The 110,599-nt window shown below is 66.9% G+C and carries 108 protein-coding genes and 2 tRNA genes (2 of these 110 running past the window's edge); 55 read left to right on the top strand and 55 right to left on the bottom strand.

Going from position 1 to position 110,599, the window contains the following annotated elements:
- Positions 1 to 438, bottom strand: partial view of an FAD-dependent oxidoreductase gene (locus tag ACYQR9_RS14675; RefSeq protein ID WP_461226916.1) — the beginning only. The gene continues 1,221 nt to the left of window position 1, outside the view; only the first 438 of its 1,659 coding nucleotides appear in the window; its start codon is at positions 436 to 438; its stop codon lies beyond the left edge, outside the window.
- A 540-nt stretch (positions 439 to 978) separates the two neighbouring features.
- On the opposite strand from ACYQR9_RS14675, the gene ACYQR9_RS14670 reads away from it, so the two are divergent.
- The 4 genes from ACYQR9_RS14670 (at position 979) to ACYQR9_RS14655 (ending at position 4,918) form a co-directional block, all read left to right on the top strand.
- Complete coding sequence (locus tag ACYQR9_RS14670; RefSeq protein ID WP_461226914.1) at positions 979 to 1,779, top strand: sensor histidine kinase; 801 nt, start codon at positions 979 to 981, stop codon at positions 1,777 to 1,779.
- The gene (locus ACYQR9_RS14665; RefSeq protein WP_461226912.1) at positions 1,761 to 3,716 is read left to right on the top strand and encodes a PAS domain-containing sensor histidine kinase; all 1,956 of its coding nucleotides are present in this window, start codon (positions 1,761 to 1,763) and stop codon (positions 3,714 to 3,716) included. Before ACYQR9_RS14670 ends, ACYQR9_RS14665 begins: the two co-directional genes overlap by 19 nt.
- On the top strand, positions 3,713 to 4,384 hold the full coding sequence (locus ACYQR9_RS14660) for a response regulator transcription factor (RefSeq protein ID WP_207413733.1): 672 nt from the start codon (positions 3,713 to 3,715) through the stop codon (positions 4,382 to 4,384). The genes ACYQR9_RS14665 and ACYQR9_RS14660 overlap by 4 nt, the downstream gene beginning before the upstream one ends.
- A 141-nt stretch (positions 4,385 to 4,525) precedes the next feature.
- Positions 4,526 to 4,918, top strand: coding sequence for a response regulator transcription factor (locus ACYQR9_RS14655; protein WP_461226910.1), 393 nt, complete (start codon positions 4,526 to 4,528; stop codon positions 4,916 to 4,918).
- Positions 4,919 to 4,939: 21 nt separating this feature from the next.
- Here the strand turns inward: ACYQR9_RS14655 and ACYQR9_RS14650 are convergent, their stop codons facing one another.
- The 11 genes from ACYQR9_RS14650 to ACYQR9_RS14600 all read right to left on the bottom strand — a co-directional run bounded on the left by ACYQR9_RS14650 (position 4,940) and on the right by ACYQR9_RS14600 (position 16,842).
- Positions 4,940 to 5,776 (bottom strand): alpha/beta fold hydrolase, encoded by an 837-nt coding sequence (locus ACYQR9_RS14650; protein ID WP_461226908.1) that lies wholly within the window; start codon positions 5,774 to 5,776, stop codon positions 4,940 to 4,942.
- Positions 5,777 to 5,900: 124 nt separating this feature from the next.
- The gene (locus ACYQR9_RS14645; RefSeq protein WP_207413736.1) at positions 5,901 to 6,320 is read right to left on the bottom strand and encodes a lysozyme inhibitor LprI family protein; all 420 of its coding nucleotides are present in this window, start codon (positions 6,318 to 6,320) and stop codon (positions 5,901 to 5,903) included.
- A 142-nt stretch (positions 6,321 to 6,462) separates the two neighbouring features.
- The gene (locus ACYQR9_RS14640; RefSeq protein WP_056426402.1) at positions 6,463 to 6,660 is read right to left on the bottom strand and encodes a hypothetical protein; all 198 of its coding nucleotides are present in this window, start codon (positions 6,658 to 6,660) and stop codon (positions 6,463 to 6,465) included.
- A gap of 85 nt (positions 6,661 to 6,745) precedes the next feature.
- Complete coding sequence (locus ACYQR9_RS14635; protein ID WP_461226906.1) at positions 6,746 to 7,504, bottom strand: hypothetical protein; 759 nt, start codon at positions 7,502 to 7,504, stop codon at positions 6,746 to 6,748.
- Between the two features lie 177 nt (positions 7,505 to 7,681).
- Entirely contained in the window at positions 7,682 to 9,013 is a 1,332-nt protein-coding gene (locus ACYQR9_RS14630) for a hypothetical protein (RefSeq protein ID WP_461226904.1), read from the bottom strand.
- Between the two features lie 3 nt (positions 9,014 to 9,016).
- Positions 9,017 to 10,384, bottom strand: coding sequence for a peptidoglycan-binding protein (locus tag ACYQR9_RS14625; RefSeq protein WP_461226902.1), 1,368 nt, complete (start codon positions 10,382 to 10,384; stop codon positions 9,017 to 9,019).
- Entirely contained in the window at positions 10,381 to 11,742 is a 1,362-nt protein-coding gene (locus ACYQR9_RS14620; RefSeq protein WP_461226900.1) for a hypothetical protein, read from the bottom strand. The genes ACYQR9_RS14625 and ACYQR9_RS14620 overlap by 4 nt, the downstream gene beginning before the upstream one ends.
- Positions 11,739 to 13,118 carry an SEL1-like repeat protein gene (locus ACYQR9_RS14615; protein ID WP_461226898.1) on the bottom strand — a complete coding sequence of 460 codons (1,380 nt, stop codon included), beginning with the start codon at positions 13,116 to 13,118 and terminating at the stop codon, positions 11,739 to 11,741. Before ACYQR9_RS14615 ends, ACYQR9_RS14620 begins: the two co-directional genes overlap by 4 nt.
- 19 nt (positions 13,119 to 13,137) lie before the next feature.
- The gene (locus ACYQR9_RS14610; RefSeq protein WP_461226896.1) at positions 13,138 to 15,093 is read right to left on the bottom strand and encodes an AAA family ATPase; all 1,956 of its coding nucleotides are present in this window, start codon (positions 15,091 to 15,093) and stop codon (positions 13,138 to 13,140) included.
- Positions 15,094 to 15,159: 66 nt separating this feature from the next.
- Positions 15,160 to 16,254, bottom strand: a complete 1,095-nt coding sequence (locus ACYQR9_RS14605; protein WP_461226894.1) for an AAA family ATPase — start codon at positions 16,252 to 16,254, stop codon at positions 15,160 to 15,162.
- Between the two features lie 3 nt (positions 16,255 to 16,257).
- Positions 16,258 to 16,842 carry a hypothetical protein gene (locus ACYQR9_RS14600; RefSeq protein ID WP_056426427.1) on the bottom strand — a complete coding sequence of 195 codons (585 nt, stop codon included), beginning with the start codon at positions 16,840 to 16,842 and terminating at the stop codon, positions 16,258 to 16,260.
- A gap of 247 nt (positions 16,843 to 17,089) precedes the next feature.
- Here ACYQR9_RS14600 and ACYQR9_RS14595 point away from each other — a divergent pair, with 247 nt between their 5' ends.
- A complete protein-coding gene (locus tag ACYQR9_RS14595) occupies positions 17,090 to 17,758 on the top strand; it encodes a LuxR C-terminal-related transcriptional regulator (RefSeq protein WP_210348520.1) in 669 nt (222 codons plus the stop codon).
- 182 nt (positions 17,759 to 17,940) lie between these two features.
- Positions 17,941 to 18,732 carry a hypothetical protein gene (locus ACYQR9_RS14590; protein WP_461226892.1) on the top strand — a complete coding sequence of 264 codons (792 nt, stop codon included), beginning with the start codon at positions 17,941 to 17,943 and terminating at the stop codon, positions 18,730 to 18,732.
- A gap of 29 nt (positions 18,733 to 18,761) precedes the next feature.
- Here the strand turns inward: ACYQR9_RS14590 and ACYQR9_RS14585 are convergent, their stop codons facing one another.
- Positions 18,762 to 19,778 (bottom strand): ribokinase, encoded by a 1,017-nt coding sequence (locus tag ACYQR9_RS14585; protein WP_461226890.1) that lies wholly within the window; start codon positions 19,776 to 19,778, stop codon positions 18,762 to 18,764.
- Positions 19,779 to 19,872: 94 nt separating this feature from the next.
- Here ACYQR9_RS14585 and ACYQR9_RS14580 point away from each other — a divergent pair, with 94 nt between their 5' ends.
- From ACYQR9_RS14580 to urtA, 9 genes are all read left to right on the top strand, one after another.
- A complete protein-coding gene (locus tag ACYQR9_RS14580; protein WP_200919077.1) occupies positions 19,873 to 20,568 on the top strand; it encodes a GntR family transcriptional regulator in 696 nt (231 codons plus the stop codon).
- Positions 20,569 to 20,939: 371 nt separating this feature from the next.
- Positions 20,940 to 21,161, top strand: coding sequence for a hypothetical protein (locus tag ACYQR9_RS14575; protein WP_207412753.1), 222 nt, complete (start codon positions 20,940 to 20,942; stop codon positions 21,159 to 21,161).
- A gap of 177 nt (positions 21,162 to 21,338) precedes the next feature.
- Positions 21,339 to 21,803, top strand: coding sequence for an urease accessory protein UreE (ureE, locus tag ACYQR9_RS14570; protein ID WP_311275535.1), 465 nt, complete (start codon positions 21,339 to 21,341; stop codon positions 21,801 to 21,803).
- Complete coding sequence (locus tag ACYQR9_RS14565; RefSeq protein WP_461226888.1) at positions 21,803 to 22,501, top strand: urease accessory protein UreF; 699 nt, start codon at positions 21,803 to 21,805, stop codon at positions 22,499 to 22,501. Before ureE ends, ACYQR9_RS14565 begins: the two co-directional genes overlap by 1 nt.
- Positions 22,502 to 22,661: 160 nt before the next feature.
- A complete protein-coding gene (locus ACYQR9_RS14560) occupies positions 22,662 to 23,357 on the top strand; it encodes an urease subunit beta (RefSeq protein WP_461226886.1) in 696 nt (231 codons plus the stop codon).
- 144 nt (positions 23,358 to 23,501) lie between these two features.
- Positions 23,502 to 25,214, top strand: coding sequence for an urease subunit alpha (gene ureC / locus ACYQR9_RS14555; RefSeq protein WP_461226884.1), 1,713 nt, complete (start codon positions 23,502 to 23,504; stop codon positions 25,212 to 25,214).
- A gap of 14 nt (positions 25,215 to 25,228) precedes the next feature.
- Entirely contained in the window at positions 25,229 to 25,864 is a 636-nt protein-coding gene (gene ureG, locus ACYQR9_RS14550) for an urease accessory protein UreG (RefSeq protein WP_207412750.1), read from the top strand.
- A 5-nt stretch (positions 25,865 to 25,869) separates the two neighbouring features.
- Complete coding sequence (locus ACYQR9_RS14545; RefSeq protein WP_461229810.1) at positions 25,870 to 26,730, top strand: urease accessory protein UreD; 861 nt, start codon at positions 25,870 to 25,872, stop codon at positions 26,728 to 26,730.
- A 226-nt stretch (positions 26,731 to 26,956) separates the two neighbouring features.
- A complete protein-coding gene (gene urtA, locus ACYQR9_RS14540) occupies positions 26,957 to 28,207 on the top strand; it encodes an urea ABC transporter substrate-binding protein (RefSeq protein WP_461226882.1) in 1,251 nt (416 codons plus the stop codon).
- A gap of 103 nt (positions 28,208 to 28,310) precedes the next feature.
- On the opposite strand, the gene ACYQR9_RS14535 is transcribed toward urtA, so the two are convergent.
- The 3 genes from ACYQR9_RS14535 to ACYQR9_RS14525 all read right to left on the bottom strand — a co-directional run bounded on the left by ACYQR9_RS14535 (position 28,311) and on the right by ACYQR9_RS14525 (position 34,472).
- The gene (locus ACYQR9_RS14535; RefSeq protein ID WP_461226880.1) at positions 28,311 to 30,386 is read right to left on the bottom strand and encodes a methyl-accepting chemotaxis protein; all 2,076 of its coding nucleotides are present in this window, start codon (positions 30,384 to 30,386) and stop codon (positions 28,311 to 28,313) included.
- A gap of 282 nt (positions 30,387 to 30,668) precedes the next feature.
- The gene (locus tag ACYQR9_RS14530) at positions 30,669 to 33,056 is read right to left on the bottom strand and encodes a DUF1989 domain-containing protein (protein ID WP_461226878.1); all 2,388 of its coding nucleotides are present in this window, start codon (positions 33,054 to 33,056) and stop codon (positions 30,669 to 30,671) included.
- A 60-nt stretch (positions 33,057 to 33,116) separates the two neighbouring features.
- The gene (locus tag ACYQR9_RS14525; protein ID WP_461226876.1) at positions 33,117 to 34,472 is read right to left on the bottom strand and encodes an NAD(P)-binding domain-containing protein; all 1,356 of its coding nucleotides are present in this window, start codon (positions 34,470 to 34,472) and stop codon (positions 33,117 to 33,119) included.
- Positions 34,473 to 34,897: 425 nt separating this feature from the next.
- On the opposite strand from ACYQR9_RS14525, the gene ACYQR9_RS14520 reads away from it, so the two are divergent.
- The gene (locus tag ACYQR9_RS14520) at positions 34,898 to 35,956 is read left to right on the top strand and encodes a helix-turn-helix transcriptional regulator (protein WP_419952798.1); all 1,059 of its coding nucleotides are present in this window, start codon (positions 34,898 to 34,900) and stop codon (positions 35,954 to 35,956) included.
- A gap of 95 nt (positions 35,957 to 36,051) precedes the next feature.
- Here ACYQR9_RS14520 and ACYQR9_RS14515 read toward each other — a convergent pair whose 3' ends face one another.
- Both ACYQR9_RS14515 and ACYQR9_RS14510 read right to left on the bottom strand, forming a co-directional pair.
- Positions 36,052 to 37,185, bottom strand: a complete 1,134-nt coding sequence (locus ACYQR9_RS14515; protein WP_461226874.1) for an aminomethyltransferase family protein — start codon at positions 37,183 to 37,185, stop codon at positions 36,052 to 36,054.
- 200 nt (positions 37,186 to 37,385) lie between these two features.
- Positions 37,386 to 39,137, bottom strand: a complete 1,752-nt coding sequence (locus tag ACYQR9_RS14510) for an APC family permease (protein ID WP_461226872.1) — start codon at positions 39,135 to 39,137, stop codon at positions 37,386 to 37,388.
- A 1,150-nt stretch (positions 39,138 to 40,287) separates the two neighbouring features.
- Here ACYQR9_RS14510 and ACYQR9_RS14505 point away from each other — a divergent pair.
- The 3 genes from ACYQR9_RS14505 (at position 40,288) to ACYQR9_RS14495 (ending at position 42,996) form a co-directional block, all read left to right on the top strand.
- Positions 40,288 to 40,857 carry a dimethylamine monooxygenase subunit DmmA family protein gene (locus ACYQR9_RS14505; protein WP_461226870.1) on the top strand — a complete coding sequence of 190 codons (570 nt, stop codon included), beginning with the start codon at positions 40,288 to 40,290 and terminating at the stop codon, positions 40,855 to 40,857.
- The gene (locus ACYQR9_RS14500; protein ID WP_461226868.1) at positions 40,854 to 41,807 is read left to right on the top strand and encodes a PDR/VanB family oxidoreductase; all 954 of its coding nucleotides are present in this window, start codon (positions 40,854 to 40,856) and stop codon (positions 41,805 to 41,807) included. The genes ACYQR9_RS14505 and ACYQR9_RS14500 overlap by 4 nt, the downstream gene beginning before the upstream one ends.
- 127 nt (positions 41,808 to 41,934) lie before the next feature.
- Complete coding sequence (locus ACYQR9_RS14495) at positions 41,935 to 42,996, top strand: heme-dependent oxidative N-demethylase family protein (RefSeq protein ID WP_461226866.1); 1,062 nt, start codon at positions 41,935 to 41,937, stop codon at positions 42,994 to 42,996.
- 141 nt (positions 42,997 to 43,137) lie between these two features.
- Here the strand turns inward: ACYQR9_RS14495 and ACYQR9_RS14490 are convergent.
- Both ACYQR9_RS14490 and tgt read right to left on the bottom strand, forming a co-directional pair.
- A tRNA-Lys gene (locus ACYQR9_RS14490) sits at positions 43,138 to 43,213 on the bottom strand.
- Positions 43,214 to 43,571: 358 nt separating this feature from the next.
- Positions 43,572 to 44,750, bottom strand: a complete 1,179-nt coding sequence (tgt, locus tag ACYQR9_RS14485) for a tRNA guanosine(34) transglycosylase Tgt (RefSeq protein WP_461226864.1) — start codon at positions 44,748 to 44,750, stop codon at positions 43,572 to 43,574.
- Positions 44,751 to 44,953: 203 nt separating this feature from the next.
- Between tgt and ACYQR9_RS14480 the strand changes: the two genes are divergently transcribed.
- Positions 44,954 to 45,748 carry a bestrophin-like domain gene (locus tag ACYQR9_RS14480; RefSeq protein WP_207412703.1) on the top strand — a complete coding sequence of 265 codons (795 nt, stop codon included), beginning with the start codon at positions 44,954 to 44,956 and terminating at the stop codon, positions 45,746 to 45,748.
- 76 nt (positions 45,749 to 45,824) lie between these two features.
- Here the strand turns inward: ACYQR9_RS14480 and queA are convergent, their stop codons facing one another.
- Positions 45,825 to 46,913: a tRNA preQ1(34) S-adenosylmethionine ribosyltransferase-isomerase QueA gene (queA, locus tag ACYQR9_RS14475; protein ID WP_461226862.1), complete on the bottom strand. Its 1,089-nt coding sequence runs from the start codon at positions 46,911 to 46,913 to the stop codon at positions 45,825 to 45,827.
- Positions 46,914 to 47,203: 290 nt separating this feature from the next.
- On the opposite strand from queA, the gene ACYQR9_RS14470 reads away from it, so the two are divergent.
- From ACYQR9_RS14470 to ACYQR9_RS14460, 3 genes are all read left to right on the top strand, one after another.
- Positions 47,204 to 47,470 (top strand): hypothetical protein, encoded by a 267-nt coding sequence (locus ACYQR9_RS14470; protein ID WP_207412701.1) that lies wholly within the window; start codon positions 47,204 to 47,206, stop codon positions 47,468 to 47,470.
- A 129-nt stretch (positions 47,471 to 47,599) separates the two neighbouring features.
- A complete protein-coding gene (locus tag ACYQR9_RS14465) occupies positions 47,600 to 48,487 on the top strand; it encodes a cation diffusion facilitator family transporter (RefSeq protein WP_207412700.1) in 888 nt (295 codons plus the stop codon).
- Positions 48,488 to 48,630: 143 nt separating this feature from the next.
- The gene (locus ACYQR9_RS14460) at positions 48,631 to 50,433 is read left to right on the top strand and encodes a calcium-binding protein (RefSeq protein WP_461226860.1); all 1,803 of its coding nucleotides are present in this window, start codon (positions 48,631 to 48,633) and stop codon (positions 50,431 to 50,433) included.
- 166 nt (positions 50,434 to 50,599) lie between these two features.
- Here the strand turns inward: ACYQR9_RS14460 and ACYQR9_RS14455 are convergent, their stop codons facing one another.
- Both ACYQR9_RS14455 and ACYQR9_RS14450 read right to left on the bottom strand, forming a co-directional pair.
- A complete protein-coding gene (locus tag ACYQR9_RS14455; protein ID WP_246747999.1) occupies positions 50,600 to 51,064 on the bottom strand; it encodes a GNAT family N-acetyltransferase in 465 nt (154 codons plus the stop codon).
- A gap of 130 nt (positions 51,065 to 51,194) precedes the next feature.
- Positions 51,195 to 51,860, bottom strand: a complete 666-nt coding sequence (locus tag ACYQR9_RS14450) for a DUF2268 domain-containing putative Zn-dependent protease (RefSeq protein ID WP_461226857.1) — start codon at positions 51,858 to 51,860, stop codon at positions 51,195 to 51,197.
- 306 nt (positions 51,861 to 52,166) lie between these two features.
- Here ACYQR9_RS14450 and ACYQR9_RS14445 point away from each other — a divergent pair, with 306 nt between their 5' ends.
- Complete coding sequence (locus tag ACYQR9_RS14445; protein WP_461226856.1) at positions 52,167 to 52,682, top strand: STM3941 family protein; 516 nt, start codon at positions 52,167 to 52,169, stop codon at positions 52,680 to 52,682.
- A 277-nt stretch (positions 52,683 to 52,959) separates the two neighbouring features.
- Here ACYQR9_RS14445 and ACYQR9_RS14440 read toward each other — a convergent pair whose 3' ends face one another.
- Entirely contained in the window at positions 52,960 to 54,120 is a 1,161-nt protein-coding gene (locus ACYQR9_RS14440) for a PepSY-associated TM helix domain-containing protein (protein WP_461226854.1), read from the bottom strand.
- A 378-nt stretch (positions 54,121 to 54,498) separates the two neighbouring features.
- Positions 54,499 to 55,152, bottom strand: a complete 654-nt coding sequence (lipB, locus tag ACYQR9_RS14435; RefSeq protein WP_461229809.1) for a lipoyl(octanoyl) transferase LipB — start codon at positions 55,150 to 55,152, stop codon at positions 54,499 to 54,501.
- Between the two features lie 137 nt (positions 55,153 to 55,289).
- On the opposite strand from lipB, the gene ACYQR9_RS14430 reads away from it, so the two are divergent.
- Both ACYQR9_RS14430 and ACYQR9_RS14425 read left to right on the top strand, forming a co-directional pair.
- Positions 55,290 to 55,595: a FliM/FliN family flagellar motor switch protein gene (locus tag ACYQR9_RS14430; protein WP_056426499.1), complete on the top strand. Its 306-nt coding sequence runs from the start codon at positions 55,290 to 55,292 to the stop codon at positions 55,593 to 55,595.
- A gap of 115 nt (positions 55,596 to 55,710) precedes the next feature.
- Positions 55,711 to 55,795: transfer RNA gene (locus ACYQR9_RS14425), tRNA-Leu, on the top strand.
- A 216-nt stretch (positions 55,796 to 56,011) separates the two neighbouring features.
- Here ACYQR9_RS14425 and ACYQR9_RS14420 read toward each other — a convergent pair.
- The 3 genes from ACYQR9_RS14420 to ACYQR9_RS14410 all read right to left on the bottom strand — a co-directional run bounded on the left by ACYQR9_RS14420 (position 56,012) and on the right by ACYQR9_RS14410 (position 57,654).
- Positions 56,012 to 56,629 carry a PRC-barrel domain-containing protein gene (locus ACYQR9_RS14420; RefSeq protein ID WP_056429406.1) on the bottom strand — a complete coding sequence of 206 codons (618 nt, stop codon included), beginning with the start codon at positions 56,627 to 56,629 and terminating at the stop codon, positions 56,012 to 56,014.
- Between the two features lie 117 nt (positions 56,630 to 56,746).
- A complete protein-coding gene (locus ACYQR9_RS14415) occupies positions 56,747 to 56,950 on the bottom strand; it encodes a hypothetical protein (protein ID WP_207412692.1) in 204 nt (67 codons plus the stop codon).
- Between the two features lie 77 nt (positions 56,951 to 57,027).
- The gene (locus ACYQR9_RS14410) at positions 57,028 to 57,654 is read right to left on the bottom strand and encodes an acyl-homoserine-lactone synthase (RefSeq protein ID WP_056454281.1); all 627 of its coding nucleotides are present in this window, start codon (positions 57,652 to 57,654) and stop codon (positions 57,028 to 57,030) included.
- A gap of 323 nt (positions 57,655 to 57,977) precedes the next feature.
- On the opposite strand from ACYQR9_RS14410, the gene ACYQR9_RS14405 reads away from it, so the two are divergent.
- From ACYQR9_RS14405 to ACYQR9_RS14380, 6 genes are all read left to right on the top strand, one after another.
- Positions 57,978 to 58,895: a branched-chain amino acid ABC transporter permease gene (locus ACYQR9_RS14405; RefSeq protein WP_461226853.1), complete on the top strand. Its 918-nt coding sequence runs from the start codon at positions 57,978 to 57,980 to the stop codon at positions 58,893 to 58,895.
- Position 58,896: 1 nt separating this feature from the next.
- The gene (gene livM, locus ACYQR9_RS14400; protein ID WP_461226851.1) at positions 58,897 to 60,249 is read left to right on the top strand and encodes a high-affinity branched-chain amino acid ABC transporter permease LivM; all 1,353 of its coding nucleotides are present in this window, start codon (positions 58,897 to 58,899) and stop codon (positions 60,247 to 60,249) included.
- Positions 60,246 to 61,166 carry an ABC transporter ATP-binding protein gene (locus tag ACYQR9_RS14395; protein ID WP_405030621.1) on the top strand — a complete coding sequence of 307 codons (921 nt, stop codon included), beginning with the start codon at positions 60,246 to 60,248 and terminating at the stop codon, positions 61,164 to 61,166. The genes livM and ACYQR9_RS14395 overlap by 4 nt, the downstream gene beginning before the upstream one ends.
- On the top strand, positions 61,163 to 61,933 hold the full coding sequence (locus ACYQR9_RS14390) for an ABC transporter ATP-binding protein (RefSeq protein WP_461226850.1): 771 nt from the start codon (positions 61,163 to 61,165) through the stop codon (positions 61,931 to 61,933). The genes ACYQR9_RS14395 and ACYQR9_RS14390 overlap by 4 nt, the downstream gene beginning before the upstream one ends.
- Positions 61,934 to 62,123: 190 nt before the next feature.
- Positions 62,124 to 62,480: a DUF6867 family protein gene (locus ACYQR9_RS14385; protein WP_056429399.1), complete on the top strand. Its 357-nt coding sequence runs from the start codon at positions 62,124 to 62,126 to the stop codon at positions 62,478 to 62,480.
- Between the two features lie 70 nt (positions 62,481 to 62,550).
- The gene (locus ACYQR9_RS14380; RefSeq protein WP_461226848.1) at positions 62,551 to 63,678 is read left to right on the top strand and encodes a branched-chain amino acid ABC transporter substrate-binding protein; all 1,128 of its coding nucleotides are present in this window, start codon (positions 62,551 to 62,553) and stop codon (positions 63,676 to 63,678) included.
- 58 nt (positions 63,679 to 63,736) lie between these two features.
- Here the strand turns inward: ACYQR9_RS14380 and thrS are convergent, their stop codons facing one another.
- Positions 63,737 to 65,764, bottom strand: a complete 2,028-nt coding sequence (gene thrS, locus ACYQR9_RS14375) for a threonine--tRNA ligase (protein ID WP_461226846.1) — start codon at positions 65,762 to 65,764, stop codon at positions 63,737 to 63,739.
- Between the two features lie 356 nt (positions 65,765 to 66,120).
- On the opposite strand from thrS, the gene ACYQR9_RS14370 reads away from it, so the two are divergent.
- The gene (locus tag ACYQR9_RS14370; protein ID WP_461226844.1) at positions 66,121 to 67,482 is read left to right on the top strand and encodes a 2-hydroxycarboxylate transporter family protein; all 1,362 of its coding nucleotides are present in this window, start codon (positions 66,121 to 66,123) and stop codon (positions 67,480 to 67,482) included.
- On the opposite strand, the gene ACYQR9_RS14365 is transcribed toward ACYQR9_RS14370, so the two are convergent.
- Positions 67,469 to 67,939, bottom strand: coding sequence for an OsmC family protein (locus ACYQR9_RS14365; RefSeq protein ID WP_461224131.1), 471 nt, complete (start codon positions 67,937 to 67,939; stop codon positions 67,469 to 67,471). The two genes, ACYQR9_RS14370 and ACYQR9_RS14365, sit on opposite strands and share 14 nt — an antisense overlap.
- 31 nt (positions 67,940 to 67,970) lie before the next feature.
- Positions 67,971 to 68,318: an antibiotic biosynthesis monooxygenase family protein gene (locus ACYQR9_RS14360; protein WP_461226842.1), complete on the bottom strand. Its 348-nt coding sequence runs from the start codon at positions 68,316 to 68,318 to the stop codon at positions 67,971 to 67,973.
- A 192-nt stretch (positions 68,319 to 68,510) separates the two neighbouring features.
- On the opposite strand from ACYQR9_RS14360, the gene ACYQR9_RS14355 reads away from it, so the two are divergent.
- Positions 68,511 to 69,188, top strand: coding sequence for an ArsR/SmtB family transcription factor (locus tag ACYQR9_RS14355; protein WP_461226840.1), 678 nt, complete (start codon positions 68,511 to 68,513; stop codon positions 69,186 to 69,188).
- On the opposite strand, the gene yidD is transcribed toward ACYQR9_RS14355, so the two are convergent.
- Together yidD and ACYQR9_RS14345 are read right to left on the bottom strand one after the other, a co-directional pair.
- Positions 69,162 to 69,518 (bottom strand): membrane protein insertion efficiency factor YidD, encoded by a 357-nt coding sequence (gene yidD / locus ACYQR9_RS14350; protein WP_461226838.1) that lies wholly within the window; start codon positions 69,516 to 69,518, stop codon positions 69,162 to 69,164. The genes ACYQR9_RS14355 and yidD overlap by 27 nt on opposite strands.
- A 4-nt stretch (positions 69,519 to 69,522) precedes the next feature.
- Positions 69,523 to 69,966, bottom strand: a complete 444-nt coding sequence (locus tag ACYQR9_RS14345; RefSeq protein WP_461226836.1) for an iron-sulfur cluster assembly scaffold protein — start codon at positions 69,964 to 69,966, stop codon at positions 69,523 to 69,525.
- Between the two features lie 230 nt (positions 69,967 to 70,196).
- On the opposite strand from ACYQR9_RS14345, the gene folE reads away from it, so the two are divergent.
- The 3 genes from folE to ACYQR9_RS14330 are packed head-to-tail and all read left to right on the top strand — an operon-like array spanning position 70,197 to position 72,543.
- Positions 70,197 to 71,024: a GTP cyclohydrolase I FolE gene (gene folE / locus ACYQR9_RS14340; protein WP_461226834.1), complete on the top strand. Its 828-nt coding sequence runs from the start codon at positions 70,197 to 70,199 to the stop codon at positions 71,022 to 71,024.
- Between the two features lie 17 nt (positions 71,025 to 71,041).
- The gene (hisI, locus tag ACYQR9_RS14335; protein ID WP_311275511.1) at positions 71,042 to 71,482 is read left to right on the top strand and encodes a phosphoribosyl-AMP cyclohydrolase; all 441 of its coding nucleotides are present in this window, start codon (positions 71,042 to 71,044) and stop codon (positions 71,480 to 71,482) included.
- Positions 71,479 to 72,543 carry a patatin-like phospholipase family protein gene (locus tag ACYQR9_RS14330; protein WP_405030619.1) on the top strand — a complete coding sequence of 355 codons (1,065 nt, stop codon included), beginning with the start codon at positions 71,479 to 71,481 and terminating at the stop codon, positions 72,541 to 72,543. The genes hisI and ACYQR9_RS14330 overlap by 4 nt, the downstream gene beginning before the upstream one ends.
- Positions 72,544 to 72,590: 47 nt before the next feature.
- Here ACYQR9_RS14330 and ACYQR9_RS14325 read toward each other — a convergent pair whose 3' ends face one another.
- Positions 72,591 to 73,022 carry a CBS domain-containing protein gene (locus tag ACYQR9_RS14325; RefSeq protein ID WP_311275510.1) on the bottom strand — a complete coding sequence of 144 codons (432 nt, stop codon included), beginning with the start codon at positions 73,020 to 73,022 and terminating at the stop codon, positions 72,591 to 72,593.
- Positions 73,023 to 73,149: 127 nt separating this feature from the next.
- Positions 73,150 to 73,974, bottom strand: coding sequence for a rhomboid family intramembrane serine protease (locus tag ACYQR9_RS14320; RefSeq protein WP_461226831.1), 825 nt, complete (start codon positions 73,972 to 73,974; stop codon positions 73,150 to 73,152).
- A 317-nt stretch (positions 73,975 to 74,291) separates the two neighbouring features.
- Between ACYQR9_RS14320 and ACYQR9_RS14315 the strand changes: the two genes are divergently transcribed.
- The 4 genes from ACYQR9_RS14315 to ACYQR9_RS14300 all read left to right on the top strand — a co-directional run bounded on the left by ACYQR9_RS14315 (position 74,292) and on the right by ACYQR9_RS14300 (position 77,563).
- On the top strand, positions 74,292 to 74,909 hold the full coding sequence (locus ACYQR9_RS14315) for a PAS domain-containing protein (RefSeq protein ID WP_207414380.1): 618 nt from the start codon (positions 74,292 to 74,294) through the stop codon (positions 74,907 to 74,909).
- Positions 74,910 to 75,023: 114 nt separating this feature from the next.
- Positions 75,024 to 75,671: a PilZ domain-containing protein gene (locus tag ACYQR9_RS14310; protein ID WP_311275508.1), complete on the top strand. Its 648-nt coding sequence runs from the start codon at positions 75,024 to 75,026 to the stop codon at positions 75,669 to 75,671.
- A 419-nt stretch (positions 75,672 to 76,090) separates the two neighbouring features.
- Positions 76,091 to 76,687 carry a transglutaminase-like cysteine peptidase gene (locus tag ACYQR9_RS14305; RefSeq protein WP_461229808.1) on the top strand — a complete coding sequence of 199 codons (597 nt, stop codon included), beginning with the start codon at positions 76,091 to 76,093 and terminating at the stop codon, positions 76,685 to 76,687.
- 153 nt (positions 76,688 to 76,840) lie between these two features.
- Positions 76,841 to 77,563: a transglutaminase-like cysteine peptidase gene (locus tag ACYQR9_RS14300; RefSeq protein ID WP_461226828.1), complete on the top strand. Its 723-nt coding sequence runs from the start codon at positions 76,841 to 76,843 to the stop codon at positions 77,561 to 77,563.
- Positions 77,564 to 77,660: 97 nt separating this feature from the next.
- Here the strand turns inward: ACYQR9_RS14300 and ACYQR9_RS14295 are convergent, their stop codons facing one another.
- The 8 genes from ACYQR9_RS14295 to ACYQR9_RS14260 form a co-directional block, all read right to left on the bottom strand.
- Positions 77,661 to 77,987, bottom strand: coding sequence for a DUF6949 family protein (locus tag ACYQR9_RS14295; RefSeq protein WP_207413933.1), 327 nt, complete (start codon positions 77,985 to 77,987; stop codon positions 77,661 to 77,663).
- A gap of 185 nt (positions 77,988 to 78,172) precedes the next feature.
- Positions 78,173 to 78,385, bottom strand: a complete 213-nt coding sequence (locus tag ACYQR9_RS14290) for a DUF3126 family protein (protein ID WP_027173107.1) — start codon at positions 78,383 to 78,385, stop codon at positions 78,173 to 78,175.
- 136 nt (positions 78,386 to 78,521) lie between these two features.
- Positions 78,522 to 79,382, bottom strand: coding sequence for a serine O-acetyltransferase (gene cysE / locus ACYQR9_RS14285; RefSeq protein WP_056429370.1), 861 nt, complete (start codon positions 79,380 to 79,382; stop codon positions 78,522 to 78,524).
- A gap of 240 nt (positions 79,383 to 79,622) precedes the next feature.
- Positions 79,623 to 80,579 carry a helix-turn-helix transcriptional regulator gene (locus ACYQR9_RS14280; RefSeq protein ID WP_082470531.1) on the bottom strand — a complete coding sequence of 319 codons (957 nt, stop codon included), beginning with the start codon at positions 80,577 to 80,579 and terminating at the stop codon, positions 79,623 to 79,625.
- Positions 80,580 to 80,996: 417 nt separating this feature from the next.
- The gene (locus tag ACYQR9_RS14275; RefSeq protein ID WP_207413931.1) at positions 80,997 to 81,908 is read right to left on the bottom strand and encodes a transglycosylase SLT domain-containing protein; all 912 of its coding nucleotides are present in this window, start codon (positions 81,906 to 81,908) and stop codon (positions 80,997 to 80,999) included.
- A gap of 226 nt (positions 81,909 to 82,134) precedes the next feature.
- Positions 82,135 to 82,959, bottom strand: coding sequence for a Cof-type HAD-IIB family hydrolase (locus tag ACYQR9_RS14270; protein ID WP_461229807.1), 825 nt, complete (start codon positions 82,957 to 82,959; stop codon positions 82,135 to 82,137).
- Positions 82,959 to 83,516: a gluconokinase gene (locus ACYQR9_RS14265; protein ID WP_405030618.1), complete on the bottom strand. Its 558-nt coding sequence runs from the start codon at positions 83,514 to 83,516 to the stop codon at positions 82,959 to 82,961. Before ACYQR9_RS14265 ends, ACYQR9_RS14270 begins: the two co-directional genes overlap by 1 nt.
- On the bottom strand, positions 83,513 to 84,814 hold the full coding sequence (locus ACYQR9_RS14260) for an alpha/beta hydrolase (protein ID WP_461226825.1): 1,302 nt from the start codon (positions 84,812 to 84,814) through the stop codon (positions 83,513 to 83,515). The genes ACYQR9_RS14265 and ACYQR9_RS14260 overlap by 4 nt, the downstream gene beginning before the upstream one ends.
- A 290-nt stretch (positions 84,815 to 85,104) precedes the next feature.
- Between ACYQR9_RS14260 and ACYQR9_RS14255 the strand changes: the two genes are divergently transcribed.
- The gene (locus tag ACYQR9_RS14255; protein ID WP_056429361.1) at positions 85,105 to 86,274 is read left to right on the top strand and encodes a polysaccharide biosynthesis/export family protein; all 1,170 of its coding nucleotides are present in this window, start codon (positions 85,105 to 85,107) and stop codon (positions 86,272 to 86,274) included.
- A 105-nt stretch (positions 86,275 to 86,379) separates the two neighbouring features.
- Here the strand turns inward: ACYQR9_RS14255 and ACYQR9_RS14250 are convergent, their stop codons facing one another.
- Positions 86,380 to 86,637 (bottom strand): hypothetical protein, encoded by a 258-nt coding sequence (locus ACYQR9_RS14250; protein WP_461226823.1) that lies wholly within the window; start codon positions 86,635 to 86,637, stop codon positions 86,380 to 86,382.
- Positions 86,638 to 86,668: 31 nt separating this feature from the next.
- On the opposite strand from ACYQR9_RS14250, the gene ACYQR9_RS14245 reads away from it, so the two are divergent.
- The 8 genes from ACYQR9_RS14245 to ACYQR9_RS14210 all read left to right on the top strand — a co-directional run bounded on the left by ACYQR9_RS14245 (position 86,669) and on the right by ACYQR9_RS14210 (position 94,355).
- Positions 86,669 to 87,736, top strand: a complete 1,068-nt coding sequence (locus ACYQR9_RS14245) for a branched-chain amino acid ABC transporter substrate-binding protein (RefSeq protein ID WP_244478149.1) — start codon at positions 86,669 to 86,671, stop codon at positions 87,734 to 87,736.
- A gap of 123 nt (positions 87,737 to 87,859) precedes the next feature.
- Positions 87,860 to 88,957 (top strand): TRAP transporter substrate-binding protein, encoded by a 1,098-nt coding sequence (locus ACYQR9_RS14240; protein ID WP_461226820.1) that lies wholly within the window; start codon positions 87,860 to 87,862, stop codon positions 88,955 to 88,957.
- Between the two features lie 439 nt (positions 88,958 to 89,396).
- The gene (locus ACYQR9_RS14235; protein ID WP_461226819.1) at positions 89,397 to 90,815 is read left to right on the top strand and encodes a deoxyribodipyrimidine photo-lyase; all 1,419 of its coding nucleotides are present in this window, start codon (positions 89,397 to 89,399) and stop codon (positions 90,813 to 90,815) included.
- A 340-nt stretch (positions 90,816 to 91,155) separates the two neighbouring features.
- Entirely contained in the window at positions 91,156 to 92,526 is a 1,371-nt protein-coding gene (locus ACYQR9_RS14230) for a chloride channel protein (RefSeq protein WP_461226817.1), read from the top strand.
- A 48-nt stretch (positions 92,527 to 92,574) separates the two neighbouring features.
- Positions 92,575 to 92,754, top strand: coding sequence for a DUF1328 domain-containing protein (locus tag ACYQR9_RS14225; RefSeq protein ID WP_018044058.1), 180 nt, complete (start codon positions 92,575 to 92,577; stop codon positions 92,752 to 92,754).
- A gap of 46 nt (positions 92,755 to 92,800) precedes the next feature.
- Positions 92,801 to 93,661: an SDR family oxidoreductase gene (locus tag ACYQR9_RS14220; protein ID WP_461226815.1), complete on the top strand. Its 861-nt coding sequence runs from the start codon at positions 92,801 to 92,803 to the stop codon at positions 93,659 to 93,661.
- Positions 93,662 to 93,789: 128 nt separating this feature from the next.
- On the top strand, positions 93,790 to 94,041 hold the full coding sequence (locus ACYQR9_RS14215) for a type II toxin-antitoxin system ParD family antitoxin (protein WP_461226813.1): 252 nt from the start codon (positions 93,790 to 93,792) through the stop codon (positions 94,039 to 94,041).
- A complete protein-coding gene (locus ACYQR9_RS14210; protein WP_461226811.1) occupies positions 94,038 to 94,355 on the top strand; it encodes a type II toxin-antitoxin system RelE/ParE family toxin in 318 nt (105 codons plus the stop codon). The genes ACYQR9_RS14215 and ACYQR9_RS14210 overlap by 4 nt, the downstream gene beginning before the upstream one ends.
- Before the next feature lie 16 nt (positions 94,356 to 94,371).
- Here the strand turns inward: ACYQR9_RS14210 and ACYQR9_RS14205 are convergent, their stop codons facing one another.
- Positions 94,372 to 96,072 carry a lysine--tRNA ligase gene (locus ACYQR9_RS14205; protein ID WP_461226809.1) on the bottom strand — a complete coding sequence of 567 codons (1,701 nt, stop codon included), beginning with the start codon at positions 96,070 to 96,072 and terminating at the stop codon, positions 94,372 to 94,374.
- A 258-nt stretch (positions 96,073 to 96,330) separates the two neighbouring features.
- On the opposite strand from ACYQR9_RS14205, the gene ACYQR9_RS14200 reads away from it, so the two are divergent.
- Complete coding sequence (locus ACYQR9_RS14200; RefSeq protein WP_461226807.1) at positions 96,331 to 97,836, top strand: calcium-binding protein; 1,506 nt, start codon at positions 96,331 to 96,333, stop codon at positions 97,834 to 97,836.
- A gap of 48 nt (positions 97,837 to 97,884) precedes the next feature.
- Here ACYQR9_RS14200 and uraD read toward each other — a convergent pair whose 3' ends face one another.
- The 5 genes from uraD to ACYQR9_RS14175 form a co-directional block, all read right to left on the bottom strand.
- Complete coding sequence (gene uraD, locus ACYQR9_RS14195) at positions 97,885 to 98,412, bottom strand: 2-oxo-4-hydroxy-4-carboxy-5-ureidoimidazoline decarboxylase (RefSeq protein WP_461226805.1); 528 nt, start codon at positions 98,410 to 98,412, stop codon at positions 97,885 to 97,887.
- 179 nt (positions 98,413 to 98,591) lie between these two features.
- Complete coding sequence (locus tag ACYQR9_RS14190; RefSeq protein ID WP_461226803.1) at positions 98,592 to 99,971, bottom strand: MFS transporter; 1,380 nt, start codon at positions 99,969 to 99,971, stop codon at positions 98,592 to 98,594.
- 131 nt (positions 99,972 to 100,102) lie between these two features.
- The gene (gene uraH, locus ACYQR9_RS14185; RefSeq protein WP_056429340.1) at positions 100,103 to 100,456 is read right to left on the bottom strand and encodes a hydroxyisourate hydrolase; all 354 of its coding nucleotides are present in this window, start codon (positions 100,454 to 100,456) and stop codon (positions 100,103 to 100,105) included.
- 51 nt (positions 100,457 to 100,507) lie between these two features.
- On the bottom strand, positions 100,508 to 101,044 hold the full coding sequence (uraH, locus tag ACYQR9_RS14180; RefSeq protein ID WP_311275494.1) for a hydroxyisourate hydrolase: 537 nt from the start codon (positions 101,042 to 101,044) through the stop codon (positions 100,508 to 100,510).
- Positions 101,045 to 101,090: 46 nt separating this feature from the next.
- Positions 101,091 to 102,458: an MFS transporter gene (locus ACYQR9_RS14175; RefSeq protein ID WP_461226800.1), complete on the bottom strand. Its 1,368-nt coding sequence runs from the start codon at positions 102,456 to 102,458 to the stop codon at positions 101,091 to 101,093.
- A gap of 248 nt (positions 102,459 to 102,706) precedes the next feature.
- Between ACYQR9_RS14175 and ACYQR9_RS14170 the strand changes: the two genes are divergently transcribed.
- Positions 102,707 to 103,771 (top strand): NAD(P)H-dependent flavin oxidoreductase, encoded by a 1,065-nt coding sequence (locus tag ACYQR9_RS14170; RefSeq protein ID WP_461226798.1) that lies wholly within the window; start codon positions 102,707 to 102,709, stop codon positions 103,769 to 103,771.
- 37 nt (positions 103,772 to 103,808) lie between these two features.
- Here ACYQR9_RS14170 and ACYQR9_RS14165 read toward each other — a convergent pair whose 3' ends face one another.
- Positions 103,809 to 104,630 (bottom strand): transporter substrate-binding domain-containing protein, encoded by an 822-nt coding sequence (locus ACYQR9_RS14165; protein ID WP_461226796.1) that lies wholly within the window; start codon positions 104,628 to 104,630, stop codon positions 103,809 to 103,811.
- A gap of 135 nt (positions 104,631 to 104,765) precedes the next feature.
- Between ACYQR9_RS14165 and ACYQR9_RS14160 the strand changes: the two genes are divergently transcribed.
- The gene (locus tag ACYQR9_RS14160) at positions 104,766 to 106,634 is read left to right on the top strand and encodes a glycosyltransferase family 2 protein (protein WP_461226794.1); all 1,869 of its coding nucleotides are present in this window, start codon (positions 104,766 to 104,768) and stop codon (positions 106,632 to 106,634) included.
- Positions 106,635 to 106,656: 22 nt separating this feature from the next.
- On the opposite strand, the gene ACYQR9_RS14155 is transcribed toward ACYQR9_RS14160, so the two are convergent.
- The 3 genes from ACYQR9_RS14155 to ACYQR9_RS14145 form a co-directional block, all read right to left on the bottom strand.
- Positions 106,657 to 107,235 carry an SCO family protein gene (locus ACYQR9_RS14155; RefSeq protein ID WP_461226792.1) on the bottom strand — a complete coding sequence of 193 codons (579 nt, stop codon included), beginning with the start codon at positions 107,233 to 107,235 and terminating at the stop codon, positions 106,657 to 106,659.
- Between the two features lie 116 nt (positions 107,236 to 107,351).
- Positions 107,352 to 108,467, bottom strand: coding sequence for a D-alanyl-D-alanine-carboxypeptidase/endopeptidase AmpH (gene ampH / locus ACYQR9_RS14150; RefSeq protein WP_461226790.1), 1,116 nt, complete (start codon positions 108,465 to 108,467; stop codon positions 107,352 to 107,354).
- A gap of 143 nt (positions 108,468 to 108,610) precedes the next feature.
- Positions 108,611 to 108,934: a metalloregulator ArsR/SmtB family transcription factor gene (locus ACYQR9_RS14145; protein WP_461226789.1), complete on the bottom strand. Its 324-nt coding sequence runs from the start codon at positions 108,932 to 108,934 to the stop codon at positions 108,611 to 108,613.
- 102 nt (positions 108,935 to 109,036) lie between these two features.
- Here ACYQR9_RS14145 and ACYQR9_RS14140 point away from each other — a divergent pair, with 102 nt between their 5' ends.
- Together ACYQR9_RS14140 and ACYQR9_RS14135 are read left to right on the top strand one after the other, a co-directional pair.
- Complete coding sequence (locus ACYQR9_RS14140; RefSeq protein WP_461226787.1) at positions 109,037 to 109,954, top strand: acyl-CoA desaturase; 918 nt, start codon at positions 109,037 to 109,039, stop codon at positions 109,952 to 109,954.
- Positions 109,951 to 110,439 (top strand): hypothetical protein, encoded by a 489-nt coding sequence (locus ACYQR9_RS14135; protein ID WP_461226785.1) that lies wholly within the window; start codon positions 109,951 to 109,953, stop codon positions 110,437 to 110,439. Before ACYQR9_RS14140 ends, ACYQR9_RS14135 begins: the two co-directional genes overlap by 4 nt.
- A 14-nt stretch (positions 110,440 to 110,453) precedes the next feature.
- Here the strand turns inward: ACYQR9_RS14135 and cysG are convergent, their stop codons facing one another.
- Positions 110,454 to 110,599: the final stretch of a siroheme synthase CysG gene (gene cysG, locus ACYQR9_RS14130; RefSeq protein ID WP_461226783.1), read on the bottom strand. Its footprint extends 1,348 nt past the window's final position; 146 of the gene's 1,494 nt are visible here — the last part of the coding sequence; its start codon lies beyond the right edge, outside the window; its stop codon occupies positions 110,454 to 110,456.

The following is a 110,599-nucleotide window of genomic DNA, read 5'->3' as shown; positions in this document are numbered from 1 at the left end:
ATGGCGGATCAGGCCGACCCGGCGCAGGATGAAGGCCCGCATGATGATCTCGCCGATATCCGGCTCGGCGGTGACCAAGCGGCGAAAGGCGGCGCGATCGATCCGCACCACGCGCGTCTCCACCACGGTGCGCCCCGAGACCAAGATCTCCCGGTCGTTGAACAGGTCGAGTTCGCCCGTGAACTGCCCCTCGGTGTGCACCACGAAGACCCGGTCGACCCCGTCATGGTCGGTCTCGAACATCTCGATCCGGCCGGCGAGGACGAGGAAGAAATCCACCCGCCGCTGCCCTCTGGTGAAGATGAGGCTACCCTCCGGCAGAATCTCCTCCGTGCCGTAGCCGGCCACCCGGCGCTCCATTTCATCGCTGAGGCGGGGAAAGGTCTGCGCCGTGCGCTCGTCGCCGTCGGTGTCCGCCGCGAGGGTGGTGTCGGTCATCTCGGATCACTCCGTGCCGTCGAATCCGGAGGGGCCATTCCTGCCCCGGATAGTGTCTCGTCCTGTCGTCACTGCCGTAGCTGCAGGACGGCATGCCACCTGGCTTGTCCGATCGCGCGACGTTTTGGATGGGCCGGTGCCAATTCCCGGCGACCGCCCGCTCGCCGACGATCGGGAATGGTGCCTGGCCGAACGACCGGGATCAGCATGAGGCCTCATTGATTCGCGTCCGGCGATCCAGGGTGAGCGCGGTTGGAGAGGTGTTCTCGAGGTGAACGCGGATCGTTCAAAACACGGACCATACGTGCAAGACGAGCGGCGAGACTTATGGCGACTTGGATGCCGGACGGATGCGCAGCCGTCCGGCGGCACGCGGCATCAGGCACGGGCATGCGCCCGGCCACGCTCCGTATGAGCGCCGCGCGGTGACCCCTTAGTAAACGACAGTATAGTTCACAGGCATCCGGTCACGCTTCATGGTTCGCTCGAACGGCCGAGGCTTCATCCGCCGTCCAGGCCACCGGGAATGGGGAGATGACGATGCTTCAGGCCGTTCATGCGCAGAGCCCGGCGGGACGGGCGGAGGCAGGTATGAGCGCCGAGACGGCCTGTGCCGCCATGTCCCGTCTCCTCGCCGTGGCTGGGCACGACCTGAAGCAGCCGCTCCAGGTCGCCGTCATGGCCATCGAGCGCGCGCTGCAGCGCAGCTCCGACCCGGAGGTCGCCGCTCGCCTCGGCATAGCAACGGGCGCGCTTCACCGGCTGGGACACGAGCTCGACGACCTCGCGCGCTCATCGCAACTCCGCAACGGGCCGGTGATTCAACGCGAAGCCGTATGCCTGCGCCACATGTTCGAGGAACTGCAGGCGGAGTGGGGCGGTCATGCTCGTGCCTGCGGGATCACGCTTCGCTTCCGGCCATCGGCGAGGATGGTCGACACCGATCCGACGATGCTCATGGCGATCCTGCGCAACCTCATCGGCAATGCGATCAAATATTCCCGCTGCGACGGGACCGTTCTGATCGGATGCCGCAGGCGTGGGCAGCATCTGGCGATCGCGGTGTACGACCAGGGCGAGGGGATCCCGTCGTCCCGGTGCGGAACGATCTTCGACGCCTTCGACCGTGGCGGGCGCGAGCATACCCAGCTGGGTCTCGGCCTCGGCCTGGCGATCGTGCGCCAGACGGCACTGGCCTTGGATCACAGGATCACGGTTCGGTCCGTGGAGGGTACGGGATCGCTATTCTCCGTGACGGTGCCGTTAGCCGGGCGACCGGACGACAGGGTGCGTCGGGGCGCCGTCGATGCCGCGGAGGGGCGATGGACGCGCCTGTCGTAGCGGCCCCCTCGCCTTTCCGCCCCGCCGCCCCGCCGGAGGGCCGGCGACCGGGCGGAATCCTGGGCATCGTCGCCCTCGGCCTCGCCCTGGTCATCTTCCTCGTCGACGCGTTCACGCCGCTCGAAGGCGCGGTGGCCGTGCTTTACGTGGTCGTCGTGCTCATCGCCGCGCGAGCATTCCAGCGGAACGGGGTGATCCTGACGGCGTCCGGGTGTCTCATCCTGACGACAGTCGCCTATTTCCTGTCGCACCGCCTGTTCGACAGCGACTCGGCGCTGCTGCGTGCCCTCGTCAGCCTCGCGGCCATCGCGATCAGCACGCTCCTGGTGCTTCGCAATCAATCCGCGGCCCGCATCCTCGCGGAGCAGGCCGAACTGCTCGAACTCACCCACGATCCGATCTTCGTGCGTACGCCCACCGACACGGTGACGTTCTGGAATCGCGCCGCGGAAGACCTCTATGGCTGGCGCCGGGACGAGGTTCGGGGGCGCAACGTGCACGTCCTCCTGCGTACGGCCTTTCCGGATGGGGAGGCGGCGATCCGGGACGCGCTGATGCGGAACGGGCGATGGGAGGGTGAACTCGTCCAGACGGTGCGGTCGGGCGCCAGGGTCGTCGTCGAGAGCCGCTGGTCGCTCCAGCGCAATGCGGATGGTCAGCCGCTCGCTGTCCTGGAAACCAATACCGACATCACGGAGCGCAAGCGCGCCCACGCCGCCCTGGCGGAAAGCGAGCGGCGCTACCGTACCATCTTCGACACGGCCCGCGTGGCGATCCTGCAGCAGGATTGGCGCCAGGTGAAGGCGGTCCTCGATGCGGTCCCGCGCGATTCGGGGATGTCCCTCGGCACCTACCTCGACGATCATCCGGAGGTCGTCCGCGACCTGCGCCGCAGCGTCACCATCGTCGACGCCAATGCCGAATTGCGGCGCTTGATCGGAGCCGATACGGGCGCCGCAGCGCCGCAATCCCTCGACGCCTTCCTGTTCGAGGACGAGCCGACCTTCGTCGAGTCGTTGCTGGCGCTGGCGCGGGGCGAGACCTTCTTCGAGGGGGAGACTGTGATCCGCTCGCTTTCGGGGGAGCGGGTGCCGATTCTCTTCGGCATCACCTTTCCGTCCCATGCGGATGGGTTCGAGTGCGTGCTGGTCTTCGCCCTCGACATCGCCGAGCGCAAGCAGGCGCAGGAAGCGCTGTTGGCGCTTCAGTCCGAGCTCGCCCATACGGCGCGCGTGACGACGCTGGGCGAACTCACCGCCTCCATCGCCCATGAGGTCAATCAGCCCCTCGCGGCCATCGTGACCAATGGCGAGGCGGCGTTGCGCTGGCTGAAGCGGAGCCCGCCGGATCTCGGCGAAGTCTCGGCCGCGGTGACGCGGGTCGTGGCGAGCGGCACCCGCGCCGGCGAGATCGTCTCGCGGATCCGCACTTTCCTCGCCAAGGCGCCGCCCCCGCGCGACTGGCTCGATCTGCGCGAGATGATCGGGGAAGCCGTACTTCTCGTCGAACGCGAGATGGTACGCCATGACGTGCGATTGGTGCGTGACGTGGCGGCCGACGTGACGCCGGTCCATGGCGACCGGGTTCAGCTGCAGCAGGTACTCATCAACCTGATGGTGAATGCCATCCAGGCCATGGCGACGGTCATCGGGCGGCCCCGTCTCCTGATCATCCGCGTCGCCCCGGACGGGACCGAGCATGTCCGCGTCACCGTCGCCGATAGCGGCGGGGGAATCGCGGCGGAGGCCGTCGAACGGATCTTCCAGCCGTTCTTCACCACCAAGGCGGACGGGATGGGCATGGGACTGGCGATCTGCCGCTCGATCGTCGAAGCGCATGGCGGTCGCCTCTGGATCAGTGGCCATGACGATAGCGACGATGGTCCGGGCGCCGCCTTCCACTTCACCATACCGATGACGGCCGAGAGGGGATCATGATCCGAGGTAATGCGGCAGGGCCGGCACGCGCATCGATTGCGAGGCAGACCGTGTTCGTCGTCGATGACGACCCGGATATCCGGGATGCCCTATCGGGTCTTCTCCGCTCCATCGATCTTACCTGCGCTGCCTTCGCGTCGGTGGCGGAGTTCCTCGCCGCGCCGCGTCCCCTGGGCGCCGGATGCCTCGTGGTCGATGTCCGCCTGCCGGGCGTGAGCGGCCTCGAGTTCCAGACTCAGCTCGGCGCCCTGGGGATCGACCTGCCGATGATCCTGATGACCGGGCACGGCGATATTCCGATGACGGTCAAAGCCATGAAGGCCGGAGCGGTCGATTTCCTCGCCAAGCCGTTCCGAGAACAGGATCTTCTCGACGCGATCGGCACGGCGTTGGCGCGCGACGCGGTCCAGCGCAGCGCGCATGCGGCCCTCGACGATCTCAGGGCCGATTACGAGACCCTCACTGCGCGGGAGCGGGAGGTGATGGCACAGGTCACCGCTGGCCTGATGAACAAGCAGGTCGCTGGCAATCTCGGCCTCAGCGAGATCACAGTGAAGATCCACCGGGGCCACGTCATGCGCAAGATGAAGGCGCGCTCCCTGGCCGATCTGGTTCGGAGTGCCGAGTCCCTCGGGATCTCCCATGCCGGCGGTGCGCCGACGCGGTGACCGATCTGCCGGCCTTTGCCGAAAGGTGGGGCCCGGCAAACCTCCGTATGATTCCAACCCACGGCGCGAGGGGCCATATCTCGGCCTGGGCCAACCCTCCCCGATCACGGGGACCGGGCGGTGAACCCTTAGGTCAGTGGAATGCCAACTCCGCCTGTGATCGCGATCGTCGACGACGACGAGGACGTGCGCGTGGCGACCGGAAGCCTCGTGCGCTCCCTCGGCTACACCGCCCGCATCTACGCCTCGGCCTGCGACTTCCTGGCGACCTGCTCGGCGGACGCGCCCGACTGCATCATCACCGACGTGCAGATGCCCGGCATGACCGGTGTTGAGATGCAGAAGGGTCTGCGCGCTCTGGGATCGCGGGTGCCAGTGATCTTCGTGACGGCGTTCCCGACCGAAGCCCTGCGCGAAACCCTCCTGGCGGCGGGCGCCAGTGACTTCTTGGGCAAGCCCTGCGACGGCGCCACGATCATCCGCTCGCTGGAACTGGCACTGACGGGGCGGTCGGCGAGGGACGCGACGGCGTGACCGCCGTCGCGAAAACCCGGATCAGCCCTTCACGAAGGCGAGGAGGTCGGGGTTGATGACGTCGTGGTGGGTGGTGAGCATTCCGTGCGGAAAGCCAGGATAGGTCTTGAGCGTGCCATTGGTCAGGAGTTCGACCGATTTCAGCGCAGAATCGGCGATCGGGACGATCTGGTCGTCGTCCCCATGCAGGACCAGCGTCGGCACGGTGATGGCTTTCAGATCGTCCGTCTGGTCGGTCTCTGAGAACGCCGCGATGCCGTCGTAATGGGCCTTCGTGCTGCCCATCATGCCCTGGCGCCACCAATTCTGGATCACGCCCTGTTGAACCGTCGCGCCGTCGCGGTTGAACCCGTAGAAGGGCCCGCTCGCCACGTCGAGGAAGAACTGCGCGCGGTTCGCGGCGGTGGCTGCACGGAAGTTGTCGAACACCTCGATCGGCAGGCCTTCGGGATTGGCTTCCGTCTTGACCATCAGCGGCGGCACCGCGGAGACCAGCACGGCTTTCGCCACGCGGCCGGCTGGCTCTCCGTGCTTCGCCACGTAGCGGGCGACCTCGCCGCCGCCGGTGGAATGGCCGATATGCACGGCGTCGCGCAGGTCCAGCGCTTCCGTCACCGCGAAGGCGTCGGCGGCGTAGTGATCCATGTCATGGCCGGTATCGACCTGGGCCGAGCGGCCATGACCGCGTCGGTCATGCGCCACGACGCGGTAGCCGTGCTGTAGGAAGAACAGGATCTGCGCGTCCCAATCGTCCGAGGAGAGCGGCCAGCCATGGTGAAACATGATCGGCTGGGCGCTCTTGGAACCCCAATCCTTGTAGAAGATCTCGACGCCGTCCTTGGTCGTGACGAAGGGCATGGAAGGCTATCCTGTTCGGGAGGGAGATGGTCCGAGCTATGGAAGCAAGGCGCCGAGTCGGCTTGACGATTCGCGTCACCGCTTGGACGAATGCGCCATTGCCGATGCCTTCGGTCGGACGGCCCTACTCGGCGAGCAGGCTTTCCAGGAAGAACACCCGCCGCGCCGTCTCATCGAGATTGCAGCTCGAGGCGGCGATCAGGTCCATGGTTCCGCCTCCTCCGAAGATCATCGTCAGCTTGCAGGAGGCGGTCCTGTAGGCCAGCCAACCCCGCTGAGAATCGCGGAGCGCGGTCTTCTCCTCGTCCGTCGATTTGCGCATGAGCGTCTGGTAGGCGGCGTTCAGCTTCTTGTCCTGCAGCGACAGTTCAGCGGACGCACAATCCAGCATCTCGGCTGTGACGCCACCGGATTTGTCCATGCATTTATCGTAGTCCGGGGAATATGTCTGCGTATTCATGCCGGCGGCGTAGGACGGCTCGACGACGATGCTGCCGAGCAGGCTGACCATCACGGCGACGGGAAAGGCGAATGTGCGATTCATCGGGACCTTCGGTTCTCCAGACAAGAACAGCCATGATCTGACGGGTATGAAGCCGGCTCTGAGAGGCCGTCGGAGCCGGACGGCATGGTGCCCGGTTCTAAGCAATGATCCCGCTCCGCAAGGCGCTGCCGGTCGTCCCCCGTCAGCGCATCAGCCACGACACCAGCCAGATGCCGCCTGCAAGGACGGCCCCGAAGATCAGTGTCTGGACGAGGATGTAGACCAGCAGGATTCGTCGCGGAAAATGCGCGCGCGTGGCGGCATTCAGCATCTGCCGCACGCGTGCGACATAGAGGATCGCGCCGAGGGCGACGATCGCCCCGATGAGAAGCTGCGTCATCGCCTCACTGCACCGCTCGGCAGGTCATCGGCGGCGGTGCTGCGGCAGCGCTCGCGCGGACCACCGGATTCCGAGACGGGACACATCACAGCTGAGGCATGGGAGCCGGACGGGGCCGGGGCGCGGGCGCCATTTCCCGCGGGGCGGGCGGAGACGTCGGGGCTTCGATCCGAGCGGGCGGCGGGGCTTCGACGCGGGCTGGAGGCGCGGAAGCGGTAGCGCCCGGTGCATCGGCCGCCTTCGCAGGGGGAGATTCCGGGGCCTGCCGGGTAGCGGGCGTCGCCTCTCGGACCGTGTCGCGCAGGAAGTCGCCGGTGCTGGCGGCCCGCGCCGCCGGTGCCGTCGCGGTGGTTCCGGCGGCCTGGCCCGCGCCGTTGCCGCGCGGGGCCGGCGCCTGCGAGACTGCAGGAGCCTGGCGGCGTTCGCCCTCCGGCACCGTGATCCGGAAGGTGTAGGGCACCGTCGTCCCGTCGCCGAAGGTCACGGCGACGGACAGGGTATCGAGACCGGAAAAATCGGGCCGTGCGGTGTAGAAGATCGACATCGAATCCTTCTTCACGTCCTCGCAGCCATCCACCTGCGGAATTGTGGCGCCTCGCTCGTCGATCTTGCTGCCGAGTACTCTCAGCTCCCGCCGGGTTTCGACGCGCCCGCCGCGCGGCGGTGAGACGAGGCTGATCAAGGCCGCCTTGGAACGGCACCCTTGCTGGGGAAAATAATGGGTGAAGCCCTGGAGGAAGATCCGCTGGCCCGGGCGGGCGGTCTTGTTCTCCGTCTCCGCGAGCGCCGGCAGCACGAGGCCATGCCCGAGGAGGCCGGCGAGCGCCAAGGATCGAAGGGCCAAGGATCGAAGGGCCAAGGATCGCAGGGCCAAGGATCGGAGGGCCAAGGATCGGAGGGCCAAGGATCGGAGGGCCGAGCATCGCAGCGGCGCGGTGGACCGGAGGGCCGCGTTCGGGAGGCGGTGTGTCATGGGCTTCTCCTCGGCTTCGGGATGGAACGGGCGAGTCGTGGCGGGCGCTCAGCCGGGGCTGGACCGCTCCAGGACCGGCTTGCCGCCATCCGTGCGGAAGCGGACGGTGTAGGTGCTGTTGGACGTCTGGGCGCTGCACGTGATCACCACGGGACCGCCCATGGGGTTGGGCATCTCGCAGACGCCCTTGGCCTTCACGAGGAGGCTCTGGCCGCGCTCCTCGTACATCACTTCGTCGATGGGCTGACGCAGGGTGCCGCTCTCGACCCATCCCTTCGCCGATGCGAGGAAGCTGACCTCCCGGTCGTCGGAGGTTCCGAACACGAACTCGGCACGCGCCGACCCGGTGGTGGAGGAATTCCTGGCGGTGGGGGCGCAGGACGCGGTGATGTCCTCGCCATCGATCACCAGCGATTCGCAGCGGCCCTTGAAGGTCAACTTCAGGACCATCCCCGGCGGTGTCTCCCCCGTCTCCGCCCCCGTCCCCGCATTGTCCCGGGGCACGGGCGGCGAGGCCGGGCGCGCGGTCTCGGTCGGCGGGGCGCGGCCCGGATCGGTACCGGCGGCGGGCCGGTCCGACGGGCCGCGAGACTGTCCGGCCTGCCAGACACAGAGACGCGCGCCCACACCCTCCCAGCACGGCCCCTTGGCCGCCAGGGTGCCGAGGGGAGCCGTCGCCTGCGGTGCGCCGGGGCGCTCGTTCCACGAGGCGGTGGCCTTCTGCAGGTCCCGTGGATCGCGGGTGAGCCGCGCGATGAAGTCCAGCCCTCCCCTGGCATAGGAGCGGACCTCGAATCCGCCCGCCCCGTCCTGTCCGGCATCCGCCCGGAACTGGCAGGGGCCGTCGATCCGGGCCGCGCCCCCGACCTCGATGAGACAATCGGCGGTGCGGGGCGCGCCGATCCCGGGCGCCGGCGCGACGCCGCCCCCGGCGAAACCGGGACGGCCCTCGCCGATCTTCCAGGCGCAGGTCCGGGTGCGTGGCCCGGTCCAGCAGGCCCCGCCGGAGGTGACGGCCTCGGAGGGACCCTCGTCGGGCTTGCCGCCGGGCGTCTCGTTCCATGTCGCCGTGCCGCTTCCGGGGCTCGTCACCGCCACGACCACCCCGTAGCGGAGGTAGCCGTTCTCGTAAGTGGCGAGACGGAACCCGCCCGTCCTGTAGCTGCGCGCGTCGGTCAGGAACTCGCAGACGCCGTTGATGGCGATCCTGCCATCGGCCTCGACGTAGCAATCGGCCTTGCGGACCTTGATCTGCGCCTCGGCGGCGCCGGGCAGGACGAGGCCGAGCCCGACGATCCCCGCCAGGAGGGCGAGGCAGCACCGGGCCAGCCGCGCCGGGTACGCCAGGGAACTCGAACCGCGATCAGCCGCCACGGGCATCTCCTAAGGGTTGCCGAGGAGGCGGCGCGCCGCCTGGATGGTCCGGTCGTTGCGCTGATCGACGATACGGCCGTGATAAAGATTCCGGTCGACCAGTCGCTGCTGCAGCGCCGCCCAGAAGCCGGCGCCCCACTGGTCCTCGCTGAGATTCTGAATGATGTCCGTGGACTTCAATTCGAGGGCGCGGATCGTCATGTCCGCCGCCTTTCCGGGGGCGCGGGGGAGATTGGCGCCTCCGATATCGTAGAGGAAGGCCGCCGCCGCGGCCGCGGGCGCGAAGGACCGCTCCGCCACGAGGCGGTCGAGATAGCGGCTCGCCAGGGCGGCGTCGGGCATGGTGATCCGCTGCTTGTTGGTGTTGGCCGGCGACAGGAGGAGCGCGTAGAGATACTGCGCCACCGACACACCGTTCTCCGCCAGGGCGCGAAGCTTCCCCTCGGCGGCGGCGTCGGTGGTCGCGCTCTTGAAGAGCGCCATCATCTCGTCGGTGCTCGGCGCCGGCGCCGTGGGGCGTGCCTGGGGCGGCGGCTGGCCCGGATCGGTGGGCCGAGCCTGCGGAGCGGCGGCGGTGCCGGACAGGGCACGGATGGCCGCCTGGGTCTGGGGCGTCGCCGCCCCGCCGGCCGGTCCGGAATAAAAGCCGCGCCGGGTGAGATTGCGCTGGATCGCGGCCACGAGATCGGAGGGCTGGCGGCCGAGATCGTCGGTGAAGGTGCCGATGGCCAGCGGCAGCCTGGCCGCCACCGTGTCCATGTAGATGTCGGCGGCCTTCTGAGGGTCTTTCGGCACGCCGCTCTCCGCGTCGGCGTAGCAGCCGGCGATCCAGAAGAGTGTCGACCACGAGCCCAGATAGTTGTTCCGGATCGCGACCGGGTTCGCCTGAAAGGCGAGCCCGTAGCGACAGCCGCGCTTGAGATCGTACTGGCCGCGCCCGCGGTTGAGCAGGAGATCGGTCATGCCCCGCTGGGCGCCCGGATAACCGAGATCGGCGGGCTTCTGATAATAGTTCAGGGCGGTGGCGGCATCGGGCTTGACGGGGTTCTTGACGTAGATCCCGGCCCATTCGGGATTGTGGAGGGCACCCATGAACGAGCGGGCGGAGATGTCGCCGGCATCCGCCGCGGCCTTCAGTTTCTCGAAGGCGGCCTTGTCGCCATCCTTGCCGGCCTTGTCGAGGAGGTCGAGATAGATCTTCTCGCTGTCCTTGCTGTCGGCGGGTTTGCCCCAATCCGCCGTGGGTTTCAGCAAGAGCAGCGCGAGGCCGGCCACGAGGGCGATGGCGGCCTGGGGCAGGACGAGCCAGGCGGAACGGTAGCGCGCATCCGCGTACCAGAGCGCCGCATGCGCGCCGAGCCGGTCGGTCCCGCTCACGACTTCGCCTTCATGTAGGCGCGCAGGGCCGTGATGACGGCGGGGTTGCGCTTGTTCTCGACGGGGAGCGTGTAGAAGCCGCGCGCCGTCAGCTCGGCCTGGAGGGCGCCCCAGAACGGGCCGCTCCAACTGCCCGCTTCCTCGAACAGCAGCCAGAAGGTGACCTGATCGTCCTTGAGGTCGACGCCGCGCAGGGCGAGGGCGGCCGCCTTCTTCGGATCCTTGGCGACGTTGCCCCAGCCTTGATCGTAGATCGAGGCGGCCTCCCCCGCCGCCATGACGTTGCCGGCGGCGGCGGCCCGCTCGTAATACGCGACGGCGACCTGCGCATCCGGCGCGAAGACCTGCCCCTTGTTCCGCACCGGGTTGAACAGGCGCGCATAGGCGATCTGCGCGTCCGCGTCGCCGGAATCGGCCCAGCTCTTGAGCTGAGCCATCTTGCCCCGGTCTCCCGCCATGGCGGCGCCCGCCAGGGCCGTGACTTCCGGGTCCGGCCCGCTCGGCGCCACCTTGCGCGGCTCGGGCCGCGGGGCCGCGACGGTGTTCTTGATCCCGGCCTCCACCTGGAGGGCCGTGACGATGGCGGGATTGGCGCGCCCGTCCACGAGGCCGATATAGCGCCCGGACTTGGCGAGATGGCGCTGGATCCCCGCCACCAGGGCCGGGCTCTGCATGCCGAGATTGTTGACGAAGGCGTCGATGGTCGGCTGGTGCTTGCGCCACAGCACGGCGGTCACCAGCTCGCCCGCCCTGACGGGATCCTGCGGCAGGCCGCTCTCGGGCTCGACATAGCATTTGGCGAGCTTGACGGTGACGCGCTCCTCGCCGGAGATCGTGCGGTTGAGCGTCTCCGGGTCGTCCATCCAGGTCTGGGCGAGGCGGCAGCCCCGCTTGAGATCGCCGTTGGGGTTGGCCGGATCGAGGAGCACGTCGGCCAGGCGCGTGATCGCCAGGAGGTCGCCCGCCGCGGCGCCGGGAGCATAGAGGGCGGCGGCCCGGGAGAAGTCGTTGGGCGACGGCTTCTTCGGGAAATAGGCGGCGGTCAGCGGGTCGTAGAGCGTGCCGAGCTTGGTCGCGGCGTCGATCTGGTTGCGCGTGGCCGCGGCGGTGAGTTCCTGGAACGCCTTAAGGTCGCCCTCCTTGCCGGCCCGGTCGCGCAAGGTCGTCAGCTCGGCCACCCGCGCCTTCGAGGCGGTGGCCGGCTGGCCCCATTCCCCCTGCGCGGCCAGGGACAGGCACAGCCCCGCCAGCCCCAGTGTCACCACCTGCGGCAAGCCGAACCAGGCCAGGCGGTAGCGGGCATCGCCGTACCATAGGGCCGCGTGCGCGCGCAGCCACTCGTCTCGCGCGTTGCTCATGGTCTCGATGGGCTCCGGGCCGTCCCGTTCGCCTGGGCGAAGCGTCGGATCGCGGCGATGACCGCGTCGTTGCGGCGGTTCTCGACCGGGTTGGTGTAGATGCCGCGCGCCGCCAGCGCCCGCTGGAGCGCTCCCCAGAAGGCGGGGCTCCAGGTCGCGCCGAAGACCGGGTCCGTCAGAAAGACCTGGTAGCCCGGATCGAGCTCGAGCTGGCGAAGGATGAGGGAGGCCGCCCGGTCCGGGTCCTTCTCCAGGGCGCCCGCGCCCTTGTCGTAGAGACCCGCCGCCTGGGCGGCGGCGTCGCGGGCGCCGGCCGCTGCGGCCCGCTCGAAATTGGCGGCGGACCGCCGGGCGTCCGGCGCGAAGACCTCGCCCTTGTTGAGGAACGGGCTGTAGAGGTAGCCGAGGGTCGCCAGCGCGGTGGCATCCCCCCGGTCGGCGATGGCCTGGACCCGCGCCAGGGCGGCGAGATCCCGGGTCGCCGCCTGGGCGAGGCTGCGGAACTCCTCCGCCGTCAGGCCGGTGCCGGTCTCGGCGCGGCGCTCCGGGGCGGGCTCCGGCAGGAACGGGCGCAGGCCCGCCTCCCGTTCCAGCGCCGCGATCGTCTCGGGGTGGACGAGCCCGTCCACCGGACCGGTGTAGCGGCCGACGGTCCGCGCCGCCATCGCCTCCTGCAGCGCGCGGATCAGCGCGGGCTTGTGCAGGCCGAGGCCGCGCACATAGGTGCGGATCGACGGTTCGTATTTCAGCCGGAGGGTGTCGACGATGAGGTCGCCGGCCCGCCGCGGATCCTGGGGAATGCCGCTCTCGGCATCGACGAGGCAGCGGGCGAGCTTCTCGGCCAGGCGCTCCTCCCCGCGGAGCATGTCCCGCGTCGTCGCCGGATGGTCGAGCCAGGCCTTGGCCAGGCGGCATCCCCGTGTCCGGTCGTCGCCCGGGTTGAAATCCTCGAGCAGCAGGTCGGCAAGGCGCGCCATGGCGGCGGGATCCCCGGCATCGCTGCCGGCCCGGTAAAGCTCGGTTGCGCGCCCACGATCGCTCGGCACGGTCTTGCGCGGGAATCGTCCGGCGACGAGGGGATCGTAGAGGGTCGCCAGCCGGGTCTGAGCGTCGATCTCCCCCGCCTTGGCTCCGGCCGCGAGCTGGTTCAGCGCGGCGGCGTCGCCCTCCCCGCCCGCGCGGTCGCGCAGGATTTCGAGTTCGGCGGCGCGCTGCCGGGACCCGGTGGCGGGCCGACCCCATTCGCCCTGCGCCACGAGGGCGAAGAGCAGGTTGGCGAGCAGAACGGTGCCGGCCTGCGGCAGGGCGAGCCAGGCCAGGCGGTACCAGGGATCCTCGTACCACAGGCTGCCATGGACGGCGGCGCGCGCGGTCATCGTGCCGGATCTCATGCGGTCACGACGCCGTGGCGGAGGGCGCCGTGCCCCCGATGGCGCGCTCGACGTCGACGAGTTCGAACTGGCCGTGATCGCCGAGCGGATCGGCCGAGAGCCGCAGGGCCTGGGCCTCGCGCAGGCGCTCGAGGAGCGTGCGCATCTCGCGCGCGTTCGCCCAGTCGCGGCCTTGCGCGCGCCGCTCGATCCACGGGAGCAGCACGGTCTCGAACCGGGCCGGCAGCCGGAACGATTGCCGGGTCGCCATCAGGCGCAGGATTTCGAGGAGATCGTAGGGATCGTAGGCCGGGAACTCGATCGTCTTGGTGAAGCGGCCGGCAAGCCCCGGATTGGTGTCGATGAACCGGCTCATGTCCTCGGTGTATCCGGCCACGATGACGATGATCCGGTCGCGGTTGTCCTCCATGAACTTCAGCAGGGTGTCGATCGCCTCCTTGCCGAAATCGCTGCCGCCACCACCGCCGCCTGCGGCCAGCGTGTAGGCCTCGTCGATGAACAGGATGCCGTCCAGGGCCTCCTTGCAGCGCTCCAGGGTCCGCGCCGCGGTCTGCCCGACATAGCCCGCCACTAGCCCGGCGCGGTCGACCTCCACCACATGGCCCTTCCGCAGGACGCCCAAAGCCTTGAAGATGTCGCCCATGATGCGCGCCACCTCGGTCTTGCCGACGCCGGGAGGACCGGTGAACACCATGTGCTGGCTCACCGCGCCGACCTCGATGCCCTCCGCGCGCCGCTTGGCATCCACCAGGACCCGCGCCACCACGGTCTTCACCTGCTGCTTGACCGGGGCGAGCCCGATCATCGCCTCGAGGCGGCCGATGACCCTGCGCGCCTCCTCCATGTCGACCGCGCCGGCGCCCTGGCTGCCGAGGGCGGCGGCGATGTCCGAGGGCTCGAACCGGTTGATGTCGCCGCCGGGATGGGCGGAGAGCCGCATCGCCTGGGCCTGTCGGGCCTTCTCCAGCACCGTGCGCATCTCGCGGGCATTGGCCCAATCCTCGGCGCGGGAGCGGGCGCTCACATAGGGGATCAGCTCCTTCTGGAAGCCCTCCGGCAGGACGAAGCCCTGGTTGGCCGCCATGCGCTGCAGGATCTCGGCGAGTTCCGGCGGGCTGTAGGGCGGGAACTCGATCGTCTTGGTGAAACGGCTGGCGAGACCCGGATTGGTGTCGATGAACCGACGCATGTCGTTGGTGTAGCCGGCCACGATCACGATGATCCGGTCGCGGTTGTCCTCCATGAACTTCAGCAGGGTGTCGATCGCTTCCTTGCCGAAATCGCCGCCGCCGGCCCCGCCGGGTGCCAGCGCGTAGGCTTCGTCGATGAACAGGATGCCGTCGAGGGCCTCCTTGCAGCGCTCCAGGGTCTTGATCGCGGTCTGGCCGGCATAGCCCGCCACCAGCCCGGCCCGGTCGACCTCGACGAGATGTCCCTTGCGCAGCACCTTCAGCGCCTTGAAGACGCTGCCGAGCACCCGCGCCACCTCGGTCTTGCCGACGCCGGGAGGGCCGGTGAAGACCATGTGCTGGCTCATGGCCGCCACGGGCAGGTTCTGGGCGCGGCGCTGCTGCTCCACCTGCATCCGGGCGATGACGCCCTTCACCTCCGCCTTCACCGGCGCGAGGCCGACCATGCCGTCCAGGGTCGCCAGCGCCGTGGCGAGGAGGTCCTTCTTCTCCACCGCCGCGCCGTCATCCTCGAACTGGATCGGACGGATCTTCCGGTTCGCCCTCTCCTGATCCATCGCGCGCCGCATGCCGGCGATCCGGGCCGGAATGTAGGTGGCGGCGAGCAGGCCGCCGACGATTCCCCCCAGGATCAGGACGTTGCGCAGCAGGGCCGAGGGTGTCGCCGCCAGGGGGGCGAGCACGTCCGGCCGTAGGGCGACCACCAGGGCGGTCGCGCCGAGCACGATGGCCAGGAAGAGGGCGGCGGGATGCTTGTCGAGGCGTTCCATGGATGTGACGTGCCTTGATGCGGGTCGGGCGCGGTGCGTGTCGTGGTCCGGAAGGGGCGCTGGCCCTCAGGCGTCCTCGCCGATCGCGAAGAGCAGGTCGACGATCTCCAGGCGGCGCATGTCGCCGCCCTCCAGGGCGACGCGGGCGGCCTGCGCTTCGCGGGCCTTCTCCAGGAGGGTGCGCATCTCGCGGGCGTTCGACCAGTCGTCGGAGCGGGAACGCTGGGCGAGCCATGGAGTCAGCGCCGCCTCGAACCCCTCGGGCAGCGTGAATTGCTGGCGGGCGGCCATGCGCCGGAGGATCTCGCACAGCTCCTTCGGCTTGTAGGGCGGGAACTCGATGGTCTTGGTGAAGCGCCCGGCGAGCCCCGGATTGGTGTCGATGAACCGGCGCATGTCGTTGGTGTAGCCGGCCACGATCACGATGATCCGGTCGCGGTTGTCCTCCATGAACTTCAGCAGGGTGTCGATCGCCTCCTTGCCGAAATCGCCGCCGCCGGACCCGCCCGCGAGGGTGTAGGCCTCGTCGATGAAGAGCACCCCGTCGAGGGCCTCCTGGCACTTCTCCAGGGTCTTGGCGGCGGTCTGCCCGACATAGCCCGCCACCAGCCCGGCGCGGTCGACCTCCACGAGATGGCCTCGACGCAGGACGTTCAGGGCGCGGAAGATCTCGCCGATCGCCCGCGCCACCTCGGTCTTGCCGACGCCGGGCGGGCCGGTAAAGATCATGTGCTGGCTGATCGCCGAGACCGGTAGGCCTTCCGCGCGGCGGCGCTGCTCCAGTTCGAGCCGGGCGATGAGGGCGTTGACCTCGCGCTTGACCGGCGCGAGGCCGACCATCCCCTCGAGCGTGGCGATGACCTCGTCGGGTGAACGTGCCTCGACGATGCGGCGCGGGGCGAAGAGCAGGCGCGGCAGGCTCAAGCCCCCGGCCGGTTGCCCCAGGCCCGCCTCGGCCCGCCGCGCGGCCGTAGCCGTCACCACGAGGCCGAGGGCGGCGAAGAGGGCGGCGGCCGACCAGATGGCGGCCTGCCAGCGCAACTCGCTTCCGGCGGCGTTCCACCATGCCACCGGCCCGTACTCCGTGCTCATCAGCAAAGGCGTCAGGATCGCGACGAGAAGTCCCGAGATGACGAACGGGATGATGGCGGATTTCGACATCGGTCAGCCTCCGCAGGGCTTGCTGGTGTTCCAGATGACGGGGATCCGCTGGACGCCGCCCGTCGTGTCGATCTTCAGGCCCGGCGTCAGCTCGAAGAAGACGTCCTTGGCCGCGCCCTCGACGACGATCTCTCCCCTGCCGACCTCGTAAGGGGCGGGGAACGGGACCGCGATGTTGATCGGCCCCTCGGCGACGTTGAAGGCCGGCGAGAGGTAGTTGCCCGCCCGGATACGCACGACGCCGCCGGCATTCGCCGTCATCTTCGACAGGCGCATGTTGCCGAGCGGCGCGGTGCAGGCCTTGGCCTGCGTGACGAGCTTCTCCTTCTCCTCCGGCACCAGGGTCTCGGCGGCCTTGTCGATCTCGCTCGTCTTGACGAGGTTCAGGGCCGGGCGTTCGGCCGTCCCCGCCATCTCTCCGCCACCCATGAGCAGGAAGGCCGCGATAGCGCCCGCCGCCACGATGCCACCCGCCAAGGCGATGATGCTCGGTGAAACGGCCGGCTTTGCCTGAACCGGTCCCGCAGGAGCCGCTTTGAGATCGGCGCTCCTGTCCTGAGCTTGCGTTTGATGCTCAGTATTCGACATCTTTACAGCTCCATATTCTGGCTAAAATAATTGAAACTCCTAGTATAAGTTGATATTTTTATTAATAAATATTATCCCGTACGTTAAATATTAAAATTATTCTAAAAAATCCTGGCAATTTCTCGTTTCTTAATCGGTCAAGCTTCTATGCACCTGTTAAAAATCGGTCTACTAGTACACATGACCTATGGCGTCCGCCTTGACCTTTCCTGTCTCTGTCCAGGCAGTAAGCCACCAGCTCGGTCCCATGCGGGATGAATCCGATGCCCTGGTCGGGAGTGGAGTGATCGGGACGTTGAAAGAGACGATCATCGTCGCCGATGACCATCCGCTGTTCCGCGCGGGGATGATCCACATCGCCGAACGGCTCTACCCGGAAGCCCTCGTTCGAGAAGCCGCCTCGATGGAGCAGGTTCTGGCACTGTCGCGCGCCGGACCGCCACCGCAGACCTTTCTCCTCGACCCGGATTTTCCCGGGATCGATCCCCATCGCTCCATCGGTGCGCTGCGCGAGGAATTCCGGAAGGCCTCGATCATCGTCGTCTCCAGAATCGAGGACGAAGCCGTGATCCGCGCCGTCTTGGCCGAGGGCGCCGACGGGTTCATCGGGAAATCCCTGCCCGCGAAGGAGATCTCGCAGGCGATCGCGGCGCTGCGCGATGGCGAGAGCGTGATGAGGCGAAGCACCGCCTCGGGCCTCACCACCCCGCGCCTCACCCTTCCGCCGCTCACGCAGCGCCAGCGTGACGTCCTGCGCCTCGTCGCCATGGGGCACACGAACAAGGAGATCGCCCGGGAACTGGACATCTCCCCGTTCACGGTCCGGATCCACGTCTCGGCGCTTCTGCGGGCCCTCGACGTCACCTCCCGCTCCGCCGCTGCTGCGAAGGCGGCCAATGCCGGTGTGTTCGAATGATCCGGATTGCCGGGGCGGGTGCTCGGGCATTGCCCTCTGGGGCCGATCTCTCACTGTCCGGCATGCCGGATGCCGGCGAGGCTTCACCGTCCATGTGTTCCATCCCGTATCGGCCCCGTGGGGGCCATCCCCGGTCTGGCCCCGTGAAGAGATCCAGTGATCGTCATGGGTGTTCGAGGCGCGTGAGCGTGTGGGCGATGCTGGTCCTGGCCGGTTCGGTTGTCGGCGGGCTCTCGCCCGCCTCGGCCGATCCGGACGTCGTTCAGCCGCCGAAGGAGACCGTTCTGGCGGCGATCTGCGGGATTCCAGCGCGCGCCGAGACCGGAACCTGCCGGATGAAGGACGGGCGCCCGGCGGAGTTCTGGTACGGGACAACGATCTCCACCTCGACCGGAACTTGGTTCACAGGCTTTGCGACGATGGCGGCGCCAGGGGAAATTGCAGAGATGCCCAACCGGCGGACCATCGCCGCCGCAACCTTCGCCCTGGAGGAAATGCACTGGCGCCTCAAGGGCGTGCAGGCCGATATCGGGCAGATCGGGACCGGCAACCGCAACGGGGACGCTCCCCAAGTGGATGAGGCACTCGGAGCCGTGATGAGGCCGGTGAACCGGATTCGTCTGGTGATGGGCCTGCGCCTGACATCCTTTGGAGCGGCGGGCGCGCACAGCCTCAGCTTCCTCCTGCTGCATTTCAGCAAGGTGCCGCTTCGCTGGAGGGTGGCCGGTGAGGTCCCCGCCGGGTCCGACGACACCGCCGCCTGCGATTCCGATGACGGGCAACCCTGCGGGATGGGCAAGAGCCTGGGTCAGCTCGAGATCCTAGCGGAGGATTCGTTCAAGCCCCTCGCATGGCCTCCCATCCGGGTGACCCTCACCGGCACGGTCCGTGGCGAGGATGGAAAGGTGCGCCCTGCGACGGGCCGGGATGCCCGGACCTACGCGTTCGACGAAGTCAGGGGCACTTATCGCTGAGGCGGGCCGCCATCCCCAACCCGGCCGGGTCATGGGGCCTCCATCGGGGGTGGGTAGGCGCAGAGGAATTCCGCTACCTCACCTGGATCGGGCAGTGCGTCGAGGACGCCGCTTCGTGTCACCGCGAGGGCGCCGCAGGCGGCTGCCATCCGTCCGCACTCACTCCAGGATCTGCCCGTCAGGAGGCCCGCCGCCAGGCCTGCGATGAAGGCGTCGCCGGCACCGATCGTGTCGATCGCCGTCACCGGGAAGGCCGGCTGGTCCAGGACGGTCGAGCCGCCGAGGACGATCCGCGCGCCGGCCGCGCCGAAGGTGATCACCAGTGCCTCCACGCCGCGTGCATGCAGCGCCTCCGCGAGCTTCCCGGCCACGGCGCGCAGGTCGTTGCCGCCGGCCCGCCCAGGGTACAGGAATCCGAGGAGAGCCTCCGCCTCGGTCTGGTTCACCACGAGGATCGTGGTGGATGCCAGAATCTCCGACAAGATCTCCGGCTGCGTCATCCGGAACGGCGACAGATTGAGCAGGGTCGGGACGCCGGCCACGCGCGCCGTCACGAAGGCTTCGGCGATGGCGTCGTCGCCGATCTCGAACTGCGCGATCACCATCGCGGAGGAGATGAGGCTCGCCGCCGCCGAGCGCACGGTCTCCCGCGACAGGAGCAGGTTGGCGCCGGGATGGACTGCGAGGCAATTCTCGCCATCGGCCCCGACGAAACCGACGCCGATGCCGGTGGAGCCTGGATGGTGCCGTATCATGGCGGCGGGCAGGCCCATCCGCCGAAGCGCGGGATCCGCCAGCGCCGCGAGATGGTCCGTACCCACCGGGATCAGCCCATCGACCTCCACGCCGAGCCTGCGCAGGCCGGCGGCGACATTGAACCCCTTGCCTCCTGGCTCCCAGGCGACGGCGGAGGCCAGGAGGGATTCGCCGGGATGGGGAAGCCGGTCGACCCGGAACGTGCCGGCCGCGACGAAACTCCCGAGCACGAAGGCGCTTCCCATGTAGCGAGCCCGCCGCAAGATCCTGTAAGGAAGGGACAGTGACACGCTGCCCGCACGCTCTTCGCACGATGCCGCCGCATTGACCAAAACACCAAGCGTTTTCGCGAACCTCCGCATCCAGAACGACACGGCTCTTCCGATGTATCGGCAGCTGGAGCACCAGTTCCGGGCCATGATTACGGACGGTGTTCTTGGTCCCGGAGCCACGCTGCCAGCCGAACGGAAGCTTGCGCAGGATCTCGGCATCAGCAGGAAGACCGTCCAGCAATGCTACGACGCTCTGCGCCAGCAGCGCCTGGTGAGCGCGCATGGCCGCAACGGCTACATCGTGGAAGACGGCTTCCGGCGCATCAAGCCCGGGATGGAGCGCCTCAAGGGCTTCACCGAGGAGATGCACGAGTTGGGTCGCGTCCCCTCCTCCCGCATTCTCGAACGGACGATCGGCGAGGACCGCTCCATCGCCTCGATCTTCGGTCTCTCGTCCACCGCCCGGTTCCTCCGACTCGTGCGTGTGCGCATGGGGGACGGCATTCCACTCTCCGTGGAGAAGGCCTGGTACGATCTCGGTCTCGCGCCCGGCCTCGCCGAGGTCGACCTGTCGGGGTCCATCTATGCTCGCCTCGCCGAGTGCGGCGTTCCCCTGGTCGATTGCGAGCAAACCATCGAGGCCGCCTCCCCCGAGGCGCAGGAATGCGCGATCTTCGGCTTTTCCGAGCCGCTTCCCTGCCTGCTGATCAAGCGCCGCTCCTACGGCACCGATTCCCGCTTGATCGAGTATGTCGAAGGGCTCTTCCGCGGCGATGCCTACGCCTACCGGCTGCGCCTGCGCACATAAGGACGATGGCCACGGCCGGACCGACGGGCATCTCCCGTTTTGGTACCAGTCAAGGGTACCATTCTCTTTACAAATTATGTGAATACTGTGGAATTGCTGATTTTGGACCCATTTTGGTAGCGGCCATTACTTTTGCGTGATAGCCGTGGAGGCAATCGGAGCAGCCGATTCGAGGCCGACGTCCCCAAGGCATGGGCGTGATCGTCTTCATCGCTATGTGCCGCTTGGAAATGCTGAGTGGCCGAACAGGTCATTTTCCGAGAGATACAGGTTTCGGAAGATTAGAAACGACGAGTGAATGTTTGGTGGCCGCCTTGTCGGAAGGATTTCGATGAAATCCAGTTCTTGTCGCGATGGCTCGGAGTCTCGGTATGGCTAACCATTACTGCCTCGATCCCCTCGACCCTTCTGGGGAGGCGGAAGTGTTCGTTGTTTTCGAAGGCAAGTATCCGAATGTGCGTCTGCTCTCGGTCATCAGCCGGGATCACGATGACATCCTCTCGGATCTGGTGGAGGAGCAGCGGCGCGATCTGATCCGCGAAATCGGAGCCTTCTACCGTCCTCCCCTGACTGCGGGGGCAGCGGCGCCGTAGCGCCACGAGTTCGCCCCGGCATCAGGGCCCGTCCTGCGTCTTACCGCCTGAATGGGAAAAGATGGCTGCAGGCGATTGCAGTGGACGCGTTTCGATATACGCTCGCCCGATAGCTGGCTGCCCGGAACGACTGAGCCTGATCTCGTCTCCCGGACCTTGCGGGGAAGCGGATACCGAATGCACGTCATCGACCGTATCGTAGGCAGCAGGCTCGATCCAGAGATCGCGCACCGCCTGCATCATCTCGATCACCGCCATGCCGTCGACATCCTGGCGATCGACAGCGCCGACATGGCCCGGCGGCGGTTACGGGCGACGACGAGGGGCGGTGAGGAGATCGCCATCGCCCTGCCCCGCGAGGAAACCCTGTTCGACGGTGCCGTTCTGATCCTGGATGCGGACCGGGCCGTGGTGGTGCGGGTCGGGGCGGAACGCTGGCTTCGGCTCGCGCCCAGGGACAGGATCGCCGCCCTCGAACTTGGCTACCACGCCGGCAACCTGCATTGGCGCGTCCGGTTCGATGGTGACGATCTTCTCGTCGCGCTCGAAGGTCCTCCGGAAGATTATCTGGCGCGCCTCGGCGATCTCGTCTCTGGCGGACGCGTGACGCATGGACTCGACGCTCGGAACGAGGCCGCCTGATGCTGCAGCGGCTCATTGCCCTGCAGCAGGCGGATTCGGCCTTTCCAAGCGGCAGCTTCGCTTTCTCGAATGGGATCGAGGGGCTTGCGGCGCTACTCGACGGCCTCGGCGGGGCCGAACTGGGCCATGCGGTCGAGGCCGTTCTACGTCACCGCTGGGCCGGCAGCGACCGGGTCGCCTTGGTTCTGGCGCATCGGGCGGCGGGGGATCTCGCGCGGCTCGCCCAGATCGATGCCGCCATGGAGGCGGCCTGCCTGCCCGAGCCGATGCGCACGGGCAGCCGCCGCAACGGTGGTGCGCTGCTCGCCGCCCATACCCGCATCGGGACGGCGGGGGCCGACGGGTTGCAACGCGCCGTGCGCGACGGCCGCCTTCTCGGGCATCTGGCGGTGATGCAGGGCGCGCTGTGGCGATCCCTCGGTCTGGACGAAACGGCGATCACCGAGATCGCCGGCTACCAATGTGCCACTGCCCTCGTCACCGCGTCCGTCAGGCTCGGGCTGGTCGGCGCCATCGAGGCTCAGCGCATCCTGACCGCCCTGATGCCGGTTCTGGCGGAGATTGCGGCCCAACCTATGCAGGGGGCGGCCCGGGACGACAAGGAAAGCCCGGACATCATGCTCGTTGCCTTCACACCGCTGATCGAGATCGCCACCATGCGCCATGCGCGGGCCGATCTGCGCTTGTTCGCGAATTGAGGTGCGGTTCCGTAAGGCGGGCCCCGATTGTCACCTTCGAGCCCGCAGCGCCCCGATCGATCTGTGGTTTGCCGGCCCGCGGTTTTTTGATTCACGTCTTGCCGCATGGCGGCTCGGAAGACCCGCCTCCTTCTGCCGCGTCATGCGTTGAGGATTGCCCATGCTGCTGACACCGACCGAACTCGAACGGCTGACCATCTTCACGGCGGCGGAACTGGCACGGAAGCGTCGCGCGCGCGGCCTCAAGCTCAATTATCCGGAGGCCGTCGCCATCATCACCGACGAGATCCTCGAAGGCGCCCGCGACGGGCGCAGCGTCGCCGATCTGATCGGGTGGGGCTCGACCATCCTGACCACCGGGGACGTCATGCCCGGCATCGCCGCCATGCTGCCGATCCTGCAGGTCGAGGGCGTGTTCCCCGACGGGACCAAGCTCGTCACCGTGCACGAGCCGATCCGGCCCGCCGAAGGGGCGCCGGCCGATACGCTGGAGCCCGGCGCCATCCTGCCCGCCAAGGGGGAGATCGAGCTGTCCGCAGGGCGTCCCCGCACGACTATCGAGGTGGTCAATACCGGCGACCGTCCGGTGCAGATCGGGTCGCATTACCACTTCTTCGAGGTCAACCGCGCCCTCGACTTCGATCGTGAAGCGGCGCTCGGCCTGCGCCTCGATATCCCGGCCGGCACTGCGGTGCGGTTCGAGCCGGGCCAGCGCAAGACCGTGACCCTGGTGGGGTTCGGCGGCGAACGCCGGCTCACCGGGCTGAACGACCTGACCCAGGGGACGATCGATACGCCGGCGGACCGCGCCGCCGCCCTGGCGCGGGCCAAAGCCGGCGGCTTCAAGGGTGCCTAGAAGTCCGGGCGTGTCAGACCGGACGACGATGAGGAGACCTCATCGTCGTCTGCCCGCGCGACGGCGCGGCGGCGGGCGTCCGCCGAACGCACTGATCCCGGCCATCGGTCAAGATCAGTGCCGCTTGGTATCAAGGAGACGATCATGGTGACGATCCCCCGCCGCGACTACGCCGCCCTCTACGGTCCCACCACGGGGGACGGCGTGCGCCTCGCCGACACCTCCCTCGTCGCCGTCGTGGAGAAGGATTACGCCGTCTACGGCGACGAATGCCTGCATGGCGGCGGCAAGACCCTGCGCGACGGGATCGGCATGGCGCCCGGCATCACCTCGGCCGAGGGCGCCCTCGATTTCCTGCTCTGCAACGTTCTCGTCATCGATCCCGTGCTCGGCATCGTGAAGGGCGATCTCGGCATCCGCCACGGCAAGATCGTCGGCATCGGCAAGGCCGGCAACCCGGCGATCATGGACGGGGTCGATCCGCGGCTCATCGTGTCCGCCGGCACCACGGTGCGCGATTGCGAGGGGCTGATCGCGACGCCGGGCGCCATCGACGTCCATGTCCATTTCGATTCCGCGGGCTTGCCTGACCACGCCATCGCGTCGGGCATCACCACGCTGCTCGGCGGCTCGCTCGGGCCGATCACCGTGGGCATCGATTCCGGGGGGCCGTTCAACACGGGCAAGATGCTCCAGGCGGCCGAGCATTGGCCGGTGAATTTCGGCTTCCTCGGCCGTGGCAACACCCACAAGCCGGCGGCCCTCAAGGAGCAGTTGGAGACCGGTGTGCTCGGCCTGAAGATCCACGAGGATTGGGGGGCGATGCCCTCGGCCATCGATGCCTGCCTGGGATTCGCCGACGCGCACGATTTCCAGGTCCAGCTCCACACCGACACGCTCAACGAATCCGGCTTCGTGGAGGACACGCTCGCCGCCATCGGCGGCCGGGTGATCCACATGTATCACACGGAAGGGGCCGGCGGCGGGCACGCGCCGGACATCATCCGCGTCGCCGGCCTGCCCCATTGCCTGCCCTCCTCGACGAACCCCACCAATCCCTACACGGTGAATACGTTCGACGAGCACCTCGACATGACAATGGTGTGCCACCACCTCAACCCGGCCCTGCCGGAGGACGTGGCCTTCGCCGAGAGCCGCATCCGCGCCCAGACCATCGCGGCCGAGGACGTGCTGCACGATATCGGCGCGATCTCGATGCTCGGCTCCGACAGCCAGGGGATGGGCCGCATCCACGAGGTGATCTGCCGGACCTGGCAGCTCGCTTCCAAGATGAAGGACCAGCGCGGCAGCCTGCCCGAGGACCGGGCCGGCTTCGGCGACAATGCCCGGATCAAGCGCTACATCGCCAAATACACGATCAATGCGGCGCGCACCTTCGGCATTGCCGATCACATCGGCTCTCTCGAAGAAGGCAAGATGGCCGACATCGTTCTGTGGCGGCCCGCCTTCTTCGGCATCAAGCCCGAACTCGTCATCAAGGGCGGCTTCATCGCCTGGGGCGCCATGGGCGATTCCGCTGCGTCGCTGATGACCTGCGAACCGATGCTGCTGCGCCCGCAATGGGGCGCGTTCGGCCTCGCCAAGCAGGGGCTCTCGGCCTGTTTCGTCCATCCGCTGGCGATCGAGCGGGGCCTGCGCAACGAACTTGGCCTGCGCAAGGCGCTGCTGCCGGCCCATGGCACCCGGACGCTCAGCAAGGCCGACATGCTCTGGAACGACGCCTGCCCCGATATCCGCGTCGATCCCCAGACCTTCGACGTCTTCGTCGACGGGGCCATCGCGACCTGCGAACCGGCCAAGGTCCTTCCCCTCGCCCAACGCTACATGCTGCGCTGATGCTCAATACCGCAATGACTCTCACTCCATCTCCCACCCGCGCCAGTGCCGCGCGGATCGGCATCGGCGGACCGGTCGGCTCGGGGAAGACGGCGCTGATCGAGCGTCTGATCCCGGTCCTGGCGGGGCGCGGCGTCGATCTCGCCATCGTCACCAACGACCTCGTCACCAAGGAGGACGCGGAACGCCTGCGCCGGTCCGGGCTGATCGATCCGGCCAGGGTCTCGGCCGTGGAGGCCGGCGCCTGCCCGCACACGGTGATCCGCGAGGACCCGACCCTCAACATCGCCGCCGGCGACGCCCTGGAGGCGGCCTTTCCCGGCCTCGACCTCCTGATCTTCGAATCCGGCGGCGACAACCTCGCCTCCACCTTCTCCCTCGATCTGGTGGATTGGTGGATCTTCGTCATCGACGTGGCGGGAGGCGACGACATCCCCAGGAAGCGCGGCCCCGGCGTACTGCGCTGCGACCTTCTCGTGGTGAACAAGACCGATCTCGCCCCCCATGTGGGGATCGACCTCCCCGCCATGCTCAGCGAGGCCACCGCCGTCCGCGGCGGCAAGGCGATGATCGCCACCAATGCCCGCGCGGGCGACGGGATCGAGGCCGTGGCGGATGCGATCTGCCGCGCGGTGCTCTTCGCGCCTTGAGCGACGTGGGAGAGGAGGTCCGGGGTGCCTCGCCGGAGGGAGCGGGCCGCTCACGCCATTCTCAGGCGCGCCTCGTCTTCGTGCGCGGCGGCGGGACCACGGTGCTGTCGCAGCAGGTCGTGCCCTATCCGTTCCACATCACCCGGCCGTTCCGGATGTATCCGGACCATCCCGACATCGCGACGCTATATCTCCAATCGGCATCCGGCGGCCTCTACCGGGCCGACCGCCTGGGCCTCGACATCACGGCGAAGGCCGGAAGCCGGGCCCATGTGACCACGCAATCGGCCACCGTCGTGCATGACACCGGCGCCTTCGCGGCACGCCAGGACACACGTCTCTACATCGCCGGCGACGCGAGCCTGGCGCTCCATCCCGATCCGATGATCCTGTTTCCCGGCGCGGCGCTGGATCTCGACACCCGCATCGTCGTCGGCCCGGATGCGCGCGCTATCGTCAGCGAAGGCTTCGCCAGCCACGATCCGACCGGCATGGGCCGGCCGTTCTCCCGGATCGCCCTGTCCCTGCGGGTCGAGACCGAGGATGGACGCATCCTCGTCAACGAGCGCTCCACCCTCGACGGGGCGCACCTGAAAGGCCCCGCCTCCCCCATGGGCGCCTACGCAGCCTATGGTTCGATGGTGATCCTCGGGAGCGTCGATTGCTGTCCCGATATCGCCGCTCTCCAGGCCGTCGCTGAGGGAATGGGATGCCTCTGCGGAGCGAGCCCGCTTCCGAACGCCGCCGGATTGGCCGTGCGGGTTCTCGCGCGCAATGGTGGCGCGCTGTCGACGGGCATGGATGCGGTCTTCGCGGTCGCTTTCGCCGCGCTGTTCGGCTGCGCCCCTGCACGCCGTCGCAAATGAGGATGGGACCGGACTGGATCGGCGGGCGCGGGCTCCGCTCGGCGGTCGTGAAGGAAAGGCGCTCAGCCTGCCCAGCAATGATGCACCATGCAGCCAATTTACCCTTTAAGAAACGAAGTTTCTTACCGACAGTGTGCCTCGGTCGAGTTGGAGTGATCCTGCTCCAGGGAGCAACCGTGGGTGGACAAAGGCATGTCCTCCGCAATGAAAAGTGGGGAACGAACCGATGGCGTCGAAAGACGAAGGCACCGCTTATCTTCAACTTCGTCGCCGGTTGCTACTCGGCCTGGCAGCAGCCCCCTTCATTGCCGCTACGAGAAGCTCGTCCGTCTCTGCGGCCGATACCGTGAACACGACGGGACTCGCCGTCACCGACACCGAAGTGACCGTCGGCATCCTCCACTCCGTCACCGGCACGATGGCGATCTCCGAGACCGGTGCCACGCAGGCCGAAAAGCTCGCCTTCGAGCAGATCAACGCCTCCGGCGGCATCCTCGGCCGCAAGATCAAGGTGATCCAGGAGGACGGCGCTTCCGACTGGCCGACCTTCGCCGAAAAGGCCAAGAAGCTCCTCGTCAACGACCATTGCGCGGCGATCTTCGGCTGCTTCACCTCGGCTTCGCGCAAGGCGGCGCTGCCGGTGATCGAGCAGTATAACGGCCTGCTCTACTATCCGACTTTCTACGAGGGATTGGAGCAGTCCAAGAACGTCATCTATACCGGGCAGGAGGCGACGCAGCAGATCCTCGCCAGCCTCGACTGGGTCCACAAGGAGAAGGGCGGCGACAGCTTCTTCTTCATCGGCTCGGATTACATCTGGCCGCGCACCTCGAACAAGATCGCCCGCAAGCACATCGAGAGCGTGCTCAAAGGAAAGGTCGTCGGCGAGGAGTATTTCCCCTTCGGCCACACCCAGTTCAACTCGGTGATCAACAAGATCAAGCTCACCAAGCCGAAGGTGATTTTCGTCACCGTCGTCGGCGGCTCGAACGTGGCGTTCTACAAGCAGCTCAAGGCCTCCGGCATCGATCTCTCGAAACAGACCCTGCTCACCCTGTCCGTCACGGAGGACGAGGTCGAGGGCATCGGCGGCGACAACATCGCGGGCGCCTATTCCTGCATGAAGTACTTCCAGTCCATCGAGAACGAGAACAACAAGGCCTTCGTCGCCGCCTTCCACAAGATGTGGGGCGAGAAGACCGTCATCGGCGACGTGACCCAGGCCGCCTATCTCGGCCCGTTCCTATGGAAGATGGCCTGCGAGAAGGCCGGCTCGTTCGATGTGGACAAGGTCGTCGCGGCCTCGCCGGGCCTGGAATTCAAGGACGCGCCGGAAGGCTATGTGCGCGTCGATCCGAACCACCACCTCTGGTCCAAGACCCGCGTCGGCAAGGCCAAGGCCGATGGCCAGTTCGAGATCGTCTATACGAGCCCCGAGCTGATCAAGCCGGACCCATTCCCCAAAGGGTATCAGTAGACCCTATCGAAGGCGGTCCGAAGCCCGGACCGCCGTGTCGTGTCGATCGACAGGACTGCCGTCCACCCGTGAACGGGTGAGACGGCGGTCCTTCACAAGGGATTTATGCGGCCCGGACATTGGCCAGGAATTGCCGCACTTCGGAACCGAGATGTTCCGACTGGCGTGACAGTTCCGATGCCGAGATCAGCACCTGATCCGCCGCGGCGCCGGTATGCACGGCGGCATCGGCCACACCCGTAACGTTCGAGGTCACCTCACCGGTGCCGACAGCCGCCAGGGAGACGTTGCGGACGATCTCCTGCGTCGCCGCACCCTGCTGCTCCACGGCCACCGCGATCGTGGTCGCCACCGTGCTGATCTCCTTGATGCGGTTGGTGATGGTGCCTATCGCCGTCACGGCCTGGTCGGTGGAGCCCTGAATCACGGCGATCTGGCCCGCGATGTCCTGGGTGACGCGCGCGGTCTGGTTGGCGAGTTCCTTGACCTCCGAGGCGACCACGGCGAATCCGCGGCCGGCATCGCCGGCGCGTGCCGCCTCGATGGTCGCGTTGAGGGCGAGCAGGTTGGTTTGCGCGGCGATGGCGTTGATCATCGTCACCATGTCGCCGATCTTCGCCACTGCCCCGCTCAGGGCCTCCACGAAACCGAAGGTCTGCAGGGCTTCGTCGACGGCCTCCTGCGCCAGTTGGCTCGAACCGCTCACCTGCCGGGCGATCTCCTGAACGGAGCTCCCCAGTTCCTCCACCGCCGTCGCGACGGCGGTCACGTTCGCCGCCGCGTCACGGGCCGCGTTGGCGACCGTGTCGGACTGGCCGGCCGTGCGGGCGGCGGTGTCGGCCATCTCGCGCGCGGTGGCCTGCAATTCTGTGGCGGCCGAGGCGACGAGGCCGACGATGCCGCCCACGGCGTTCTCGAACCCATCGGCCAGGCCCCGCGTGCCGGCCCGGCGCTGCTCGTCCGCCATCACCCGGGCCGCTTCCTTCCGGTGCTCCTCCGCCTCCGCGCTCTGCCGCAGGGAGTCGCGCAGCCCGACGACGGCCTTGCCCACGAGCCCCACTTCGTCCCGGCGGTCCGCCTGCGGCACGGGCGCATTGTAATCGCCCGCGGCCATGTCGCCAATCGTGGTGCCGAGCGCCCGGATCGGCACGCCGACGAGACGCCGGATGAGGGCGAAGAGAATGGCGGAGCTCGCCAGGACGCACAGGGCCGAGATGCCGATGAGGATCCATTGCGCGCTGTCGGCCGCGGCCGTCAGCGTCGCCTCGGGAACGGCGGTGACGATCGCCCAGCGATCCTTCGTCGCCCCGGCCTGGATCGGCTCGGCCATGTAGCGCCAGGATCGGGAATCGGGCCCGGTCACGACCTCCTGCACGCGCTCCCCGGTCTCGACCGCCCGTCGCGCCGCCATGGCAGCCGCGGGATCCAGCTTGTCGAGGGATTTGCCGACCACCTTCGCATCCGGATACGCCACCGCTCCGCCCTGAGTGGAGACCAGGGTGACGTAGCCGGTGCCGAAGGGCCGGACCGAAGCCACGGCCTGGCTCATGGCGGAAAGATCGATGTCGATCCCTCCGACGCCGAGAAACTTGCCGTCCACCGTGATCGGTGCCCCGAAGGACATGATCATTGTGTCCTTCCCCGCCACGGGGTAGTTGTACGGCTCGATGGCGACGGGCCGATTCAGCAATTTGGGCTGCTGATAATAGGCCCCTTCCACGGGGTTCTCGTAGCCTGTCAGCACTTCGCGCACGATGGTGCCGCTGCCACGGTTCCAGTACGGCAGGAAACGCCCGGTGGCGTCGGAGGTGGAACCACCGGCGAACTCGGTGTCGCGCGCGTCGAGAGCGTTGGCCTCCCACCCGGTCCATGTGGCGAGGATGGCGGGATTCTCCTCCAGCAGTCGCTTGAGAGCCGCATCGTAAATTGCGCGATCCTTCACGCCACTGCTTTGCATGGCGCCGGCGACCACAGCGATATTCTTCGCGATCTGGGCGACCTCGTCCAGGCGACCGCGCACGGCGCGCGCCTCGTTCGACAGTGTCTCCCCCTGTAGCGCCTCGGCCTGGGTGGCGAACGAGTCGCCGATCTGTCTGGTCAGAAAGATCGTTCCGACGGTGAAGATTGCTGCCAGCGACACGCTGCCCGCAATCGCGGCTTTGAAGGAAAGAGTGGCCATTGCAGGATCGGTTCCGCCCATAAGATGTGCACTGAGGCAATATTCAATTGGCAGGTTAACAAATGATCTATTGGTAGTATGATTTAAATTTCCGTTTCCCCAATGCAAGGTTTGTTATGAACGGATTAAAGGTTGTCCGATTACGCGAGGAGGACCGATGGTGGTGTTCGCACAATTCTTTCGCGTATCCGTAGGGTTTTAGCTCGCGCGATTGGGTGTTCGTTCATCGGTTGCGGAAGACTGGTTGGTGAAGAAGCCTCGTTGCGGTCTATTGAGAACTACCTAAGCTGGAATTCCAGCGGTTGCGACGGTCTCCGGCGAGGGCTTTGGGATGCAGAGCTTTCCCAGATCCTCACTTGCCGACGGTCCCACTCGGACACGAATCTTCTTGGGATCGAAATGGGGAAACGCCACGATGGTCGCGGAAAGCCGCTTCTGATGGCCGTCGAGCTTGCCGATCTCCACCGACCGGCCGATGGCCGCCGCCGAGACGTCGAGGCGCGCCAGGGCGATGGTCTTGCCGAGGATCGGTGATTTCGTGGCGCTGGTGACGATCCCAATCTGGGTCCGGCCGTCATAGACGGGATCGCCATGCACGACGGGCTCGTTGCCCGTGACGTCTAGGCCGACCATCCGCTTGTGCGGGTTGTCCCGTCGACGTGCCACCGCCTCCGATCCGATGTAGTGGTCCGGCTTGTCCTTGGGCACGGTGAAGCCGATTCCCGCCTCGAACGGGTCGGTCTGGTCGCAGAAATCGTATCCGGCGAAGATGAGGCCGGCCTCGATCCGGAGCATGTCGAGGGCGGCGAGCCCCATCGGCGTGAGGCCATGCGGCTCACCGGCTCGCATGATCGCGTCCCAGAGGTCGGTCGCCCGGCTCGGATGGCACCAGACCTCGTAGCCGAGTTCGCCGGTATAACCGGTTCGCGACACCAGGACCGGCACGCCGTCGATGCGCCCGACGGTGAAGCGGAACCATTTCAACTCGTCGATCGTGGGTTCCTGGGGTGGGCTGACGACGAGGCTCGACAGAATCGCCCGCGATCTCGGCCCCTGGACGGAGACGTTGTGAAGCTGGTCGGTGGAACTCTTCACCCAGACCTTCAGCTTGTGTTCCTCGGCGAGCTTGCGCAGCCAGATGCCGGAATATTCGTCTCCGCAGATCCAGCGGAAGTTGTTCTGGCCGAGACGGAACAGCGTGCCGTCGTCGATCATCCCGCCATGCGGGTTGCACATGGCGGTATAGACGATCTGGTTGACGGCGAGCTTTCGCACGTTGCGTGTCACCGCGAGCTGCATCAGATCCTCGGCATCGGGCCCGATCACCTCGAACTTGCGCAGGACCGAGAGGTCCATGATCGTGGCCCGCTCGCGGCAGGCCCAGTATTCCTCCAGCGGGCCCGCCGCGTTGAAGCAGGTCGGCACCCAGAACCCGCGATAATCTTCCATCTTCCGTGTCAAGGCGGCGGTGCGTGGGTGAAACCCGGATTCGCGGGTGAGGCGCGGTTCGGCATCGGGGGTCATGCGGTGGCTCATACCCTTGGAGAAGGCGCTTTCAGAATCATAGACCCGGACGTGTATGTCGGTGGGGCACCAGCCATTGGCGGGATCGATGTCGTCGGCGCAGGACGAGGTGGCGCAGACGAGGTCGGTCAGCGCCCGCAACAGAACGTAATCGCCCGCGCGTGACCAGGGCTCGTCCATGGTGATCTTATCATCCGGCCCGGCGACGGTGTTGTAGAAGAAGTTGATCGCCGGCCAACCCTTCTTCGGCTGAACCCCATGCGGTCGCAGGACAGCGTTGAAGTTGTCGGTGCAGTTCGAATGACCGGGATATCCCATATCCTCATAATACTTGGCCGAGCAGGCGAGCATGAACGTATCGTGGCGCCCGACCGTGTCCTGCACGATTTCGACCAGGGGGACCATGCGCGCGTCGAAATACTTCGACAGCAGGCCGGGTTTCGGCGCCGTCGATCCCATCAGGGTATGCGTGGTGGTGGCGTCGAGGCCGTATTCGTCACCCGCTTCGAGGGCCACGGCATCGAAGGCGAGGAAATCGGCGCATTGGCGCCCGTCCACGTCGATGATCTGGATGTACTGACCGGCCTTGACCGTGAAGGCCTCCGCCGTCGCGGCCCTCACGCGCAGGTCGAGAAGGGGCGGAGCGAGGGGCGGCGGCGCCCTCCCCTCGAGGGACGTGGCAGGCTCGATCTCCACCCGCAGATCGGTCGGCGGATCCTGCGCGTCCGGCGCCATCGGGCCGCCGGGAACGATGAGCACGCAGACCGAGGCGGCGGCCGCCGTCACCTCGAAGGCCGAGCCCGGTTGGGACTCGCCGTGAAACAGCGCGTGCGCTTCGAGATCGGACGCTGCGAGGCCATGCCGTGCGAGGGCGGCGCTTTCCGCCTCTCCGCCCATCCCCTCGCCCCGCCGGCGCAAGAGATCCCCCATGTTCGAGGCGACGCGCCCGTCCGCGGCCGCCGCTCCGAACGCATCGGGGCGAGCATAGAGAAAGGCAGGCTGGCACCCTTCCGGATCGACGATGCGCAGACGATCCCCGGCCTCGACCTCGAAGAAGGCTGAGGCTCCACCCCTCGCCGAGAACGAGAGCGTGCGCGGCGACGTTGCCCCCCGCGCGGGCTCTGGCTGCATCCAGATCTGGTTCATTCGACGATCCCTGGTATACTGGCCGCGATGCGGTCGGGCCGACGCGAGAGTGTTACGCGATCATTCCGCGGCTTGGGGCAGGCCCATGAAGGCATCGAGCGAGTCGTCCATTGCCTTCATCCATGTGGTGTGATGGGCCGGTGAGAGCGTGCCGGTGATGGTCGAGCGGTAGGATCTGTCGCGATAGGTGAGGATGCCCTCCATCTTGTGATGCTCCCATTCCTTGAACAGCTCGGCAACTTTGTCGACGTCGAGGGGAGGATAGTCGGTCGCCGCCAGGAGCTCGCGGACATACTCCGTCTGAAAGTCGATCGCCTCGAACGGGTTGGTGAGCGTGTCCTGATAGGCCAGCCACTTGGTGATGTCGGCGTTCCGCTCTTCCGCGCCCGGCAGGGTGAGCTTGCCCATCATGTAGTCGCGGGCATACCAGGCCTGGGCATCGAACATGTTGAAGGTGTAATACTGATCCTGCATCCCGATATAGATTAGCTTCGGGTTCGACTGCCAGAAGATGCCCTTGTAGATCCCGGCCGGATACAGGCAGTTGTGTGACTTGAGGCGCAGCTCGTCCGGCAGGAACGGATAGGTGTGCTGATAGCCCGTGCACAGGATGATCGCATCCACTTCCTTGGTGCTGCCATCCTTGAAATGCGCTGCCTTCCCCGAGAGTTTCAGCAGAAGAGGTTTCTCCACAAAGCCTTCGGGCCAATCGAAGCCCATCGGCTTGGTGCGGTAGCTGAAGGTGATCGATTTCGCGCCGTACTTGATGCACTGGGTACCAATATCTTCTGCGGAATAGCTTGCGCCGATCATCAGGAGATGCTTGCCGGCGAACTCGTCGGCGACGCGGAAGTCGTGGGCATGCATCACACGGCCTGGGAACTGCTCCAGTCCCTCGAAACTCGGGACGTTGGGCACGGAGAAGTGCCCGTTGGCCACGACCACGTAATCGAACTCTTCGACCTGATGCTCATCGGCGATCAGATCCTTCGCCGTCACGGTGAACCTGCCGGTTTCCTCCGAATAGCTGACCCAGCGGACGGGCGTGCAGAAGCGGATATACTTGCGAACATCGCTGCGCTCGACGCGGCCGGCGATGTAATCGTGCAGCACCGCCCGCGGTGGATAGGACGGAATCGGGCGGCCAAAATGCTCCTCGAAGGAGTAATCCGCGAATTCGAGGCATTCCTTCGGGCCGTTCGACCAGAGGTAGCGATACATGCTGCTGTGGACGGGTTCGCCGTTCCCGTCGAGGCCGGTGCGCCAGGAATAATTCCACTGGCCGCCCCAATCGGATTGCTTCTCGAAACAGACGAGTTCGGGGATCTCCTCGCCTCGGCGACGCGCGGACTCGAAGGCCCGCAACTGAGCTAATCCGCTCGGACCCGCGCCGATGATCGCAACCCGTTTCCGCATGATGAGATCTCCGAGAAACATCGTGTGAGGCGAGACGGCCCCCGATTGAGCCATCCGCTCCGACAGCGAGGATCGCCCCGCGCGTTCATTCTTCTTGGGAAAATTTTATGCCGGGGTGAAATGACGATGCAATAGTGACTGTTGGCACTACTGTGTGGGTCTGCCTCTGCATTGAGAAAACGAAGGGCGTCTGAGTTTGCGAGGATCATGCCAAATGGTCGTTTCGAGCAGATAATGTGCCATTACCTTGCATTCGCATTCTCTCTTTACGACCGTGGACGAAGGACCGGGGGGGTAAAGAAGGCCTTGGGTGGTGGGGCTGCCGACGATACTGTGCGGGACGTGCGCATGGGCGAGGCCGGCCGTCTCGCGACGAGCGCGTGAGATGCAGTGGATGGCACCGTTTCCAAGATGACCGTTTTAGGATGAGTGACGAACCGATCCGGAACGGTGGCATCGGGTTGACCGACGCCGAATGGTACAGACGGTTCGGCGAGGTCGCGGCTTCGATCGGAACCGAGTCTTTTCACCGGAACTTACTGTCCCTGTTCGCTCTTTCCATCGAGAGCGATTCGGGATGGATCATCCGTTATTCGCGTGTGGCCCCGCCGGACGTGCTCTACACCACCGGGGTTCCGAGCGAGATCGTGGATTTCTACAACAGGAAATGCCTTCGGATCGATCCGTTCTCCCTCTATTGGAAGACGTTCGGCAAGCCGGGCATCCTGACATTGTCGGAGATCGGGCATACCAGCCCAGAATCGATCCTCTATGCGAAGATCTTCCGCCCCGCCGCCAATATTTCCGACGAATTGGGGATGTTCTTCTCGACGGTGGGGCATTGCTGCTTCGGCTTGTTCCTCGAACGCGAGCGGGGGGAGTTCTCGCAGGAGGATGTCCGTAGGGCGGAACTGATCTTTCCGGCCCTAGAGGGATGTCACCGGAGTCATCTCGGCCACCTTTTCAGCAATCTGCGCTATACGAACGGGAAGCAGGCGGAGGGATTGCTCAACCGCCCAACCCTGATCCGAGACCGCCACGACGTGGAGGTGTTTGCCAACGAGACCTGGAAGCAGGCGGTCCTGGCTGATGTCTCCATCGAACCGATGCTGGAGACGCTGGCTCGCGCGGACGCTATCCAGACCGTCCACGCGCGGGATCATGTGATCACGTCGGAGACCTTCGATCGCGACTTCGCCCTGGCGCCCGGCGGCCGGATCTTCATGCTGGGTCCGAAAGTCTCGGCGCAGGACGATCTGGCCAGTTATCAGGCTGCGGCGGACATCCTGACAGCCCTGACGCCGCGGGAGCGGGACATCCTGACCCTGACCATGAAAGGCCAGGCCACGGGCGACATCGCGCAGATTCTGAAGATCAGCAAGGGCACGATCAAGAACTGCAAGATCCGGATCTATCGCAAGGTGGATGTCACGTCGGAACGGGATCTCATCAAGAAGTTCAGTCCGTTCTTTCCCTCGGCCTGACACGGGCCGCATAGCTCCGCGGCTTCCCGGTGAGGCCGACCCGCAGGCCGGGCTCACCGGGGCCCGGCGGCATGCCGCCGGCTCGCGGTCTGGTATCAGGCGGTCCGTTCGTCGGCCGGATGGGTGCGCAGGCGCATCGGGTCGTAGAACGGCGTCCGCACCACGTTGGCGACCAGCGGGCCGGTCTCGGTTTGGACCTCGACCTCGGTTCCGAGGGCGGAGAGCTCCGGCGGCAGGTGGGCGAGGCCGAGGGACTTCATCAGGTGGCGGCTGTAGGTGGTGCTGTTGACGGTGCCGACCTCGATTCCGTCCTTGAAGATCTTGGCGCCGGGCGTCACCGCCTCATGGTGCAGGATCTCGAGGCCGACCTGGCTGAAACGCTCGGTGCCCCTCCTCGCCAGCAGGGCGGCCTTGCCGCGAAAATCCGGCTTGTCGAGGTCGACGGTCCAGGCCAGGCCCATTTCCCACGGCGTGGTGTCGGGCTTCGGCATGTCGAAGGGGAAGAACAGCAGGCCGCCCTCCACGCGCACGATGTCGAGGCAGTCCCAGGAGGCCGCCACGATGCCGAAGGGTTCGCCCGCCTGCATGATCGCGTCCCAGAGGGCGATGGCGTCCTTGGCGGCGCAGAACACCTCGTAGCCGCGCTCGGCCGAGTAGCCGCCCCGCGCCAGGGACACGTCGCGGCCGAACAGCGTCGTGCGGACATGCTCGAAATACTTCAGAGTCGCCAGATCGAAGGGCGTGTGCGGCGCGAGGATGTCGAGGGCCAGCGGTCCCTGCAGCGACAGAATGTGGACGTCGTCGTCGCGGGCCGCTTCCACGGCGCGGCCTTCGGTGAATTCGGGAAGAACGTCTTCGAGGCTGCCGCCGCCATGCGAGACGCGGAAGGCCTGCGGCCCGTCCCGGTAGACCAGCACGTCGTCGATCAGGGAGCCGTTCTCGTCGACGATGTTGCTGATGGCCGACTTACCTTGCGCGATCTTGCCGACGTCGCTGGTGAGCATCGCGTTCAGCATCGCTTCCGCGTCCGGACCGGAGACGTTGACGATGCGAAGGCCGGAGACGTCGAACAGGCCCGCCCGCGAGCGGACGATGGTGGTCTCCTCGTAGCGGTCGGTGCTGTAGGATTGGGGGATGGGCATCCCGTTCCACTCGGCGTCGAGTGACGAGCCCAGGGCCAGGTGGCGTTCGTTGAGGGCCGACTGGCGGGGAAGGTCTTTGTAGCTCATGGCGGCTGTCCCTTAGAGCGCTCTCCGCCGAAGTGGATGCCGGTTCGGCGAAAAAGAGCGCGGCAAAACAAAGGCCTAGAGATGTGCCCCGACCCAACGTGGTCGGGCGCAGCTCTAGCGTTCCGTTTTTTGATTGGGCGGGCTCTGTCTCGTCCCGCGCGCGGGCTGCCGGAGCTCATGGCCCCGGCAGCCCGGTTCGATCAGAGCTGGAAGAACCAGTTCGAGAGGAGGAGCACCACGACGCCGGCGGCCAGCGTCAGGTAGGGCAGGATTCCCGCCCGGCGGCGGCTCACCGCACCGTCGGGGCCGACATGCAGGTCCTCGTACATCTCGGTCGGGAACTTGCCGCCGTCCTGGACATAGTGGCGGTAGCAGAAGACCGGGATGATCAGGGCGGCGGTGATCAGGCCGGCCCAGAGAGCGACCGGGTTCCAGACCTTCGCGCCCGCGCCCATGAAGATCACGTTCACGAAGGCGAATACGCCGCCGAGCACCAGGATGACAGTCGGTGCGCGGTAGGGGCGCGGGATATGCGCCGAGTCGATGCGGTGGATCCAGGCCGAGTTGAGGTTGAGGAAGTTGAAGATGATGTAGCCGCAATTCGACACGGCCAGGATGAAGAAGAAGCTCGTCGCATCGGCACAGGCGATCGCCAGGATCGCGAGGTTGAAGACGAGATCGGTCCACATCGCCCGCGTCGGCGCGCCGTGCTCGTTCACATGGCTGAGGTAGCGCGGCAGCCAACCGTCGGCCGAGCCCTGGTAGAGGGTGCGCGAGGACCCCGCCATCGCCGTCATGATGCAGAGCACGAGGGCCAGGATCATCAGCATGACGAGGAAGTTCTCGACGATGGGACCGCCGCCGACCATGTGCGCGAGTGCTGCCGCCACACCCGACCCGTCCACGATGGAGGCCTCCAGCATCCCCTCGACGCCGAGCATGCTCTGGAAGGTGAAGGGCACGAGGGTGAACAGCAGGAGGCAGAGCAGGCCCGAATAGAAGATCGCCTTGAACGTATCCTTGGCGGGATCACGGAACTCGCTGGTGTAGCAGATCGCCGTCTCGAACCCGTAGGTCGACCAGGCCGCGATGAACATGCTGCCGAGGACCAGTGTCCAGCCCGTGATGTTCCAGGCGCCCGGCGCAGGAGCGGCCGGCGCCGCGAGGGGGACGAGCGGAGAGAAGTTCTCCCAGTTCACGCCGTGGATCAGCAGCGGGACCACGCCGACGATGAACATCGGGATGATGACGAGGAGGCCGATATACTTCTGGACGTTCGCCGTTCCAAGGATACCGCGGTGCTGCACGGCGAAGACCGCGAGCATGAGGGCGGCGCCGATGAAGAAGGCCAGGTTGAGGGAGAGCGAGACCGGGCCGAGGGTGGTGGTGAACAGGGTCCAGCTGCGGATGCCGGGCGCCACGGCCGCGATGGCCGCCGTCACCTTGTCGGCATCGGCCATCTGCAGGGCGGCACCGTTGGTGGCGAGCCATTGCACCACGGCCGGCGACGTGGCCGTCGGCTGCGGCGCCACCGCGTTGATGATGTAGGAGGCCGCGATGGAACAGCCCAGCGACAGGACCGGCGACCAGGCGAACCAGTTGCACCAGACCGAGAGGGGCGCCACCAGCTTGGTGTAGCGGACCCAGGCCGCGGCCCCGTAGACCGACGCGCCCCCCGACTTGTTCGGGAACAGGCCGGCGATCTCCGCATAGGTGAAGGACTGGATGAAGCCCATGACCATGGAGAGCGTCCAGATCAGGAAGGCGAGCTTGCCCGTATTGCCGGCAATGCCGCCCACCGAGAACAGGACGAGGGCGGGCACGCCGCTCGCGACCCAGAACGCGCCCGTCCAGTTGATGCTGCGATGGAGTTTGCCGTCTCCGGCGGCTTCGATGGCGGGGGAAGTGTAGCCCGCCAGAGGCTTTGCCGCGGATGTCAGTCCGGTGCTCATGGTTGAATGCTCCATTTGTCTTGGCGAGGGATCAGTTCGGATCGAGACGCGCCCTCCGCGAGACTGCGATCCCCGGGCCGTTCGTTTCGATGAGGTTTGGGAAGAACCGAGGAGCACCCGGAGCCTCGTCTTTTCCATGAGGCACGCTCCCGTGCGCACTCGCCACGCCAGTGAGAAGCGCTGAGAGACATGTCTTCGAGAAATTTTATCGTTTGATCAGAAAATACCAGCTTGCTCACCACCGGCTATGATGGTGGGAAGCATGCCTTTAGTGGTTTTTGTTCGCTATTTATTTAGGTTGGCGGGGTTGTCGATGGACTTGCTTTGGACATGTCACCGTCGAATTGGCGCGAAGGCCAAAGTTTAGGGTGAAATGCCGGTATCGTCGCTACCCTGATGTTTGGTGGCTGCTACAAAGGTCCTGTCGGCACACGGGATGAAGATCTGTTTGGTGTTGTCCGGCTGATGGATGTCAGCCGGACGGTCGGGTCGTGCCGGGCAGGAGTGGCCGGCAAATCACGTGAGCGAGACCGTCGACGATCGCCTGGGTTCTCTACGGGAACAATCATTTCCCCTCGGGCTAAGGGCTGTCAAGCGCTATTGCAGGTCACCGCCGAGTAAGGACGGAAATTGAACTAAAATGCACCGCAATTGGCCGTTTTTATCCATTTATGCTCAGTATATAAGCAATCTGCTCAGGCAGAATCATTCGCTGCCGATGATCGCAACGCGCTGACATCCTTCATGGCCCGCACACTGTGTTGCCCTGAGGGGATCAATCGCCGAGGATGCCCGAATCAACCGTGGATTCATGGGCTTTGGCTCTGCTGGGCACTTTCAATTTATCAGGATCGCCCCTGCTTTTTCGAGAATTTGACGAAGGCCGTCGATGAAACGATCGTCCGGCACTTGCCTGATCGACATCGGGCCAACGTGCCGGCGAAATCGGCGATTGACATTTTTATTCTCGTAGCGAAAATTAAATTCTCTTAGAGAACGGTTGTTGCCCTATGGTTGGGTCACGGAGAGTCATGCTCCTTGGATCAAATCCTGCTCCGAGGGTTCGCATGGTCCGTGCCGACCGCTGCGACCGTGAATGGGAATGATGAGCCGGGCGATTGCCATATCGTCCGTTGTCGAGATGAGGCCGATGTCAGATCAGTTCATCAAGAGCCGGCCGGTCTATCAGTCGCTGGCGGTGGATTCCTCCGGATTACGACACCTGCTGGTTTCAGACTCTCCGGCCTTCAGCTTCGCGGCATCGCCCGGACAGGAAGCGGAGATCTGGTTCGTCGCGGCCCCTGACCAGGAGGGCCGTACGAGACCGCCCGAGGCCGGTGGTGGGCGATGCTTTCGTTCGCCACGGCACCTCATCGATCGCCTCGACCATCGTCTCGCGCAGGAGCGCATGGGGCTGCGGCTCTATGCAAGCGGGACCGAGGATTTCCTTTGGGACGTCTTCAACACGGCGCAACGCGCCGGAATGAACAAGCAGGAGATCTTCCAGTGCCATTCCGGCACCAAGGCGCGTCGCGTCGCCTGCGTCCATTGCCGGACCTTCAACCACGCAGTGACGACCACCATCGTCCGATGCGAGGGCTGCGGCGCGAACCTTTTCGTCCGGGATCATTTCTCCCGGCGCCTCTCGGCTTTCATGGGGGTCAAGGTCGATGCCGAAGTCGCCGGCGACGTTCCTCCCGCAGAGCAGGCCTATTCATGATCGTCGAAGGCAAGCTGTCGGCGCGCGTCGCCGAGATCGAACTCCTGAACCCGACCCTCAAGCGCTTCCGCTTCGTTCCGGAAGGCGGCGGAACATTCCCCACCTCACCGCCAGGGGCGCATGTGCTCGTCACCCTGCGGGATACGGACCGTGTCTGGCAGAACGCCTATTCGCTGGTGACCCCGCCCGATCAGCGTGATCACTACGCGATCATCGTCCGCCGTGTTGCGGAATCGCGCGGCGGCTCGCACTTCCTGCATGACATGCTCAAGGCTGGTGATGCCGTGGAACTCGGCGTACCTGCGAGCCTGTTCCCCATCGCGTCCCGGGCCCGAAAGCATATCCTGATCTCCGGCGGCATCGGTGTGACGCCGTTCCTGTCCTACTTACCGGTCCTCGCGCTTCGTGGCGCCAATTATGAACTGCATCAATTCTGCGCCGGCGACGAGGTCGAGACCTTTCGGGACCTGCTCGGAACCGATGCGGCGGGCGTTCACGTCCATGGCGTTGCCCGGGGTGCGCGGCCGGATCTCGCCGCCCTTCTCGCCGACCAGCCTCTGGGCACGCATGTCTATACCTGCGGGCCGGAGGGCCTGATGGATGCGGTCGAGGAGACTGCGCGCGGCCTCGGATGGACGCCGCATGCGATCCATCGCGAGAGTTTCGGCGGGGCCAAGGGCGGCGAGCCGTTCGTCGTCACCCTGGCGCGGTCCGGCCGGTCGTTCGAGGTCGGGGCGTCGCAGACTCTTCTCGAGGCGCTGGAGAGGTATGGCATCGAGGCCCCCTGCCTCTGCAGGGGGGGCGCCTGCGGCGTCTGCCTCCTCCCCGTGGTGGAGGGCCTCCCCGACCATCGCGATCACGTCCTGTCCGATGCCGAGAAGTCGGAGGGACGCCTCATCGCGACCTGCGTCTCCCGGGCCAGATCCGAGACCCTCGTGCTCGATTTCTAAGATTAGTCGACGACGAGGAGAACCGATCGTCGTCTGTTGATGCGACCGCGCGGCGGCGGGCGTCCGCCTAACGCGCTGAGACCGGCCATCGGTCGGGATCAGTGCCGCTTGGGAAAAGGTGGCTGAAATGGGTATTCACTTCAAGACGGACGAGACGTTCCGGGACGACTTCTCCTATCGGAACAGCGACGCTGCGGTCCTGCGCTTTCCGTTTCCGTTCAGCGAAGACACATACAGGTACTCGGTCAATATCGAACCTCATGTGAAAGCAGGCCCGTCGCCGGCCTTCGAACACGCGTTCGATGTGGACGAACATTACGTCGCGGAATGCAGGGAGCGCGCGATCGTCCTCGATCACGATCCGAAACGGTGTCAGGTGCTGCCGCACATGATGCCCGCGCAATGGGACACGCTCGAACTCCTGATGGAGAGCCTGTCCACGGATTACCCCGAGCATTTCAGCCTGAAGCGGGACGGGACCGCGTGGCATTGGATCAACCGTCCCCTGAACCTCGACCAACGCTTCGTCTTCGGCGACGCGTCCACGCTGCCCTGCGAGCCGTTCGAATACATCACTCGTCAGGCGCAAGGCGATTTCACCCTTCAGGATCAGCGGGACAATAATCTCTACGTCGATGGCGGTATGGTCACGACGCAGGCGGATTGGTCGCTGGAATTCGATATCGGGATGAGCTTTCACGAATGGCACGGGCCGGTACCGCTGGCACATGAGATCGGCGTATTCGACCGGGCGCTGCAATATCTCCTGCGTCTGCAATACGGGCATCCCGTCCGCCGGTTGAACTGGACGATGACGATCAACCCCCGTCTCGATACCTCGCCCGAGAATTATCCCGACTGGGGGCCCGACCGCACCACCCTCACGGCGGAGAACATCGCGGGCAAGCTTCACCTGCGCGTCGAGTTACAGACCCTGTTCCGCCTGCCCCGCTCCAACGCGATCCTGTTCGGAATCCGCTGCTACCTGATCAGCCTGCAGGATATCGAGCGGGTGAAAAAGTGGCACAAGCGCCTCCATCGCGTACTGGCGACGCTCCCGCCCGAACTCGTGGAGTACAAGGGCCTGACCCGCTTCTACGACCTGCTGGTGTCCCGTCTGGCCGCTATGGACGACGGCACCCCCCTGTCCCTCGGCATCCAGCCCGACCAGACCCAGTTGCCGGCCTGAGCTGCCTGTAAGATTTTGAGGCGGTGGTGTAGAGGCGGGCCGCCCGAACTATCGAGGGTCGGAAGCCTTGGAAATGGCAGCTGCAGACTTGCTGATGATGCCGCAAAGACCGGCAATCGCTGGTTTAATGAATAAAGTAAGTGGTGAGCGCGCTGGGACTCGAACCCAGGACCTACAGATTAAAAGTCCGTTGCTCTACCAGCTGAGCTACGCGCTCGCTTGCTCGGTGGGCCGGTCCCGATGGGGATCGGGCTGCCCGTTGGTGCAAGCGTGGCTCGCAATAGGGGGTTGGAGTGGAGGGGTCAACCGGTGCCGCGCTTGGCAATGTCATCGCGACGGTTTGGCTCGGGCTGCGCCGGAGGGGTGTTTGGCTTTTGCTGGGTAGGCCTGCCGTCTTGGATCGCCCTGAACGCGGGGATGCCCGTGTCATGATCCTCTCGGCAGTCTGGTAAACGGACAGCGCGGCCGGGGGGCGTCCTGCTGCCCTCGATGGCGGCCGTCCCGTCACTCCCGCGAAATGTTATCGACTTCGTCCGGGGCCCTACCAAACCGCGTGCCGACACCCTTGAAGGATATCAGCGGGAGATCGTTTCGTCGGCGCGCTCAGCCTCGGCGCGCGCCCAGCCCTCGCGGGTCTCATCGCAGAAATCGGCGAGACGACCCGCGGCGATCGCCGCACGCATCCCTGCCATCAAGTCCTGGTAATAGGACAGGTTGTTCCAGGTCAGCAGCATCATGCCCAGGATCTCGTCGGTGCGGACGAGGTGGTGGAGATAGGCGCGGGAATAGTCCCTCGCGGCGGGGCATGACGACGTTTCGTCCAGCGGTCGCGTATCCTCGCCGTGCCGGGCATTGCGCAGGTTTATCCGGCCATGGCGTGTATAGGCCAGGCCATGGCGGCCGGCGCGGGTGGGCATCACGCAGTCGAACATATCGATGCCGCGCATCACCGAGCGCATCAGGTCGTCGGGCGTGCCGACTCCCATGAGGTAGCGCGGCTTGCCAGCTGGGAGATGCGGCTCCACCGTCTCGATCATGGCCAGCATCACGGCCTGCGGCTCGCCCACCGCGAGGCCGCCGATGGCGTAGCCCTTGAGATCGAGATCGGCCAGGGCCCTGGCGCTCTCCACCCGCAGGTCGGGCAGGTCGCCGCCCTGGACGATGCCGAACATAGCCTTGCCCGGCTGTTCGCCGAAGGCGATCCGGCAACGCTCGGCCCAGCGTAGGGAGAGGCGCATGGCGCTCTCGATGGCCGCCCGCTCTGCGGGAAGCCGAACGCATTCGTCGAGCTGCATCTGGATGTCGGAGCCGAGCAGCCCCTGGATCTCGATGGAGCGCTCCGGGCTCATATGGTGGCTCGACCCGTCCACATGCGAGCGGAAGGTCACGCCCTGCTCGTCGAGCTTTCTCAGGGCGGAGAGCGACATCACCTGGAAACCGCCCGAATCGGTGAGGATCGGGTGCGGCCAGTTCATGAAACGGTGGAGGCCGCCGAGCCGCTCCATCCGCTCCGGGCCGGGACGCAGCATCAGGTGATAGGTGTTGCCGAGCACCACGTCGGCGCCGAGATCCCGGACCTGGCCCGGATACATCGCTTTGACCGTCGCCGCGGTCCCCACGGGCATGAAGGCCGGGGTACGGATCGTCCCCCTCGGCATCGAGATTGCACCGGTGCGGGCCTGTCCGTCGGTGGCGTCGACGCGGAAGCCGAAGTGGTCGGATGTAGCGTTTCGGAGGGAGGCAGTGTCGGACATGGGCCAGGTCTTTAAAGCTCCGCGCCGCAAAACGGAAACATGCGAGCCTCCTATACCCGGCCGGTCATCAGCACAGTCCGGAAGCTGACCGCGCCTCTGGTCGCCACTGCCGACCGGCGCTATCGCATCCTCCCATGATCCGGAGATTCCGAGCGGGATTTGCCCGTCCCGGCCGACTCACCAAACGACCGCGAGGGATAGCGATGCTCATGGGGATCTGGCTCGATCAGCCGCTAGCACTGATCATCGGCATACTCGCAAGCCTGTTCGCCGGCATCTCGATCGTCTTGATCGTCCTGACGAACGTGCCCGCCACGCGGGCGCATCTGTTGAACAATGTCGGCGGCATCGTCGCGTCGTTCTTCAGTTCGATCGGCATCCTGCTCGCCCTGCTCACCGGCTTCGTGGCGAACGATGCCTGGGAGCGGCAGGGCAAGGCATCGCGGATCGTCCAGACCGAGCGGGCGAACCTGATCGCCGCCTACGACCTCAGCGAGGCCACCGTCTCGGACATGTCGGACATCCAGAAGGCGCTCCTCGCCTATGCGAATGCGGTGATCGCCGACGAATTTCCGAAGATGGGAACGGGGACGGCGTATTCCAGCGAGGCGGGCGCGGCCCTCAGCGCGCTCATGAAGATGGTCGCCGACCCGGTGCACACCACGGCGTCCGGTGCCGTCGCGCATACCGCGCTGATGACCACGATCATGAACCTTCGCGAAGCTCGCGGTGAGCGGCTCGCCCTGAGCGCCAGCAAGAACGACGATTCGAAATGGCTGACGTTGCTGTTCCTCTGCACGCTGACGCTGATCTCCATCGGTATCGTCCATGTGGACAAGCCGCGCGCCCAGGTGATCACGCTCGCCATCTTCTCCACGGCGATGGTGGGAACGCTCTGTGTCATCGCGCTCCACGAGCGGCCCTTCGATGGTCCCTTCGCCATCGGGCCCGAAGCGTTCGAGCGGGCTAAAAGCATGATGACGACACACCAGGAATGACCGGCCTGCCGGGGCCGCGCCGCCGTCCCGCTTCGCGAGCGTGACACTGCGGGCACCCGAGAGGGGGATTATCGCGTCACTCGGATCGGGCTGGAAACAGCAGGCTCGAATCCCCGTACGAATAGAAGCGATAGCCGGCCGCGATGGCATGTGCGTAGGCCGCCCGCATGGTCTCCAGCCCGGAAAAGGCCGAGACCAGCATGAAGAGGGTCGAACGCGGCAGGTGGAAATTGGTCATCAAGGCGTCCACCGCGCGGATGCGGGTGCCAGGCGTGATGAAGATCTCGGTCGGACCGGAGAAGGCATGAAGCCTACCATTCTCGTCCGCCGCGCTCTCGAGCAGGCGCAGCGCCGTGGTCCCCACCGCGACGATGCGGCCTCCCCCGTCTCGCGTCCGGTTGAGAGCATCCGCGGTTTCCTCATCGAGAAAGCCGATCTCGGCATGCATGCGATGGTGGTCGGTATCGTCGGCCTTGACCGGCAGGAATGTGCCCGCCCCCACATGCAGCGTCACGCAATGGCGCAGGATGCCGGCGGCGTCGATCCGTGCCAGGAGCTCGTCGGAGAAATGCAGGCCCGCGGTGGGGGCGGCAACGGCGCCGGCCTGCCGGGCATAGACCGTCTGGTAATCCACCGCGTCCTGCGCGTCGGTGCTGCGCTTGCCCGCGATGTAGGGCGGGAGCGGCAGTTCGCCGGCCAGCACGATGGCCTCGTCGAGGGCGGGACCGGAGAGATCGAAGCGCAGGACGATCTCGCCGCCCTCCCCCTTCTCCGTGATGGTGGCATCGAGAACGCCGAGGGAGCAGGCGGCGCCCTGCCCGCTCCGCCCGAAGCTCACCCTGTCACTGATGGCGAGACGCTTGCCCGGCCGGGCAAAGGCGCGCCATCGGTCGGTTGCCTCGCGGAGGTGCAGCATGGCCTCCATCCGCAGCCCCGGCGATCCCGAGCGGTGACGGATGCCGTGAAGGCGGGCCGGGATCACGCGGGTGTCGTTGAAGACGAGGGCGTCGCCCGGCCGCAGCAGGTCGGCGAGATCGCACACCGCGCGGTCCTCCAGGGCCTCGCCCGGCCGGACCACCAACATTCGCCCGGCATCGCGGGGCTGGGGTGGCCTGAGGGCGATGCTGGATTCGGGCAGATCGAAATCGAAGAGGTCGACGCGCATCGGGCGCCAACAGCACGGTTCAGGGCTCGGGATCAATGGCCGGCGGATCGCCGTCTGGAAAAAGCGGGAAGCGGCCGTCGCGCATTGTGGATGCGGGACATAGACATGCAGATGAGGGCCAAGTCGCCGGAAGGGCCTGACGGGCGAAACCCATATCATCGCCACTTTTCATGTACCCGCCTTTCTCCACCGGGCCGCACGGTTACAGGTCTACGTTGAAAACAACCTTGACCGCGTCGGCGCGAGTCTGCGTTGTGGCCGGCCAAGTTGGCTCAGATTCGGTTCGTGCGATGACTGACACCTTCAAGACCGCCCTCCCCAAGGCCAAGGTTCCTCGCCGGCGGATCACGCTGGACTCGCAGTTGATGTCCTACTGGGACCGAGAGGCCCAGCGTCTCGATGTCATGGCGGCCAATGCCCGGTGGGGTTGGATGGCCCGAAGCTACGCGCGCAAGGCCGAGCGCGCGCGTGCGCAGAGCGCCCGCTCTGCCCAGAGAGAGGCGGATCGCGGTGTGGGAGTCGCGCCGGCATCGCAAGAGATCGAACCCCAGACATAGCAGCGACTAAACCCTTCACCGGCGGGTTCAACCTTTGCCGTGGCCTTGTCGATGGGGATGATCGTATGGGCAGGGCGCGCCAAGCCCTGCCCCGCCATTCGCCGGGCCCGTCACGGATTCTCACCGGAAATGGACCGCACACAGAAAGCCGCCCTCGCGAGCGCCGGAATCGGCCTTCTCGTGATGGCGATCAAATTCACCGCCTACTGGCTCACAGGCAGTCTCGCGCTCTATTCGGACGCGCTGGAGAGCATCATCAACGTGGCGGCGGCGGCCTTCGCCTTCATCGCCTTGCGCGTGGCCGCCGCGCCCGCCGACGAGGACCACCAGTTCGGGCACCACAAGGCCGAGTATTTCTCGGCGGTGATCGAAGGGGCCCTCATCATCGTGGCCGCCATCCTCATCCTGCGTGAGTCCTATTACGGCCTCCTCGACCCGAAACCCCTCGATGCGCCGATGTTGGGCCTTGCCGTCAGCGCGGTGGGGACGGCGATCAACGCCGCCTGGTCCATGGCGCTCCTGAGTCGCGGCAAGGTCTGGCGCTCGCCCGCCCTGGTGGCCGATGCCCGCCATGTGATGGCGGATGTCTTCACATCCGGTGGTGTTCTCATCGGCGTCGCCCTGGTGGCCCTCACCGGAACCCTGATCCTCGACCCGCTCATCGCCGGCCTCGTCGCCCTCAACATCCTGTGGTCGGGCTGGACCATGGTGCGCGATTCCGTGAGCGGCCTTCTCGACAAGGCGGCTCCGGCCGAGATGGTGACCCAGATCCGTGCCCTGATCTCGGAGCATGGCGAGGGGGCGCTGGAGGCGCATGACGTGCGCACACGGCATGCCGGGCAGGCGACCTTCATCGATTTCCACCTCGTGGTGCCCGGCGAGATGACCGTGAAGGACTCGCACGACATCTGCGACCGGCTCGAGAGTGCCATCGAAGGTGCCATCGCGGGGGCCGTCGTCGTCATCCATGTGGAGCCGGCCGAGCATGCCAAGGGCCGCGGCGTGCCGGTGGTGTAGGGGCGAGCCTCCCCCGGAATGCGCGAAAATCCACCGCCACGCGCACCGTCGTTCGAGCGTCATCCGACCCCCCTAATGTCCGCCACGGCCGGTGATTTGACGTCCGCTCGTCCGCGGACGCGTCCGGCCGAGGATGAGACCGCATGACCGCCTATTCCGTCGCGAACGGCACGACGCAGACCGCTCGCTTCACCCTGGCGGGCGCCGACACGCTGCAGGTGGACGGAACCCTGTCTGTCTCCGCCAACGCTCAGTCCGTGCGCTTCCAGGTCGCCCCGGACGGCGCCGAGATCCACAATGACGGCCTGATCGAGAACACCGCCGGGGGGCGCGCGATCCGCTTCGAGAGCGAAATCGGCGCGACCCTGACCGCGACGATCGACAATGGCGGCGCCATCCGCGCCGGGGACGATGCCGTGCAGATCCAGGACGGCACCGTCGCCGCCGGCACGCTCACCATCACCACGGATAGCGGCTCGACCATCGTCTCCAGCACGGGCCAGGCCCTCGACCTCGCCTCGACCTCGGGCGGGTTCCTCGCCGAGATCGACAATGCCGGCTCGCTGCTGTCCCTGGTCTCGGACGGCGTGCGGATCGGCGCGACGCTGGATCTCGTCAATAGCGGCACCATCCGGGGCGGTTCCGCCACCGGCTACGTTCAGGGTGCCGACGGCATCCAGTTCGAGGACGGGGCGAGCGGGACGATCCGCAACGATGCCGGCGGCGCCATCCTCGGCGACCGCCACGGCGTCAATATGGGCGAGGGCAGCGTCGCCACGGTGACGAACGAGGCCGGCGCCCGCATCCTCGGCGGCAACGGTTCCGGCATCGGCTCGGACGGCACCGCGACCGTGATCAATCACGGAATCATCACGGGCACCTTCGCGGATGCGGCCGGCTCCGATGTCAACGGCGCGACGCCCGGTTCCGAAGACGGCGGCGGCCCGGACGGCATCAATGACGGCGACGGCGACGGGATCGACATCGATTTCCGTGCAACAATCGAGAATCATGGCACCATTCGCGGCCTCGGCGCCGGCGGCACGGGGTCCGACGGGCTGCCCAACACCGCCGAAGGCATCGCGGCGGGCGGCGGCGACATCGTCAATCTCACCGGCGCGCGGATCTACGGCGCCGGCCTCGGAATCTTGATCGACGACTCGTCGCAGGGGGATGCGCCGTTCCTCACGAGCATCGACAATGCGGGGCTCATCCACGGCGGGTCGGGCATTGCCATCAAGATCGTCAGTGCCCTCGACGACGTGGTGGTCAATGCCGGCCGCATCATCGGCTCGGGCGGCACTGCGATCCAGTTCGGCTCCGGCGACAACACGCTGGCCATCGAGACGGGGTCGGCCATCCGTGGCCTCAGCCTCGGCGGCGACGGCACCGACACGCTCGACTACTCGGATTTCGGCGCATCTGCGCGCGCGCTATTCGAAACCGGCCGGGCCACGGGCACGGGGGGCGTCTCCGGCTTCGAGATCGTCAAGGGCTCGGCCTTCGCCGATTCCATGCGGGGCGATGCCGAGGCGAACCAGTTCCTCGGCGGCGCGGGCGACGACCGGCTGTTCGGCGGCGCCGGGGACGACATCCTGACAGGCGGCGCGGGAACGGATGTCCTGCGCGGCGATGCCGGTGCCGACACCTTCGTGTTCGATACGCTGCCCGCCGGTCAGAAGGACCGGATCGTCGATTTCAGCCATGGCGAAGACAGGCTCGCCCTCGATGCCAGCGTCTTCACGGCGCTGACCCCCGGCTCCCTATCGGACGAGGCCTTCGCCCTCGGCGCCGCGACCACGGAAGACCACCGCATCCTCTACGACGCGGCCAAGGGCCATCTCTTCTACGACGCGGACGGCTCCGGCACCGACCACGATGCGGTGCTGCTCGCGACCCTTCTCGGCAAGCCCGACCTGACCGCCTCGGACCTGCTGGTGGTCTGATCCGGGCAATTTTCGGCGCGGGGGCCGAGATGCCCCCCGCCGGGACATGGTATGGCCGCGGACCCACCTGCCCTTCCCGGCGACGGGATGTGTTGGTCTTCGCTGTCGTCAAAATCTGACGTTTGGCGCCTGATAAACCGTCGCAATGCGGGGCGGACGTTCTGCCTTAGGCTTTGACGCGTTTCTGCATCTCCACATTCTCAACAGGGCTCCCGCACTCCATGCCGGGATAGCTGCGCACCTCTCTCCGACCATGACGTGCGTAGAAGGCGCGTGCTCGGGAATTGAACGCACGCACCTCTAGACGCACGACGTGATGAATGCGTGCGGCTTGCCGCTCGGCGGCGTCGAGCAGCTTCGAGCCAGCACCCTCGTTCCAAAAGGCGGGATCGACGTGCAAGTCGGCGATCTGATCGTCCTCGACCTGCATCATTCCGATCAGCACGTCGTCCCGGATAGCGACGATGAAGCTTCGCCACTGGTTCTCGGCGTGAAGCCGCGCAGGGTCGAACGAAGCGAAGGTTTGAACCGCCTCGAACGGAAGTTCAGGCGCCCAGGTGACAAGCCAGGAGCGCCGCAGCAGGCGCACGAGAGCGGGCACATCACTCTCTTCGGCCGGACGAAGGATCATCCGCTCAGACGCCACTTGCGCTCCATGGGATGGCCCCGGTGCTGCAGAGCCTCACCCGACCATGACACTCATTCAATCTGGCGGCCAGAATGCCCAGAAGGGTGGAAAGCGAACCATGCTGCTCGTCGGCTCAGAGGTTTGACAGCGTTCGTCCGCGTGCGGCCTTGATGACTTCTTGGGCGGGGATGTCGACCCAGGTTTCACCACCGGTGTCCGCCCCCGCTTCCAGCCAGTCGCCCACGATCCGGTAGCCGAGGGTGTAGCCAAGCCATCGCGGGTACCGTCCCCCGAAGCCGAAGAACCACGCGCGGTGGTCGTGACCGTCGCCGGCGAGCGTCGCATTGTCCGGCAGGTGAGCCGCGAGCACCTCATCGGTCACGGCGCATTCCCACGGCGCGGGTGGCGAGCCGAACAGGCGGCTCACAAACTGGCCTGCCAAGCCCTCACTGACCAGGGCCTCGCCCAGGGTCCAGCCGTAGCCGGGACCGGCCATACGCATGCAGTGGTGGGCCTCGTGCGCCACGGTCTGGCGCAGGTCCCCATTTCGCAGCGAGTGCGCGAAGTTCGGGTTGTCGGGGTCGATGGTGAGGGAGAACAGACCAGGGCGCATGGCTTGTCCCGTCGTGCCGGTCTCCGGGATCACCGCGCCGGGCAGGCGCTGCACGAGGATGTCGAGCGGCGACACCGGTAGCACGCCTGCTACGACCTTTCGAGCGATCTCGACCTCATCAGCGATGGTGCTACGCCAGGGCCCCAGATCGCCGGATGCCTCAAGCCAATGGAGTCGCCACGTCATCCGATACTCCGTGTGCTTCACATCCCCACCCTGCCGTGGGGGGCAAGATGGGGCAACTTCGCCTACGGATGGAAAGCAGGCTTTGCCTCTGTGCACTGAAGCGGACGTTCCGCCTCCGACCCGGCCCAACCGGCCGGACCGCCATCGGCGCTTCTCCAGAGTGGCCGTTCGTCAGCCTTCCGACGACTTCGGCTCGGGCGGGTAGCAGCCATTCGAGGCAGGCATTTTTCACCTCGACGCCGTACTCTTCCGCTTGCCTCGCCAGAATGACCGGCATCCAGCCGGTCTCACTCGGGAATCGAGAAAGTGACCGCAGTTGACATCTATCGCTCGCGCCTCCGTGTCGCCGGACTGCTGGTGGTCGCATGTGGTTTGGTCGCGCTCTGCATCTGGATAATCTCCGCTCACCCTGGGACTGGACGCCGAGCCGCAACGCCGAGCAGCTTCAATGAGTTTTTAGCCTACTGCGGTGTTCTGCTATTTGGATTTGCTGCGGTGGTGTTGATCTTCGCGTTTTTTCAGCGCGGTCCTGTAGTTTCGGTGGGACCTAAGGGGATATTCGACCGCAGGATCTCAACGGATTGGGTTCCCTGGGCAGCGATCCGCAGCATCACGCCAATGCACATCAAGTGGCAGAAGCACCTCGTCATCGACGTTTACGCAGACGCTGATGCAAGTTTACCTTGGAAGAGTCGTGCGCGGCGTGTGGCGCGTTTAAACCGTGTTCTTGGGTCACATGGTTATTGGATGTCGGCAGTTGATTTACGTGGGGGCTTCTCTGCGTTGTCAGAGGTGGTCTTTAGCGGCCGACAAAAATCATAAGCCGAAGCAATAAATCTTGATCGTCGCAGTGATGTCTGCTTCGATGCGGTTGCTGCTCATAAGCAGACGGTCGCAAAACCTGAAGAGTTTCGGTCGTAGGCCGGCATCCACCAAGCCGCTACGAAGCGGATCTTCCCAGGGTCTGCAATGCGTCGTGAACAGACGGAATGAGCCGTCAGATGTGGACCGCCGGAGGAGATCGTTACTCGGAAGCCGGCCTGGATCGTCGGGTGTTGGGCGGACCGCTGCCTGAGGGGCATCATGGGCGGACGCCCGATCAGGCGCGGATCGTCCCCGCGCCGGCAGGGGCTGCCGCCATCAGCCTGCGGCGGCGGGCGCCGCGGCGGAGGACGTAGAGGGTGAGGCCGGTCGCCGCGAAGAGCGGCATCGCCAGGGAGGCGGCGAAGAACAGGAAGGCGACGAACCCGCCGAAGAAGCGGCCGCGATGCACTTCGAGCATGTTCTCGGCCATCTGCCGGCCGAGGGGCTTGTCGGCAAAGCGGGTCTGCGAGAGGCGGGCGCCGGTGGCGGGGTCGAAGGTCGCCTCGTCGCGGGCCTTCGGCAGGTCCGACGCGGTGGCGAGGAATCGGATGCGGATCGCCGCCTGTTCCGGCCCCGGCAGCGCGATGAGGGCCATATGCGCGCCGGCGCCCTCCCCGGCGCTGAATGTCGCCCAGGCCGTATCGAGGGCCGAGCCCGTGGTCTGAGGCGGCGCGCCGGGTCCGCGTGCCGCCCGGGGCGCACGGGTCTCGCCGGTGAGGAGCCAAGTCGCGGCGTTCCTGTAGCTGTCGAAGGACCACCACAGCCCGGTCAAGGCGATGGCGGCGTAGAAGGGCACGAGCCAGGTCCCCGCGATGGTGTGGAGCGACCACCAGCGCGGCCGTCCGGGCCGTTTGAGGGAGGGTTTCAGCCAGATCTTCCACGTATGGACTTTGGGCCAGCGCAGGTAGAGCCCAGTGGCCAGGAAGACCAGGAGGGCGATGGCGCAGATGCCGGTGATGCTGCGGCCCCAGCCCTTGCCGTCGCCGGGCAGCAACAGCCAGCGATGCAGCTTGCGGATGGTGGCGAACGTGTCTTCGAGGCGCATCTCCCCGAGGGTCCGGCCGTCGACGGGGTCGAGATAGAGGGTCGGCGGCCGCGCGCCCATGGCCGGGTCGTTGGCGAACCGGATGCGCGGGCTCCGCTCGGGATCGCCCCAGAGGGCCAGGGAGCTCACCACCCTCCCCGGCTGCTGCGCTTCGACCCGCGCCTTGAGGGCGGCGGGCGAGAGGCGGGGCGCATCGCTCGCGGTGACGAAGGCACGGTCGGCATTCGTCCATTCCGTCAGCGCCTCTTCATAGCTCAGCAGCGCGCCCGTCACGCCCACGAGGGCCAGGACGAGCCCCGCCGTGAGGCCGAGCAGCCAATGCAGGCGGAACAGAACGGTGCGGGTCGTCATATGCGCTCGCCTACGAGAATAACCCTGCGGTCCCGATTGCCCGGAACGGATCTCCCGCCGTAACGTCGAGATATGTGCCGACTATGCGCGCCCTCGGGGAAGTGCAGGGCTGCGTGAGACAGACCATCTCTCTGTCGAACGACGATAAGTGCCGAACTACGAATGCGAAGCCGGGTGTGTCAATTGTTCAATGGCGGATGGATGAATCTCATCGAATAGATTGGAATGACTATAAACCGCCGTGGAGGAATAATGTTTACTTATTCAGATTTGTGCCTTCGAGATAGACATAGAATATTGATATATAATTCAAATTTATAGGTCTACTCTTTCGTGCCGAAGCGATGAGGCGGCGCCATATCCGTCCGGCGCCAGCCTTCATTCGTCCTGTGTCTCGCCGAAAATGTCCTCGAACGCCGCGCGCAACGCCATGTCCAGTTCGGGCAGGGTGACGATCTGGCCGAGATCGACGAGGCTGGTCACCCCGTGTCCGGAGATGCCGCAGGGCACGATGCCGGAGAAATGCGACAGGTCGGGTTCCACGTTCAGGCTGATGCCGTGGAAACTCACCCAGCGGCGCACCCGGATGCCGATCGCCGCGATCTTGTCCTCCACCCCCTCCCCCTTGTCGGGGCGGCGCACCCAGACGCCGACGCGGTCCTCGCGCCGTTCGCCGCGTACGTTGAAGGCATCGAGCGTGGCGATGATCCAGGCCTCCAGGGCGGAGACGTAGGCGCGCAGGTCCGGCCTGCGCCGGTTGAGATCGAGCATCACATAGGCCACCCGCTGGCCGGGCCCGTGATAGGTGTACTGGCCCCCCCGCCCGGTGGCGTGGACCGGGAATCGATCCGGCTCGACGAGGTCCCCGGTCTTCGCCGAGGTTCCGGCGGTGTAGAGCGGCGGGTGTTCGAGCAGCCAGACCATCTCCGGCGCCTCCCCGCCGGCGATCCGCCCCGCATGCGCTTCCATCGCGGCCACCGCCTCCTCGTATGGGACGGGAGTGTCGCTGATCCGCCACAGGACCGGCCGCATGCCGGAGCGCGGCCGAAAATCGACCGTCGAGACGGAGAGACGGTCTTTGCCGGCGGGTTCGTTTACCAAGGCTTCACCATATCTCAGGAACACTCCGGCATGGCAGGCCCGGTGCGGGCCGACGGAGTTCGTGGCGCGTGGCAGTTCTCGAAGACCTCAAGGTCGATCTCTCGGTGGTGCTCGGGCGCAGCCACATGCCGCTCCATATGCTGCTGCGCATGGGCCGCGGCGCCGTGATCGAACTCGAATCCACCGAGACCGATATGGTCGAGATTCTCGCCAACGACCACCCGATCGCGCGCGGCCAGATCGTCGTGACCGGAAACCGGATTTCGGTGGAGATCACCGAGCTCATCCGCAAGGCGGACGTGGTCCGCATTCCGGGCGTCACCATCGGCGATGGGGCGGTTCAGATCCTCGATGGACCGGTCGATCTCATCTGAGACGCATGACGGCGCTTGTCGTGGCAGATTCGATCTGTTATCCGCTGCGCCGCGCCACACGAAACGCCTCGCACCGCCCTCCGGCGGAGAGCGCGGCGGAACGGGTGGCACCGATGCGGCCATGGCGGAATTGGTAGACGCGCTAGCTTGAGGTGCTAGTCCTGCAAGGGGTGGAGGTTCGAGTCCTCTTGGCCGCACCAACTCAATCGAGTTGTTGTACCCCGAAGCGTCTGATCCCGGAGACGGCCACGAGGCCGGACGGGATCATCGAGCGATTATCAAAAAGAGTGTCGTCGTGGTCGGATCTCGGGTTCAGGCCGGAGGTCTGGAATGCGCATCCGGCCGCAAGCTCCGCAGCCCAGGTTCGATGCGGGCGGATCGCGGCCGATCCCGAACCACGCGCCCGCCACGCCTCCTCACTCCGCCTTCTGCGTCGGGTAGGTGAAGACCGGCGCGGCTTGCAATTCCGCTTTCGTCTGGCGGATCTCCGCCTCGATCGGCTCGCCGACATGGACGCTCGCCCGGCCCTTCGTGGCTTCGGTCGTGGTGGCGGCGCCCGCAGGGCCGGTGGCCTGGTCGGTATCGCCGGTATTCTCCGCCTTCAGGACGGCATCGCCGGATTTCGCGCCCGGCATGGTCTCGGGTGTCACTTTGGCGGCTCGAGCCTCGGAGGGGGCGTCCTTCGGCTTGACGATGGACGGGTCCGGAAGCTCTCCGGCCTTGGCGTTGGTGTTCCACGCCATCTGGTCGAAGGCCACCGCGACCCGCTTGCCGCCCACACCGAGGAAGCCGCCGACATCGATCACCACCGCCTGGATGCGGCCATTTCCGTCCACCAGCACATCCTCGATGGTGCCGACCTTGACATGATCCTGGCCCACCACGCGCAGGCCGATGACCTTGGACGCCTTGAAGCTCCCCAGCGGGGCCTGGGTGAGGAAGGCGGATTGTCCCGTCTGGCCGTCCTGTGCGAGCGCCGGAACCGCCGAGGCGGCGACGATGAGGAGCGCGAGGGTACGGACGAATGCCGGCATGTCGGTTCTTCCAGACGATCGGGAGCGATCTGCTGAAGCCTCAACACATGCGGCCGGGTCCTGGTTCACCCCGGCCCGCGCCGTCCGATCGGCGCGGAGGTCCCGTGGTCGACGGGGTCAGTGGCCGAGCACCGATTGCTGCCCGGTCTGGGTCTCGGCCTCGGTCGCCTTCGCCATGGCGACGCCGATCTCGAAGAGCAGGAGATCGACCAATTGGCGCATCACCAGCGTGCCCGACGTTTCGATGATCTCCCGTGCCGCGATGCAATGTCCTGCCAGCGTCTGGAGGTGATCCTCCCGGTTCATTGCCGAAGAGTACATGGGGAGCGCCCTTTTGTTCTGTTGTCGAAGACCCTCGTCTTCGAGGTGTCGTCTGCTGTCTGCCGAGTGGCCGCCGCTCAGGCGGCGAGATAGGCATAGGAAGAGGGTGCGAGCACGGAATCCGGGTTGCCGCTGACGCTGCGCAGGCGCGCGAGGGTGCGCTCGTCGAATTCCGCCGTCGCCGCGATGATGTCCTCGCCGCTGATCGTGTGGGGCAGCCCGAGCGGGCGGGCGCGGAAGTGCAGCTGCACCACGTGCAGCAGGTAGAGCGTCGGCATCTGCAGCACGAGGCGGTTCACGCCGTGGTGCATGCCCCATTCGACGATGCCCGTGAGCAGGGCGAGGGAGACCGGGTTGACCACCTTGCCGCGGGCCCTGTGCGAGCGCGCCACGGCTTGCCGCGTCCATTCCCAGGTCCGGGTGCCGCACGGACGTTCGCCCTCGCAGAGCTGTGGCATGATTTCGGACAGAAGGTGCGGCCGCGTCGTCGGCAGAAGCCGGCTATAACCGATCACCCTGCCATCCTCGATCGCCAGGAAATGGATGGCGTGGGGCGTATCGAACTGATCGATCTCGCGGCCATCCGGCCTGGCGAGGTCCGACCAGCCTTTCTCGGTCACGAAAATCTCGTGGCGCAGGCGCCAGGCCTGCTCCATCTCGTCGCGGTAATCGCCCTCGTTGGCGGGGGTGATGATGTGGATCATGCCAGCAACTCCGTCCTCGGCGCATGTCTGGCAGTGCCCGGAAAGGTTGCGTACTACGGGAAACCGTAGGGTCGACGATGGCTCGTCTGGGATGGCCGCGTTGGCGGAGAGAGTTCTTCTTGCCGCATCGAGAATCCGACCTCCGAGGGCGGCGTCATGACGCTGACTGACAATCCCTTCGGACGAGAACGATTCTTGGATTGACCCCGGGGCGTTCTTGCGGACACTCCCCACGCCCGCGCCGATCTCCACGAAGGATGGCGGCGGGCGGCCATCTGGCATGCCATTCGCGCATCTGGCATGCCATTCGCGAAAGCCCATCAATGGAATTCTTCGCCCAGCAATTCATCAACGGCCTGACCCTCGGGTCGATCTACGGCCTGATCGCCATCGGCTACACGATGGTGTTCGGCATCATCGGCATGGTGAATTTCGCGCATGGCGACGTCTTCATGGTCTCGGCCTTCATCGCGCTCATCGCGTTTCTCATCCTCACCACCTGGTTCGGCCTCTCGTCCGTGGCCCTGGTCTTCCTCATTGTCCTCGTCATCGCCATGGCGCTGACTTCCCTGTGGGGATGGGCGATCGAGCGGATGGCCTACCGGCCCTTGCGCGGGTCGTTTCGCCTCGCGCCGCTGATCTCGGCGATCGGCGTGTCGATCTTCCTATCGAACTTCGTCCAGGTGGTGCAGGGCGCCCGCAACAAGCCGGTGCCGCCCCTCGTGCGCGACGTAGTCGTGCTCTACCAGAACGAGCAATACACCGTGACCCTGTCCTACAAGCAGGCGATCATCATGATCACCACGGCCGTGCTGCTCGCGGGGTTCTGGTACCTCGTGCAGAAGACGCCGTTCGGCCGGGCGCAGCGCGCCGTGGAGCAGGACCGGCGCATGGCGGCGCTGCTCGGCATCAATGTCGACCGCACCATCTCCCTGACCTTCGTGCTCGGCGCGGCCTTGGCCGCCGTCGCGGGCACGCTCTACCTGCTCTATTACGGCGTGGTCTCGTTCTCGGACGGGTTCGTACCCGGCGTGAAGGCCTTCACCGCCGCCGTGCTCGGCGGCATCGGTTCGCTTCCCGGCGCCGTCATCGGCGGGATCATCATCGGCCTGATCGAGACCTTCTGGTCGGCCTATTTCACCATCGAGTACAAGGATGTGGCCGCGTTCCTCATCCTCATCGTCGTGCTCATCTTCAAGCCTTCGGGCATCCTCGGCCGGCCCGAAGTGGAGAAGGTCTGACGTGGAAACCGGTTCGACCACCCCCATCGCCGCGACCGCCCGCGCCGAGGCGTCTCCCCTGCCCGGCCTGATCAAGGATGCGGGGCTGTTCGCCCTGGTGACGCTGGGCCTGTGCGTGCCCATCGTCAGCTACCGCACCGATCTCGGCCAAGGTATCGGCCTCGTCATCACCACCCGCTGGGGCACCGTGCTCGCCCTCTGCGCCGCCATCTTCGTCCTGCGCCTCGTGCAGCAACTCTACCTCACCGGGCGGGCGCGACGGCGGGCCGCCCGTGCGCCGGTGGTGGAAGGGGCGAGCCGCCTCGCCGGGATCCTCGCGCCGATCACCCTCGTGATCGCCCTCACCCTGCCGCTCCTCGCCACCCTCCTCACAGGGTCCCTCGGCGAAGGCCGCTACTGGATCGATCTCGGCATCCTGATCCTGACCTATGTCATGCTCGGATGGGGGCTCAACATCGTGGTCGGCCTCGCGGGCCTGCTCGACCTCGGCTACGTCGCCTTCTACGCGGTGGGGGCCTATTCCTACGCCCTGCTCTCCACCGTGTTCGGCCTGTCCTTCTGGATCTGCCTGCCCCTGGCCGGCCTGTTCGCCGCCGCCTTCGGCGTGCTGCTGGGCTTTCCCGTCCTCAGGCTCCGGGGCGATTACCTCGCCATCGTGACTCTGGCCTTCGGCGAGATCATCCGCCTCGTCCTCATCAACTGGACCGACTTCTCGGGGGGCGCGGCCGGCATTTCCTCGATCCCGCGCGTCAGCTTTTTCGGCCTGCCCTTCACGGCGGGAGAGAACGGCTTCGCCGCCACGTTCGGGCTCAGCTTCAACGCCATGCACAGGCTGGTCTTCCTGTATTACCTGATCCTGGTCCTGGCGCTCGTCACCAACCTCGTGACCCTGCGCATGCGGCGCCTGCCCCTCGGGCGGGCCTGGGAGGCGCTGCGCGAGGACGAGATCGCCTGCCGCTCGCTCGGCATCGACACCACCATCACCAAGCTCACCGCCTTCGCCCTCGGGGCGATGTTCGCGGGCTTCGCCGGATCGTTCTTCGCCGTGCGGCAGGCCTTCGTCTCGCCGGAGAGCTTCAACTTCCTGGAGAGTGCCATCATCCTGGCCATCGTCGTGCTCGGCGGCATGGGTAGCCAGATCGGCGTCGCCATCGCCGCCATCGTCATGATCGGCGGCCCCGAACTCCTGCGCAATCTCGGCTTCCTCAAGGCCGTGTTCGGCGAGGGGTTCGACCCCAACGAGTACCGCCTGCTTCTGTTCGGCCTCGCCATGGTGGCGATGATGGTGTTCCGCCCGCGCGGTCTCATCTCCGAGCGAACGCCCTCCGTCACCATCGCGGAGCGCGGCCGATGACCCTCGCCACAGGCATCAACCGGCTCGCGACGTTGCAGGACGAGCCCCCCGCCGCCATTCCCGGCGGCCCCGCCGATCCGGTGCTGATCGTCGACCACCTGACCATGCGGTTCGGTGGCCTCACCGCCGTCAACGACCTCTCGTTCAAGGTCGGACGCGGCGACATCACGGCCCTGATCGGCCCCAACGGCGCGGGCAAGACCACGGTCTTCAACTGCATTACGGGCTTCTACAAGCCGAGCGAGGGCATGATCCGCCTGGTGCAGAAGGGCGGCGAGACCTACCTCCTCGAGCGCCTGCCCGGCCATGACGTGAACCGGCTCGCCCGCGTCGCCCGCACCTTCCAGAACATCCGCCTGTTCCCGCGCATGACCGTGCTGGAGAACCTGCTGGTGGCGATGCACAAGCCGCTGATGCGTGCCTCGGGCTTCTCGATCCTCGGCATCCTTGGCCTGCCGGCCTATCGCAGCGCCGAGAAGGCGGGAATCGAGAAGGCCGCCGCCTGGCTCGACCGGATCGGGCTGACGGCGCGGGCCGACGATGCCGCCGGCGACCTGCCCTACGGCGATCAGCGCCGGCTCGAAATCGCCAGGGCCATGTGCACCGATCCGGTGCTGCTCTGCCTCGACGAGCCCGCCGCCGGCCTCAACCCGCGCGAATCCTCGGAGCTCAACACCCTGCTGCGACTAATCCGGGACGAGTATGACACCTCCGTCCTCCTCATCGAACACGACATGTCGGTGGTGATGCAGATCTCCGACCGGATCGTCGTGCTCGATTACGGCATCAAGATCGCCGACGGCACGCCCGACGACATCCGCACCGATACCCGCGTCATCGCCGCCTATCTGGGCGTCGACGACGAGGAAGTGGCGGCGGTGGAGGCCGAGGTCGGCCTGACGGGAACGCAAGCATGAGTGTCGCCGGCATCAACGTCCTCGTGGAGGAGACACGCGCGCTTCAGGCGCCGCTCCTCGATGTGCGCGGCGTCTCTGCCTATTACGGCAGCATCCAGGCCCTGAAAAGCGTCGATCTACACGTCAAAGAGGGCGAGATCGTCGCCCTGATCGGCGCCAACGGGGCCGGCAAGTCGACCCTGATGATGACGATCTTCGGCCAGCCGCAGGCACGGACCGGCAGCATCACCTATGCGGGCCGCGACATCACCCGCATGGCGACCCACGAGATCGCGCGCCTCAACATCGCCCAGTCGCCGGAGGGGCGGCGCATCTTCTCTCGCATGAGCGTGCGCGAGAACCTGCAGATGGGCGCGGCCCTGCATGGCGGGCGCTACTTCGCCGAGGATCTCGAGCGCATGTGCGTCCTGTTCCCGCGCCTGAAGGAGCGGCTCGACCAGCGCGGCGGCACCATGTCCGGCGGCGAACAGCAGATGCTCGCCATCGCCCGCGCCCTGATGAGCCGCCCACGCCTGCTCATGCTCGACGAGCCGTCGCTCGGCCTCGCCCCGCTCATCGTCAAGCAGATCTTCTCGGCCGTGCGCGACCTCAACGAGCGCGAGGGTCTCACCGTCTTCATCGTCGAGCAGAACGCCTATCACGCCCTCAAGCTGGCCCATCGTGGCTACGTCATGGTGACGGGCGCGGTGACGATGAGCGGCACGGGCCGCGAGCTCCTCGACAACCCGCAGGTGAAGGCCGCCTATCTCGAAGGGGGCCAGCATTGAGCGGGTCGGCAATGACGCCCTCACCCTCTCCCCCCTGCGGGAGAGGGTGCCTGCGGAGCAGGCGGGAGAGGGGGCGCCCTCTCCGGAGCCGGCGATCCCCTCTCTCGACCCGCTTCGCGGGCCACCCTCCCCCGCTGAGGGGGGAGGGAAAGCGCGTCACGCTTCGGATGGCATCGCCAGGCAAGACATCATGACCGAGACCCTGTCCCTCGACACGCCCAATCTCGGCATCTTCCTCCTCGTCACGCTGGCGATGGGCGGGGGCGCGGCCTGGATGGCGGGCAGCAGCTTCGCCCGGGGATGGCGTCCGTTCTGGCAGTGCGTGCTGGCGGGGCTCGCCATCGCGGCGGTCTCGCGCTTCCTGCATTATGCCCTGTTCTCGGGCACGCTGCTCTCGCCGGCCGGCTACGCCCTCGACGCGGTGGTGATCCTCGCCATCGGCGCGCTCGGCTACCGGGTCACCCGCACCCGGCAGATGACCACCCAGTATCGCTGGCTCTACGAGCGCACCGGCCCGCTGACCTGGCGGGACCGGCAAGGGGCGTGAATCCGCACCATCTTCATGCAACCATGCGCCATGCGGAGACGGTTGGATCCGCCGCGCTGATCGAGGGGAAATGACCATGAAAACACTGATGGCGATGAGCGTGGCGCTGGGCGCGCTGATGCTGGCGGGCACCGCGCAGGCCGAGATCAAGATCGGCGTCATCGCGCCGATCACGGGGCCGAGCGCCGCGTTCGGCGCGCAGATCCGGAACGGCGCGGTTCAGGCGGTCGAGGACATCAACAAGGCCGGCGGCGTCAACGGCGAGAAACTCGTCGTCTCGGTCGGTGACGACGCCTCCGACCCGAAGCAGGGCGTGTCGGTCGCCAACAAGTTCGCCGGCGAGGGCGTGAAGATGGTGGTCGGCGACTTCAATTCCAGCGTCTCGATTCCTGTCTCCGAAGCGCTGATCGAGGCCGGCATCATCCAGATCACCCCCGCCTCCACGGCGATCAAGTTCACCGAACGCGGCAACTGGAACACGTTTCGCACCTGTGGCCGTGACGACCAGCAGGGCGCGGTCGCGGCGGCGTATCTCGCCGACAAGTTCAAGGGCAAGAAGGTCGCCTTCATCCACGACAAGAGCACCTACGGTAAGGGGCTGGCCGAAGAGACGTTGAAGGCGCTGAAGGCCAAGGGAGGGTCCGCTGCGATCTCCGAGAGCCTCACGCCCGGCGAGAAGGATTTTTCCGCCCTCGTCTCGAAGCTCAAACAGGCCAATGTCGATGTGATCTACTTCGGCGGCTACTACACCGAGGCCGGGCTGCTGATCCGCCAGATGCGCGACCAGGGCCTCCAGGCTCCCCTCATGGGCGGAGATGCCCTCGCCGACCGTGAGTTCGCGCAGGTCGGCGGCCCCGGCTCCGAAGGCACCTTCATGACCTTCTCGCCCGACGCCCGCAAGAACCCCAAGGCCAAGGCCACCATCGATTCCTTCAAGGCGATCAAGTTCGAGCCGGAAGGCTACACGCTCTATTCCTACGCCGCCGTTCAGATCCTGAAACAGGCGATGGAGGCGACGAAATCGACGGATGGGCAGAAGCTCGCCGCACATCTGCACCAGGGCAAGCCGTTCGACACCGTGATCGGCGACATCTCCTACGACAAGAAGGGCGACATCACCCGGCCCGACTACGTCATGTACATGTGGAAGAAGGGCGCCGACGGCTCCATCAACTACGCCGGCAACGAGGTCCCGTAGGACGACGCTTACCCCTCTCCCCGCCGGGCGGGGAGAGGGAATGCTTACCGAGACCGGATCACGGCGTCGGGCTTTCCCCGTGCTGGCCGTCGAGCGCGACTTCGGCGCTCGGCACGCTTTCGTCCACGGCCTGCGCCCGGCGGATGTCCGGTGAGGTCGCTTCCGCGAGGAGGTCGGCGAGAGCCGTGTCGAGGGCGGCGGTGCGGGTCTGCTGGCTGCCCAGCCGGCGGATCGAGACGGTGCGCTCCTCGCCTTCCTTGCGGCCGACCACGAGCATGACCGGCACCTTGGCCAGCGAATGCTCGCGGACCTTGTAGTTGATCTTCTCGTTGCGCAGGTCCGACTCGACCCGGAGCCCGGCGCGGTTCAGCGCCGCCACGACCTCGCGGGCGTAACCGTCCGCCTCCTGGGTGATCGTCGCCACCACCACCTGAACCGGCGCGAGCCAGAGCGGGAAATGGCCGGCGAAATGCTCGATCAGGATGCCGGTGAAACGCTCCAGCGAGCCGCAGATCGCCCGGTGCACCATGACCGGTGCCTTCTTCTGGCTGTCGCCATCGACGTAGAACGCCCCGAAGCGCTCCGGCAGGTTGAAATCCACCTGGGTCGTGCCGCATTGCCAGTCGCGGCCGATGGCGTCGCGGAGCACGTATTCGAATTTCGGCCCGTAGAAAGCGCCCTCGCCCGGGTTGATCTCGGTCTTGATCCGGCCGCCCGACTGCTCCTCGATCTGCGCCAGGACGCGGGTCATCACCTCCTCGGCATGGTCCCAGAGGGCATCCGAACCGACCCGCTTCTCGGGCCGGGTCGAGAGCTTCACCACGATGTCGCCGAAGCCGAAATCGCTATAGGTCGAGAGGATCAGGTCGTTGATCTTGAGGCATTCGTCGGCGAGCTGGTCCTCGGTGCAGAAGACGTGGGCGTCGTCCTGGGTGAAGCCGCGCACGCGCATCAGCCCGTGCATGGCGCCCGACGCCTCGTAGCGGTGGACGATGCCGAACTCGGCCATGCGCAGGGGCAGGTCGCGGTAGGATTTCAGGCCGTGCTTGAAGATCATCACATGGCCGGGGCAGTTCATCGGTTTCAGCGCGAACCAGCGCTTGTCCTCGGCCTCGTCGCCGGCGCTTTGCGCGGCGAACATGTTCTCGCGGTACCAGTCCCAGTGGCCCGAGGTCTCCCAGAGCGACTTGTCGAGGATCTGCGGCGCGTTCACCTCGGCGTAATCGCCCTTCAGGCGGCGACGCATATAGGCGATGAGCTCCTGGAAGATGGTCCAGCCCTTGGCGTGCCAGAACACGACGCCCGGCCCCTCCTCCTGGAAGTGGAACAGGTCCATCTCGCGGCCGAGGCGGCGATGGTCGCGGCGCTCGGCCTCTTCCAGCCGGTGGAGATAGGCGTCGAGGTCTTCCTTCGTGGCCCAGGCGGTGCCGTAGATGCGGGTCAGCATCGGGTTGTTGGAATCGCCGCGCCAATAGGCGCCCGCCACCTTCATCAGCTTGAAGGCGGTGCCGACCTTGCCCGTCGAGGTCATGTGCGGGCCCCGGCATAGATCGAACCACTCGCCCTGGCGGTAGATGTTCAGATCCTCACCGGGCGGGATCGCGTCGACGAGCTCGACCTTGTATTTCTCGGCTTTCGACTCGAACAGCGCCCGCACGTCGTCGCGCTTCCACACTTCCTTGGTGAAGGGGGCGTCGCGGGCGATGAGCTCGCGCATCTTCGCCTCGATCTTGGGGAAGTCCTCGGGGGTGAACGGCTGGTCGCGGGCGAAGTCATAGTAGAACCCGTTCTCGATCACCGGGCCGATGGTGACCTGGGTCTCCGGCCACAGGGATTGCACGGCCTCCGCGAGGACGTGGGCGCAATCATGCCGGATCAGTTCCAGGCTGCGCGGGTCGGCGCGGTCGAGGAACTCGATGCGCACATCCGCATCGATCAGGTCGTCGAGATCGCGGACCCGCCCGTCGAGGGCCATCGCCACGGTGCGCTTGGCGAGGCTCTTGGCGATGCCCTCCACGACGGTACGGCCGGTCACCGCGGCGTCGTAGCTGCGGGTATTGCCGTCGGGGAATGTCAGAATGGGCATCGCGAACGAGTCTCCGGGGGCTCACTCCTGCGAACGAGGCAGGTAAGCGGATCTGGGTTTGAGGTGGCGCGCGGCGTCAGCGCGTGCGGCGCGGTTTAGACCGTTTCGCAGGAGGAAGAAATCCGCGCGGGGCCTCGGCCGGCCTTTTCCGGGCTCTCGCGGACGTGAACGAACTTCCGAGACGATCCGGATCGGTTGATACGAGCTGCGATTGACAAGCTTCCGGCCTGATCCGCCCATGCACGCACCAGGGAGCCGCGGCGGGCCGGTGGCGGGTCACACTCTTGCCGGTACGCCGTAGAAGCTCCGATCAATCAGGCCGGCCCGAAAGGCGACCGGCCGATGGGAGAGTATCGATGGCGAACCCAGCTTCCGCCGCTGCCGCCGAGCCCGTCCCGGCGGCGGAGATGCCCGCGCGCCGGTTCTGGCCGGAGGGCTGGTGGCGGCTCGTCGACATCAAGATCGGCATCATTCCTCTGCCGGTCTATCTCATCCTGGCGATCCTGCTGGCGGTCCTGACCTCGGAGGGCGAGATCAAGCCCGATGCGCCGACGATGATCGCGGTGCTGGCGCTCGGCGGTTTCACCTGCGCCGAGATCGGCAAGCGGCTGCCGGTCCTCAAGACCATCGGGGCGGGCGCGATCTTCGCGACCTTCATCCCCTCGGCCCTGGTCTATTACATGCTGATCCCGACGCCGCTGGTGAAGGCGATCACGGATTTCACCAAGTTCACCAACTTCCTCTACCTGTATATCGCCACGATCATCGTCGGCAGCATCCTAGGCATGGACCGCGAGGTGCTGATCAAGGGCTTCCTGAAGATCTTCGTACCCCTGGCGGCCGGCTCCGTTGCGGCGGCCTGCGTGGGCACGCTGGTCGGCACCCTGCTCGGCCTCGGCGCCTATCACACGTTCTTTTTCCTGGTCGTCCCGATCATGGCCGGCGGCGTCGGCGAAGGGGCGATCCCGCTCTCCATCGGCTACGCGGCCATCCTCGGCCAAGGCCAGGGCGATGTGTTCGCGCAGGTGCTGCCTCCCGTCATGCTCGGCAGCCTGACGGCGATCGTGCTGGCGGGCACCCTCAATGCCGTGGGCAAGCGGCTGCCGCATCTCACCGGCGAGGGCCGCCTGCAGCCGGACCGGGACAACGACGTCACTGCCGCCAAGGTCGAGGACGCGCCGGTGGACGCGGCGACGGTGGGCGCGGCCGCGCTCACCGCCGTGACGCTCTACCTCCTCGGCGTGATGACGCACCACCTCACCGGGCTCCCCGCCCCCGTGGCGATGCTGTTCCTCGCGGTGCTCGCCAAGCTCGCCAGCGCCGTCTCGCCGCGCCTCCAGGCCGGCGGTTTCGTCGCCTACAAGTTCGTGCAGATCAGCATGACCTATCCGCTGCTCTTCGCCATCGGCGTGTCGATGACCCCCTGGGACAAGCTGGTGGCGGCGTTCACGCTGGCCAACCTCGTCACCATCGTCTCGACCGTGGTGACGCTGATGGGCACCGGATTCCTGGTGGGCCGCCGCCTCGGCATGTACCCGATCGAGACCGCCATCGTGAATGCGTGCCATAGCGGCCAGGGCGGCACCGGGGACGTGGCGATCCTCACCGCCGCCAACCGCATGGCGCTGATGCCCTTCGCCCAGATCGCCACCCGCATCGGCGGCGCGCTGACGGTGACGGGGACGCTGGTGGTGATGCGCTGGGTCAGCGGGGGCTGAGGGGAGCGGCCACGACGACCTCCGTCCTCACCGAATTCGCGATGAAGCACTCCTCATGCGCGGCCTCGTGGAGCGCCGCGAGTTGGTCGGCATCCGGCGTGGCGCCGGCCCAGTCGATCTCCGGGCGTAGCGTGACCCGCGTCACCGCGCGACGTCCGGGCTTCGTCTCCTCCAGCACGCCCTCGGCATGGTCCCGATAGGCGGTCACGCCGAATCCGGCGAGGCGCGCGAGGTGGAGGAAGGTCAGCATGTGGCAGCTCGACAGTGCCGCGACCAGCATCTCCTCCGGGTCGACGGCCTCGCGAGCGGCCCATTTCCCGACCACGTGCTCCGATGCGGTGCCGGCGAGCGTCACGCCGCCATCGAACTCGACCGTGTGCCCCCGGCCGTAGCGCCCGGCGGCGAAATCCTCCCCGGGCTTCAGGGCCCAGGCGACATCCGCGATATGGGTCGACATGGTCGGTCTCTCCGGTTGTCGACGGCGCGCGTCATGCGCCGTGGGCCGCATTGCTGTCGGCCGGTGCCTCGTCCCGGTCGATCATGCCGTAATCGCGCAGGACATGGGCGATCCGCAGACGATAATCGCGAAACACTCCGCCACGTCCTTCCGCCTGGGTCGCCCGATGGTGCGGGCGTTCGCGCCAGGCGCGTACCGCCGCCTCGTCCCGGAAGAACGACAGCGACAGGACCTTGTCAGGCTCGGTGAGGCTTCGGAAACGTTCCACCGACAGGAATCCGTCGATGCCGGCAAGCTCTTCCCTGAGAGAGGCGGCGAGATCGAGATAGCGGTCGGCGCGATCCGGTGCCGGCCAGACCTCGAAGATGACCGCGATCACGCCGGCTCTCCGGTCACGCGGTGTGGGGTCACCCTGTTCCAGGCGCGCATAGATGGCTCGACGGCCTCCGTCCGCGACTTCTCGCTCCCCTCTCGAAGGACACATGCGATCATGAACGCCTCGTCTCCTGCCTTGGCCGAGGCAGGATCATAGGCGATGGCCCGCCGACGATGCTTCGGTTAAGATCGAACGATGCAGGATGGCCCCGTCATCGCCGCCGTCGCCGCGCTTCTCGGCGACCCCGCCCGCGCCAACATGCTCACGGCGCTGATGGACGGGCGCGCCCTCACGGTGAGCGAACTCTCCGAGGTGGCCGGCATCGCCCTGCCGACGGCGAGCGGGCATCTCGCCAAGCTCGAAGCGGCGGCCCTTCTCACCGTCGAGCGGCAGGGACGGCATCGGTATTATCGCTTGTCCGGGTCGGACGTCGCCGTCGTCCTGGAGCACCTGATGGGCTTGGCCCAGCGCACCGGGGCGGTCCGCACCCGAACAGGCCCGCGCGACGCGGCCCTGCGCGAGGCCCGTATCTGCTACGACCATCTGGCCGGCGAGCGCGGCGTCCTGCTCCTGCAGGGCCTCATCGCGCGGGGGTGGATCGACGAGGCGGAGACGAATCTCACCGCCTCCGGCCGTGAGGGCCTGACGGATCGGGGACTCGACGTCGCGTCGCTGGAGCGGGGACGCAGGCCCGTCTGCCGCTATTGTCTCGACTGGAGCGAACGCCGGAATCATCTCGGCGGCGCGCTCGGCGCGGCTCTGCTGCACCATGTCCTCGACCGGGCTTGGGCCTCCCGCGCGGACGGCCGCGTGATCGCCTTCACGACGGACGGCGCGCGCGCCCTGTCAGCCGCCTTCGGTCCTCCCGCCTGAAACGCCTCGATCCGTCTCCTCCACCGCCTCGCACGCAAACGGCGAAGGCGGGGCATTCACCCCGCGCCAGCGCCCATACGTCCAGGGGGCATACCAGGCCGAGCGCGGAGGCAGGACGTCCGGCACGATGTCGATCCCATGCGTGCCGAACGGGCCGCAGCGGCAGATGCGCGAGAACCCGATCCAGCCGCCCGGCCAGATTCCGTGCCGGCGGATGGCCTCGTCGGTGTAGTCCGAACAGGACGGCCAGTGCCGGCATTGCCGGCCGATCAGGCCCGACAGGGTGAGCTGGTAGCCCCGGATCGCCCAATGGGCCGCGCGGCGGACCATGGCTCTATTCGGCGGCCTGGGCCTTGGCGGCGACCTGATCGAGGGCATTCACCACGGCGTCGAAGGTGAGGAGGGTCGAGGCGTGGCGCGCCTTGAAATCCCGCACCGGCTCTAGAACGGCGAGGTCGGCCCACTCGCCCTGCGGTGCCGGCCCGTTCTCCTTGAGCATGCGACGCACCGTGTCGCGCACCTCCCGTAACTCGTCCGCCGTGGCGCCGACCACGTGGCGGGCCATCAAAGAGGACGAGGCCTGGCCCAGGGCGCAGGCCTTCACGTCATGGGCGAAGTCCGTCACCGTGCCGTCCTTCACCGAGAGATCGACGGTGACGGTGGAGCCGCAGAGCTTGGAATGGGCGGTGGCGCTGGCATCCGGAGCGTGGAGCCGGCCGAGACGCGGGATGTCGGCGGCGAGTTCGAGAATGCGGCGATTGTAGATGTCGTCGAGCATATGGGAGGTCCCGTCGGGGCGCCGACAGACAGCCGGCTTCCGATCACGATGGTCTGATCCGCATTCCCCGCATTGCGCGGCGGCGCGATAACGACGATATAGGCGCCAGCGTACCGTTTCGCGAGGAGGCGGTTCGTCGACCAGGGTCGCGCCCACGGCCAAGGAGACCTTAACGTTCGGGCGCCGGCCTGCGGCAACGCGGCTGAAAACGCGACCGAGATGGTTCGACGATGTACGCAAAACCAGATAGTTCGACGATGAACGCACGTGTCGCCCGTGCGGGAGATGCCATGGATGCCGCGCTCAAATCCCTCTCCTATCGCCTGACCGACACGGATCATCAGGGAATGGACCCGATTGCCACGGCTGCGCCGGCCACCCTGAACGGCATGCGCAACGACAATTCCCGCCCCGTCGAGGCCCCCGCCGAGGTCGCTCCCCTGCCCGCTTCGGCCAAGCGCGTGCCCGATGCCGTGGCCACCGGCCGTCCGAGCCGGGAAGAGGCCGAGGCCGCCGTGCGCACTCTGCTGCGCTGGGCCGGCGACGACCCGAATCGCGAAGGCCTCAAGGATACGCCCGCCCGTGTGGCGAAGGCCTATGGCCAGCTCTTCGGCGGCTACGAGCAGGATGCCGACGCCCTGCTCGAGCGCGTGTTCGAGGAGGTGGAGGGTTATTCCGACATCGTGCTCGTGCGCGACATCCCGTTCTACTCCCATTGCGAGCACCACATGGTGCCGTTCATGGGCCTTGCCCATATCGCCTATTACCCGACCAAGGGCGTGGTCGGCCTGTCGAAGCTCGCCCGCGTGGTCGACACCTTCGCCCGCCGCCTGCAGACGCAGGAGACCATGACGGCCCAGATCGCCGACGTGATCGAGAACATTCTCAAGCCGCGCGGCATCGCCGTGATGGTGGAGGCCGAGCATCTCTGCATGGCCATGCGCGGCGTGCAGAAGGCCGGCGTCTCCACCCTGACCACGCAGTTTCGCGGCGTGTTCAAGGACGATGCCAACGAGCAGGTCCGGTTCCTGACCCTCGTCCGCAACAACAAGAACTGACGCGGGCATTCCACGCGATGACGGTGAGCCAAGCTACCGCCGCGCCCGGTGGGTTCTCCCCGCCCGGTTCGCGCAAGGATGTGGAGGAAGGCGCAACGCTGACCCCGCGCTTCGACGCGAACGGTCTCGTCGCCTGCATCGCCGTCGATGCCCATGACGGCCGGGTCCTGATGCTTGCCCATATGAACGCCGAATCCCTGCGGCTCACCCTGGAGACCGGCGAGGCCTGGTACTGGTCGCGCTCGCGGAGCGAGCTCTGGCACAAGGGCGCCACCAGCGGGCAGGTCCAGCGCGTCGTCGAGATGCGGGTCGATTGCGACCAGGACGCGCTCCTGATCTCGGTGGAGGTCGGAGGCGATGGCGGATGTTGCCATACCGGGCGACGCTCCTGCTTCTACCGCGCCGTCTCCCTCGATCCGGTATCCGGCGAGGCCCTGCTCGGACCCGCCGGGCCGTGACCTGGGATGGGCTGTCCTTTCGCGGGGTCGCCCTCTACCGCCAGGGCATGCTGTCCACCCTGTCGCAGAAGCCGGTCTTTCCACGGGGCAGTGTCGAGCCCGTGGCCGAACCGAAGCCGTCGGGACCGCGAATCGGTCTGGCTCTGGGCGGCGGTTCCGCGCGGGGCTGGGCGCATATCGGCGTCATCGAGGTGCTGGAAGAGGCCGGCATCCACCCCGATATGGTGGCGGGCTGCTCCATCGGTGCCGTCGTGGGGGGCTGCTACGCCGCCGGCAAGCTCGATCTGCTCAAGGATTTCGCCCTGTCGCTGACGAGGCGGCGGGTCATGGGGCTCCTCGACCTGCGCCTGGGGTCTGGCCTCATCGCCGGCGAGCGGTTGAAGCGCCGCCTCGAAGGCGATCTCGGCACGCGGCGGGTGGAGAACCTGCCGATCCGCTTCGCCAGCGTCGCGACGGATCTCGGCTCGGGCGACGAGGTCTGGCTGACCCGTGGCTCCCTGGTGGAGGCGATCCGGGCCTCCTACGCCCTCCCCGGCCTGTTTCCCCCGGTGCGCCTCGACGGGCGCCTCATGATGGACGGAACGCTGGTGAATCCGGTGCCGGTCAAGCTCGCGCGCGGGCTCGGGGCCGAACTGGTGATCTGCGTGAACCTCAACGGCGATCCGCGGGCCGAGCCCGGTCTGGTGATCGGGCCTGACGGTGACGGGGCCGCCTCGCCGGCCCTGCCCCTCACCACGTCGCGCCGGGGATGGAACCTGCTGAACCGCATGCGCGGTACCGGTCGGCGCGGGCCGGCGCCACGCCCTGCCCCGCCCCGCGAGCCCGGCCCTCCCGGCATGGGGCGGGTGATGTTCGACGCGTTCAACATCACCCAGGACCGGATCTCGCGGGCGAGGCTGGAGCGGGACCCGCCGGATCTCATGCTGTCCCCGCGCCTCGCGGAGATGGGCTTGTTCGAGTTCCACCGCGCCGAAGAGGCGATCCTCCTCGGGCGGGAAGCGGCCAAGGCCGCCCTGCCGCGCATCAGGGAACTCGTCACCCTGGCGGCCGAGCGGGTCTGACCCTGCCGGGGCCCCTCCGCTCCGCGTGAGGGATCCCCGACGCCGTGTCAGGCCATGGTGATGTAGTCGCGCATGGCCTGGTGCTCCGCCTCCACGGCGGCGATCCGGCGCTTGACCACGTCACCGATGGAGACGAGGCCGGCGAGCCGCCCGTCCTCGACCACGGGCACGTGGCGGAAGCGCCCGTCGGTCATCAGCTGCATGACCTCCTCGACGGTATTCGACCGGGTGCAGGTGGTCACCGACGCCGTCATGTGCTGCGAGATCGGAGCATCGAACGCCCCCGCTCCCTGGCGGGACAGGGCCCGGATGATGTCCCGCTCGGACAGGATGCCGAGGACCGCGCCCTCGTCATTGCTCACCACGATGGCGCCGATCCGCTTCTCGGCGAGGAGATGGATGGCGTCGTCCAGGGTCCGGTTCGGCTCCACAGTGACGACTGAGCCGCCCTTCTCGGAAAGGATGCGTGCGACGGTCATGACCATGATCTCCCATAGGCTGTTACGCGGGCCGGGTTGATCCCGGCGCATCACGGAATTGTGTGACGTCATGTCTGACGTGACAACCCACGGGACCGTCCTTCCGATGCCAAAACATGCGGAAAAATTATGCTTTTGCGCCTCCTAAGCGGTCAAATATCGGAAAGAGGAAAAATCCTGCCAGGAACCCGCCCAGATGGGCGTCCCATGCCACGGTCGAGGATTCCGCGCCCAGCGGCAGCGAGATGATCCCGAAGACGAAGTTGGTGACGAGCCAGATGCCGAGGAACATCACCGCCGTGCGATTGCGCAGGAGTTCGGGGATGGTCTGGAGCGGCGGCTGGGCGGCGTGCTGCCAGGGCTGGCTGGCATGGAAGGACGGCGGCGGCTGGAACACGAAGCGCGCGGCGGCGGCCATCAGCGCCGAGACAGCGGCCGAGGCGCCGATCAGCGGGGCCGTGCTCAACGGGTCGATCGCCACGTGGAGAACGCCTCCCGCCACCGCGCCGATGAGCCCGAGGAGGCCATAGCGCCAGGGGCCGCATCGCCGCGCCACGGGGGAGCCGAAGGCGGCGAGCCAGACCACGTTGAAAATGACATGCGTCCACGAGCCGTGCAGCAACGCATAGGTGGCGAAGGTCCAGAGGCTCGCGGACGGGTTGGCCACCACGTATTGCGCGAAGGCCGCACGGGCCTGGACCACATCCGTGTCGCCTGTTGCCGAGGAGGCGGCCGACAGGATCTCCGCGGCCCGGTCCGGGTCCACCGAGGCGAGCCAGCGGCCCGGGATCAGGGCCAGGTTCAGCAGAAGCGTGATGTCCCATTCGTCCGGGAGGACGAATTCCCGCAGGGCATGGAGGCCGAGCAGGAGGGCGATCGAGGCCGTCACCGCGCCGGGCATGTTGAAGACGGGGACGCGGCTTTGGCGCGGCAGATCGGGCATGGCATCCATGGCGCCACCATGTCGGCGCGGATGCCGCCGCCGCAAGCCCCCGGCCCATGCAAATTCAGGCGAGCGATGCGCGATTCCGGCGCAGCCCTCCACGACCCGAACGGTCCGACGATGCAGGACATCGCCGCGATGGGTGCCGTGCGGCAGCGTTTCCCCCGCCGCGTTAACCCTAATCAGAGCTTAAGCGAGCGTGCCGCCTTGGACGGGCATAGAGTGTGCGGCAGGCTTGTTAACCGAACCGGCAGCTGTGTCCAGCGCCGGATGGATCGGGCCGATTTCGAACAGGTCCCAGCGGGACCGTGCCACGACGGGACGCCATGAAGCATCCGACCAGCCGTATGCTCTATCATTACTGGGACCGGCTTCGTGGTACGCGGGCCGCGCCCGAGAGGAGCGAGATCGAGCCCGGCGAGATCCGCAACCTCCTCTCCGAGAGCCTCATCCTCGAACTCGACATGGCGCGCTCGGCCGCGACGGTCCGGCTCGCGGGGACCCGCGTCTGCGCCCTGTTCGGGCGCGAATTGCGCGGCAGCGCCTTCGGCGACATCTGGGGTGCGGGACAGGCCGATCCCTGGCGCCTCGTGGAGACGGTGGCGGTCGATACGGTGGGGATCGTCGCGGGGCTGCGCGGGATGACCCAGAGGGACGAACAGATCGACCTCGAACTCCTGCTTCTCCCCCTGCGCCATCGTGGGCAGACCCAGGTCCGCATGTTTGGGGCGCTGAGCCCGAAAGTCGTTCCGCAATGGCTGGGGCTTCGGCCCGTGACGCGGCTCGAATCCATCTCCCTCCGCGTCCTCGACCCGACCTACGACGTCATCGATCTCGCCAGGAACGATGCCGCCTCCAGCCTCAGGAACCTGCCCGAACCGGCCAATGACAGCGTTCCGGTGCGGCGCGGACATCTCATGGTGCATCCCGGCGGACGGGCCTGATCGGTACTTTAATGGACCGATCGAGAGACTGATCTGTCTTCGGCAAAGATTTTCGTAACGAGCCGACCTGTAGGATTGTGCTGACGACGATCGAACCCGAGTGCGGATTTCGCGATGATCGAGGCTTTCGCGCCCGCTGAAACCAAGTTCGCGCCCGCTGAAACCAAGCCGGTCCGCCTGTTGCGGCCGTCGGATCTGCGTCGGCATCAGCGCGTCCAAGTCTCCCTCCTCGGCCGCTACATGCTTGCCGACCGGCGTGAATATCCTTGCCAGACGGTCGACATGTCTCCGGGCGGCGTGCGCCTGACTTGCGCGGTCCTGGGCGAACTCGACGAGCGCGTTGTGCTGTATCTCGAGCGTATCGGGCGGATCGAAGGGACGATCGCCCGGTTTCCCAGCGGGGGCATGGCTGTCCGCCTGAGCGCGACCCAGCGCAAGCGCGACAAGATCGCGTCGCAACTCACCTGGATCTCCAACCGTGAGGCGCTCGGCCTGCCCGAAGGCCGCAACCACGAACGTCTCACGCCACAGGAGACAGGCGTGCTCCTGAAGCTCGAGAACGGGCGCGAGGTCGCGGCCCGCATCATCGACGTCTCCCTGTCCGGCGTCGCCCTCTCGACCCAGGCCCAGCCGCCTGTGGGCATGAGCGTCATGGTCGGGCGGACACCGGGGCGCGTGGTGCGCTATTTCGAGGGCGGCATCGGCGTGGGCTTCATGCTGCCGATCTCGCCCGACCTTTTTCATGAAGGCCTGACGCTCTGAGAGCGTCGTCCCGCCTCTCCGGTTGAGGGCGCTCCGTCTGCGGGTTCTGCCGGCATGGCGCTCCCCCGAAGGTCGGCGTCGTCGCGACAGGATCTCCTCACCGCGTCGCGCGCCGGCTGGCCGTTTCGGCCTGTCTCCCCACTCCGTCGTGACAGCCACGGCGTCCGGCGAGAGCGGGGCCGCAATCGTCGTCGGTCGATCCCGCCTCGCCATGGTTACGACTTCCTGATCGCCATCGCGCGAATGCGAGTCCTCGATTCAGCGGGTGATTGGCTCTGACCCGCAGGAGCTCCGTCCCGGGGCCGAATCGATAAAATTGCGCGTATCCGCTTCAGCGCGGCTCAGGAAGCGTGGCGGCATCGTGGTCCTCGTTGGACGAGGTGGTCGCGATGGCACGGACGAAATCATTCTTGCTGGGGATGCTCGCGGCATTGGCGCTGTTCGGCGCCGGCGCGTCGCAGGCCCAGATCATGGCCGCCCTGCCCTCGCCCTCCCCCTCCGCCGATGTTCTCGGTGTCGCCCGCCCCATCGTCGGCTGGGTCTCGTTCTGCCAGCGTTACCCGGCCGAGTGCGCCATCGACGCGAACGAGCCGCCCCGTGTCGCCCTCACCCCCGCCACCTGGAGCCTGATCGTCTCGGTCAATCGTCGGGTGAATACCGGTCTGCGTGCCGTCACCGACACCGAGCATTGGGGTGAAGCCGACCGCTGGGACCTCGCCGAGGATGGAATGGGAGATTGCGAGGATTTCCAGCTGGTCAAGCGCAAGCGTCTCGCCGATGCCGGCCTCTCCCGCCGCGCCATGCGGATGACCGTGGTCATCGACGAGAAGGGCGAAGGGCATGCCGTGCTGACGCTCCTCACCGACCGGGGCGAGTTCATCCTCGACAATAAGACCAGCGAGATCGTGCCCTGGTATCGGACCGGTTACGTCTTCATCAAGCGCGAGAGCCAGGATTCCGTGGCCTGGGTTTCGCTAGGCGGTGTCACGTCGCCGGTGACCACTGCGAACCGCTGAACCGGATTCTCTCGGGTTGCACGAAAACATCACGTCTCTGCCATGGAACCCATGGCGATGTGGGAAGTTAATTCGAGTTTAACTTTTGGATTGAGCCCTGGCCCCGGCCGTGCCAGTTTCTTGCCTTCGGCAACGAATGGCAGGGCGACCGGAATGCGGCACGCGGTTCTGCGAGGCGTCGACGGCGGAAGCTACTCGGCAAGTGGGCTCTCATACGGGGTTACTTGCGGGGTTACTTGCGGGCTTTCTTGGCGACGCATTGGACGTGCGGCCAAGCTGTCCCTGGTCGGCTCCATCCTGCTCCTCGGTGGGGCCGCGACGCAAGCGCGCCCGGTCGCCGCCCTGCCGGATGCGCCGGCGGTGAACGAGAATGGCGGCGCCCGGCCGGTGGCCGCCTGGAACGGGTTCTGCGCCAAATACCCCGCCGAATGCATCGTCGACACGTCGCAGCCCGCGATCATCGCCCTCAATCCGGCCATTTGGCGCACGCTCACCAGCGTCAACCGTCGCGTCAACGCGCGCATCCATCCGATCACCGACATGGCCCATTGGGGCGTCGTCGACCGCTGGGACTTTCCCGATGACGGCTTCGGCGATTGCGAGGATTTTCAGCTTCTGAAGCGTCGGATGCTCGTGGAGCGGGGGCTCCCCCGTCGCGCTCTGCGGATGACCGTGGTCATCGACGATATCGGCGAAGGCCATGCGGTCCTGATGGTCCGCACCGACAAGGGCGATCTCATCCTCGACAACAAGACCACCGCGATCCTGTCCGCGCCGCGCACCGGCTACACCTATGTCAAGCGCGAGGGCCAGGACGGTATGGCCTGGGTCTCGCTCAACGGCGTCGCCTCGCCGGTGGCCACCGCCAACCGCTGAGAGGGGCGGTGCCGATCCGTCCGCGCCGGACGGGCCATGGCGCCAGGCGATGCGATGTCCCGTATCGTCATCCGGCCGCCGCTGCGGCTCGCCCTGTTCAGCCGGTGATGAAATGGGCGAGATCGAGCGCGACCCGGCCCGAGAGCAGGCTCCAGCCGCAGGCGACGATCGTGGCAATCATGACGAAGGGGATCGGGCGACGCTCGATCCGCCGGCCTCGTACGGTGTTGCGCAGGATGATGAAGGGCGCGCCGAAGGCCAGGATCGGCAGGGCCGCCACCGCTCCGACGCCGCCGCGTTCCAGCAGGCTGAAGCTCGCGCGACGGTCCGAGACGAGTTCGAAGGCGCTAGCGAGGAGGCCCGACAGGGCGAGGCCGACGCACAGGGTCTTGATCGATTCGATGGCGGAGGGGCTGATATCCATGGCGCGCTCGACCGTTGATGACGGATTGAGCACGCACTCTGCCAGAGCGTTTACGAGTTGTTAAGGATGTCCCGGCGCCGGGATGAGCCGACGCACAGGGAGGACTACGTGCATTCGGGCATTGTGCTGGTCGCGGCTTGCGAACGTCCGCGACCGGCTTGCGCGATTCTATGGCTGCTTCGGCTTTAGTCTTCGAGATCGATGTCGAGGATCGCCATGGCGAAGTTGAACGAGCGATCGCCGTCCTCGTCATCGACTGAGACCACGCCGAGGAATTCCTCGCCGATATAGACCTCGGCGGAATCGTCCTTCTTGGGGCGGGCGACGAGACGGATATTCGTGTTGGCGAATGTCCGGCGCATATAGTCCTGGACCTTCGTGATGTCGGTCTTGTTCACGCGTTCGCCTCTTGATTCGTCGATGGTCGGTGGAGGCCGGGCTCGCTTCGAGCGACCGAGTCCCTCCGGATGGGCACCGCTTGCCACGCCGCTTCGCCACGGGCAAGTCGCTGCGGGCACGCGCGGGCCGGCCGGTTCAGATGCCCTCGGCCATGTGGATGAACTGGTCGATATTGACGAACTGGTCCATGGCGCGCGCCGGCTCGGCGCAACCGGCGGTGCCGACCACGCGGGCGGGCACGCCCACCACCGTGGTGTGGGCAGGAACCGGGCGCAGGACCACGGAACCGGCCGCGACGCGGGCATATTCTCCGACTTCGATGTTGCCCAGGATCTTGGCTCCGGCACCGATCATGACGCCGCGGCGGATCTTGGGGTGGCGATCGCTGCCTTGCTTGCCGGTGCCGCCGAGGGTCACGGCGTGCAGGATCGAGACGTCGTCCTCGATCACGGCGGTGGAGCCGACGACGACGCCGGTGGCATGGTCGAGGAAGATGCCGCGTCCGATGCGGGCGGCGGGATGGATGTCGGTCTGGAAGACCTCGGACGAGCGGCTCTGCAGGTAGAGCGCCAGGTCTCGCCGGCCGCTGGTCCAGTACCAATGCGCCAGCCGGTGCGCCTGGATGGCGTGAAATCCCTTGAAGTACAGCACGGGTTCGATGGCGCGGCCCGCCGCCGGGTCACGGTCCAGCACGGCCCCGATATCGGCACGGAAGCTGTCGCCGATGCGCGGGTCGGCGGCGATGGCCTCGTGAAATCCATGCGCCACGAGCTCGGCCGGAAGCGACGGATGGCCGAGGCGTGCGGCCACGCGGTGGGACACGGCGGCTTCGAGCGTCGCCTGGTTGAGGATCGTCGCCACGATGAAGGAGGCGAGTTGAGGTTCCTCGCGAACCACGGCTTCGGCCTCGCCGCGCAGGCGCGACCAGACCGGATCGACGGTGCCGGCGATGGCTTCGTTCCCGATTGCGGGATTCGAGAAGGGGCTGGCGGACATGGATTCCTCCGCGATGCGGGGTCTATGGCGGGCGGGGCCTATGCGGCCGGATCGCCATGTCAGGGGCCGGACGGCCGTGCCGGGAGCCGATACGGGAGAACACTCTCCCCGGGGTCAAGGGAGAACGAAGCACTCCGTTCCCCTTGGGGTGCGTCCCATAGCGTGGGGAAAGGCCGCCCCCGTATCAAGGGGGTTTCCTGAGCTACCTTCCCGAACCACCTCTCGGTGTTACTCAGCGTGTCAGGCGCTGCGCCGGAAATCGACCGATCCGAAACGCGCATCGATCACGGCGGCGAGCCGGTCGATCATCTCTTCCAGGGGAACGTCGGACGTGTCCACCACCGCCGGAGCGCGGGCATAGAGCGGCTCGCGGCTGAGCAGCACGGCACGCAGTTCCTGCATGGCGGAGGCATGGTCGCCCGTGGTGGCGAGCTTGCCCTGGTCGCGCACGCGCTGCATGTGCTCCTCGGGCTTCGCCCTGAGCCAGACGGTGAAGAAGGCCTGGAGAAGCAGGTCGTAAGTCAGGGGCTCGGCGACGATGCCGCCGCTGGTGGCCAGGATCATCGGGCCGGGATGTTCGGTGAGCCGGCGCAAGGCAGCCTGTTCGAGGCGGCGATACCCTTCCTGGCCGTAGATCGCGAAGATCTCCTTCACCGAGAGCGCGTTCTCACGCTCGATCTCGGCGTTGAGCTCGATGAAGGTCCAGCCCAGGCGTTCCGCCACCCGGCGGCCGAGGGTCGATTTGCCCGCTCCGCGCAGGCCGACCAGGGCCACCCGCGGCATCGGGGTGTCACCGTTGGACATGGCGTGGCCGGACAGGATGCCCTTCGCCAGGGTGATCTGTTCCGCCGATGCCGAACCGAGAAGGTCGCGGATCACGTGCCAATCGGGCGGGGTGTCCTGCACGGCGATCATGTCGTCGAGCCGCACGCCCATGGCATCCGCCACGCGACGCAGCAGGATGATCGACACGTTGCCCTGCCCGCTTTCGAGCTGTGCGATGTAGCGCTCCGACAGACCCGAGGTCTGGGAGAGGAGTTTCCGCGAAAGGCCGCGCACTGTCCGTGCATGCCTCACACGCCGACCGAGTTCGGCCAGAAAAATCGATTCTTGTTCAGCCGCGCCGGCCATGCCGTCGTCCGTCTTCCGTGTTCGCGTCCCGGACCTGACCGTCCCGGAGGCTGATGGCCTCACCATATCCCGCCACGCGATCTTGGCTCGGCACGAAATTCGTACCGGCGAGATCGATTGCAGCAGGCTCCCAAGCGCCGGTCGCGATCCTTCATTCCATGGTCGTTTGACCAAGATCAGGCTCGTGACGAGGCTTCACAATCGTCAGTTTGGGGCCCGATGTACAAGACTTGCACCTCAAGCTCCGCGTTGGAAGCCTGATCTTGCAACCTCATGCGCTCTCGATGCCGCACTGCACCATGTGATGTCGAAAGAGAGCATACGCAAGCGAAACATGCGTGTCCCCGCCGCAATCGGCATGACAGGAGAACATTCACGTATGTTTGTTTCTGAATGGTTTCAGCTTTGTCCCGATCAGGGACAGACGGGGCGCTTGCCGCCTTCTGGGTGAGGCGCTCGACGCGGTGACGGGCTTTCGAGGGCCTACTGGCTGGGCGGAAGCGCCGAGGCTTCCATGATGGTGCCGGGTGTCGGCGCCTTCTTCGCGACGATCGGGCGGCCCACCGAGGCCAGAACGACCGCCGAAGGACGACGCGGCGGCAGCGGCACTTCCACTTTCTCCGTCACGGAGAACTCGGCGGCGCCCGTGACGGCGGCCGGCTGGGGTATTGCCGGATTCACCGACAGGGCGGCCAAGGCCGTGGCCTGGGGGGTGGCGGCCGGCGCATGGGCGGGGCCGATCTCCGCCACGGCCGGCGCGAGGCCGGACAAGGCGGCCGGCCGGCGCGGCGGCAGCGGGACTTCCACCAGCTCGGTCGGCACGGGCGGAGTGGTCAGGCTCGGAGCATAGGCCAGGGCCGTTCCGGCGGCGGTGACGTTCGCATCGGGCTGCGCCTTGCGCTGCGCGCCGAAGCCTCGGGTGAACACGTCGCTGAAGGCCGCGCTCGATTGCGGCGAGGCGGCCGTGGTGTCCTCGATGCCGGCGACCAGGGTGCCCTGGCGCTTGCCAGCGTAGTAATAGCCCCGGTTGTAATAAGTATAGGCTTGGTGGGTGTTGCCCTTGGCGGTGCGATAGGCGCCGGCGAGATAGGCAATGCCGTAACGAAGATTGATCTTCGGATCGTAGAGACCCGCCGCATCCCCGCGATATCCCATGCCGCGTGCGGTGGCATGTTTGATCTGCATCAGGCCGAGGGCGCTGCCACCCTTCGCGTTGGGATTGTAGTTGCTTTCGCGCTTGACGACCTGGTGGACGAAGCTCGCCGGGACACCGTTTGCCTTTGCCTGCTCCTCGATCAGCGCATCGATGTTGTCGCGGGCCGGGGTGCCTTGGCCGAGAACCGGGCCCGGCAGGACGGCCGCAGCCACGGCGAGGAGCAGGAGGCGCTGATTCATTCGGAGACCCGGTGGCGTCTTTCTTGATCTGAGGCCAAGGGTCGAGGCCAAATGAGGCCGGAAGGCGGCTCCACTGTCATGATTGCGGGAAAGCGGAGCCGTTTCTCCGCGTGCTGTGGCGCACATGGCACAGGCCTGAACGCGGCCCCGGCCCGTGGCCCGGCGGATTCGCCAGCATTGCCAAGGAGCTGAGCCGTACGGGACAAGGATCGGCGGGGTTTGCGCGTCAGCGCGTCAAGAGAAATTCATCCACCGCTTTTGCGAACCCGTCCTCGTCATTTCCCGACGTTACCGCCGACGCGGCCCGTTTCACCGCCTCATTGGCATTGCCCATGGCCACCGAGAACCCGCTTCGCGCAAACATCGCCACGTCGTTGGCGGCATCGCCGAGGGTCGCGATCCGTGCATGAGGAATCCCGAGGCGGCGCGCGATCTCGTCGACGAATGTCCCCTTGCCCTGCCCGTACGGCGTCACGTCGAGATAATAGGCCTGGGAGCGATGGACGTCGGCGCCGTCTCCCAGAGCCTCGGCGACCCGGCTCTCGCATGCGGCCAGATGATCGGGATCGGCGCTGATGCCGACGATCTTGGATGCGCCCACGAGAAGGGGACCGAGATCCTCGACGCGGGTGGGGTCGGCCTGGAGGGTCCGGCGTTCGAGATCGGTGTAGGGTCCATGGGGGTCGCGCAGGTTCCACTGCCCCCGCGCGAACACCCAGATATCGAGGCCGAGCCCGTCGAGGAGCCGCACGGCCTGGCGGGCCGTCTCCTCCGGGAGGAGATGTTCGGCGAGGATCTGCCCATCCGGGGCGAGCAGGGTGCTGCCGTTGAAGGCGCCGATCGGATGACGCAGGCCGAGGTCGGCGATCAGCGACCTGAGCCCCATCGGCGGCCGGGCGGAGGCGATGGTGAAACCGATGCCCGCCGCGTCGAGCCGCCGGACGGCGTCCCGGCTGCGCTGGGTCAGGCTCTTGTCGGAGGTGACGAGGGTCCCGTCCACGTCGGAGATCACGAAGGCGATCGCCCGGTCGCCGGAGGGAGGGCCCGACATCATGCTGTGTCCTGTCTGATGGGATCGTCGGGCTGCAAACCCGATCGGTCCAGGATCGTTGCCACGATGGCCTCCGCGCTGCCGACGATCGGCACCGCCAGCGCGCCCTCCTCCGGGCGCGGCGGTTCGAGCGTGGCGAATTGGCTGTCGAGGAGGGCACCCGGCATGAAGTGGCCGGTACGGCGGGCGATGCGGGCCGCGATCAGGTCGCGGTCGCCGTCGAGATAGACGATGCGAATGCCCGCCCGCCCCTGGACGAGCGCATCGCGATAGGCCCGCTTCAGGGCCGAGCAGGCGAGAACGCCCGGTTTGCCGGTCTCCAGGCGTGTGCCGATCCAGGCCGACATCGCCGCCAGCCAGGGGGCGCGGTCGGCATCGTCGAGGGCGTGGCCATCCCGCATCCTGGCCACGTGTTCCGCGCTGTGGAAGGCGTCACCATCGACGAAATCCCACCCGAGGCGCTCGGCCAATAGCCCGGCGATCGTGCTCTTGCCCGAGCCCGAGACGCCCATCACGATGAAAATTCGAGGCGGGCCCTGATCCGGTTCGATGCTCAAGACCCGGTCGCCGTGCCGGTGTCGATCCGGGGGCCTTTCACCCGGTCCCGCAGGCGCTGCGGGCCGAGCGCCATGGCGAAGAAATCGTATTCGCCGCGACGATCGTTGGCGAAGAGAAACTGGAAATGCATCCGGAACGGCCGCCATCGCACTTTGAGGTAGGTTTCCGGGTCGATGATCTCACGGAACTTGGCCGAGCGCACCAGCGGGTTGCGCGGGGGGCGGCCGCCGAGGTCGAGGGGCAGGCGCTCCACCGGATCGAAATCGGGGAAGTTCATCCAGTCCTGGGGGGCATAATAATCGACCCAGACGATCCGCTCCGAGACGACGAGGCTCGCGATGTCCGATTGCACCCGGCGCGCCTCCTTCTGCAGCGCGACGATGGGCAGGCCCGAGCCGAGGGTCAGCAAGGAGAAGGCCGTCGTTCCCGTGCCGATCGCCGGATCAGCGGCGAGCACGCGGGCGGCGACTTCCACCGCCGTGAGCGCGCCGGTCGAATGGCCGAGGATGAGCACTTCGTCGAGCTCCGTACCCTCCGCCCGGAATGCCGCGAGGCGGTCCACGACCAGGGCGGCGAAAGCATCGACGCGGGTTTCGTAGTCGCGCCGCCGGCCCTGGCCGTGCTGCCAGTTGAAGACCCAGTCGTTGAGTAATTGCCAGAAGAACGCGCGTTCCAGCAGGGCATCGAGGGATTTGATCCAGACGAGGCCGGCCGCGAGGCCCAGCGGCACCGTCACCCAGGCCGGCCATTGCAGGCTGTGCCCGAATCCGTCTCCCAGATGAGCATGGATCTGATGTGCGATCAGGCCGCTCACGAGGGTGAGGAGGAGGATCAGGCCGAGCGGATAGAGGATGACGTTGCCGTATTTCCAGTTCAGCCGGTAGAACTTCACCGCCATGCCGGTGACGATGGCCTGGAGGCTGCCCGCGAACAGCAGGAGGACGCTGACGATGCGCCAGCGGGCGAAATCCTTGAGCACGATGTCGTCCCAGAGCAGGACGTCGTAACTCGTCTCCGCTCCGCCGACCTTCGGTTCGGCGGCCACGGTCCAGCGCTGGGAAAGCCCGTCCGCTCCCATGACCGCGCGTCCGGGGCGGCGCTTGGGCTCCCCGAACCTCTTGGCATGGAGCGTCAGCTCACGCACGAACAGCATGCGGTAGCGGGTACGCCCTTCCGGATCGTAGCCCGGCACATAGAAGACGTGCCGGCGCCGCACGGGGCTTCGTGCGCCGTCACCGTGGGTCCGCTCGGCGCGCGCGCCGGGAGGGCGATCGGGGATCGTGTCAGACAAAGGCATCCTGCTCGGCTGTCCTCGCAGGTGCCCCCTGCTCGTAGGTCGGGAAATTCGCACGCCGATCCGCCCACCGTCGAGCGATTTCGGCAGTAAGACGAGACAGATGCGGCCAAGTAGCCCCGTACGTCGTCCGTTGCGAAGCCCCGACGGCAAGTCCAGGAGCTCGGCATGTGGGTATCGGGGACGATCCGTTGCACGCGTCCCGACGGGACGGCACTGTGTCCAACCCGCCACGGACAGTGACAAGGCTTTGGTTTAGGCAGCGGATGAGAGAAACCGACAGGCGAAACTGCATGCGCACTCTGCCTATCGTCCTTATCACCACGCTTTCGGTGTCGGGATGCGGCGCTTTCCTGCCCGCCGCCGGCCCGTCGACCACGGCCGTGGTGGACGGCGCGGATCAGGCGACGAGCGAAGGGACCTTCGCCCGCTACGAACTCATCGACATGAACTCCGCCGTGGTCGAGGCCCTGCGCGGACGCTCCCTCGATAGCCTGTTCGCATCCTTCGGCGATCGTCGCGCTCCGGCGGAATCCGTGATCGGCATCGGCGACGCCGTGGCCGTCTCGGTGTTCGAAGCCGGTTCGGGCGGCCTGTTCTCGGGCCCGCTCACGGTCAATTCGTTCTCCGCGGGCTCGAAGGCGGCGCAGCTGCCCGAGCAGGTCGTCTCGCGCGACGGCGCGATCTCGATCCCCTATGCCGGCCGGATCCAGGTGGCCGGACGGCGGACGCAGGACGTCCAGGCGCTGATCGAGACGGAGCTCGCCGGCAAGGCGATCCAGCCTCAGGTGATCGTCACCGTGACCCGGCCGGTCTCGCAATCGGTGACGGTCGGTGGTGAATCCATCGGCGGCGCCCGCGTCCCGCTCGGTACCCAGGGCGATCGCATCCTCGACGTCATCGCCACTGCAGGCGGGGTCAAGACGCCCGTCAACGAGACCTTCGTGCGCCTGTCGCGGGGCGGTACGACGGCGACGGTGCCGCTGACGACGGTGGTGTCGAACCCCAAGGAAAACATCTACCTGCGCCCCAACGACAACCTCACCCTGGTGCGCGATCCCCAGACCTTCCTGGCGGTCGGCGCGCTGGGTCAGGCCACGGAAATCCCGTTCCAGGCCGAGGGCATCACTTTGGCGCAGGCGCTGGCCAAGGCACGCGGTCAGCGCGATGCCGATGCCGATCCGACCGGGACCTTCATCTTCCGCTTCGAGCCGGCGGCGGTGGTCCGTCGCCTGAAGCCCGGAAGCCCGCTTCTCGGGACACCTCTCGTTCCCGTGGTCTATCGCGTCGACATGCGCGACCCGAACAGCCTGTTCCTCACCCAGGCCTTCCGCATGCGCAACCGCGACATGGTCTACGTCTCGAACGCGCCGTTCACCGAGATCAAGAAGGTCCTCTCCGTCTTCTCGGCGGCGGCCCAGCCGGTCATGACCGGCGTACGCGTCGGCGGTTCCTTCGACTGAGGCCGGCCGGATCGTCATGGGTCGGATCGTCATGCGCCGGGGCGGTTCGGTTCCGCACCGACCACGCGGGGGCTTGCACGCACTTGCGTTATGGACCGCCTTGCCTCACGGCTCGACGATGCCATGGGTGCCGGGGGGCAACTCGTAGGGCCCGCTCGTCTTAGAGTGGACCGGACGGGTTTTGGGGCGGGGCGACATGAGGATGAGACGGGTGGCCTGCTTTTTCGGGCTGGCGAGCGTGGCCCGCCATCTGGCCTCGCGGCGCAAGGCCGCCGCAACGTTACGGAAGGCCGCCGCCACGTCACGGAAGGCCGCCGCCACGCGACCGAACACCGCCGCCACGCTGCTGAGATCCGCTGTCACCACGCGAAGCGCCGCGTGCGGAAGTCTCGCCGTGTTCCTGGCCGTCGCTCCCGCCCATGCCGACGTGACCGTCGGCGTGGCGGTTCCGCAATCGGGTGCCTATGTCGCCGTCGGCGAGCAGGTTCTTCGCGGGGTCCGCGCCGCGGTGCGTGACGCCAATGCCAAGGGCGGCCTCGCCGGGCAGACGATCCAGCTCGACGTCCAGGACGATGCCTGCGATTCCAACAAGGCCGTGGGAGTCGCCAAGCATTATGCCGCGAGCGATGTGCGCCTCGTCGTGGGCCATGTCTGTTCCAACGCCTCGCTGGCGGCGTCCGAAGTCTATGCCGCCAACGGCATCGCCATGGTCACGGCGGCGTCCGTCGCCGCCAAGCTCACCGATCGCGGCCTCCAGAACGTGTTCCGGGTATGCGGACGCGACGACGACCAGGCCAAGCTCTCGGCCACGGTGCTGGCGGAGCGTTTCCGCGACAAGAAGATCGCCATCCTCAACGACCAGAGCCCCGGCTCCCGGGCGCTCGCCGCCGCCACCAAGGACAACCTCAACCGGATCGGCATCAACGAGGCCCTGGCGACCGCCTTCGTCGCCAGCGACGCGGACGATGCGGCCCTGGCCGATCGGCTGAAGGAGGCGGGGATCTCGGTGGCCTATTACGGGGGCGACGCTCTCGAAATGGGCCGCCTCGTGCGGATCTCGGCGGAACGGGGCTTCCGGCCGCAATGGTTCGGCACCTCCGCCATCGCCACGCAGGATTTCGCCACCGCGGCCGGGCCGGCCAGCAACGGCGTGCTGATGACCTTCTACCTCGATCCGCGCCGCAAGCCGGAGGCGGCTGCCGTGGTCCAGGCGCTCAAGGCGCAGGGCGGCGACGTGGAGGGCTCGACGATCTATGGCTACGCCGCCCTTCAGGCCCTGGTGGAGGCGGGGAACTTCGCCCGCAGCACGGATGCACGCCGCATCGTCTCCGCGCTCCATACGGAGCGGTTCGATCTCGTCCTCGGTTCGGTCGGTTTCGACGGCAAGGGCGACGTCACCGCCCAGGGCTACGTGCTCTATGTCTGGAAGGACGGGAGCTTCACCTACGCGCCCCCTCCCTGACGCAGTTCGGCCGGTGAGGCCGAAGGAAGGGCGCGCGCGAAGGAATATCGGATCGTTTTGCCTCCTGCCCCGTTCGTGAACGGACCGAGAGACGGGGGAAGCGAGTTTTTGAAGCGAGTTGTCATGGCCTCACACCCTGCGCGCCGCAGCCTGCTCGCCGCCGGATTGGGCGGTGCCGCCGCCCTGTCGATGGGAGCGGCCCGGGCCGAGACGATGCCCGAGATGCGCTGGCGGCTGGCCTCCCACTATCCGAAATCCCTCGATGTCCTGTTCGGCGCGCCGGAGACGCTCGCGCGCCTCGTGGCCGAGGCGACGGATGGTCGTTTCCAGATCCAGGTGCTTCCGCCGGGTGAGCCGGTCCCGGCCGAGGGCGTGATCGATGCGGTGTCCGCCGCGACGGTGGAGATGGGACACGCGCCGGCCACCCTCGGCAGCGGCAAGGACCCGACCTTCGCTCTCGCCTCCGCCCTGCCCTTCGGCCTCAATGCCCGCGGCCAGAATGCATGGTGGCTCCAGGGCGGCGCAGCCGACCTGTTCGCGGAGGTCTTCGCCAAGCATGGGTTGGTGAGCCTCCCCGGCGGGAATACCGGGGCGCAGATGGGTGGCTGGTTCCGCCGGGAGGTGAAGAGCGCGTCCGATCTCCAGGGCATGAAGATCCGCATCGCGGGTCTCGGTGGTCAGGTGCTGGCGAAGTTCGGCGCGGTGCCCCAGACGACGCCCGGGCCGGAGATCTATGCCGGCCTCGAATCGAAGGCCCTCGATGCGGCGGAGTGGATCGGCCCCTACGACGACGAGAAACTCGGATTGCAGAAGGTGGCGCCCACCTACCATTACCCCGGCTTCTGGGAGGGCAGCGCGATGCTGCATTTCTGGATCGGCGCCGAAGCCTGGAAAGCCTTGCCGAAGGCCTATCGCGCCATCCTCCAGGCCGCCGCCGCCCAGGCCCATGCCGAAGTCCTGGCGAAATACGATGCGCGCAACCCCCGCGCCCTCCGCCGTCTGGTGGCCGCCGGCGCACAGCTCCGGCCCTTCCCCCAGGACGTCATGGAGACGGCCCTGAAGCATTCCAACGACGTCTATGCCGAGATTTCTGCCAAGAACGCCGATTTCAAGCGCATCTACGAGGCTATGAAGACCTTCCGGAACGAGGAATATCTCTGGTTCCAGGTGGCGGAATACACCTACGACAATTTCATGATCCGGGCCCGCACTCGCGGATGAGCACTCCGTGCTGACGGGCGATGCGTGGCTGCGGACAGAAAAAAGGCCGCTCCGAAGAGCGGCCCGAAGTCTAGGGAGGAAACGCCCAAGAAGGGCAGCGGGAGCGCGACGCCATCGCGTTCCCGCAATGCACAATCTGAGCGTCCTGGGCGGAAATGCAAGGCCGTTCGTGCAACGGAGCCATCTGTTTTCGTGTGGCGTCGCACTTCGTAATCCCGCTGTAACGAAAATGTCGCAGGCCAAGATCAGCCCCAGTCTTCCTGGTCATCCGTGTGATGCAAGCCGATGAGTGCATTCGGAAACCCGGTCTCTGCATTGGGTGGAACGCCACGAATTCTGGCGTTTCCATCTCCCTGACCCGCACCTCGCGAGATCATTCATCTTCACCTTCCGCTTGGCGGGAGAGCAAACTTCGACGGAAACGGGGCGGTGACACACGATGGCGATACAGGCGAAGCGAATACGGGACTTGAACGACGCCGAACCCGATGCGGACGGCTCCTACGTCCTCTACCTGCTGCAGCAGGCCAACCGCGCCCATTGCAACCCGGCCCTGGAACTCGCCATCGAGGAGGCCAACCGGCTCGGCCTTCCCGTCGTCGTCTGTTTCGGACTTCTCGACGGCGCCAACGGGTTTCCCGAAGCCAATGCGCGCCACTACGCCTTCCTGCTGCAGGGGCTCGCCGACGCGAAGGCAGGGCTGGAGGCGCGCGGCATCCATTTCGTGATGCGCAAGGCCTCGCCGGCCGAGATCGCCATCGACCTTTCGGCCAAGGCGGCCCTCCTCGTCCTCGACCGGGGCTATCTCGCCATCCAGAAGCGCTGGTACGGCGCGATCGCGAAAGCCGTGACGATCCGCGTCGTCCAGGTGGAGGGGGACGTGGTGGTGCCGGTGGAGGTCGCCTCCCCGAAGCATGAATTCGCGGCCCGCACCCTGCGTCCCAAGATCCTGAAGCTCCTCGACGAGTATGTGGAGGAGCTCAAACCCCGTACGGTGAAGCACAAGGCCGGGCGCGGGCTGCCGAAGAGCGAGGTCGACGTGTCGGACCCGGAGGCGGTGCTGGCGGGAATGAGCCTCGACCGCGAGGTCGCTCCGGTGACGCGCTTCACCGGCGGCGAGACGGAGGCGCGCCGGCGCCTGAAGGCCTATCTCGCCGGGCCGTTCGGCTCCTACGGCACTGACCGCAACCGGCCCGAAGCGGGGGCCGCCTCGCATATGAGCCCCTACCTGCATTTCGGGCAGATCTCGCCGGTGGAGATCGCCCTGGCGGTACGGGCCTCGAAGGCGGGGGCGTCGGAGGACAAGGCCTCCTATCTCGAGGAACTCGTGGTGCGGCGGGAGCTCGCCATGAACCATGTGAACTACACGGAGCGCTACGACAGTTTCGAGCACGCGGTGCCGGACTGGGCGCGCAAGGCCCTGGCCGAACACGCCGATGACGAGCGGCCCACGCTCTACACCGAGGCCGAACTCGCCGAGGGCAAGACCCACGACGAATACTGGAACGCCGCCCAGGCCGAGATGCGGGTGACCGGCTACATGCACAACCACCTGCGCATGTACTGGGGCAAGAAGATCCTCGAATGGTCTCCGAGCGCGGAGGAAGGCTTCAAGCGCACCCTGCGCCTCAACAACCGCTACTTTCTCGACGGGCGCGACGCCAATTCCTTCACCAACGTCGCCTGGGTCTACGGCCTGCACGACCGCCCCTGGGCGCGCCGTCCGATCTTCGGAACGGTGCGCTACCAGAGCGAGAACTCGCTCCGGAAGTTCGACGCCAAGGCCTATCTCAAGACCGTCGGTGAACTCTGCCGAGCTGAGGAGAAGGCGGGAAAGACACCGCGAAAGACGAGCTGAGGTGCGGTACACGCCTTGCGTCGTGGGCTTCGCCTGGCGTGTGTCCTTACTTCGTGAGGGCCTTGGCTTCGTGAGGGTTCTTGCTTGGCGGGTGTTCTTGCTTGGCAAGTGTCCTCGGGCCTTCGGTTCGTGCCGGACAAGCGCCGTACACGCTCGTGATCCTTCCCGTCTTTCCGGGGCGCCAGAGGCGAGCCCGGAATCCAGAACCACCGGTGGAGCAGAATGAAGATCGACCTCCGGTTCTGGATTCCGGGCTCCGCTCCGCAGCCCCGGAAAGACGGGGTCGGTTCATGGACGTGTCGCCCCTCCGACGATCGATCGCCCGCTGAGGCCCGCGATCGTGCTTGACCCCGCTCCCGCCTCACCTCCGCCGCGCAGGCGACTGGACCGCTGGCGCGGGGCGGCCTCCGATGCGGCGCCGCTATGGCGGCAGCGCCTGCTGTTCCTGTTCGGGGGCCTCTGCGTCGGGCTCGCCGCCGTGGCGATGGCCAAGCTCGCCGATTGGGCGCACGAAGTATTCCGCTGGATCGTCTCGCCCTCCCCCCTCGTCGCCCTGGTGCTGACGCCGCTCGGCTTCGCCATCGCGATCCTGCTCGCCATTCGGGTGTTCCCGAACTCGCAAGGCTCGGGGATTCCCCAGGTGATCGCCGCGCGCCATACGGAGGACCCGGCGATCCGCAACGCCCTGGTCTCCCTCAAGACGGCGTTCGGCAAGATCCTGGTCATGACGCTGGGCCTCGTCTGCGGCGCCTCGACGGGCCGCGAGGGGCCGACGGTCCAGGTGGGGGCTGCGATCATGGCGGCATTCGGCCGGCTCGACGCGGAGCGCCTGCCGGGTGTCATCCTCGCCGGTGGTGCGGCAGGGGTCGCCGCCGCCTTCAACACCCCCATCGCCGGCATCGTCTTCGGCATCGAGGAACTGAGCCGGACCTACGAGGCGCGCACCAGCGGTCTCATCGTCGCCACCGTCATCGCCGCCGGGCTGACCGCGCTGGCGATCCAGGGCGACTATACGTATTTCGGCACGACCAAGGCCGCCCTGCCCTTCGGGCCGGGATGGCTCGCCGTGGCGATCCTCGGCGCGCTCGGGGGCATCGCGGGCGGCCTGTTCGGCCGCGTCACCCTCCTCTTCGCCAGGGGGCTGCCCGGTCGGATCGGTGGCGCCATCCGCCGCCACCCCATCGTGTTCGGCGCCCTCTGCGGGCTCGGCGTCGCCCTCTGCGGTCTCGCCTCCGGCGGTACGGTCTACGGCACCGGCTACGAGGAGGCCCGCGCCATGCTCCATGGCACCGATACCGGGCACCCGGCCTATGCCCCGCTGAAATTCCTCGCGACGGTGTTCTCCTCCATCAGCGGCATTCCCGGTGGCCTGTTCGCCCCCTCCCTCAGCGTCGGTGCTGGGATGGGCGTCTGGCTGCACGGCCTGTTCGCGGACGTGCCCATCGGCGCGCTCGTGCTCATCGGCATGGTCGCCTACCTCACCGGCACGCTTCAGGCGCCGATCACCGCCTTCGTCATCGTCACCGAGATGACCCAGGACCACGCGATGATGATCCCGCTCATGGTCACCGCCCTCATCGCCGACGCGGTCTCGAAGCTGATCTGCCGCGAAGGGCTCTATCACGCGCTGGCCGCCACGATCCTGGAGAAGGCCGAATCCGGTGCCGCGCCCGTCATCGCGACGCCGCACAAGCTTGAGCGGAACGCTTGACCCGACAGGAGGGTTATCGGTCGTTCCGCACGCTGGAGTTTTGCGCGTATGACCCTTCTCAAATGGGCCCTCATCTGTTTCGTCATCTCGCTCCTGGCGGGCGGCCTCGGCTTCACCGGCATCGCCTCGGGCGCGCGCTCCCTGTCGCGCATCCTGTTCGGTGTGTTCCTGGTGATCGCCATCGTGATCGTGGTGCTCGCTTTGGCGGTCGGCCAGGCGGTCTTCTAAGCGGTCATCCGATCGGTAACCGGGCCGGCGGGAGTTCGTGACGTCCATGGCGAACGCCGTACCCATTCCCGGAAAGATCTGTCTCGTGACCGGTGCCACCTCGGGCATCGGCTACGAGACGGCCCTGGGCCTGGCACGGGCGGGCGCCCGTGTCGGGATCGTCGGCCGTGATGCCGGCCGAACCGACGAGGCGGCGTCCCGCATCCGCGACGCGGTGCCGGGCGCCGTCATCGACGTATTTCTCGCCGACCTCTCTTCGCAGGCGGAGATCCGGCGTCTCTCCGCCGAGGTGCGGGCGCTCTATCCACGCCTCGACGTGCTGGTGAACAATGCCGGCGCCATCTTCGATGCCCGGCACGTGACAGTGGATGGCCTGGAGCGGACCTGGGCGCTCGACCATCTCGCCTACATGCAACTGACCCTGGACCTCCTCGACCTGATGAAGGCGAGCGCGCCCGCTCGCATCGTGAACGTCGCCTCGAGGGCGCATAAGCGCGGCCTGATCGATCTCGAGGATCTCGACGGTGCGCGCCGCTACGGCACGTGGAAGGCCTATTCCCAGGCCAAGCTCGGCAACGTGCTTTTCACCGCCGCCCTCGCCCGTCGCCTCGCCGGCACAGGTGTCACCGTGAATTCGCTCCATCCCGGCGTGATCGCCAGCGGGTTCGCCGGCGGCACCGGGGGATGGTTCGGCATCAGTTGGTCGCTGATCCGGCCCTTCCTCAGCAACCCGGCCGATGGGGCGGCGACCTCCCTGCATCTGGCGACCTCGCCGGAGGTGGACGGCGTCAGCGGCCTGTACTTCTCGAAATGCCGTCCCGTCCCGACCTCTCGCCACGGACGCGATCAGGCGCTTCAGGAACGGGTCTGGGCGTTGAGCCTGCGGCAGCTCGGACGGGCGGAATAGGGCGACGGCCCCGTTGGTGGAGACGCGCCGGTGGGATCGCCTGAATCCGGCCCCTTCTTAATCCGCTCCCATATCAAAAAATGCACCGTTTATGATATTCTTCGCATCGATTGAGAGGCGAGGACGGCATGAACGTATCTGTTGGCGACCGGTGGGAGGGGTTTATCTCCCGCATCGTGCAGGATGGCCGCTATGGCTCGGCGAGTGAGGTGGTTCGCGAAGGCCTTCGCCTCGTCGAAGAGCGCGAGGCGAAACTCCAGGCCCTGCGTCGGACCTTGAGCGAGGCCGTCGAGGCGGGCGGTGACGCGAGCGAGGACGAGATCGATGCCGCGCTCGCGGCGAAAAGCGCGGAACTCAAGGCTCTAGCCTATGGGGAGTGAGCAAGGTTCGGTTCCTCGCCTTCGCGCGAACCAACCTCGTCGATATCCTCGGCCACGTCACTGAAATCAGTGGCAGCCTCGCCACCGCACAGGGGTTCGTTGCGCGACTTCGCCGGCAATGCCATCGACTGGCGACGCTCCCGGGACGGCTCGGCCGGGCACGTCCGGAATTGCAGAGCGACCTACGTAGCTTTCCTTGCGAAAGCTACGTGATCTTCTTCCGCTATGAGGCCGGGACTGTAGAGATCGTGGCGATGCTGCATGCCAGCCGGGACCCCGGTCCTCACCTCACCGATCATCCGTCCAGCGAATAATCGGTGAGGTCGAGGGTCACGCTAGTGAGGCCGTCTCGGACGAGGCCGGCACGAACGCGCCGGACAGGGCCTTCTCGATCAGCGCCTGCGTTTCCGCCACGCCGTAGAGCGCGATGAACGAGCCGAAGCGCGGTCCGCGCGCCTCGCCGAACAGCACGTTGTAGATGGTGGTGAACCAGGCCTGCGACACCCCGGGCCGTCCGTCCGGGCTCTTGGCCTTGCCGGACAGGTCGGGGAAGTGCCGCCGCCCGACCTCGTAGACCACAGCCTGAAGCCCCTCCGGATCGGTGGAGCCCTTGTGGGCCTCCAGCGTCCGCGACAGGTCGGCGAGGGCCGCCCTCTCGTCCTCCGTCGCCGCGCGGTAGGTCTTGGCCGGACGCACCAGATCGCGGAAATACGCGAGCGCATGGCCGACCAGCTTGTCGAGGACCGGATGGGTCTGCGGCCCGATCTCCGGGTCGTAGCGGCGGATGAAGCCCCACAGCACCGCCGGGTCCTCGGTATTGGCGACAGCCGCGAGGTTGAGCAACATGGCGAAGTTCAGCGAGCCGCCCTTGCCCACGGCTTCGGCCGCTGGCGGATGGCCGGCATGGAGGTGCCAGACCGGGTTGCCGAGCTGCTGCGCCGGCTCCTGGCCGGGGAACTTCTCGAGGAAGTTCAGGTAATCGTCGACCTGACGCGGGATCATCTCCACGAACAGGCGCTTGGCCTCGCGCGGCTTGTTGTACATGAACAGGGCAAGACTGTCGGCGGTGCCGTAGACGAGCCAATCGTCGATGGACAGGCCGTTGCCCTTCGACTTCGAGATCTTCTTGCCCTCCTTATCGAGGAAGAGCTCGTAGTTGAATCCCTCCGGCGGCTCGCCGCCGAGGGCACGGGCGATCTCGCCGGAGAGCTTCACCGAATCGATCAGATCCTTGCCGGCCATCTCGTAATCGACGCCGAGCGCCACCCAGCGCATGGCCCAATCCGGCTTCCACTGCAGCTTGGCGTGGCCGCCGGTGACCGGGGTCTCGTAGGCAGTGCCGGTCTTGGGGTCGCGCCAGACCAGGGTGCCGGCGGAGACCCGCACCTCGTCGATGGCCACCTGCATCACCTCCCCGGTCTCCGGGTGCAGCGGCAGGAACGGCGAGTAGCTCGCCGAACGCTCGGCCCGGAGCGACGGCAGCATGATCGCCATCACGGCCTCGTAGCGGTCGAGCACCGTCAGCAGGGCCGTGTCGAACAGGCCGGCCTTGTAGCATTCGGTGGCCGAGCGGAACTCGTAATCGAACCCGAAGGCGTCGAGGAAGCGGCGCAGCTCGGCATTGTTGTGCGCGCCGAAGCTGTCATGCGTGCCGAACGGGTCGGGCACGCGGGTGAGCGGCTGGTTCAGCGCCGGGATCAGGATCTGCTTGTTCGGCACGTTGTCCGGCACCTTGCGCAGGCCGTCCATGTCGTCCGAGAAGGCGATGAGCCGCGTGGGCACGCTGTCGTTGGTGAGCACCCGGAAGGCGTGGCGCACCATGGAGGTGCGGGCCACCTCGCCGAACGTCCCGATATGTGGCAGGCCCGACGGGCCGTAGCCGGTCTCGAACAGCACTTCCGATTTCGGCTTGCGCTCCAGCCGCGCCACGAGCTTGCGCGCCTCCTCGAAGGGCCAGGCGGCCGCATGGGCGGCGGCCTCCACCAGGGCGGGGTCGAGGGCGAGCGGAGACGAGACGGGCGGGGCGGACATGGAATGGGCGTCAGTTCTGCGAGAAGACACGGGACGGCCGGAACCGGCCGGATGCGGCCGGGCACCCTAGGGAGCGGGCCGGGGAGGGTCAACGCGGAGGTGCGAGGCCAGGCGAGGCGGGAGCGGACTTCGCGTGAAACCGGGCTTTAATCCTCGGCCCCTTATGCAAGCGGGCATTCCCAACCCTGGCGACGACCGAGACGGGCGGGAACCATGCCGCGGCCCGATAGCGGCGTATCCAGCGGAAAGGCGACCCCGATGGCATCCGTTTCCTTCACCCTCGACGATGACTACGATTCCGCCAAGACCATCCGCCTGGATCGCAACCCCCTCGCCTCCTATGCCGGGCCGGCCAGCAGCCACGCCTTCGGCCGCGACGACGAGGGCCGTTTCATCCTGAACGACACCGGCGCCATCGACGATGGCGGCTCGACCTTCACCGATGCCGCGCGACCCGTCCCCGGGGGCTACGCCGTCCTGACGAGCGACCGTTACTCGGTCTTCCTGGACATGTCCGACAACACGGCATCGCTGAGCTTGACCGGCGGGATCTTCGGAGACGTGCTCCGGGGCGGAAGCGGCGACGATGTCCTCAGCGGTGGCGGAGGCAACGACGTGTTCGAGGGCGGCGAAGGCGACAACGTCATCAAGGGCAGCACCGGTTCCGATACAGTCAGCTACGAGCACGCCCAGTACAGCATCGAAGTGTATCTGGAGGATTCCCGGGCCTACACCGTTCCCACCGGCGACGAGGATACTCTGTCGAGCATCGCGAACGTACGTGGCACCCGCTTCGGCGACCTGATCTCGGGAGATTCCCTCGCCAACCGCATCGAAGGCGGTGGAGGGGAGGACGTCATCGGCGGCGGCGGTGGCGACGACATCCTCGAAGGCGGAGACGCTGCGGATGTCCTCCGCGGCGGCGGCGGCAACGATATCCTCGAAGGCGGTGCGGGTGCGGACACCATTGAGGGCGGTGGCCAGAAGGATACGGCGAGCTACGAGCACTCGTCGGAGGGCGTCACGATCAGGCTCTACCGTACCCTGCAGACGAGCAAGGGCGATGCCGACGACGACAGCCTTTACGGCATCGCCAACGTAAGGGGCAGCCTGCACGACGACTTGCTGTCGGGCGACGGCAAGGACAACACCCTCGACGGGAATGGCGGCGCCGACAGGCTCTATGGCAACCCCGGCAACGACCGCCTGATCGTCTCCTCCACGCCCGTCGAGGTAGACGGCGGCTTGGGGCTGGACGTCCTGATCGTGGAGGTGAACCCCTACCTCGAGACGATCCACCTCAGCGACGAGACCTTCTCGGCCATCGAGAAGGTGGCCGTTCGTAGCGACGGCTCCATCGACATGAGGAATGTCTCGGTCGGGACGTCGATCATCTCACAGAGCGTCGAGGGCGATCACGGAAAGATCATCGGCACTGCTGGGGACGATCGCATCAGGGCGGGAAGCGGCGGCGATCGGATCGACGCCTGGAGCGGCGACAACACCGTCCTCGGTGGTGTGGGCAAGGACCAGTTCATCTTCCGGTCGGACAAGGGCCGCACCGAGATCCACGATTTCGAGCTCGGCAGGGACAAGCTGACCGTGGTGCCGCTGACGACGAATTTCGAGGATGTCGTCATCACGTCGGTCCACGGCGGAGACGACACCCTCGTCACCTTCGCGAAATACACCGGGATCGATCACCGCATCATCCTGCACGACGTCGCCGCTTCGGCGCTCGGCGAAGCAGACTTCATCATCTGAGCGGGTTCGCGGGTCGGTTGGTTCCGGGTCCGGAACCCCGAGACGCTCTCAGTCGCTCGCCCCGGCGATCAGCATGTCCAGGCGCATCCGCGTGATCGCGCCGATCTCGTCGAGGGCGGTGGCCTCCTCCTCGGCCTGTCCCCGTCCGAGGCGGGCCTCGAACACCGCGAGGATTTCGGCCCGGCTGCGGCCCCGTACGGCGATGATGAAGGGGAAGCCGAACCTCTCCCGGTAGGCGGCGTTCAGGCGGTCGAAGGCCGCCGCATCCTCCGGCGGGAGGTGGTCGAGGCCGGCGCTGCCCTGCTCGCTCGCCGAGTCGGCCGTCATGGCCCGCGCCCGTGCTTCGGGCCCGGCGAGTTCCGGATGCCCGTTGAGGAAGGCGAGGCGCTGCGCCTCGGGCGCATGGCGCACCGCGTCCATCATCGCGGCGTGCAGGTCGGCCACGCTGGCAAAGGGGCGGGCCGGCGCCACCGTCTCGGCGACCCAGGCCGCGTGTTCGAACACCCCGCCGAGCAGAGCGACGAAGGCGTCCCGGTCGAGACGGTGGATGGCGGCCAGATCCGACAAAGGCTTCAACTCCCGCGATAATCCGTGCGACGACCCGGCGTGAACGGCATCGGCACGGGATCATGCTCCCTGGCTTCGACCATGGCGAACCGTGCCACCCTTTGTCCACGGCGATCTCCGCCTCGCTCACGGGGGCAGCCTCGTCGGGGCGCGGTCGACGTTCCCGCCCCGGGCACGGCCGTGGCGGTTCAGGCCGGCTCGGGCGCGGCGCCAGTGGTGCCCCGGCGCTCGCCGGCCGGGATGGCGGGCGGGACGAAGGCGAGGATCAGCACGATCGTCGCGAGCTCGAAGACCGCGATCAGCCACAGGCCGGCGGAGGCTGAGCCGGTATGCTCGCGCAGATAGCCCATCACCGTCGGAGCGCCGAAGCCCGCCAGGTTGGCCACCGAGTTGATCAGCGCGAAGCCGGCCGCGGCGGCGGAGCCTGCCAGGAACCGTCCGGGAATCTGCCAGAAGACGGGGATCGCGCTCATCGTACCGGCGATCGCCACGGCGAGTGCGACCATGGCCAGAACCGGGTTCGACGGGATCAGGAACCCGACGAGGGCGATGGCCAGTGCCCCGATCATGGCGGGCACACCGCAATGCAGGCGCACCTCTCCGGTGTGATCGGAATGGCGCCCGTTGAGCACCATGCCGATGCCGCCGAACAGGAAGGCGGCGGCCATGATCCAGCCGATGGTGAGCGGGTCGGTGAAGCCTGCGTCATGCACTACGCTCGGCCCGAAGAAGATCAGCGCCGAGTACCCCGTGACGAGGCAGAAATAGATCGCGATACACTGCCAGACCCGGACATCCTTCAGGGAGGCGAGGACGCCGTGCTCGCGGGGCCCCAAGGCTTCCGCGTCGCGGGCGAGGTCGGCTTCGATCAATGCCCGCTGCTCCGGTGTCAGCCAGTTGGCCTTGGCGGGGCGGTCGGTAAGAACGTTGCCGAGGAAGAAGATGGTGACGAGCCCTGCGAGGATCGAAGGGATACCCTCCAGCAAGAACACCCATTGCCAGCCGTCCCAGCCGTTCACGCCGTCCAGGCCGGTGAGGATCGCCCCGGCCAGCGGCCCGCCGATCACCCCGGCGATGGCCGCAGCCGACATGAAGAGGCCGAGCACCCTCGCCCGCCGCGCGCTCGGATACCAGTAGGTGAGGTACAGGACCACGCCTGGGAAGAAACCGGCTTCGAACACTCCGAGCAGGAAGCGGAGCACGTAGAAGAAGGCCGGCGTGGTGACGAACATCATCGCCACGCAGCAGGCGCCCCAGAGGAGCGTGATCCGCGCGATGGTCTTGCGGGCGCCGACATGTTCCAGAAGCAGGTTGCTCGGCACCTCGCACAGGAAATACCCGATGAAGAAGATGCCCGCGCCGATGCCGTAGACCGTCTCGCTGAATTTGAGATCGGACAACATCTGCAGCTTGGCGAAGCCGATATTGACCCGGTCGATCCAGGACAGGATCCAGAGCATCATCAGGAACGGCAGCAGGCGCCAGGTGATCCGGCGGTAGGCCGCGTCGAGTGACGGGTTCTGTCCGACCGATGACTTAGGATGAGTTGGATATGACCGGATCGCCATGGATTGCCCCGAAGATGGTCGCGTCGTCGGCGGCGATGAAACTCTCACCGAAGTGCCGAGACGAGATGGACCCTCCCCTTATGCAATCCAAACCCTGATCGGGCCGTAAATCTCGACCCGTTCCGGCATGGTCAGCTTCCGCGATAAGTGGTGCAATTGCCGGGCGTGCACAGCATCGGCACGTGGTAATGCTGCTTGGCGTCGAACACCGCGAACCGCACCACCGGGTTGTCCACGAAGATGTCCGCCTCGCTCACGCCGGGCCGGCTCTTCAGATAGCCGTCAATGAAGAATTCGAGCTGGTACTGGCCGATCTTCGCCTCCGCCGCCGGCAGGATCGGTGTGTCGGTGCGCCCGTCGGCATTGGTGACGACGCTCTTCACGAGGCGCCAGCGCCCCTCCTCCATCACCGAAAAGTCGATGCGTACGCCGGGCGCGGGGCGCCCGCGCTCCGAGTCGAGGATATGTGTCGTGATGCCAGCCATCGGGTTTCTCGGATCGTTTCGTGGGTAAGCGGTTGCGGACGGTCGGGGCTTTCAGCTGCCGCGATAATACGAGTAGCCCCAGGGCGTGAACAGGATCGGCAGGTGGTAGCGCTGGCTCGCATCGCGGATGTGGAAGCGGATCGGGACGAGGCTCAGGAAATTCGGGCTCGGCAGCGCCACGCCGATCCGGGCGAAGTATTCCTCGACATGCATCAGCAACTCGTAGCGCCCGGTCTTCAGGGCGTCGTCGATGAGGAGCGGCTCGGGCGAACGGCCGTTGGCTCCCGTCGTGATCGTCTTGATCGGCCGGTAGGTGTCGCCATCGCGCACGGAGAGGTCGCAGACCATGCCCGCGCCCGGTGTACCGTGGAAATTGTCGATGGCGTGCATGGTGAGGCGCGGGCCGAGGCCGGATTGCATCGTCGGGCCGGTGTTCAGGGCGCCCGGCTGCGCAGGAGCCGGGGCGGGCGCGCCCTGCGCCAGCACGGTGCCGGTGGCGGCGACCGTGCCGCCGAGACCGATTCCGGCGAGGCCGGCGCCGACCAGGCTGCGGCGCGTGAGGTCGGGTCGCTCAGGGGGGTGGTTCAACTGTGTCTCCTGCAGAGGGCCGGTTCCGGCGCGACCGGGGGCGGGGTCAGGCCGGCTCATGGGCGGCACGGGCGGCGGCCCGGCGCTCCAGCGCCGGGGTGGCGGGTGGGACGAAGGCGAGGATCAGGACGATCGTCGCGAGTTCGAAGGCCGCGACCAGCCACAGGCCGGCGGAGGCCGAGCCGGTATGCTCGCGCAGGTAACCCATGAGGGCGGGGGCGCCGAAGCCTGCGAGGTTGGCCACCGAATTGATCAGGGCGATGCCGGCAGCGGCGGCCGAGCCCGCCAGGAACCGCCCGGGGATCTGCCAGAAGACGGGGATCGCACTCATCGTACCGACGATCGCCACGGCGAGCGCCAGCATGGCCAGAACCGGGCTCCACGGGACCAGGAACCCGACGAGGGCGATGGCCAGCGCCCCGATCGTCGCCGGGATCCCGCAATGCAGGCGCGCCTCGCCGGTCCGGTCGGAATGGCGCCCATTGAGGATCATCCCGATGCCACCGCACAGATAGGCCGCCGACATGATCCAGCCGACGGTGAGCGGGTCGGTGAAGCCGGCATCGCGTACAACGCTCGGCCCGAAGAAGGTCAGGGCCGAGTTCGCCATGATGATGCAGAAGAAGATCGCGATGCATTGCCAGACCCGGGCATCCTTCAGGGAAGCGAGGATGCGGTGCTCGCGCGGACCCAAGGCCTCGGCGTCGCGGGCGAGGTCCGCCTCGACCAGCGCCCGCTGCTCTGTCGTCAGCCATGTGGCCTTGGCGGGACGGTCGGTCAGGTAGAGGAGCGTCACGAATCCCGCGAGGATCGACGGGATACCCTCCAGCAGGAACACCCATTGCCAGCCTGCCCAACCGTTGACGCCGTCCATGCCGGTGAGGATCGCGCCGGCCAGCGGCCCGCCGATCACCCCGGCAATCGCCGAGGCCGACATGAACAGCCCGAACACCTTCGCCCGCCGCTCACTCGGGTACCAGTAGGTGAGGTACAGGATCACGCCCGGATAGAAGCCGGCCTCGAACACTCCGAGCAGGAAGCGGAGGACGTAGAAGAAGGCCGGTGTGGTGACGAACATCATCGCCACGCAGCAGGCGCCCCAGAGGAACGTGATCCGCGCGATGGTCTTGCGGGCGCCGATATATTCCAGAAGCAGGTTGCTCGGCACCTCGCACAGGAAATACCCGATGAAGAAGATGCCCGCGCCGATGCCGTAGACCGTCTCGCTGAATTTGAGATCGGACAGCATCTGCAGCTTGGCGAAGCCGATATTGACCCGGTCGATCCAGGACAGGATCCAGAGCATCATCAGGAACGGCAGCAGCCGCCAGGTAATCCGGCGGTAGGCCGCGTCGAGCGACGGACGAGGTCCTGCCGATGACGCATCGGAAACTGGATATGACCGGCTCGCCATGGATCGCCTCAGGGTCCGTCACACCATCGACGCCGATGCAAACCACGCCGAAACATTAGCAATAGTTGGACCATGTTCCCGCGCGATCCGACATCTGACCGGGCCGTGAAACTCGCCTGCGAGCGAGGTTATCCACGCCGGGCGAGGCTTTTCATCGCGTTCCTCACGGCTGCGGAGCCAACCGGAAACCTTCGCGCTTCGATGGTGTAGACAGACGGTGATCGACGCCTTGCCAAGGAGACCATGCCATGTGGCCCGACAGACGCTTCCTCGATCTCGTCGGTCTGGATCATCCCATCGTCCAGGCCCCGATGGTGGGGCCTCGGGGCCAGCTCACGGCCGCCGTCTCCACCACCGGCGCCCTCGGGTCGCTGGCCTGTGCCGCCCTGAACGCCGAACAGGTGCGCAATGAGGTCGCGGCGATCCGCCTGAACACGGATCGTCCGTTCAATCTGAATTTCTTCTGCCACGCTCCGGCCGCCGCCGATCCGGCCCGCGAGGCCGCATGGCTCCAGCGCGTGACACCCTATTACCGCGAGCTCGGCCTCGACCCCGCCGCGCCCGTCGCCATGTCCAACCGCGCGCCCTTCGACGAGGCGATGTGCGCCGTCGTGGAGGATCTGCGCCCGGCGGTGGTCAGCTTCCATTTCGGGCTTCCCGAGGCCGCCCTCCTCCGCCGCGTCAGGGAAGCGGGCTGCCTCGTCGTCTCGTCCGCCACCACGGTGCGTGAGGCGCGCTGGCTCGATGAGCGTGGCGTGGACGCGATCATCGCCCAAGGGGCCGATGCCGGGGGCCATCGCGGCATGTTCCTCACCGATGCGGTGGAGTCCCAGGTCGGCACCTTCTCTCTGGTGCCGCAGGTGGTGGACGCGGTGCGCGTCCCGGTCATCGCGGCGGGCGGCATCGCCGATGCGCGCGGGATCGCGGCGGCGCTCATGCTCGGCGCGTCCGCCGTCCAGATCGGTACGGCCTATCTTTTCTGCCCGGAGGCCGGCACCTCCGCCGTCCATCTCGCCGCCCTGCGGGCGGCCCGCGACGACGATACCGCGCTCACCAACGTGTTCACGGGGCGCCCCGCCCGAGGGCTCGTCAACCGTGCGTTGGCGGAGCTCGGCCCGGTGAGCGCCGACGCTCCGGCCTTTCCCTCCGCCGCCGTGGCGCTCCAGCCCCTGCGCCAGCGCGCGGAGGCGGGAGGCTCGGGCGATTTCTCGCCGCTCTGGTCGGGACAGGCGGCGTCCCTGGCACGGGAAACGGGGGCTGCGGACCTTACCTTGCGGCTGGCGGACGAGGCGCGCGGGATGCTGAGGATGTAAGGCCAGCCCGGCGCCCCGAGGGGGATGGGCCGGCGAGTCAGAACGGACTGACGGGGAAGAACCGCAGGTACAGCTCTGCGTATTTCCCCTCGTCCCAGAGCCGTTGCAGGGCTTCGTCGAGGGCGCGGGAGAGGGCCGTATCCTCTCGGCGGGTGACGAGGCCGATGCCTTCGCCGAAATAGTGGTTTTCGAGGTAGTCGCCGCCCACCAGCGCGCAGCAGTTCGACGAATCGATGCCGCCGATCCACAAGGCGAGGTTGAGCCCGTCGGCGAAGACGTAGTCCACGTCGCCGCGCCGCAGCGCGCCTTCGGCGGTGGCGAGGTCGGTGAACTCGCGCGCCTCCGCCTGGGGGAAGAACGCCTTGAGATAGGCCGCATGCGCGCTCGCCGCGACGATTCCGACGGACTTGCCCGCGAGGGCCTTCGCCGATGGGGCGGGAAGGCCCTTGTCGGTGCGGGCGGCGAAGCGCGCCGGCCAGCGAAAATACGGACGGGTGGCGAGGAACCGACTGCGCAGGGTCGGCGTCAGCGGGATGGCGGCGGCGACCACGTCGCCCTGCTGGTCGGCCAGCCCATCGAGCAGCGTATCGAACCGGCGCGCCTGGATGGTGCAGCTGAGCGTCAACCGTTCGCAGACCGCCCGGACGAGTTCCACCACGAAGCCGGTCGGCGCACCGTCAGGGCCGGCGAAATGCAGGGGCGGGAACTCGTCGTCGGTGAGGAAGCGGATGGCGCGCGCCGTCTGCGGCACCTCGATCCGTTCGAGCCGGCTGCGCGGATTCCAGAAATTCGGGATCGTCACGCCCGGCGAGGTGGCTTCCTGCGCCGACGCCGGCGAAACGGCGAGGAGCGCCGTCACCAGCAAAGCGGCGGCGGACCGCCTGCCTCGGGTTGACGGCCTGGTTGTATCTGTGTCGCACTGGTTGTGCGCGGGAATCGTCTGGCTCACGGCTCTCCCCCTATCACGTTCCCGGGCCTCGGGGAGCCGGTTCCGGTGTCGATCGTCGGTTTCAGGAACCTGCGCGGCAAAACGGTGGCACTGCCTCCGGAGATCGCGTTTCTCCTCAGCCACGCCGCGTCCCCGCTGATGCTGGCGAAGGCCGCGGCCCTGGCCCGTTCGAGCGGCACCGATGCCGCCACCACCCTGATCCAGGCCGGGTTGATGGAAGAGGAGCGCTTCTACCGCGCCCTCGCGCTCACCCTCGGGGCGCGGTTCCTCGGCGGGACCCTGCCCCTCGGCGCCGGAGCGCGGTTTCCCGACAGTCTGATCGCGGGCGTCGCCCCCCTCGCACCGGGAATGGGGGCCGCGTTCGTCTATGCCCCTCGGGGGCGCGCGATCGCCGAATTGCTGCAGGGGCGCAGCCCGACGGGGCTGATGCCGGCGATCACCACGCCGACCGCCTTGCGCCACGCGATCTTCGCCCAACGCGCGGCGGGAATCGCCGCCCATGCCTCGGACGACCTTCTCAGGAGGAGGCCGGACTGGGCCTACAATGCTGCCCCCGTGGCGCCGCTCCTCGCTCTGGCCGGTCTCATCTTCGGGGCGCTCGTTCTCGCCATGGCCAGCCTGCCGGCGCTCCTCGTCACGGCGGCCTGGGTCCTGGTGCAGGTCGGGTTCCTCGCCCTCCTCACCTTTCGCGTGGCCGCCATCGGGCCGACCGGCGAGGTTGCGCCGGAAGACCCGCCCGGACCCGGGCTGCCGGATGGCGACCTGCCGGTCTACACGGTGTTCGTGGCGCTCTACCGGGAGGCGGCGGTGGTGCCGCGCTTGCTGGAGGCGCTGACGCGCTTCGATTACCCGGTGGCGAAGCTCGACATCAAGCTCCTCACCGAGGCCGACGATGCCGCCACGGCGGGGGCGCTCGCCTGCCTCGCCCTGCCGGCACATGTGGAGGTCGTCGTCGTGCCGCCGGGGCTGCCAAAGACCAAGCCGCGCGCCCTCAACGCCGCCCTGCCCCTGGCGCGGGGAAGCTGCCTCGTGGTCTACGACGCGGAGGACGTGCCCGATCCCGGCCAGTTGCGGGCGGCGGCCGCAGCCTTCGCCCGCGCCTCCCCACGCACGGCCTGCCTGCAGGGCCGCCTCGTCATCGACAATGCCCGCGATTCCTGGCTCACCCGGTGCTTCGCCCTCGAATACACGGCCCTGTTCGACGTGCTCGGCCCGGCACTGGCGGCGTGGCGGCTGCCGACGCCGCTCGGCGGCACCTCCACCCATTTCCGGACCCATATCCTTCGCGCCGTATGCGGATGGGATGCCTGGAATGTCACCGAGGATGCCGATCTCGGTCTGCGGCTGGCGCGGGCCGGCTACGATGTGGGTGATCTGCCGAGCAGCACGATCGAGGAGGCGCCGGCCCGCTACAAGGCCTGGCTCAACCAGCGCACCCGCTGGATGAAGGGCTTCCTCCAGACCAGCCTCACCCATGGCCGCACCCCCATGGCGACCTTCCGCGAACTCGGCCCCCTGGCGAGCCTCTGCGCGCTGGCCCTCATCCCCGGTACGGTGGTCTCGGCCCTGGCCTACCCGTTCCTGATGCTGCCGGCCGTGGTCTCCCTGTGGCCGGGCCGGATCGAGGCGGGGAACGACTTCTGGGCGAATCTGCCCACCGGCACGGCGATCACGGTCCTCGTCTCCGGCTTCGTGGCGATGCTGCTGCCCGCCTATATCGGCTGCCGGCGACGGGGCTGGCACGATCTCGTCCCCTTCGTGCCCCTGCTGCCGGCCTATTTCCTGCTCGTCAGCCTCGCCGCCTGGCGCGGGGTGATCGAGCTGATCCTGGCGCCAGACCGCTGGAACAAGACCGAGCACGGTCTGTCCCGCACCTCGCGCAGCGGGGCGCTGACACCGCACCCACCGCGATGACGGGGCACAGCACAATGACGCGTTACAGCGCCTTGGCGAGTTCCGCCGCCGTCTGGTCGGCGGGTTTCGTCAGGTTGAGGGCGTTCACGAAGCGGTTCCGGCCATCCATGATGTAGACCAAAGCCGTGTGCTCCATCGTGTAGTCGTCCCCCTTGGTCGGCACCTTGCGGACATAAGCGCGGTAGGCCTTCACGGCGGCGTTGACTTCCTCCTGCGAGCCGGTGAGGCCGACGATGCGGGGATCGAAACTGGAGAGGTAGGTCTTCAGGGCCTCGGGCGTGTCGCGCTCGGGATCGACCGCGATGAACAGCGCCTTCGTGTCCTTGCCCTTGGGGCCGAGCGCCTGGAGCACATCGCCGATCTGCTGCAGCGTCGTCGGGCAGACATCGGGGCAATGCGTGAATCCGAAGAAGACGAGATGGGTCGCCCCGGCGAAATCCCGCTCGGTGACGCGCCGTCCGTCCTGGTCGGTGAGGGTGAAGGGGCCGCCGACGCTGCTGGTCGCCACCTGCCCCGCCTTCGGCACGAGCATCACGGTGGCCGCGACGCCGAGCGCCACGAGGCCGAGGGCGAAGAGGATGAGGGGAAGGGCGCGACGCATGGGGAGCCTTCAAGCCGGTTCCTGGGGAGACGCTGCGGCAAGAGCATGGGCCGGGGATGCGGGCAACCGTCAATGTGTCGCCGGTGGGCTCCGTGGACCCGGCTTCTCCACCCCGGTCAGCGGGTCGCGAGGGCGGCGATCAGCTTGTGGGCGGTGCTGGTCAAGGTGGCGAAGGCCGCGAAATCGATGCTGTTGATGACGACGAAAACCCCGACATCGCGCCCCGGCGCGAAGGCGACGTAGCTCATGAAGCCGGCGCCTCCCCCGCTCTTGGCCAGCATCGCTGGTTCGTTCCCCTTGGCCGCCAGGGCCACCCAGCCGAGGGCCAGACCCGCCATGGGCGACGCTTCGTCGAAGCCGATCGCCGCCGGCATCGATTGGCGCTGGCGGTAGACCGCGTGGCTCAGGGCGAGCGCGCTGCTCGTGGCGGTGACGTTGTGCCGGAGCCAGCGGGCCATGTCGTTGCCGGTGCTGTAGAGCCCGCCGCTTCCCCCCGTCGCCTGGGTGTCGACGCAGGTGGCCGGGCCGCCGAGGCCCGAGCCGATCATCAGCCGGGCGCATTGCTCCGGTGTCGGCGAGAGAACCGTATCCGGCATTCCGAGGGGCGCGGTAACGTGGCCGCGCAGCACGTTCGCATAGGACGCGCCGCCTGCCGTCCCGACCGCATCGGCCAGGAGGTCGAACCCCACATTCGAGTAGGACGTGACGGTGCCGGGGGCCCAAGGCAGCGTGTAGTTGCCGAGCCAGGACCAGCGGTCGTCGCGGGTCGGCCAGGCGCGGGGATTCGTGCCTTCGGGAGCGTGTCCCATCTCGCGCGGTAGGGCGCCCGAATAGGTTGCGAGGTCGAGGAGGGTGATGGGGCGCCCTTCGAAGGCGGGAACCTTCGCCTGCGGCGCGAAGCTCTGCAGCGGATCGGCGAGGGAGAGCTTCCTCTCCGTGGCGAGGGAGGCGAGCACCTCCGTGGTGAAGACCTTGGTGATGGAGTTGAGCCGTACGAGACTGGTTCCGTCGGGCGTGATGCCGTTGCCCTTCTCGGTCTCGCCGTAGCCGCGGATGAAGGTCCCGTCCCCACGCACGACCACCAGGATCATACCGGGCGCCCCGGATTCGAGGAACAGGACGTCACCGGTTAGGTCCGTCGCCGCCGCGATCACCGGATCGTCGGCGCTAAATGCTCGTGTCGTCGTCGCGAGCGACAGGGCAAGGGCAAGGACAGCGAATCGCTTGTTCACGGCGTGGCTCCGATTCCGGTCGGAACTCTACACGTATGGCGGGAGACACGAGCCCATCGGATCCGCGGAGACGCCGCAGGATACACAGGTGTTTGATCGTTCACGCCGTCCGGAGGCAAGTCACCGCGACGGGACGCCCGATCTCAGCTTTCCCCGACCTTCCCACGGTCGCCGGACAAAGAGGCGCTCTCACGCCGGAGCGGGCGGCCGACGGGGCAGACCTCCTGCACGAACCCGGCGAGGGTGTTGGCGAGATTGTCCTCCACCTGCCGGTAAAACACGAACTGGCCCCGCTTCTCGCTCGCCACCAGACCGGCATTCTCCAGGATCGACAGGTGCTGCGAGATCGACGGTTTCGACATCTCGAAGCGTGAGGCGATGTCGCCCGCGCTCAACTCGGCATGCGCCAGATAGGCGAGGATTTTTCGGCGCACTGGGGATGCCAGGGCCTCGAAGACGCGCTGCATGGGATCGGTGCCTCACTTCATCGGACATTTAGGCGATGAGCTAACGATTGACAAATCGGTCGCTAGCATAATTAGGTAATCACCTAATTGTAGGAGGCCGACATGACGCTTCTCTCGATGCACCGCCTCATTGCGGGACCGGACACCTCCGCCACGGAGGGGAGGGTCCGCTGGGCGCCGTCCCGCTCGCTCTGGACCGGTGGGATGACGTTGGCGGCCGTCTCCCTGGCGCCGATCTTTGTCACGCCCGGTGCGGTGCTGCTGTTCCTGGCGACGAGCGCGGTCACTCTTTGTCTCGGGCACTCCATCGGCCTGCACCGGCTCCTGATCCATCGCAGCCTGTCGGCGCCGCTCTGGGTGGAGCGCGTGCTGGTCTATCTCGGCACGCTGGTCGGCATGGCGGGTCCGCTCGGCATGGTGCGGCTCCACGACACCCGGGACTGGGCGCAGCGCCAGGCCGCGTGCCACGACCTCCATGCCCACCGCGCACCGTTTCTCCGCGACGCGTGGTGGCAGATGCATTGCCGCCTCGATCTGGCCCACCCGCCCCGCTTCGTGCCGGAGGACAGGATTGCCCGCGATGGGTTCCTGCGCTGGGTGGAGGCGACTTGGATGGCGCAGCAGATCCCGTGGGCGATCCTGTTCTACGCGCTCGGCGGCATGCCGTGGCTGGTCTGGGGCGTCCCCGTCCGCATCGCCGTGAGCCTCACCGGGCACTGGCTCGTCGGCCATCTCACCCACCGGCGCGGGCCGCAGGGCTGGGCGGTGGATGGTGTCGCGGTGCAGGGCCACGACCTGCCGGCGGCCTCCCTCGTCACCTTCGGAGAGGCGTGGCACGGCAACCATCATGCCTGGCCGGAATCCGCCCGCCTCGGCATCGAGCCGGGCCAGCACGATCCAGGCTGGTGGGTGCTGCTGGCGATGCGCCGGCTCGGGCTGGTGTGGGGGCTGAAGCAGCCGCGCGACCTGACGCCGAGGGAGGGATTGCGCCGTGTCGGTAGGGTGGAGGCATGGACATGATTGGCTCCTCTGCATCCTGGCCCATCTCCGCGCGTGTCGCCGTGTGTGGGTTCACCGGCGTTGTTGCGTCGGTGCTCCTGTTCCTCGGCGAGAGCGTTGCCGCCGGTCGAGCGAAAGCGACCGGTTCGCTGGTCCTCGACTCCTTGCAGGTCTTCGCGGCGATGATCATTCTCGTGCCGCTCAGTTTGATTATCGCAAGTCCGCTGATCTTTATCGCCATCGTCAGCGGCATGCTGCTCAAGCGCGCGATCGAACGGCACGTCTTGGCATGGAGCGTCGCCGCGCCCATCATCGTCTGGCTGTTCGTGTCCGTGACGAGCGTGGTGATGCGGCGCGGCTCAGTGCTCACGGTCGGCGATATTCCCGGCCGGCTCGCCGGGGCGATGCAGAATGCGGAGAACCTACTGATGTTCTTCGGCGCGGCCATTGCGGGCGTGGCCTTCTACGTCCTCTCGGCGAAACGAAGGCCGCGCTCTGTCCGATGAAGGCCGAGCGACGGTCAGATCGCCAGCTTGTCCGGCTCGGGCGTTGCCGCGATCGCTTCGACCCCATGCAGCCGCAAAGCCTCGCCCACCATCAGCAGGGCCGGCCCATCGAAGCCCGATGCCTCCACCCGGTCCGCCAGATCGGCGGCTGTGCCGGACA

Source organism: Methylobacterium sp. CM6241, assembly GCF_054817845.1.
The sequence above is the reverse complement of the archived record's forward strand: the minus strand, read 5'-3'. Positions and strand labels throughout refer to the sequence as shown.

What these genes read in the sequence shown, in the direction of transcription:
- ureG (WP_207412750.1), top strand. Translation starts at nt 25,229, where the DNA reads ATGACTCTCACTCCATCTCCCACCCGCGCCAGTGCCGCGCGGATCGGC.
- ACYQR9_RS14520 (WP_419952798.1), top strand. Translation starts at nt 34,898, where the DNA reads ATGAGTGACGAACCGATCCGGAACGGTGGCATCGGGTTGACCGACGCC.
- hisI (WP_311275511.1), top strand. Translation starts at nt 71,042, where the DNA reads ATGACGGTGAGCCAAGCTACCGCCGCGCCCGGTGGGTTCTCCCCGCCC.
- ACYQR9_RS14310 (WP_311275508.1), top strand. Translation starts at nt 75,024, where the DNA reads ATGATCGAGGCTTTCGCGCCCGCTGAAACCAAGTTCGCGCCCGCTGAA.
- ACYQR9_RS14395 (WP_405030621.1), top strand. Translation starts at nt 60,246, where the DNA reads ATGACCCTCGCCACAGGCATCAACCGGCTCGCGACGTTGCAGGACGAG.
- ACYQR9_RS14275 (WP_207413931.1), bottom strand. Translation starts at nt 81,908, where the DNA reads ATGAATCAGCGCCTCCTGCTCCTCGCCGTGGCTGCGGCCGTCCTGCCG.
- ACYQR9_RS14670 (WP_461226914.1), top strand. Translation starts at nt 979, where the DNA reads ATGCTTCAGGCCGTTCATGCGCAGAGCCCGGCGGGACGGGCGGAGGCA.
- thrS (WP_461226846.1), bottom strand. Translation starts at nt 65,764, where the DNA reads ATGCCCATTCTGACATTCCCCGACGGCAATACCCGCAGCTACGACGCC.
- ACYQR9_RS14215 (WP_461226813.1), top strand. Translation starts at nt 93,790, where the DNA reads ATGAACGTATCTGTTGGCGACCGGTGGGAGGGGTTTATCTCCCGCATC.
- ACYQR9_RS14255 (WP_056429361.1), top strand. Translation starts at nt 85,105, where the DNA reads ATGCGCACTCTGCCTATCGTCCTTATCACCACGCTTTCGGTGTCGGGA.
- ACYQR9_RS14140 (WP_461226787.1), top strand. Translation starts at nt 109,037, where the DNA reads ATGACGCTTCTCTCGATGCACCGCCTCATTGCGGGACCGGACACCTCC.
- ACYQR9_RS14620 (WP_461226900.1), bottom strand. Translation starts at nt 11,742, where the DNA reads ATGAGCAACGCGCGAGACGAGTGGCTGCGCGCGCACGCGGCCCTATGG.
- folE (WP_461226834.1), top strand. Translation starts at nt 70,197, where the DNA reads ATGTACGCAAAACCAGATAGTTCGACGATGAACGCACGTGTCGCCCGT.
- ACYQR9_RS14665 (WP_461226912.1), top strand. Translation starts at nt 1,761, where the DNA reads ATGGACGCGCCTGTCGTAGCGGCCCCCTCGCCTTTCCGCCCCGCCGCC.
- ACYQR9_RS14580 (WP_200919077.1), top strand. Translation starts at nt 19,873, where the DNA reads ATGTATCGGCAGCTGGAGCACCAGTTCCGGGCCATGATTACGGACGGT.
- ACYQR9_RS14410 (WP_056454281.1), bottom strand. Translation starts at nt 57,654, where the DNA reads ATGATCCACATCATCACCCCCGCCAACGAGGGCGATTACCGCGACGAG.
- ACYQR9_RS14505 (WP_461226870.1), top strand. Translation starts at nt 40,288, where the DNA reads ATGTCAGATCAGTTCATCAAGAGCCGGCCGGTCTATCAGTCGCTGGCG.
- ACYQR9_RS14320 (WP_461226831.1), bottom strand. Translation starts at nt 73,974, where the DNA reads ATGGATGCCATGCCCGATCTGCCGCGCCAAAGCCGCGTCCCCGTCTTC.
- ACYQR9_RS14270 (WP_461229807.1), bottom strand. Translation starts at nt 82,959, where the DNA reads ATGTCGGGCCCTCCCTCCGGCGACCGGGCGATCGCCTTCGTGATCTCC.
- ACYQR9_RS14135 (WP_461226785.1), top strand. Translation starts at nt 109,951, where the DNA reads ATGATTGGCTCCTCTGCATCCTGGCCCATCTCCGCGCGTGTCGCCGTG.
- ACYQR9_RS14525 (WP_461226876.1), bottom strand. Translation starts at nt 34,472, where the DNA reads ATGCGGAAACGGGTTGCGATCATCGGCGCGGGTCCGAGCGGATTAGCT.
- ACYQR9_RS14405 (WP_461226853.1), top strand. Translation starts at nt 57,978, where the DNA reads ATGGAATTCTTCGCCCAGCAATTCATCAACGGCCTGACCCTCGGGTCG.
- ACYQR9_RS14660 (WP_207413733.1), top strand. Translation starts at nt 3,713, where the DNA reads ATGATCCGAGGTAATGCGGCAGGGCCGGCACGCGCATCGATTGCGAGG.
- ACYQR9_RS14420 (WP_056429406.1), bottom strand. Translation starts at nt 56,629, where the DNA reads ATGCCGGCATTCGTCCGTACCCTCGCGCTCCTCATCGTCGCCGCCTCG.
- ACYQR9_RS14205 (WP_461226809.1), bottom strand. Translation starts at nt 96,072, where the DNA reads ATGTCCGCCCCGCCCGTCTCGTCTCCGCTCGCCCTCGACCCCGCCCTG.
- ACYQR9_RS14280 (WP_082470531.1), bottom strand. Translation starts at nt 80,579, where the DNA reads ATGGTGAGGCCATCAGCCTCCGGGACGGTCAGGTCCGGGACGCGAACA.
- ACYQR9_RS14305 (WP_461229808.1), top strand. Translation starts at nt 76,091, where the DNA reads ATGCTCGCGGCATTGGCGCTGTTCGGCGCCGGCGCGTCGCAGGCCCAG.
- ACYQR9_RS14385 (WP_056429399.1), top strand. Translation starts at nt 62,124, where the DNA reads ATGACCGAGACCCTGTCCCTCGACACGCCCAATCTCGGCATCTTCCTC.
- ACYQR9_RS14300 (WP_461226828.1), top strand. Translation starts at nt 76,841, where the DNA reads ATGCGGCACGCGGTTCTGCGAGGCGTCGACGGCGGAAGCTACTCGGCA.
- cysE (WP_056429370.1), bottom strand. Translation starts at nt 79,382, where the DNA reads ATGTCCGCCAGCCCCTTCTCGAATCCCGCAATCGGGAACGAAGCCATC.
- ACYQR9_RS14510 (WP_461226872.1), bottom strand. Translation starts at nt 39,137, where the DNA reads ATGAGCACCGGACTGACATCCGCGGCAAAGCCTCTGGCGGGCTACACT.
- ACYQR9_RS14170 (WP_461226798.1), top strand. Translation starts at nt 102,707, where the DNA reads ATGTGGCCCGACAGACGCTTCCTCGATCTCGTCGGTCTGGATCATCCC.
- ACYQR9_RS14145 (WP_461226789.1), bottom strand. Translation starts at nt 108,934, where the DNA reads ATGCAGCGCGTCTTCGAGGCCCTGGCATCCCCAGTGCGCCGAAAAATC.
- ACYQR9_RS14470 (WP_207412701.1), top strand. Translation starts at nt 47,204, where the DNA reads ATGACTGACACCTTCAAGACCGCCCTCCCCAAGGCCAAGGTTCCTCGC.
- ACYQR9_RS14460 (WP_461226860.1), top strand. Translation starts at nt 48,631, where the DNA reads ATGACCGCCTATTCCGTCGCGAACGGCACGACGCAGACCGCTCGCTTC.
- ACYQR9_RS14535 (WP_461226880.1), bottom strand. Translation starts at nt 30,386, where the DNA reads ATGGCCACTCTTTCCTTCAAAGCCGCGATTGCGGGCAGCGTGTCGCTG.
- ACYQR9_RS14235 (WP_461226819.1), top strand. Translation starts at nt 89,397, where the DNA reads ATGGCGATACAGGCGAAGCGAATACGGGACTTGAACGACGCCGAACCC.
- ACYQR9_RS14500 (WP_461226868.1), top strand. Translation starts at nt 40,854, where the DNA reads ATGATCGTCGAAGGCAAGCTGTCGGCGCGCGTCGCCGAGATCGAACTC.
- ACYQR9_RS14600 (WP_056426427.1), bottom strand. Translation starts at nt 16,842, where the DNA reads ATGTCGAATACTGAGCATCAAACGCAAGCTCAGGACAGGAGCGCCGAT.
- ACYQR9_RS14465 (WP_207412700.1), top strand. Translation starts at nt 47,600, where the DNA reads ATGGACCGCACACAGAAAGCCGCCCTCGCGAGCGCCGGAATCGGCCTT.
- ACYQR9_RS14345 (WP_461226836.1), bottom strand. Translation starts at nt 69,966, where the DNA reads ATGCTCGACGACATCTACAATCGCCGCATTCTCGAACTCGCCGCCGAC.
- ACYQR9_RS14605 (WP_461226894.1), bottom strand. Translation starts at nt 16,254, where the DNA reads ATGTCGAAATCCGCCATCATCCCGTTCGTCATCTCGGGACTTCTCGTC.
- yidD (WP_461226838.1), bottom strand. Translation starts at nt 69,518, where the DNA reads ATGGTCCGCCGCGCGGCCCATTGGGCGATCCGGGGCTACCAGCTCACC.
- ACYQR9_RS14440 (WP_461226854.1), bottom strand. Translation starts at nt 54,120, where the DNA reads ATGACGACCCGCACCGTTCTGTTCCGCCTGCATTGGCTGCTCGGCCTC.
- ACYQR9_RS14240 (WP_461226820.1), top strand. Translation starts at nt 87,860, where the DNA reads ATGGCCTCACACCCTGCGCGCCGCAGCCTGCTCGCCGCCGGATTGGGC.
- tgt (WP_461226864.1), bottom strand. Translation starts at nt 44,750, where the DNA reads ATGTCCGACACTGCCTCCCTCCGAAACGCTACATCCGACCACTTCGGC.
- ACYQR9_RS14615 (WP_461226898.1), bottom strand. Translation starts at nt 13,118, where the DNA reads ATGACCGCGCGCGCCGCCGTCCATGGCAGCCTGTGGTACGAGGATCCC.
- ACYQR9_RS14155 (WP_461226792.1), bottom strand. Translation starts at nt 107,235, where the DNA reads ATGCGTCGCGCCCTTCCCCTCATCCTCTTCGCCCTCGGCCTCGTGGCG.
- uraH (WP_056429340.1), bottom strand. Translation starts at nt 100,456, where the DNA reads ATGGCTGGCATCACGACACATATCCTCGACTCGGAGCGCGGGCGCCCC.
- ACYQR9_RS14190 (WP_461226803.1), bottom strand. Translation starts at nt 99,971, where the DNA reads ATGGCGATCCGGTCATATCCAACTCATCCTAAGTCATCGGTCGGACAG.
- ACYQR9_RS14530 (WP_461226878.1), bottom strand. Translation starts at nt 33,056, where the DNA reads ATGAACCAGATCTGGATGCAGCCAGAGCCCGCGCGGGGGGCAACGTCG.
- ACYQR9_RS14455 (WP_246747999.1), bottom strand. Translation starts at nt 51,064, where the DNA reads ATGATCCTTCGTCCGGCCGAAGAGAGTGATGTGCCCGCTCTCGTGCGC.
- ACYQR9_RS14575 (WP_207412753.1), top strand. Translation starts at nt 20,940, where the DNA reads ATGGCTAACCATTACTGCCTCGATCCCCTCGACCCTTCTGGGGAGGCG.
- ACYQR9_RS14650 (WP_461226908.1), bottom strand. Translation starts at nt 5,776, where the DNA reads ATGCCCTTCGTCACGACCAAGGACGGCGTCGAGATCTTCTACAAGGAT.
- ACYQR9_RS14200 (WP_461226807.1), top strand. Translation starts at nt 96,331, where the DNA reads ATGGCATCCGTTTCCTTCACCCTCGACGATGACTACGATTCCGCCAAG.
- ACYQR9_RS14325 (WP_311275510.1), bottom strand. Translation starts at nt 73,022, where the DNA reads ATGACCGTCGCACGCATCCTTTCCGAGAAGGGCGGCTCAGTCGTCACT.
- ACYQR9_RS14645 (WP_207413736.1), bottom strand. Translation starts at nt 6,320, where the DNA reads ATGAATCGCACATTCGCCTTTCCCGTCGCCGTGATGGTCAGCCTGCTC.
- ACYQR9_RS14390 (WP_461226850.1), top strand. Translation starts at nt 61,163, where the DNA reads ATGAGTGTCGCCGGCATCAACGTCCTCGTGGAGGAGACACGCGCGCTT.
- ACYQR9_RS14225 (WP_018044058.1), top strand. Translation starts at nt 92,575, where the DNA reads ATGACCCTTCTCAAATGGGCCCTCATCTGTTTCGTCATCTCGCTCCTG.
- ureC (WP_461226884.1), top strand. Translation starts at nt 23,502, where the DNA reads ATGGTGACGATCCCCCGCCGCGACTACGCCGCCCTCTACGGTCCCACC.
- ACYQR9_RS14315 (WP_207414380.1), top strand. Translation starts at nt 74,292, where the DNA reads ATGAAGCATCCGACCAGCCGTATGCTCTATCATTACTGGGACCGGCTT.
- ACYQR9_RS14515 (WP_461226874.1), bottom strand. Translation starts at nt 37,185, where the DNA reads ATGAGCTACAAAGACCTTCCCCGCCAGTCGGCCCTCAACGAACGCCAC.
- lipB (WP_461229809.1), bottom strand. Translation starts at nt 55,152, where the DNA reads ATGCGGCCGGTCCTGTGGCGGATCAGCGACACTCCCGTCCCATACGAG.
- queA (WP_461226862.1), bottom strand. Translation starts at nt 46,913, where the DNA reads ATGCGCGTCGACCTCTTCGATTTCGATCTGCCCGAATCCAGCATCGCC.
- ACYQR9_RS14655 (WP_461226910.1), top strand. Translation starts at nt 4,526, where the DNA reads ATGCCAACTCCGCCTGTGATCGCGATCGTCGACGACGACGAGGACGTG.
- ACYQR9_RS14370 (WP_461226844.1), top strand. Translation starts at nt 66,121, where the DNA reads ATGGCGAACCCAGCTTCCGCCGCTGCCGCCGAGCCCGTCCCGGCGGCG.
- ACYQR9_RS14175 (WP_461226800.1), bottom strand. Translation starts at nt 102,458, where the DNA reads ATGGCGAGCCGGTCATATCCAGTTTCCGATGCGTCATCGGCAGGACCT.
- ACYQR9_RS14415 (WP_207412692.1), bottom strand. Translation starts at nt 56,950, where the DNA reads ATGTACTCTTCGGCAATGAACCGGGAGGATCACCTCCAGACGCTGGCA.
- ACYQR9_RS14355 (WP_461226840.1), top strand. Translation starts at nt 68,511, where the DNA reads ATGCAGGATGGCCCCGTCATCGCCGCCGTCGCCGCGCTTCTCGGCGAC.
- ACYQR9_RS14380 (WP_461226848.1), top strand. Translation starts at nt 62,551, where the DNA reads ATGACCATGAAAACACTGATGGCGATGAGCGTGGCGCTGGGCGCGCTG.
- ACYQR9_RS14450 (WP_461226857.1), bottom strand. Translation starts at nt 51,860, where the DNA reads ATGACGTGGCGACTCCATTGGCTTGAGGCATCCGGCGATCTGGGGCCC.
- ACYQR9_RS14295 (WP_207413933.1), bottom strand. Translation starts at nt 77,987, where the DNA reads ATGGATATCAGCCCCTCCGCCATCGAATCGATCAAGACCCTGTGCGTC.
- ACYQR9_RS14560 (WP_461226886.1), top strand. Translation starts at nt 22,662, where the DNA reads ATGCTGCTGACACCGACCGAACTCGAACGGCTGACCATCTTCACGGCG.
- ACYQR9_RS14260 (WP_461226825.1), bottom strand. Translation starts at nt 84,814, where the DNA reads ATGCCTTTGTCTGACACGATCCCCGATCGCCCTCCCGGCGCGCGCGCC.
- ACYQR9_RS14630 (WP_461226904.1), bottom strand. Translation starts at nt 9,013, where the DNA reads ATGCCCGTGGCGGCTGATCGCGGTTCGAGTTCCCTGGCGTACCCGGCG.
- ACYQR9_RS14365 (WP_461224131.1), bottom strand. Translation starts at nt 67,939, where the DNA reads ATGTCGACCCATATCGCGGATGTCGCCTGGGCCCTGAAGCCCGGGGAG.
- ureE (WP_311275535.1), top strand. Translation starts at nt 21,339, where the DNA reads ATGCACGTCATCGACCGTATCGTAGGCAGCAGGCTCGATCCAGAGATC.
- ACYQR9_RS14480 (WP_207412703.1), top strand. Translation starts at nt 44,954, where the DNA reads ATGCTCATGGGGATCTGGCTCGATCAGCCGCTAGCACTGATCATCGGC.
- ACYQR9_RS14220 (WP_461226815.1), top strand. Translation starts at nt 92,801, where the DNA reads ATGGCGAACGCCGTACCCATTCCCGGAAAGATCTGTCTCGTGACCGGT.
- urtA (WP_461226882.1), top strand. Translation starts at nt 26,957, where the DNA reads ATGGCGTCGAAAGACGAAGGCACCGCTTATCTTCAACTTCGTCGCCGG.
- ACYQR9_RS14640 (WP_056426402.1), bottom strand. Translation starts at nt 6,660, where the DNA reads ATGACGCAGCTTCTCATCGGGGCGATCGTCGCCCTCGGCGCGATCCTC.
- ACYQR9_RS14565 (WP_461226888.1), top strand. Translation starts at nt 21,803, where the DNA reads ATGCTGCAGCGGCTCATTGCCCTGCAGCAGGCGGATTCGGCCTTTCCA.
- ACYQR9_RS14610 (WP_461226896.1), bottom strand. Translation starts at nt 15,093, where the DNA reads ATGGAACGCCTCGACAAGCATCCCGCCGCCCTCTTCCTGGCCATCGTG.
- ACYQR9_RS14595 (WP_210348520.1), top strand. Translation starts at nt 17,090, where the DNA reads ATGCGGGATGAATCCGATGCCCTGGTCGGGAGTGGAGTGATCGGGACG.
- ACYQR9_RS14495 (WP_461226866.1), top strand. Translation starts at nt 41,935, where the DNA reads ATGGGTATTCACTTCAAGACGGACGAGACGTTCCGGGACGACTTCTCC.